The organism is Corynebacterium sp. HMSC071B10 (assembly GCF_001814825.1).
GTDB lineage: Bacteria > Actinomycetota > Actinomycetes > Mycobacteriales > Mycobacteriaceae > Corynebacterium.
On record NZ_KV818007.1, the window covers coordinates 54,028 to 143,245 of the forward strand.

The following is an 89,218-nucleotide window of genomic DNA, read 5'->3' on the forward strand; positions in this document are numbered from 1 at the left end:
CCCCACCCGCCGGTGCGGGCAAGCTTGAGCGGCTCGCGGGTGGCAAGGCCGATGACCTCGGTGTTCTCTGGTGCTTCGCCGCCTGCATGCCCGCGCGCCATGCCGACGAGGTGGTGTTTTGCCTCGCCGGTAGCGAACACGGCGCGGTAGGTGCCGGATTGGAAGACCTCGGCCAGCTCCTTGCGCACGCGCAGTCCTTCGGCGGTGACGCACTGCTTGGCCCAGTCGGCGGCGTCGGCAAGCGCCTCCGGCGAGGGCTCACGGTCGCCGTAGAGGAAATGCGCGAGCGAGAAGTCGGTTTCTGCGCGCGCCTCGTCGTACTGCTGCAGCGCCTGGGTCCTGGCGGTGTAGTCCACAAACGCGCGGTTGTCCGGGTCCACCAGTGTGAGCTGCATGAACTCCTGGCCCTGGTAAGTATCCGGGATGCCCGGGCCCACCAGCTGCAGCAGTTTCCTGCCCAGGCTCACCTGCACCGCGCCCGGGTGCAGCTGCTGGACAAACTCAGTGAGCTTGGCTGCCGCGGGGCCGTAGAGCACGGCATCGACCCAGTCGATGATGCGGTGTTCGTAGCGCTCGTTCTGATCAAACCAGGTGGTGTGCAGCGCGGCTTCGCGCACCGCCTTCAGCGCATAGGCGTGCAGGCGTGCTTGCAGCGCGTCGGTAATCTCCCCGTTGTAGGGCCAGACCCCGAGGATGTTCTGCAGCAGGAAGTGGCCCGTGGCGGCGTCCGGCGGCGGAACCATCGCCGTGACCTGGCGCACCAGCTCGGCGAAATCGTTGGCGACCTCCGCAAGCTCGAGCATGCGGGCGCGGGTGTCCTCGCTGCGCTTGGTGTCGTGCGTGGACAGCGAGGTCATCGCCTGCGGCCAGAGGCTGGCCCGCTCGTGCTGCAGCAGGTGGAACTCGGCTGCTCCCACCCCGAAGCGACCCGGTGCGCCGCCGACCTCCTGCAGGGCGACGAGTCGGCTGGCGCGGTAGAAGAGGGTGTCCTCCACGCCCTTGGCCATCACAGCGCCGCAGACTTGGGCAAACCGGTTCTTTGCTTCCCCGGAGGCGAGGAAGGCCGAGGAGATGAGGTCGAGCGCGCCCCGGCGCGAGGGGAAACGTTTGGACATCTCCGCGATCACGGTGGAGGTGATGCGGGACAGCGAGCAGTAGTCCGCGCGGTAGACGGGCATGGCGGCGACGAGCTCGATGACGGTGGCGGCCAGTTCCTCGTCCGAGACGGTATTCCGGGTATCTGAGTCCGCGGTCGCGGACTCTGCTGTCGCTGCAGAGGCCGCGGAGAAGTTATCGCGCCGGATTGCACGCACGAGGCGGCGGATTTCTGCGGCGAGCTCGGAGCTGGCGACGTCGCGCTTGAGCTGCTGCGCGCTCGCGGCGATCGCTTCGTCATTCCAGGTGGAGCCGGACTGCTGCAGCGCCAGCATGCTGAGTGTGTCCTCGGCGGAACGGTTGAGGAAGATGCCGTCGAGCTCGCGCATCGCGTCGTAGCCCGTGGTGCCGTCGACGCGCAGGCGCGGGTCCAGCGGCTCGTCGACCTCGAGGATCTTCTCCACCACCAGCCAGCGGTCTGGCCCGACGAGATCGCGAAGTCGGGAGAGATAGCCGAAGGGGTCGGTGAGCCCGTCCGGGTGGTCGACGCGCACCCCGTCGAGAAGGTCCTCCGCGATGAGCTGGCGCAGCAGTCGGTGCGTGTGCTCGAACACCAGCGGGTCCTCCTGGCGCACCCCGGCGAGCCCGTTGACTGAGAAGAAACGCCGGTAGGAGATCACTCCGTCGCGCCAGAACATCAGGCGGTAGGCCTGGCGGTCGTAGACCTGTTGCGGGTCGTCCTCCAAGCTGTCGTAGGAGCCAGGGGCGAGCGGGAAGTAGTTGTCAAAGTAGGCAAGCACGTCCTCGCCCTCGGGCGCAAGGCCTGCCGGGAACTCTTCGGCGGGCAGGTGGACAAGGCGCAGCTGCGCCTCGTCGCCCTCCTTGCCCAGCACCGGCATGCCCAGCTTGCCACCCGCGCCGTTGTCCTCGTGCCAGTCGATATCAAAGAAAGAGGCGTACTCGGAGTCCTGGCCGCGCTTGAGCACGTCCCACCACCACCGGTTGTAGCGCGGCACCTCCACGCCGACGTGGTTGGGCACGAGATCGGCGATCAGCCCCAAGCCCGCCTCCTTGGCCGCGGACGCGAGCGCGCGCAGTCCTTCGATGCCGCCGAGCTGCGGGTTGACCTCGGTGGGATCCAGCACGTCGTAGCCGTGGTTGGAATCCGGCATGGCCGTAAAGATGGGGGAGAGGTACAGGTGCGAGATCCCGAGCGTGCGCAGGTAAGGGATGAGCTCGGCGGCCTCGGCGAAACCGAAGGCGCGCCCGGAGGGATCCGCGCCGGGTCCGCGCAGCTGCAAGCGGTAGGTGGAAGTGATCGGTTGACGCATGACGTCTCGCTCCTTGTGCGGGCTTGCTTGTCTCGCGGCACCTCCGCGGTGCCAGTACACCCCACTACACTGTAGTGAAAAGCGGGGCGAACAACCGGGGACTAGGTAAAACGCATCGGGGTCCGGGGCGGCACGGCCAGCAGCGGAAACCCGAGCGAGTAGCGCATGAGGCGATCCCAGCCCAGCGTTTGCGCGACCTGGCGCGCGGTCGCATCGAAGGCAAAAAGCGTGTCGCCATCGCCCACGTAGTAGGTCAGCTCGTGGCGCGGGCGCAGCGTGGCAACCAGGTGCTGGTGAAGCTTCTGGAAGGACTGCGGGTGGGCGAGCCAGCCCGCGGCGGTGTGCCCGCGCGCTTGGACCTCGACACCTTTCAGCAGCTGCCCAGGATCACTGCCCAAGGCGGGGCGCACCCAGAAGGTATCGGCCAGGCCCGCCAGGTGCGCGCCTACGGCGTTCCACAGCTGGTGTTCGTTGAAGCCTAAGTGGCCCACCTGCTGGTGGGACAGCGCGCCGTGCTCCTTCGTATCAAAGACGCAGGCGAGTCCGCGCGACAGGCGCACATAGGCGGTCGAGGTGTTCAGGCCCGCGGTGATCCAGGCGTAGGGGCCCGTGCCGTAGCGCTCGTCGCGCCACGCGAGCCGTGGAATCACAGCGGGAGCCTTCAGCGTTGGTCGGTGGGCAGGAGACAGAGTGGTGGTGGAATGCGTCATACATAGTTAGACGCAGCCAAAGTGGCTCCGGTTCCCTCCGCGGGCAAGAAATTTTCTCGCGCCCGCAAAACCGGTCCTAAAACGGCGGGGTTTCGTCCAGACCCAGCACATTGAGCAGTTTGTCTGCCTGCCAGATCTGGATGCCCTGGCCCTTCTCGTTGAGCTCGTTGGCGCGCTTTTCCTTCGAGGTCACCGAGTTCCACGCGCCGACCACCAGAATGGTCGTCTTCTTCGTCACGTTCTTGCCCACCTGGCCGCCGAGCTCGGCGATGCCATTCCACAGCGTGCCCTTGTCAAAGGGCTCGAATTCGCCGGTGAGCGTGACGTGCTCGCCAAACAGAGCAGAGTCCGGGCTCGCGTCCGGGTTCGGCTCCGGCACGGTATCCGGGGTGGCCACGGACTGCCAGGGCGCGGGCCTGCGCTGCGCAGACTCGCCGCGAGAAGCGCCCGCTTCTCGACGCTGCGGCCCCGCCTGGTTACTACCCCGGGGAGCCGCAGCGGCCTCGACCACCGTGCGCGCCCCGCCCTCGGCGAAGCGCTCGGCCTGCAGTGCACGCTTCTCACCGGAACGGTCGCGCACCACCGGCGAGACCTTCGCCTGCTCGATGGTGCCCATGGCGAACCCGGAATCGTGGACAAAGCCCATCAGCGAACCGGTGTAGCCCGCCTCGCGGACCAAGCCGAGCATGATGCCAGCGCACGCCGCCGCATCAGCGCAGGCGTCGTGGTGATTGTCCAGTGGGGTGCCGAAGTGTTCCGCGAGCGTCGGCAAGCGGTGGTTGCGCACGCCGAGCTTCTTGGCGCGGGCTTGGGCGAGCGTACACGCAAACACCAGTGGGGGCACCTCGCGGCCGGTAGCGATGCACGCCGAATGCAGCGCGGAGGCGTCGAACTGGGCGTTGTGCGCCACGAGTGGCAGGTCGCCCACAAAGTCGACCAGCTCGTCGATGCGGTCGCGCACGCCGGGGGCGTCGGCAACATCCTCGGCGCGGATCCCGTGGATGGCCACGTTGCCCGGCTCGAAGAAGTTGTACTCTTCAGGCGGCTGGCACAGCCAGGAGGCGCGCTCGACTTCTTCGCCGTCGACGATCTTGACCAGGCCGATCTGGCAGATTGAGCCCCAGTGCGGGTTCGCCGTCTCCACGTCGAAGCCGACAAAGCTCAGCCCCGGCACACCTGCAGTACTCCCGCCGGCTTCAACCGTGTCCACCTCGGGGGCCTTGCCCTGGCGTGCCAGCTCGAGCAGTTCGACCAGCTCGCCGACCTCCTCCGCCGCACCGGGAGCGAAACGCAGCATCAGCGGGTGCTCGGAATCGCTGCGCAGCGCGCATTCGACGCGGTACTCGCTGACCCCATCGCCGGCGTGCACGTGCACTTCGGCGATGTCGTCGATTGCCACGCTGCGCTCGGCGCTGTGACCGGAAAGGGCGGCGAACAGCGGGGAGGGGCGGACCACCACCTCGGTGTTCGTCACCGATACCAGGGCGCCGTGGGCAGCAATCACGTCGAAAACTCTCCAATCACAGTGGGCACGTATAGGCGGTAGTCTAGCGGGGACTACGCGGCGTCGATAAGCAGTTGCCCTAGGACATCACCGGCGGCTCGATCTGCTTGAGCACGATCGTCGAGCGGGCGGGCACCGTCAGGGTGCCCTCTGCCTCCGCCGGGGCGAAGCCGACCGGGTAGCCCAACGGCTCCGTGGTGTCGATGAGGACCTCCCACTTCGCGCCGAACTTCTGCGGCGGGATGCGGAACTCAATGTCCTCGTAGTGGGCGTTAAACATCAACACGAAGGAATCGTCGGTGACCTGGCGGCCGCGGGCGTCCGGCTCGGTGATAGCGTCGCCGTTGAGGTAGACCATCAGCGCCTTGCCGAAGGCGAAATCCCAGTCCTTCTGCTCCATGAGCTGACCATCCGGGACCAGCCACGCGATCTCGCGGTCGAGCACGTCCTCGCCCAGCGCACCGCCGGAGAGGAAGCGGCGGCGGCGGAAGACCGGGTGGGCCTGGCGGATCGCGATGAGGCGTTTGGTGAAGTCGTGGAGCTCGTCCGCCTCCTGCAGACGGTCCCAGTTCATCCACGCGATCTCGTTGTCCTGGCAGTAGACGTTGTTGTTGCCGCCCTGGGTGCGGGCGAACTCGTCGCCGTGCGAAATCATCGGGGTGCCCTGCGAAAGCAGAAGCGTGGTCAGGAAGTTGCGGCGCTGCTGGGCGCGCAGTTGGCGGATCTCCGGATCATCCGTGGGGCCCTCCACACCGCAGTTCCAGGAGCGGTTGTGGCTCTCGCCGTCGCGGTTGTCCTCGCCGTTGGCCTCGTTGTGCTTCTCGTTGTAGCTGACCAGGTCGTTGAGGGTAAAGCCGTCGTGGGCGGTGATGAAGTTGATCGAGGCCGTCGGGCGGCGGCCGTTGTGCTGGTACAGATCCGAGGAGCCGGTCAGGCGTGAGGCGAACTCGCCGAGCGTGGAGGGCTCGCCGCGCCAGAAGTCGCGCATAGTGTCGCGGTACTTGCCGTTCCACTCGCTCCACAGGGCGGGGAAGTTGCCCACCTGGTAGCCGCCCTCGCCCACGTCCCAGGGCTCGGCGATGAGCTTGACCTGGCTGACCACCGGGTCCTGCTGCACCAGGTCGAAGAAGGTGGCCAGGCGGTCCACGTCCGAGAACTCGCGCGCGAGCGTGGAGGCCAGATCGAAGCGGAACCCGTCGACGTGCATCTCGGTGACCCAGTAGCGCAGGCTGTCCATGATCAGCTGCAGGGAGTGCGGGTCGCGTACGTTAAAGGAGTTGCCGGTGCCGGTGTAGTCCATGTAGTGGTACTTGTCGTCTTCCACCAGGCGGTAGTAGGCCTCGTTGTCAATGCCGCGGAAGGCGATCGTTGGGCCCAAGTGGTTGCCCTCGGCGGTGTGGTTGTACACCACGTCAAGGATGACCTCCATGCCCGCGTCGTGGTAGGCGCGCACCATGTGCTTGAACTCGGCGACCGCGTCACCGGGGTTCGAGCTCGAGGCGTAGTGATGCTCGGGCGCGAAGAAGCCGAAGGTGTTGTAGCCCCAGTAGTTGCGCAGGCCCAGCTCTTTGAGGCGGTCGTCCTGGAAGAACTGGTGTACCGGCAGAAGCTCCACCGAGGTCACACCCAGGTCCTTGAGGTAGTCCACCACGGCCGGGTGCGCCATGCCGGCGTAGGTGCCGCGCAGGTTCTCCGGGACCTCCGGGTGGGTCTGCGTCATGCCCTTGACGTGGCACTCGTAGATCACCGTCTCCTCGTCCGGGATGCGCGGGTTGCGGTCATCACCCCAGTCGAAGAACGGGTTGATCACCACCGAAAGCATCGTGTGGCCCAGCGAGTCCTCCTCGTTGCGGCCGGTGCCGGGCTCATCTGCGGTGGTGTCGTAGGAGAACAGGGAGCTGTGCGTGTTGAAGGTGCCGTCGAAGGCACGAGCGTAGGGGTCGATGAGCAGCTTGTTCGCATCACAGCGCTTGCCGTTCGCCGGGTCCCACGGCCCGTGCACGCGGTAGCCGTAGCGCTGCCCCGGGCTGACGGTGGGCAGGTAGCCGTGCCAGACGTGGTTGTCCACCTCTTCGAGCTCCACGCGGGTCTCCGCGCCGTCGTCGTCGATCAGGCACAGCTCGACGCGCTCCGCCACGCCAGAAAAGAGGGCAAAGTTGGTGCCAGCGCCGTCGTAGGTTGAGCCCAGTGGGTAGGCGGACCCCGGCCACACGATCGGGGCTTCGGGGGATTGCGATGTCGCTGCAGATTCAGTCATGGGAGCCGATTCTAGTCCAATCCCGTCTCCGTGCCCGGCGCGCGCAGGCCCTCCAGGAGCAGTGCCACCCCCTCGGCGTGCTCTTTGGCGGCGTCAGCAGCGCTAATCGCGGGTGCCTCGCCCGTGAGCGCGGCCAGCTGCGCGCCAGCCTGGTAGACCATTGCGGCCCCCAGCGTCATGTAGACCAGGTTCGCGGCCGCCCCGCGCGCCACGCTTGCCGACGCCCGCTCGCCCCACTCCGCACGCACCTGCGCCACAAACACCGCAATCAGCTCCTCGCGCACCGGGGCGTCGGGCTGGCTGAGCGCGGCCAGGACCACCTCTGCGCCGTCGCGTACCTCGAGTACATGCGCGCGCAGCGAAGCGGCAAGTGCTGCGGTGTCGGTAGTTTCAGCGGCTGCCGCGTCTGCGGAAACCGGGCGCACAATTTCTGCCGCGAGGCTGGCGATGAGTTCCTGCTTGTTTTCGATGTGCCAGTACAGCGCGCCGGGGGCGACGCCGAGGGAGGTGGCGACGCGGCGCATGGAAACGTCGCCAAGCCCGTACTCGCCCAGGATGGCAAGGGCGGCGGCGGTAATCGTTTCGCGGGACAGCTGCATAGGCACCCATCGTAGTAGTGGGGGAGACCGCAGTTGGGGTGTTTGGCAGCTTTGCACACGCTGGTTGGGAGACGAGTGCCATGCAACCTCACAGAAACCGCCCAGTGAGTTAGCACCTGTAGTGAAACCGTGGCCCAGTTGGGCGTTGTTAGGATAGCTACAACAACACAATGTATTTGCAACTCACGCGAGCCTTGCGGGTCGACCCACGAACCTGGACTCACGAACCTGCAGGGCTTTCGCGCGAGGCCGGCTTTGATGTGTGGGCCGGGAAACAAAGAGAGGTTAGTACGTGAGGTTTTCTACCAAGACATCGAAGGCTGCTGCAGCAGGCATGACCGCGTTGGCGTTGGTCCTTCCGCTTGCCGCATGTGGCTCCGACAAGGAAACCACCAGCTCCGGCCTCTCCACCGCAGCAGAGGCACCGGACGAAGCCGAGTCCGTTGACGGCGCTGCCAAGGAGTCCGAGGAGAACTCGGGCGACAAGGACAATGCCGACAAGGAAAAGGACAAGGACGCCAAGGACGGCAAGGACGAGAAAAAGTCGGAGAAGAAGGACGGCGAGTCCGGTGACGCGGGCGAGGTGCCCACGATTGCCAACCCGTTCGCTGATGGCCAGTACGAGCAGGTCACCCACGAGCCGATTGCTGGCGGCCAGGAGGCTTCCCAGGCCGATATTGATGAGATGACCAAGGTGGTCGAGGCCGTTTCCAACCCGGAATCGCTGGCCAGCTGGACCCGCGTCATCTTGGATAACTCCTGCAAGGCTGTCACCGACCCGGCGATGGAAGAGCTGGAGCGCCAGGGCATGACGCTCGAGGCCGTCGAGGAGGCCGCCCGCATGCAGGAAGAGGCCGGCATGGGCATTGACCTGCCGCGCTCGGAGATCTCGCTGGCGGACGTGCGCGTCGACGGCGACCGGGCTTCTGCCTCGGTCACCGCCCGCAATGATTCCGGCAAGGATACTCAGACGCAGCTCTTCCAGCGTGAGGACGGCCGCTGGAAGCTCTGTAACTAAGACGCGTTGAGTACCGTTGTGACCGATTCTGCCGCAGGCAGTGCACCTGCGGCGCAGCCCGCCTCCCGCCGCCGAGCACGCGCACTTTTTGCGCGCATCGGGGCCGGGGCGGGCCTCGTCGCGTGCGCGCTCGGCCTCGGCATCATCGCTGGGCTGGGCTGGGCGTGGCTGCGGCCCGCCTACGTGGGCACCGCCGCCCACGGCGGAGTGGCTGTTGACCAGATCGCCAGCCCTGCGAACGTGGAGTTCGCGGCACTGGGCTGGTTTAGCCTGCTCACCGCCGTCATCGGTGCCGTGCTCGCCGCGGTTGCGCTCCGGCAGTCTTCCTGCGGTGAGGGGCGCGGGGGCGTCGGCACGCTGGTGTGGCTGCTCGTCTGCGGGGAAGCCGCCGCCTTTGCCGTGTACACCACCGGCAACCTGGTGATTAGCCTGCAGCAGCAGGGGTTCGCCGAGCTTGCCGACGGGGAGTCGCTCCAGGTCGTACCGCCGGTCAGCCTCGGCGTGGCCTGGTTGGTGGGCCCCTTTACCGCGGCCCTGTCCTACTGGTTGGCTAACGTGTACGCCTTCGTATCAGGGGACAGCGCAGGAGACAGCGCAGCAGAAACCGCCTAAGCGCACGTTAGCGCGGCGGGTCGTCGGGGTACTCCTGCGGCCAGTCGATGCAGCACTCGCCGGTGGCTTGGGTGGAGATGTAATCCAGCATGTCCATGTGGTAGCGGTTCGCGTACTGGATGAAGGTGAATAGCTGGGCGGGGGAGACACCGGCGTCGATAAGCAAATGCGAGCTGATCACCACGATGGCGTGCTCCGCATCGGAAAACACCGTGCAGCCCTCCATTAGGGTGCGGTCGTTGGCCTCGTTGCATAGTAGCGCGAGGTTGGTCGCGTGCTCTTTCGATGGCAGGTCGGTGAACCAGATGCCGTAGACGCGTACCCACTGCCCGATGAGCGACTCCACAGAGATGGACATGCCGTTAATTGTGAGGAGCAGGACGTTGTCCTCGCGGATGCCGTAGACGAAGCCGAGGCCGCCGACGGCGTCGCGCAGCATTTGCTCGGTGAGCCACTTCGGTCGCAGCCGCGCCTGCTTGGCAAGGTCTTCGTCGGTGTAGGTGAACTCGTCCAGCTCGGGGGTCCAGGTCCTGCGGGGAGTTTCCGCCCGGTGGCGCCACTTCGGGTGCTTGCCGCTCAGCTGCGCGTAGTCCTGCTCGGCGCGCAGCGGCTCGGGCAGCGGGGCGAAAATGTCCGCCTCGGGGAAGAGGCGGTCGAGTTCGTGGACGAGGTGCTCGGTGGCGTCGATAAGCGTGCGGAGCCAGTTGTGCAGCTGGTCCTCGCTCAACCCATCGGAGATGAACGTGCCCGCGCGCATGCGCACGGCGAGCGTGCCCGCGTCGGTGACTCGGTAGCTGGCCACCGGTCCCGGCGATTGCCCGTTGTAGGTGTTGAGGATGCGGGTGAGCTTGCTTGACTCTGCCAATGGCAGTGGGACGCGGAGCTGGCCGTCCAGGTGCAGCGAGGCGGGCAGCTGCGGCTCCATCCAGCAGGTCAGGATGTAGCCGGGCAGGCCGATGACCAGGCGGTCCTCGCGATCGAGTGGGTCGTAGCCGAGCTCGGCGAGTGCGAGCGCAACCCGCGGGAGGGTAACCCGGGTGGTCAGGCCCTGCGGCTGGCTGTCGTCGTGGTCTGCTTCGTACTGCGGTGTCGCCATTGGTGCCTCCTTGTTGTCTTCGCTGCCGGGGCACGCATGGTGCGTACACGTTGGGCCACCCGCACCCCACGCGTGGTCAGCCCGCCCCCTAGACTGGTTGTTGTCTTGGGGTGCAAGTGTACCGGCAAGAGCGTCCGGCCGCACCCGCCCCGAAGCACGCATTACAGAGCATTTATATAGAGCACAACTCCTGGAGACTTCATGCTGCACGTCACAGACTTACGGGGCCGCACCCCGTCCACGTCCGAGCTGCGCCGCGTCCTGCCGCGCGGCGGTACCGACGTCAACGCGGTGCTGCCCACTGTCACCCCAATCGTGGAAGCGGTGCGCGAAGGCGGTGCCGCCACCGCGCTGGACTACGGCGAGCAGTTTGATCATGTGCGCCCGTCCGCGGTGCGCGTGCCAGCCGACGTGATCCAGCAGGCTACCGACGCGCTGGATCCGGCGGTGCGCGGCGCGCTCGAGCTGGCGATTACGCGCATCCGCCAGGTGCACGAGGAACAGAAGCCGGAAAGCCACACCACGCGCTTGGCCGAGACCGCGCTGGTGACCGAGAAGTTCATCCCGGTCAACCGCGTCGGCCTCTACGTGCCCGGCGGCAAGGCCGTCTACCCCTCGAGCGTGCTGATGAACGTCATCCCCGCCCAGGCCGCGGGTGCGAGCTCGCTGGTGGTGTGCACCCCGCCGCAGGAGGAGTTCGGCGGCTGGCCGCACCCGACCACGCTGGCCGCCTGTCAGCTCCTGGGCGTCGACGAGGTGTGGGCCGTCGGTGGCGCGCAGGCCGTCGCGCTGATGGCCTACGGCGACGACGAGTGCGGGCTGGAACCGGTGGACATGGTCACCGGCCCCGGCAACATCTTCGTCACCGCAGCAAAACGCGTGGTCAACGGCATTGTGGGCATTGACGCCGAGGCGGGCCCCAGCGAGATCGCCGTGATTGCCGACGAGCACGCCAACGCAGAGTACGTCGCGCTCGACCTCATCTCGCAGGCCGAGCACGACGAGCAGGCCGCCAGCGTGCTCATCACGGACTCGGAAGACTTCGCCGCCCGCGTCGACGCACTGGTGGAGGAGCGCTCGCAAGCAACGATCAACGCGGAGCGCGCCCGCAGCGCACTCGGCGGCAAGCAGTCCGGCATCGTCTTGGTTTCCGACCTGGATGCGGCGATCGACGTGGCCAACGCTTACGCCGCCGAACACCTGGAAATCCACACGGAAAACCCCCGCGAGGTCGCCGAGCGAATCATCAACGCCGGCGCGATCTTCGTCGGCCCGTACTCGCCGGTCCCGCTGGGCGACTACGCCGCCGGCTCGAACCACGTGCTGCCGACCTCCGGCACGGCACGGTTTTCCGCGGGCCTGTCCACGCACACCTTCCTCAAGCCGGTCAACCTCATCGAGTACGACAGGAAGGCCCTGCAGGACATCGGCGCGGAGATCATCGCGCTGGCAACCGACGAGCAATTACCCGCGCACGGCGAATCCATCCGCGCACGCATGGGGAAGGAAAGCTAATGCAATTGAAGGACAACACCCTCGCCGCCGACACTGCACTCGGCGCGCTGCCGCTGCGTGAGGAGCTGCGCGGCAAATCCGCCTACGGTGCCCCGCAGCTCGAGGTGCCGGTCGCGCTGAACACGAACGAGAACCCGTACGCGCCCTCGCAGCAGCTTATCGACGCCCTCGTAGACGAAGTCGCCCGCGTCTCCAAGGGGCTCAACCGCTACCCGGAGCGCGACGCGGTTGCGCTGCGCGAGGACCTCGCAGCCTACGTCTCCCGACAGACCGGGGTACACGTCACCCGCGACAACGTGTGGGCGGCCAACGGCTCCAACGAAGTCTTGCAGCAGCTGCTGCAGGCCTTCGGCGGCCCGGGCCGCAGCGCCATGGGGTTTGTGCCCAGCTACTCCATGCACCCGATCCTTTCTGCAGGCACGCAGACGGAGTTCATTCCGATCCCGCGTGGGGAGGATTTCCGGATTGATATGGCGGCGGCGCTGGCGGGCGTCGAAAAGCATGCGCCGGACGTAATATTTATCACCACCCCGAACAACCCGACGGGTGATGTGACCAGTCTGGACGACATCGAGCGGCTGGTGAAGGCCGCGCCGGGCATCGTGATCGTGGACGAGGCTTACGCAGAGTTCTCGCCGAGCGCTTCCGCGACCACCCTGCTGGAGAAGTACCCGGACAAGCTGGTGGTGTCGCGCACCATGTCTAAGGCTTTCGACTTCGCGGGCGGGCGCCTGGGCTACTTCGTCGCCGCTCCTGCGTTCATCGAGGCCGTGATGCTCGTGCGCCTGCCGTACCACCTCTCGGTGCTCTCGCAGGCTGCCGCACGCGTGGCGCTGCGCTTTGCCGACGAGACGCTGGCCAGCGTGGACACACTCGCGCAGGAGCGCAAGCGCGTCCAAGCGGGACTCGAGGCGATGGGCTACGATGTCGTGCCGAGCGAGTCGAACTTCGTGTTCTTCGGGCCTTTCGGCTCGACCACCGAAAAAACGCACGAGGCGTGGCAGGCATTCTTGGACCGCGGGGTGCTCATCCGCGACGTCGGGGTGGCAGGCCACCTGCGCACCACGATCGGCCTGCCGCACGAAAACGACGCATTCCTTAAGGCAGCGAAGGAGGTACGCAATGCTGAAAAACTCGCGTAAGGACGCACAGGAAAAGCCGCGCATCGGCACGGCGACTCGCACCACCAGCGAGTCCGACATCACTGTCGAGATCAACCTGGACGGCACCGGCAACGTCGAGGTGGATACGGGCCTGCCCTTTTTTGATCACATGCTCACCGCCTTCGGCACCCACGGCGCGTTCGACCTGAAGGTCCAGGCCACAGGCGATACCCATATCGACGCCCACCACACGGTAGAGGACACTGCCATTACCCTGGGCTGGGCGCTTATCGACGCCGTGGGGGACAAGCGCGGCATCCGCCGTTTCGGCTCCATGCTGCTGCCCATGGACGAGACCCTCGTCGAGGGCGTGGTGGACCTGTCCGGCCGCCCCTACTTTGTCATGCACGGCGAGCCCGAGCACATGGACTGGCAGGTCATCGGCGGCCACTACGCCACGGTGATCAACCGCCACTTCTTCGAGACGCTGGCGTACAACGCGCGCATGACTCTCCACGTCAACGTGCGCTACGGGCGCGACCCGCACCACATCACCGAGGCGGAATACAAGGCCGTTGCCCGCAGCCTGCGCCAGGCCGTGGAGCGCGACCCGAAGATCACGGGGGTGCCGTCCACGAAGGGGGCGCTGTAGATGTTTAACGTCGCCGCCGGCATGTGGGTGGTCATCCTCTTCCTGCTCGCCGGCATGCTCGTCGGCGGGGTGTGGTCGGCCTACCAGAACGGCTCGAAGGCCGTCACCGTGATCCTGGCGCTGTGCGCCGTCATTGCTTTCGCATTCGCCCTGTTCAACATGGCAAAGGTGGTGTAAGGTGTCCCTTTTTTCCCGTCGTCCTGTGACTGCGGAGGAAGTTAACTCATTGACAAGCGTGTGGCGGGCGCGCGGACTTAAGCCCGTCTTCTTGGCGATGATCTGCGCCTTCGGCGCATGGGCCCTCCTTTTGCCGGTGGTGCCGACCGCGGTACTTGACGCGGGTGGGTCCGAAACCCTCGCAGGGCTGACCACTGGTGTGTTCATGCTCTTTACCGTGGTCACCCAGATCTTCACGCCCATGCTTTTGCGCAAGGTGGGATATACCACGGTCCTGTCAGTCTCTGCCTTCCTCCTCGGCTTTCCCGCCGTGGGCTATCTGCTGGGTATGAGCGCTCCGGCGGTACTGACCGTGTCCGCGATCCGTGGCGTGGGCTTCGGCGCGCTGACCGTGGCGGAGGCGGCGATCGTGGCAGAGCTCGTGCCGATTCGGCTGCTGGGCCGCGCCACCGGGCTGGTCGGTATCATGATTGGTTTGGCGCAGATGATTGCGTTACCAGCGGGCATGGCGCTGGTACAGCGGATCGGCTACGACGCCGTTTACCTCATCGCGGGCGGTATTGGTCTGCTTGCCCTGGTGGCCTGCCAAGGCATCCCACCGATCCCGCCACCGACCGAGAAGTCCTCCGAGACCGACCACATCCACGTCCCCATGTGGCGGCTCGTGCTCGTGCCCGCCCTGGCACTCATGTTTGTCACCACCGCCTACGGCGCGATTACGAACTTCCTGCCGGCGTCGATGCGCGAGCTCGACGCAGCGACCGGTGCCACACTCGGCGGGTTGATGCTGGGTCTGATGAACTTTGCCTCCATGCTGTCGCGCTACTACGCGGGCCGGGTGATGGACAAGGTAGGCCAGCCGGGCACGGTGATGATCCGCTTCCAGATCATCTCCGCACTCGGCGTCTTCGTCATGGCGGGCATCCTATTTTTAGACCTGCCGGTGTGGTGGATGGCGCTCGCCGCGCTGCTCTACGGCACAGGTTTCGGCGCGGTGCAGAACGAGGCGCTGACCATGATGTTCTACCGACTGCCGCGCTCGAAGACTTCGGAGGCCGCCGCCATTTGGAACATTGCTTACGACGGAGGCACGGGCATGGGCTCGACCTTCTACGGCATGTTGCTCACCACGGTGGCGTTTGCGCCGATGTTCGGTATCGCCTCGGGCGTGATCGTGCTGGGGCTGGTAGTCACGCTGCTCGACCGGCAGCTTGGACGCCACCGCGTGGTGGAGGTAAACAACCTGGCCGCGCGCTTGCAATCCGTCCAGGCACCGCGGCGTTACAACCGCGGCGGCAAAAAGCGCTCAGGCGGACAGTAGAATACTCCACCATGAACGTCGCTCGCCCCTTAACGCAGGTTGCCCTTTTAGATTACGGCGCGGGAAACATCCGCTCCGCCCAGCGCGCCCTCGAACACGTCGGTGCCGAGGTCACAGTGACCACGGACCCGTACGTGGCCACCGAGGCCGCGGGCCTGGTCGTGCCCGGCGTCGGCGCCTTTGATGCGTGCATGCGGGGGCTTAACCGCGTTGACGGCGGCCGCGTGATCGGCCAGCGGCTCGCGGGCTCGCGCCCGGTGCTGGGCATCTGCGTGGGTCTGCAGGTGATGTTCGAGCGCGGTGTCGAACACGGGGTAGATACCGCAGGTTTCGGCGAGTGGCCGGGCGTGGTGGAAAAACTTGACGCCCCGGTGCTGCCGCACATGGGCTGGAATACCGTCGAGATGGCCAAGGACAGTGAGCTGTTTGCAGGCTTAGACTCGGATACCCGCTTCTACTTCGTCCACTCCTACGGGGTGCGCGAGTTCCCGCTTGTCGCCGACGAGTTCATCGCCTACCCCAAGCTGAGCTGGGCAACCCACGGCGCAAGCCGCTTTTTGGCGGCGGTGGAAAACGGCCCGCTGTGCGCGACCCAGTTCCACCCGGAAAAGTCCGGGGATGCAGGCCTGCACCTGTTGGAAAACTGGGTGGGTACGCTGAGGTAATCCGTCGCTGAATCGGTTCCGATTCAGCGCTGAGCGGGTGCGGCAACACTGCACGGTGCGTGTGGTCACGCTGCTACCATGTGCTTCATGGATTTCACTCTGTTGCCCGCCGTGGATGTAGTCAATGGCCAGGCCGTTCGCCTCGATCAGGGCGAGGCCGGCACCGAAAAGAGCTATGGTGACCCGCTTGAGGCCGCGCTGCGCTGGCAGGAGCAGGGTGCGACCTGGCTGCACTTCGTGGACCTGGACGCCGCATTCGGCCGTGGCTCCAACCACGAGATGATGGCGGACGTGGTCAAAAAGCTCGACATCAGCGTGGAGCTGACCGGCGGCATTCGGGACGATGCTTCGCTTGAGCGCGCCCTGGCCACCGGCGCGCGGCGGGTGAATATCGGCACCGCAGCGCTGCAGCACCCGGAGTGGATGGTCGACGTGATTTCTCTCTACGGCGACAAGGTGGCCATCGACCTGGCTGTGCGTGAAGAGGACGGCCAGTGGCGCACGAAGGGCAACGGGTGGACCTCGGACGGCGGCGACCTGTGGGAGGTACTCGAACTGTTCGACTCCGCCGGGTGCTCCCGCTTCGTGGTCACCGACGTGAGCAAGGACGGCATGCTCACCGGCCCCAACACCGACCTACTGCGCGAGGTCTCCGCTGCCTGCGACGCATATGTCACGGCCTCCGGCGGCATTGCCACCCTGGACAACGTGGTGGAGTTGGCAAGTTTCGCACACGAGGGGATCGACTCGGCGATTATTGGCAAGGCGCTCTACGAGCACAAGTTCACGCTCGACGAGGCGCTCAATGCAGCCGCCGGTGCCACCCCGGCGGCGGACGAGTAAGGCGTAAGACACGTGCCCGCAGAGCCGAACACAGCGCACCAGCTTGAGGAATACCTGGGGGTTGCGCACGAGGTTGTCGCCGAGGCGCGGGAGCTCTTCCTCGCGCACCTGGGTGCCGCCCCAGCCCTGTACAAGGGCAAAGGAGATTTTGCCACTGAGGCCGACCTGGCCATCGAGAAGCTGCTGCGCCGTCGGCTCGAGGCGGCCACCGGCATCCCAGTTTTCGGGGAGGAGCAGGGCGGGACGCTCAATAGCGAGGCGTGCTGGGTGGTCGACCCGATCGACGGTACGTCGAACTACTCATCTGGCAACCCCAACTGCGCCATCCTTGTCTCCCTGTTGTTGAGAGGTGAGCCCGTCGTCGCGGTCACCGACATCCCGCTTTTTCGCACCCAGCTGTCCTGCCACGCGGGGTCGCCGGTGCTGCTCAACCACGAACCGCTACCGCCGGTGGACCACACCACGGCGGCGGCCTGGCAGGTTGGTGTCGGCTCCGTGGGCTCGGACGACCGGCAGGCTTTTCCCGCGAGCATGCGTTTGGGACTCCTCGGCGCGCTTGCGGAGGCGGACCTGCGCCCGCGTATCTCAGGCTCGGTCGGCGTCGACTTGGCTTTTGTCGCACAGGGCGTTTACCAGGCCGCCGTGAGCTTTTCGCCCTACATTTGGGACAACGCGGCCGGTGTGTGCCTCGCGCGCAGCGCAGGCGCGTCTGTGAGCGCGCCGGATGGGAGCGCGTGGTCGCCGGATTCGGTGGGCGTGGTAGTAGGGAGCGCTGCGGCGCACGAAATGGTGCTGGGTAGCATGAGTAGCGTGCGTGACACGCCCACCCCTGGCCCCAATTAAGTTGTAGAAAGAGTGCTGTAGACGATGTCTGTTGCCATCCGTGTGATTCCGTGTTTGGACGTGGATAATGGCCGCGTGGTCAAGGGGGTGAAGTTCGCCGACTTGAAGGACGCGGGCGACCCGGTTGAGCTAGCCAAGCGCTACGGTGCCGAGGGCGCCGATGAGCTGACCTTCTTGGACGTGTCCGCCTCCAAGGAGGGCCGCGGCACCATGGTTGAGGTGGTGCGCCGCACCGCCGAGCAGGTTTTCATTCCGCTGACCGTCGGCGGCGGGGTACGCTCGGCTGAAGACGTGCGCGAGCTGCTGCGGGCAGGGGCGGACAAGGTCAGCGTGAATACCGCCGCCATCGCCAACCCGAACCTGTTGCGCGAGCTCAGCGAGGAGTTCGGCGCGCAGTGCATCGTGCTGTCTGTCGACGCGCGCCGCGTCCCCGAAGGCGGGGTGCCGCAACCCTCCGGGTTCGAGGTCACCACGCACGGCGGCACCAAGTCCGCGGGTATCGACGCCATCGAGTGGGCCCGCACCGGCCAGGACCTCGGCGTCGGCGAGATCCTGCTTAACTCCATGGACGGCGACGGCACCAAGGAGGGCTTCGACTTGGAGCTTTTGGCACTCGTTCGCGAGGCGGTGTCCATCCCGGTGATCGCCTCGGGCGGGGCTGGTAAGGCGGAGCATTTCCCGCCCGCCGTCGAGGCCGGCGCGGATGCGGTGCTCGCGGCCTCCATCTTCCACTTCGGCGAGGTCTCGATCGCCGAGGTGAAGGAAGCGCTCAGGGCTGCCGGGCAGGAGGTGCGCTAGTGTCGTCCGCCCCGGATACCCCCGAGTCGTATGAGCTTGACCCCGGCATCGCCGCGAAACTGAAGCGCAACAGCACAGGGCTTGTGCCAGCCGTGGTGCAGGCCGCGGGAAGCGGCGAGGTACTCATGCTCGCCTGGATGGATGACCACGCGCTGGCCTATACGCTGGCCACCCGGCGTGGCACCTACTACTCGCGCTCGCGCAAAGAGTACTGGATCAAGGGGCTGACCAGCGGGCACACCCAGTACGTGCACGAGGTGCGCCTGGATTGCGACGGGGACACGATCCTGCTCGTCGTCGACCAGGAGGGCGGCGCCTGCCACACTGGGGATCGCACCTGCTTTGACGCGGAAAGGTTGCTGTAGATGAGCGAGGTGGACACCAAGACCGTGGACAAGGGATGGTCGAGGCCGGGCGCGGCCGCACTGGGCATCGGGGGTGCCGCGCTGTGGCTGTTTGCCCGCATGCCGTGGATCGAGGCAGCGTACGACGACAGCCTCGCCGGCAGCGGCACGGCCGAAATCACCGGGGCGGACTGGTCGACGGAGACGACGGCGCTGGCACTCTTGCTCGTCGTCGGCATGATCGCGGGGCTCGCGCTGCGGCGCACCGGCCGACGCCTCATCGGCGTGGTTGGCGCGCTGGCGGGCGTCGGTGCGGCGATCGCCCCGGCTGCGGTGCTGGCGGGTCCGATCTCGCACGAGCGAGTGCACGCGCTGCTCACCGTTGGCAGCGACGCTGCCCAGGCAGCCCAGGGCACAGACACGGCCACGATCGCGGATTGGGCGGAGATCACCGCGACCACGGTGGCGCCCACCGGCCCGGCCGGTGCGCTCGCCGGCTGCGTGTGCGCCCTGCTCGGCGGGCTGGCGCTCGCACTGCGTCCCGGGCAGGACTCGGCGAAGCTGAACAAGTACGAGCAGGAGACGGTACGGCGCGAGAAGATCCGGGATGACTTGGAATCCCAGCCGGACTCAGGCCGTGTGCTGTGGGACGCACTTGATGCAGACATTGATCCGACGGAAGACCCCGCGCGTGACGGGAAGTCCCCTTAAGAAGCAGGGGAGGATTTCGCGCGCCTGTGTGCGTTGTCTATTCTGTTGACAAGAGTCAATACTCCTGGAGGTAGTCATGGTGGTTCCTCACACTGCCGACACCGCAGGCATCGCGGAGGTCGCCGATGCGATCGTGACGAGCGTGCTGCGCGACGTGGCACGCCGTGAAGCCGACGTGCCTTTCCAGGAGATCAAGGCGCGCTCGCGCGACATGGCCCCCACGAGGGATGCGCGCGCCGCCCTGCTGCGCCCGGGGTGCGGCGTGGTCGCGGAAATCAAGCGCAATTCGCCCGTCTACGGGCCGACTGCGGCGAAGTACCGCTCGATCGAAGAGGTCGCCCACGCCATCGAAGAGGGCGGGGCGCACCTGATCGCTTGCCAGACGGAGCGCCTGCGCTTCGACGGCTCGTTGACCGATATGGCCGCCGCCCGCGCCGCCGTCGAACTGCCGATGGTGTGCCGCGACGTGATTGTCGACCCCTACCAGATCCACGAGGCCCGCTGCTACGGTGCCGATGTGCTGCCGCTGCAGGTGGGCATCTTGGACCAGGCGCGCCTGGCGTCGCTGATTGACCGGGCGGAGTCGCTCGGCATGGTGGTGATGGCTGAGGTGCGCACACCGCAGGACGCGGACCGCGCGCTCGCCGCGGGCGCGAGCGTGGTCGCGGTGAACTCGTGGACCTTTGAGACCAACTCGCGCAACCCCGCGGCTTTCGCGGAGATCGCCCCGGGGCTGCCGAGCGAGGTCGTCAAGATCAGCCTCGGCGGGGTGACCACCGCGCGCGACCTCATCAACGCCGCGGCCTGCGGTGCGGATGCGGTGCTGGCGGCCGAGGCGATCATGAGCGGCGGCGACATCTGCCAGGCCACCCGCGCCTTGGCGGCGGCGGGGCAGCACCCGGCGTGCCCGTCGCGTCGCTAATTGCTTGCGGGGCGCTGTTCGAAATTCCAGGCAGCCTCAGGCACACTGTGTGTCGTGGAAACCTATATTCTGGCAAATATTCCCTCCCCGCCGCAGGGCGTGTGGCATTTGGGCCCGATTCCCATTCGCGCCTACGCGCTGTGCATCATCACGGGCATTCTCGTTGCGCTGTGGATCGGCGTGCGTCGCTACACGGCGCGCGGCGGGGACGCGGATGTGGTGTGGGACGCGGCGATTGTGGCGATCCCCGCGGGCATCATCGGCGGCCGCCTCTACCACGTGATCACGGATTACGATAAGTACTTCGGCGAGGGCAAAAACCCCTGGCAGGCCTTCAATATCACCGCCGGGGGCCTCGGGATCTGGGGTGCGGTCGCGCTCGGCACGCTCGCGGTGTGGGCGCTGATGCGCTACCGCAACGTGCCGTTTGCCCCGCTTGCCGACGCGCTCGCGCCCGGAGTCGTACTCGCCCAGGGTATTGGGCGACTGGGCAACTGGTTTAACCAGGAGCTCTACGGTGCGGAAACGGATGTGCCATGGGCGCTGGACATCTACTACCGCGTCGACGAGGCCGGCAACTTCGCGCCGCTGACCGGCCGCTCGACCGGGGAAGTGCTCGCCAGCGTGCACCCGACCTTCCTGTACGAGCTGATATGGAACGTGGCCGTCTTCTGCCTGCTGATCTGGGCGGATCGCTACTTTAGGCTGGGCCATGGCCGCGTGTTCTGGCTGTACGTGGCCGGCTATACCTTCGGGCGCTTCTTCATCGAGCTGATGCGCACCGACGAGGCCACGCTCATTCTCGGGCAGCGGGTCAACTCTTGGGTTTCGGCGCTGGTCTTCCTCATCGCTATCGTGCTCTTCTTTTTCAGTGTGAAGGGGAGAGAGACGCCGGAGGAGGTCGACCCGCGTCGGCAAGCGCAGGCGGGCGAGCGCAGTGCGAACGACGGGTGAGAACAATGCCTGATTATGTCCGATCGGGCATGATTGTGTGAAAGGGAGTAGCCTGGTCTCTTGCAAGACAGGGACGAAACAACACACACGTCTGATTTCGGCCCAGTACGTTCGCTACATCCAAGTAGGTGCATAAACATGGATAGAAGAACAAAGATCGTGTGTACGCTCGGCCCAGCTGTGGCGAGCAAGGAAGCCATCGTGGGCCTCGTGCGCGACGGGATGAACGTCGCGCGCCTGAACTTCTCGCACGGCGACCACGCCGACCACCAGCAAAACTACGACTGGGTGCGCGAGGCCACCGACGAGACGGGGCAAGCCGTGGGCGTGCTCGCGGACCTGCAGGGCCCGAAGATCCGCCTGGGCCGCTTCAAAGAAGGCGCGACTGAGTGGAAAGACGGCGAGATCGTCCGCATCACCACCGACGATGTCGAGGGCACGCACGACCGTGTCTCCACCACGTACAAGGGCCTGGCGCGTGATGCTTCCCCGGGCGATCGCCTGCTTGTCGACGATGGCAAGGTCGGCCTCGTCTGCGTCGAGGTTGACGGCAACGATGTGGTCTGCCGCGTGACCGAGGGCGGCCCGGTCTCCAACAACAAGGGCGTCTCCCTGCCCGGGATGAACATTTCGGTCCCGGCACTGAGCGAGAAGGACAAGGACGATCTGCGCTTTGCCCTGCGCATGGGCGTGGATCTGATTGCCTTGTCGTTTGTGCGCTCGCCGGCCGACGTGGATCTGGTCCACGAGATCATGGACGAGGTTGGCCGTCGCGTTCCGGTGATCGCCAAGCTGGAGAAGCCTGAGGCGGTCGACGCGATCGAGTCGATCATCCTCGCCTTCGACGCGGTGATGGTGGCTCGTGGCGACCTGGGCGTGGAGATCCCGCTCGAGGAGGTCCCCGCGGTGCAGAAGCGCGTCATCCAGATCGCCCGCGAGAACGCGAAGCCGGTGATCGTGGCGACGCAGATGCTCGACTCCATGATTGAGAACTCGCGCCCCACCCGCGCGGAGGCCTCCGACGTGGCCAACGCTGTCATCGACGGCGCGGATGCCGTCATGCTCTCCGGCGAGACCTCCGTGGGCGTGGACCCGCACAACGTGGTGCGCACCATGAGCCGCATCGTCCGCTCCGCCGAGGACTCCGGCATCGAACCGAAGCTGCAGCACGTGCCCCGCACCAAGCGCGGCGTAGTGGCGTACGCCGCCAAGGACATCGCGACCAACCTGCACGCCAAGGCGATCATCACGTTCACCACCTCCGGCGACACGGCTCGCCGCGTCGCACGCTTGCGCCCGGACCTGCCGCTGCTCGCCTTTACCCCGAACCAGCAGGTGCGCTCGCAGCTCGCAGTGACTTGGGGTACCGACACCTTCCTGTGCCGCCGCACGCACACCACCGACGACATGATCGCAGTGGTGGACGAGTCGCTGCTCGCACTGGATGACTACAACGAAGGCGACACCATCGTGGTGGTCGCCGGCACCCCGCCGGGGATTCCGGGCACCACGAACACCATCCGCGTCCACGAGCTGGGCGAGGACCCCACCAGCCACTAGGAGGCGGCGCCCCACCTCGCGCGTAGGGTGGGGCGTATGCATGACAACCGAGACATCCGTGTACGCGACGCCCACCTGCACAACCTGCGCAACGTGGATGTGGATATCCCGCGCGGCACGCTTGTCGCGGTCACGGGTGTGTCCGGATCGGGCAAGTCCTCGCTCGCTTTTGGCACCATCCACGGCGAGGGCCAGCGCCGCTACCTGGAGTCGGTCGCGCCCTTTGCCCGTCGGCTGATTGGCTCGGCGGTGGATCCGCAGGTCGGCTCCGTCGACGGCTTGCCGCCGACGGTTGCGCTGGAGCAGTCCACCTCGGGCGGTGGGGCGCGTTCTACGGTCGGGACCGTCTCGGCGCTCTCCAACAGCATCCGGCTGTTGTACTCGCGCTGCGGGGAGAACCCGGAAGGCCTGTACTCCGATTCCTTTTCCCCGAACACGCCCGAGGGCATGTGCCCAACCTGTCAGGGCACCGGCGTGGTCCATGAGCCGACCGAGGCCTCCATGGTGCCGGATCCTTCGCTTTCCATCGAGGACGGTGCCATCGCCGCCTGGCCCGGCGCGTGGGCGGGCAAGAACTTCCACGACATCCTGGCCACCCTGGGCTTTGATCTGGACTCGCCCTGGCGGGACCTGCCCGCCGCCGATCGCGAGTGGATCCTGTTTACTGAAGAGCGCCCAGTTGTCACTGTCAAACCTTTGCGCGGAGAGGATCAGATCCAGCGCAATTACAAGGGCACGTGGCGCTCGGTAGCCTCGTATCTGACCAACACGCTCGCCGAGACCCAGTCGGATACCCTGCGCAAGCGCGTGCTCAGCTACATGGTCTCCCGCCAGTGCGAGACCTGCCACGGCCGGCGTCTGAACCCGAAGGCACTCGAGGTCACCTACGCGGGCATGCCTATCGACGCCCTCGGCGCGCTTCCCCTCGACCGCGTCTACGAGGTGCTGGCCGCGCAAGACCCGGCCGCAGGATCCGCCGAGGACCTACTGCTGAAGCAGATCCTGCCCGCGCTGCGCTCCGCGCTCGATCTCGGCCTTGCGCACCTGAGCTTGGACCGTCCTGCCCCGACTCTGTCCGCAGGCGAGCTGCAACGCATCCGCCTTTCCTCGCAGCTGCGCTCGGGGCTTTTCGGCGTCACTTACGTCCTCGACGAGCCCTCCGCGGGCTTGCACCCAGCCGAACGCGGCGCTGTGCTGGATATCTGCCGTCGCTTGATCGAGGCCGGCAACTCCGTCCTCCTGGTCGAGCACGACATGGAGCTGGTTGCACAAACCGACTGGCTCGTCGATGTCGGCCCGCTTGCCGGCGAGGGCGGCGGCAACATCATCTACTCCGGTCCCACCAGCGAGTACACAGGCGATGCGCCGACCGCCCGCGCGCTGGCCAAGCGGACGCTGCGCTTGAACAGTGAGCCCCGCGATGCTGCCGGTTCGCTTGAGCTGTCCGGCGTGCAGGCGCGGTCCATCGACGGGTTGGACGTCTCTTTTGGACTCGGCCAGTTCACTGCCGTGGCGGGTGTGTCCGGCTCAGGCAAGTCCACCTTGGTCAGCACCGTGCTTGCAGGTTTGCTTCGCGACGCCGCCGCAACCGTGGTCGACGAGGACGACGGCGAAGAGGCGGGGGAGTGGAGCGTCGAGAAGCATGCAGGCTTCGACGCGGTGCGCAGGGTCGTGCAGATCACCCAGAAGCCGATCGGCCGCACGCCGCGCTCGACGCTTGCCACGTACACCGGGCTGTTCGACGGCGTGCGCAAACTCTTCGCCGGCACTTCCGAAGCGAAGCGGCGCAAGTGGACCGTCTCGCGCTTTTCCTACAACGTGAAGCAAGGCCAGTGCCCGACCTGCGGCGGTGCGGGCAAGATCGAGGTCGAGCTGGTGTTCCTACCCGGCTCCTACACCACCTGCCCGGACTGCGGCGGCGCGCGCTACAACGACGAGACCCTCGAGGTGACCTGGGAGGGTCGCACCGTCGCTGAGGTACTGGACCTCACCGTCGACGAGGCCGCGGATGTGTTCGCCGAGGAGCCGAAGATCCTGCGCGCGGTGGAGACCCTGCAGGCGGTGGGGCTCGGGTACCTGCGGCTCGGCCAGGGCGCGCCGGAACTCTCCGGAGGCGAGGCGCAGCGCATCAAGCTGGCCACCGAGCTGCAGCGCTCCCGCAACTCGCGCCGCGGCCACATCGTCTACCTGCTCGACGAGCCGACCACCGGCCTGCACCCCGCCGACGTTGCACTGCTGGTCACCGAGCTCAACAGCCTGGTCGACGCGGGTCAGACCGTCATCGTGGTCGAACACGACACCTCGGTGCTCGCGCAGGCGGACCGGATCATCGAGATGGGCCCGGGCGCGGGTGCTGAGGGTGGCGAAGTGGTTGCTTCAGGTACTCCAGCTGAGCTGGCTGCGTGCGACACGCCGACGGGGCGGGTGCTCGCCGAGCGCGCAGCGCGGGTCTAGATGCGTTGGTCTAAATGGAGCTAGCTCCGTTTGAGGTGTGCGGTTTTTCGTGACCTGGGGTTTTGCAGGCGGGGTTGGTCTAAATGGAGCTAGCTCCGTTTGGGGTGTGCGGTTTTCCGCGACCTGGGGTTTTGCGGGCGGGGTTGGTCTAAAAGGAGCTAGCTCCGTTTGGAAGCCGCGTTTGGACAGCACCCAGCGGTACCGCTACACCGGCTGGAACCCGTCCCACCACCAGGCGCGCCACGCGTCGACGTCCGGGTGCGGCGGGGGAGTGAGCACGCGCTCGCCGTCCCAGAGCTCGCTGACCGGGCTGATGCCGTGCAGGGAGTTGAGGAACCAGAGGGGGTGATCGTTGGCGAGTTCGGGAAACAACCGGCGGCGCTCTACTCGCAGACCCAGCTGCTGCGCCCGCGAAACAACCTGGCCCAGCGTGATACTCGGCAGCCACACCCCGTCGGGGACGCACAGGGTTATACCGTCCCAGATCACCAGCGCGCCGGTGGTGGTCTCGAGCATCGCGCCTTGCGCATCCACGATCACGGTGTCGTCCGTACCGGCGACCTGGTAGCTGTCGCGGTAGGAACGAAACGCGGCGAAGTCCGGGCCTTTGACCTCGGGTTTCGTACGCGGGTCGTCAGCCGTCACGTAGGTCAGGGCAGTACAGGCGCGAGGTGCGGGGGCGGGGCGAACGTCGAGAAGCAACAGGCCTGCAGACAGCGCGATGCGGGGAAACAGCTCGCCTTCCGCGAGCAGTGGCAGCATGGCGTCGACGAACCCTGCGGGCAGCGGGCCGGCGGTGCGGACAAAGCGGGCGAGGTGTGCCTCCAAGCCGTGCGCGCGGCCGGAGGAGTGCCGCCAGGAGTCGACGACCTCGAGCGGGCCGTCAGGGAAGTCGCGCTCGACGAACGAGCCGTGCCAGGCGTACCTACGCATCCCATGCTCCCAGGACGGACTGGGCTTTGAGGTTGCGTTCGGCAAGCTCGGCGTGCGCGTCGGAATCGAGCACGATCGCGCCGCCCGCGCCCACGGTCACGGTGTTGCCCGTGCGCACCGCGGTGCGGATGACCACTGACAGGTCGGCCTGGCCGTCGAAGCCGAAGTAGCCGAGCGCGCCGGAGTACACCCCGCGTGGGGCGCACTCGAGCCGGTCGATGATCTCGCAGGTGCGCAGTTTCGGCGCGCCCGTCATCGAGCCCGGCGGGAAGGCCGCGCGCACCGCGTCGACGGCGGTGAGTCCCTCGCGCAGCCGCCCAGTGATGGTGGAGACGAGCTGGTGCACTGTCGCGTACGACTCCACCTGCATGAGCCTCGGCACGCGCACGGTGTCCGGTTCGCAGACGCGGGAGAGGTCGTTGCGAAGCAGGTCAACGATCATGAGGTTTTCGGCGCGGGTTTTGGCGTCTCGGGTGAGCAGCGCCGGGTCTTCGTCGGCGGCGATGGTGCCCTTGATCGGTTTCGCCTCCACGTCGCGCCCGCGCACGGTGAGGAAGCGCTCGGGCGAGGCGCTGGCAACCTCCACACCGTCGAAGATAAGGTGCGCGGCGTAGGGCGCGGGGTTGTGTTCGCGCAGCGCAGGGTAGATATCTCCTGAAGCCTCGGCGGTGTAGGTGTCTGTCAGGCACACCTCGTAGCTTTCGCCCGCGCGCAGCTCGTCTTGCGCGTTTTCGATGGCCCCGAGGTAGTCCGGGTTGGCCCAGGTGCCATCGCTTATCGACGCCCCCTGCCCACCATCCGCACCCGCAAGCGCCCGTTCGAGACGATCAAGGAGTGCGTTCGCGCCATCGCCGTTCAGCGCGCACAGGTGGGCGACTTCGGCTGCGTGGTCGTAGACGATAAACGACTGCGGGCGCACGAAGTAGGCGTCCGGATACGGCGAGCGGTGCCGCAGCGTGAGTGGCAGGGTCAGCTGCGCGCACTCGTAGCCGAGGTAGCCGATCAGCCCGCCGGTAAAGGGCAGGTCGGGGGCGTCGTAAATCGGCGCGGAAAGTTCCGCCTCGAGGCTGGTGAGGATGTCTGGGGCATCGCCGAGCGAGTACCGGAACGTGCGCGACAGCTCGCCTGCGGTATCGCCAAGGATGGAGAACTGGCCGCGAGCGTCAGCGGAGTCGAGGAAGAACGCGTCGTTGCCTTCGCGTGTAAACGCGTTGAAGACGCGCTGGCAGTCAAGCGCGCCGGGCACTTCGCGGTGGATGAGCCGCCACCCGCCGATGAAGTTGCGGATCAGTTCCGTGCCGTGCTGAGTGAGCACGGATTCGGGGTGGAATTGTACGCCCCAGTGGTCCAGGCCGTCGACCTTGAGCGCCTGGATCACACCGTCCTCGCTGCGGGCGTGCACCGTGAACCCTGCGACCGCCTCGTCTACATGCAGGGAGTGGTAGCGCACCACGTCGAAGCCCTGCGGGATGCCGGCGAAGATACCCTCGCCGGAGTGGGTGATCGTGGAGACGAAACCATGGCGCGGCTCGGGCGCGCGGGTCACGTCCGCACCGGCGAGCATCGCGAGCCCCTGGTGTCCCAGGCACACGCCGAGCAGCGGAATGCCAGCGTCGGCTGCGGCCTCGATCACCCGTCGGGAAGTGCCGAAGTCTTCCTCGCGCTCGGGCGTGCCGGGGCCAGGGGAGATGAGAATATGGGAAAACTCCCCGGCACGGATGCGTGCGGGGAGTGCGTCTGCTGCCGGGTCGTCGCAGGCCACCACGAGCGGTGAGAGACCGGTGGCCTCGGCGACGAGGTGGGCCAGGTTGAAGGTGTAGGAGTCGCGGTTATCCAGCAGCAAGATCATAGCGCCGTTGATTGTACTGCCGGGGCGGCTCCGCTCAGCCTCGGCCCATCCGGGCTAGTTGATCGGGGTCGGGTCGAGCTTCCAGACCTCTTCCGCGTAGTCGCGGATGGTGCGGTCGGAGGAGAAGCGGCCGGACTCGCATATGTTGATCCAGCACATCTTCGCCCAGTGGTCCGGGTCCGCGTAGTACTCCTCGGCCATGCGGTCGCGGGTAGCGCGGAAGTCTGCGTAGTCGCCGAGGACGTAGTAGACGTCCGGGTCGTCGAAGCCGAAGCCGTCGAGCAGGGAGGCGCGGATGTCGTGGAAGGCGCCGCTGCCGTTGTCCTCCAACGTGCCGTCGACAAGCGCATCGAGCACGCGCATCAAACCGGGGGTCTCCGCGGCGACGGCCTTCGGGTCGTAGCTGCGCTTGAGCTCAGGCAGCTCCTCCTCGCGGGCGCCGAAGATGTAGGCGTTGTCCTCGCCGACGGCATCGACGATCTCCACGTTCGCGCCGTCCATGGTGCCCAGGGTCAGTGCGCCGTTCATCATGAACTTCATGTTCGACGTGCCCGAGGCCTCCTTACCAGCGGTGGAGATCTGCTCGGAGACATCGGTTGCCGGGATGATCTGCTCGGCGGGGGAGACGTTGTAGTTCTCCACGAAGACCACGTGCAGGTACTGCGAGGCGACCGGGTCGTTGTTGACCAGCTGACCGATCGCGTTGATCAGCTTGATGATGCCCTTGGCCATCGTGTAGCCCGGGGCTGCCTTCGCGCCGAAGATGAAGGTGCGCTTCGGCACGTCGCGCTCGCCGTCCTGGGTGATACGGAAGTACAGGTCCAGGATGTACAGGGCGTTCATCAGCTGGCGCTTGTACTCGTGCAGGCGCTTGATCTGGGTGTCAAAGACCGAATCCGGGTCGATCTCATCGCCCTGGCGATCGGCGATCCACTCGGCGAAGTCACGCTTGTTGGCAGCCTTGATCTCACGCAGCTCGCGCAGAACCTCCGGGTCTTCGGCGAAGTGGCGCAGCTCGCGCAGCTTGGACAGGTCGGTGACCCACTCGTCGCTACCAGCGAGGCGGTCGAGCAGTTCGGACAGGCGCGGGTTGCACATGCGCAGCCAGCGGCGCGGGGTCACACCGTTGGTCTTGTTGTTGAAGCGCTCCGGGTACATCTCGTACCAGTAGTTCAGCGTGTCGCGCTTGAGAATCTCGGTGTGCAGCGCGGCCACACCGTTGACGGAGTACGCGGCGTAGCAGGCGATCCACGCCATGTGGATCGCACCGTCGTGCACCGGCGAGTAGTGGTGCGCGGTCTCCGGGGCAATCCCGCGGGCTTCCATGTCGAGGCGGTAGCGGCGGTCGATCTCCTGCACGATCTCCCAAATGCGCCAGAACAGCTGCTTGAAGATGGACTCTTCCCAGGTCTCTAGCGCCTCCTGCAGCACAGTGTGGTTGGTGTAGGCAAAGGTCTTGGAGGTGACCTCCCAGGCTTCGTCCCAGCCCATGCCGTGCTCGTCCATGAGCAGGCGCATGAGCTCCGGGATGCCGAGCACCGGGTGGGTGTCGTTGAGCTGGATCGAGTTGAACTCGTGGAACTTGCTCAGGTCTTCGCCGTGGTGCTCGATGTAGTTTTCCACCAGCTCCTGTAGGGAAGCGGAGACGAAGAAGTACTGCTGGCGCACGCGCAAAAGTTTGCCGGCGTAGCTGGAGTCGTTGGGGTAGAGCACGCGCGTGATGTCGTGGACTGCCTCGCGCTCCAGGATCGCGTCGGTGAAGCGCTGGTGGTTAAACGCGTCGTAGTCAAACTCGTGCATCGGGGAAGCATCCCACAGGCGCAGGGTGCCGACGTTGTCGGTGCCGTAGCCGGTGATCGGCATGTCGTGGGGGATGGCACGCACGTGCATGTCGTCGAACTTCACGATGCGCTGCTGCGAGCCGTGGCGCACGATGAAGGGGTAGAAGGACTCCTTCCAAGCGTCCGGGTGCTCCTTCTGGAAACCGTCGACGAACTCCTGGCGGAATAAGCCGTAGCGGTACAGCAGGCCGTAGCCGGTCAGGGGGTAGTCCTGCGTGACAGCCGAGTCGAGGAAGCAGGCGGCCAGGCGCCCCAGGCCACCGTTGCCCAGTGCTGCGTCGTGCTCAGCCTCGAGGACATCCGACAGCTCGTGCCCACTGGCCTTCGCTGCGGCCTTGGCCTCGTCGACCAGACCCAGGTTGGTCAGGTTGTTCAGCAGCGCACGGCCCTGCAGGAACTCGGCGGAGAAGTACGCCGCCTGGCGGGTGCCCGCGTATGCGCTGCGGGTGGCGTCCCAGTTATCGGCGAGCTGTTCCATCACGGCCGCAGAAAGACCGGTCCAAAATTTCTTGGTCGTGGCGTTTTCCGGGGTGCGGCCGCCGAACGCGCGGACGTGTCCGGCGAGCGCTTCGTTGAGCGCGGGGGCGTGTGCGGGGGTATTCATCCTGAAAAGAACCTCATTCCACCTTCAATTGGCTGCTACGTGCTGTATGCACGTCACTGCTTTTCGAGCCTACAGACTGACCCGCGACCGCGCCGCCCCGAGCACAGAGCCCGCAGCTCAGCGGGCCTCTGCCTCCGGCAGATCCAGCTCGCCAATATCTGCGCGTGCCGCTTCGGCCGGATCCTCGGCGTCCTCGTCCCCGTCGACGTCACACGCTGCGTCTTCCGTCTTTGCCAGGTACGTCAGCACTGCAGCGAGACCTGCGTTGGTAGCCGCCTTGATGGTGGGTTCGTATTCGGGCAGGAAGGTGGACATGTGGTTGACCGGTACGTCCTGCTCCACGCGGTCGGCGGCGACTGCTTTGTCCCACTGCTCCTGCGGGGTGCAGCCGATGAGCCAGAAGAAGTAGGGCACGCCGAAGGCCTGCGGCAGGACGGGGAAGTCCTCCGAGACGGTCTTGCGTGCGGCGTTGACGCTTTCGGTGCCGAAGACGTCGTCGAAAGTGGCGCGGACCTTGTTGTAGACGATCGCGTCGTTGCTCATCAGCTCGCCGTGCGCGAAGTACTCAATCGTCGGTGCCTCGGTGGAACCGGACGCCAGTACCTCGGCGTGGACGACACGCTCGATGGAGGCGTACACGCGCGCCTTGGTGCGCTCGCTGTAGAAGCGGCAGTTGAGCACCAGCTCTGCATGCCCCGGGATGATGTTGTTGGTGGTACCTGCGTGCATGCTGGCCACAGTGATTACCGCGAAGTCGTTCGGGTCGACCTCGCGGCCCACCACAGCCTGCATGCGGGCGATGATCATCGCCGCGGTGTAGGTGGGGTCGATCGCGTTGTGCGGCATGGAGCCGTGCGCGCTGCGGCCGGGGATCCGGATGCGGATGGAATCACAGGCCGCGAACTGCGGGCCGGCCTTGGACATCACCTGGCCCGCGCGGCCCGGCATGACGTGCTGGCCGAAGCAGACCTCGGGGAAGGGGATCTTGTCCACCAAGCCGTCGTCCACCATCGCCTCGGCACCCGCGCCGATCTCCTCGCCCGGCTGGAATAAGGCAATGAAGGTGCCAGACCACTTGTCGCGCGTGTTGTCTAAGTGGTGGCACATGCCGACCAGCGCCGCGGTGTGAATGTCGTGGCCGCAGGCGTGCATCGTGCCGACGACCTCGCCGTCCTTGGTGGTGACCTTCTTGTGCGAGGCATACGGCACGCCGGTCTGCTCGGTGACCGGCAGGCCGTCAAAGTCCGCGCGGTGCAGCACGGTTCGGCCCTCACCGTTGCGGAAGATGGCGCAGATGCCGTACTTACCAATCGGGGCGACGACCTCGCAGTCGAGGTAGCTGAGCTCCAGCAGCAGGCGGTGGTGGGTCTCCTCTTCCTGGAGGGAGAGCTCCGGGTTAGCGTGCAGCAGCTCGTAGAGTCGGCGCTGCCAGGCCGGATCGATCTCATAGGATTCGATGATGGACGCGATCGTGCTCGTGTCGCTCAAGGTCACTCCTCCGCGCGGGCTCCCCGCGCGCTCGATGGTTACTTCGGTGTTGCTACATGTCTACCACCGTCGCCCAGGTCGCGGGGTCGGGGAGTGAAAAAGAGGGCCTACCCAACCGCCGGGTTATAGCGCAGTGTATTGCGCGCCGGCGCGCACTCCGTGGCGATGCGGATGTCCTGGTCAATGCGCCTTTCATCGCGGAGGCGGTACATGTTGGACACCACGCGGTCGCGGATATCAAAGGGGGAGAGCGTATTGACGTAAATCTTCGTGCCGCCCTCAAATCCGGCCAGCGTGGAGATCCGCCACTTGATGTTGATGCGCCACGGCATCGGCAGGTCCAGGTCGACCGGTCGGTAGTGCCACTCTTCGTTGGTGGAGACCTCCGTGCCCGTGGCCGCGTGCACGGCGTGCAGCAGGTTCGACATGTTGCGCACCTCGCGCTCGGATTGCAGCCACGGCTCGCACACCGGCGACTTCGAGTAGACACTCAAGGTGGGGTAGCGGTGCCCGATGCCCACCACCACGATCGCGTCCTCGTTCTCCGCGACCACCAGGTTGTGGTAGCTGGCGTAGTTCACACCCCACTCGTTGTACATGTTCACGTTCTGCCGCAGCTTGGAGATCTCCAGCTCAGCCTGGACCCCGCGCTCGTCGATAGCCACCAGCTGCTTGTGCAGGTGATTGAAGGAGGCGCCGGCGGGCGCGAGCCAGTTCTGGAAGACCACCACGTAGGGCGAGTAGCGGTTCTCATCCACCAGGTCGCGCAGGGCGTCGATGGTGAAGGTGATAAACGCGGCATGCTCCTCCGGGTCAAGCGTGCCGGAGCCGGCGAGCTGGGAGTCGTTTTCCGCCCCGTCGACAAAGTGGCGGCGGCCAATGATCACGTCGTGACCTCCGGCGAAGTAGGCCGGCACGTAGCTGAGCAGTTCCTCCTCGGTCGGCTCATCGGCAAAGCCGGAGGCCTTCAGGCGAGTGCGCACGATCTGGAAGATGTGCTCGCGCCCGGCGTGATCCGCCAGGTAGTGCTCCATATGCTCGCGCTGCGCGGCCGACATGTCGTAGCCGTAGTTCTCCTTCCAGTACTGGTAGGAGACGATTTCAAAGAGGTTGGGTACGCGGCGAAACTCCGCACGAGTGGCCTCGAGTTCGTGCGGCATCTGGTTACGCAGGATCTCCCACCCCGCATCGGTGCGCACCTTGCGCGACTTCTCCGGCGGGGTGGCAAGCAGCTTGCCTTCGCAGAAGTTGCAGGCGTGGGTGAAGTCTTCCTCCCGCACCGGGCGCGCCTCGCCCGAAGGCTTGCTCAGTGGTCGGTTGCCGCGCCCCGGCACCGTCCACACTTGTGTGCCGGAAAACGGGTTGACCTGCTTGATCGTCCCGTCGGCCATGGTGGACAGTGCATCTCTGTACGAGGGCAGGGGAAAGCTCATGCGCTCCAGCGTAGACCTTTGGTTAGGCTGATCGCATGCCCAGAATCCAATTCGACGTCCTCGTCCCGCCAGCCCACGCCGGCAAACTCGCCGAGGCCATCCAGCGCGCCCTCGACATCCTGGTCCGCCGCGAAAAGCTCAGCTCCGCCTCGCTCGAGGCGCAGGGCCCAGTGCTTATCGACGCCACCGTGCTCGCCGAACTCACCCAAACCTACGAAGACGACCGTGGCTACACCGCCGACGAAGAGGGGGCCGAGGTCCACCGCTTCCTCATCGACGCCGACGGCGTGGACAGCTACAACCGGCTCGCCATGGGGCTCTCGCGCATCCTCACCCCGAAGGCGGAGCTGCCGCGAGACCCGGTCGCGCTGGAGCAGCAGGACCGCTTCGAGGTCCCGGCGCTGTTCCCCTGGACCGTGACGATCCTGCGCTAGCTGTCAGATTCGGCAGTGCCGGCGTTGAGGTACGCCACCGCCGCCTGTTTGCCCGCGCGGATCAGCTGCTCGCGGGTATCTACTATCTCCTCGAGCTCCACGGCGAGGACCCCTTCGTCCGGCTCACCGTCGAAGCTGCCCGCCACCACGGCGACCGCCGGTGCGTGCTCGCCGACTTCGCGGGCCAAATCGCACACCGTGGCAACGACCTTGCCGGTGGCGGTCTGCGGGTCGAAGCGCCCCTCACCCGTAATGACCAGGGAGGCCTCGCCGAGCGCGTCCGCCAGGCCATTCGCCTCGGCCACCATCCGCGCGCCGGGCTGCAGGTGGACGTGGTCGGCCGTGCCGTGGAGCAGGCTCGACAGCCAGGTAATGCCGATGGCCACCCCGCCGGACGCGCCCATGCCCGGGGGGGCAGGGTCGATGCCCGCGAATTCGCAGAAACGGGCAAGGCCTTTATCGAGGACGGCGACGTCCTCTTCCGTGGCGCCCTTCTGCGGGCCGAAGACGGCTGCGGCACCTTGTGGGCCTGTGGCCGGGGACGTGACGTCGTAAAGCAAGTGCCACTCGAGCGCGCCAGCCGGGATGTTGACTTTGGCGGTGTCGATATCCCCGAGCTTGTGCAGCGAGCCGCCGCCGGGGGAGAGCTGGTAGCCGCGCTCGTCGAGCGGGTTCGCGCCGAGGGCAACGAGGATGCCGGTGCCGCCGTCGATAGTGGCGGAACCGCCGAGGCCTAGCACGATGCGGGTCGCGCCCCGGGTCTCGGCGTCGGCGATGAGCACGCCGGTGCCGTAGGTATCGCCGGTCATCGGGACTGGCCGGTCGGCGACGGCAGGGAGACCGGAGGCGGCGGCGACGTCGATAAACGCGGTGGTGGTCTCGGCGTCGTAGGTGTAGGTGGCCTCGGTGAGGCGGCCCGCGGCATCCGTGGTGGGCAGGGTGATTTGCTCGCCATTGAAGAGGCTGGAGGTGCCTTCGCCACCGTCGGCCATGGGCAGCAGGGTGATCTCGGCGTCGCGGATGATGCTGCGCACGCCTTCGCCGAGCCACTCGGCGGCCTGCTGTGCGGTGGCCGTGCCCTTAAAGGAGTCGGGGGCGATCAGGATGCGGGGGGAGGGTGCCTCAGCACCTTCCGTACCTTGTGTGATCAAGCTCATATTTGTGCCTTTTTTCGAGGGTGCGGGGGACATTGCAGGCATTCTATCTGCCACGATCCGTGAAAGTGCGATCTGTTTTCTATCGTGAGACCGAAACCTGTTGTAAGCTATTGCACGACCTTAAAACCTACTGCCTAACAGGTATTGAAAGGAACGCTCATGAGCTCGATCGAACAAGAGGTAGCCGGCTATTACGACAAGCTGTTGCAGCGCAACGCTGGTGAGCCGGAGTTCCACCAGGCCGTCGCCGAGGTGCTGGATTCGCTGAAGATTGTCCTGGGCAAGGATCCGCACTACGCCGACTACGGCCTGATCGAGCGCCTCTGCGAGCCGGAGCGTCAGATCATCTTCCGCGTGCCGTGGATGGATGACAACAACGAGATCCGCGTCAACCGCGGCTTCCGCGTCCAGTTCAACTCTGCACTCGGCCCCTACAAGGGCGGCCTGCGCTTCCACCCGAGCGTGAACCTGGGCATCATCAAGTTCCTGGGCTTTGAGCAGATCTTTAAGAACTCGCTCACCGGCCTGCCCATCGGCGGCGGCAAGGGTGGCTCCGACTTCGACCCGAAGGGTAAGTCCGAGGGCGAGATCATGCGCTTCTGCCAGTCCTTTATGACTGAGCTGTGGCGCCACATTGGCGAGTACCGCGACGTGCCTGCCGGTGACATCGGCGTCGGCGGCCGCGAGATCGGCTTCCTCTTTGGCCAGTACCGCCGCTTGGCCAACCAGCACGAGTCCGGCGTGCTCACCGGCAAGGGTCTGACCTGGGGCGGCTCGCTCGTGCGTACCGAGGCCACCGGCTACGGCTGCGTCTACTTCACCGAGGAGATGATGAAGGCCAAGGGTGAGTCCCTCGACGGCGCGAAGGTCATCGTCTCCGGTTCCGGCAACGTGGCTATCTACGCCATCCAGAAGGCGCAGGAGCTGGGCGCGACCGTCGTGGGCTTCTCCGACTCCTCCGGCTGGGTAGAGACCCCCACCGGCGTGGACCTGGAGCTGCTGCACGACGTCAAGGAGGTACGCCGCGCCCGCGTGTCCGACTACGCCAAGGAGGCCACCGGCGCCACCTTCCACGACGACGGTTCCATCTGGGACCTCAAGGCCGACGTGGCCCTGCCGTGCGCGACCCAGAACGAGCTCGACGGCGAGCACGCCAAGACCCTGGTTGCCAACGGTGTGAAGTACGTCGCCGAGGGCGCGAACATGCCGTCGACCGCGGAGGCCATCGAGACCTTCCGCGAGAACAAGATCTCCTTCGGCCCGGGCAAGGCTGCCAACGCTGGTGGCGTGGCCACCTCCGCGCTGGAGATGCAGCAGAACGCCTCGCGCGATTCCTGGACCTTCGACTACACCGACGGTCGTCTGCACCAGATCATGTCCGGCATCTTCAATGTTGCCGCTGATACCGCGGAGGAGTACGACCGCGCTGGTGACTACGTCGTGGGCGCGAACATCGCCGGCTTTAAGAAGGTCGCTGACGCAATGCTCGCCCAGGGTGTTGTGTAAAGAAACGGTGTAAACGTACACCTTGTGGGCCCGTGCCTCGTGGCGCGGGCCCTTCCGCATGCGTAACGCAGTAGGCTTAGGAGCTATGTATCGCGTTTTTGAAGCACTAGATGAGCTCGTTGAAACCGTCGAGGCCGCCATGGGCGTGCCCATGACTTCGAACTGCATGGTCCCGCGCAGCGAGATGCTCACGCTTCTCGACGATATCCGGGAAGCCCTGCCCGACGAGATCGACGACGCCCAGGACGTTTTAGATAACCAGGACGAGATCCTGCGGGGTGCCGAGGACCGCGCCCACCAGCTCGTCGGCGATGCGGAGGCCGAGGCCAAGCAGCTTGTCGACGAAGCCCACGCGCAGGCCGATTCCGTCCTGCACGATGCGCAGGCGCAGGCCACCGCGCTGCTGTCGCGTTCCGAGGAGGACGCCGACCGCCTGGTCGCAGACGCGCGCGAGGAGGCCGAATCCGCACTCAGCGCCGCCCACAGCGAGGCGGAGCGCTTGGTGGAGGACGGCAAGCAGCAGTACCAGCGCTCTGTGGACGAGGGCCTGGCCCAGCAGGAGCACCTGATCTCCGAGTCCGAGGTCATGCGCCGTGCGGACGAGGAGGCCCACCGTCTGGTGGAAAACGCGCACTCCGAGTCCTCCCGCCTGCGCCGCGAGTGCGACGAGTACGTCGACTCCAAGCTGGCCGAGTTCGAAGAGGCGCTGTCTTCGGTGTTGCGCACCGTGGCTTCTGACCGCTCGGCGCTGCGCCGCGGGGCCGGAGTTGCTGGTGCGGCGGGCGAGTCCGGCGGGCGTCGCAACGAGCGCCAGGAGCAGACCGGCCACTACGAACCGCGCCGCTACCCGCGCCGTTCCCGCGGCGAGCAGCGGGATCAGTACTAGCAGCGCTTTCGGGCCGCAGTGGTTGTAGGGTAGGGGCTGTTATGGCTACGAATCCTTTCATCATCAATGTCGCCGATGCGTTGCACGGCGACGGCATGCCAGTGACCGTCAACCGCACCGGCGAAAGCCCCTCGCGGATCGGCCCCGAGATGATTGCCATCCCGCAGGGCCAGCCGGTCGAGCTGGAGGCAACGATTACCCCGCTGGGCGCGGGCGTGCTTGTCGACGCATCGGTGACCGCCCAGCTCGAAGGCCAGTGCGTGCGCTGCCTGAAGACGCTCACGCCCACCCACACGCTGTCCATCTCCCAGGTCTTCGAGGCCGAGGACGGCTTCATCGTCGGCGACGAGGAGACCGACGAGGACAAGGGCTCGGGCGACGAGATCCACCGGATTGAGAACGAGACGGTGGACGTGGAGCAGGCGTTTGTCGACGAAGCGGGGCTGACCCTGCCGTTTAACCCAGTCTGCGAACCCGAGTGCGCGGGCGACACCGACGTCCCGGCCCCCGACGGGGTCTCGGGCGAGGAGAACAACCTGGTCGACCCGCGGTGGGCGGACCTGGAGAAGTTCCTGTGAGCCGCTCGAAGAAGAAGCGGATCTCCAACGAACAGGCCTGGCAGGAGGCGTTTGCCGCCGTCGACCACCAGCCGTTGTTGGACCGCATCGGCGTGCAGCTGGGCAGGGATCAGCTGCGCCACGCACTGACGCACCGCTCCTTTGCCAATGAGCACGGCACCCTGCCGAACAACGAGCGCCTCGAGTTCCTGGGCGATGCCGTGCTCGGCCTTACCGTGGCGACGAAGCTCTTCGAGCTCTACCCCTCGCGCCCTGAGTCGGATCTGTCGCCCATGCGCGCCTCCATCGTGTCGCGCTACGGGCTTGCCGACGTCGCGCGCGAGATCAACCTCGGCGAACATGTTCTGCTGGGCCGGGGTGAGGAGCTCGGCGGCGGCCGGGATAAGGACTCGATCCTGGCGGATACGACCGAGGCGCTCCTTGGCGCGATCTACCTGGTTCACGGCTTCGAGTACGCCCGCGATGTCATCCTCGACCTCTTCGACGAGAAGCTCCGCGGTGCAACCGCCTCCAGCGCCCACCGCGACTGGAAGACGTCGCTGCAGGAGCGACTCGCCGAGCTGGACGCGCAGGTGGCGGAGTACTCGTCGACCGCCACCGGCCCGGACCACCAGAAGCTCTTCCACTGCGAGGTGCGCTCCGGCGAGACGCTGCTGGGCCGCGGTCGCGGTACCGCCAAGAAGCTCGCGGAGCAGGAAGCGGCACGTGCGGCCATGCGCTTTTTGCACAACCACCCGGAGCGGGTCGCTGGCAACGCCGAGGAGGCCTAAGTGCCGGAGCTGCCCGAGGTAGAGGTGGTGCGCCGCGGCCTAGAGACACACCTGGTGGGGCGCACCTTTGACAGCGTTGACGTGCTGCACCCGCGCGCGGTGCGCGGAAACACCGAAGACCTCGCCCAGATCCTGCCCGGCAGAACGATTACCGGTACCGGTAGGCGCGGCAAGTACCTGTGGCTCACGCTTGACGACGCGGCCGCACTCGTCGTCCACCTGCGCATGAGCGGGCAGATGCTCGTCGGCCCGCCCGGCGGGGTACAAAGCCCACACGTGCGCATCCGCGCACGCCTGGGGGAGCTCCAGCTCGACTTTGTGGACCAGCGCACCTTCGGCATGTGGCAGTACGCGCCGTTTGACGGCGAGGTGCCCGCACCGGTCGCCCACATCGCGCGCGACCCCTTCGACCCACACTTCGACCTCACCGCCACCGCGCGGGCCCTGCGCACGAGGCGCTCGGCGTTAAAGACGGTACTGCTGAACCAGGAACTGGTCAGCGGGATCGGTTCCATCTACGCCGACGAAGCGATGTGGGCCGCGCGCGTGAAGCCGTGGCGGATGGCGCGCACGTTGCGCCAGCGCGACGCCGTCGAGGTGTTGGTCCACGCGCGCGAGGTAATGGAACGCGCCCTTGCACAAGGCGGGACGAGCTTCGATTCGCTCTACGTCAACGTCAACGGTGCCTCCGGCTATTTCTCCCGCTCGCTTAATGCCTACGGGCAGGCGGGTCGGCCGTGCGCCCGGTGCGGCACCGAGATTGCAAAGCGCGTGGTCGGCGGGCGCTCCTGCTACTACTGCCCGGCTTGCCAGGTCCTGTAGCTGCGCACCACTCCGCCCACGAATGTGGGGGAGCCAACATTTAAGTTGCAAGAGATTCTGTCTCACCAGATAAGATTCTCGCCATGGATTCCGCAACTTCCTTTGTAAACGACACGCTCAACGGCGTGATCTGGGAAATCGTTCCCTGGCTGCTGCTGGCAGCCGGTATTTACTTCGGCCTTCGCACCATCTTCGTACAGGTCCGTCTCCTGCCCGAGATGTTCAAGGCTGTCACCGAAAAGCCTCAGGGCAAGGACCGCCAGGGTCGTGACCTGGACGAGGAATACGGCGGCATTTCCGCGTTCAAAGCCTTCACGATCTCGGCTGCTTCGCGCGTGGGGACCGGCAACATCGCCGGTGTGGCGCTGGCCATCTCCGTGGGCGGTCCGGGTGCTGTGTTCTGGATGTGGATCATCGCCATCGTCGGTGGCGCAACCGCGTTCGTCGAGTCCACGCTGGCGCAGCTCTGGAAGACGAAAGATGAAGACGGCAACTACCACGGCGGGCCCGCCTACTACATGACGCGCGGGTTGAACTGGCGCCCGCTCGCCATCATCTTCGCCGTTGCCCTGTCGCTGACCTACGGCTTTGTGTTCAACGCCATCCAGACCAACTCGATTGTTGAGGCAGTCGGTGGCTCCCTGCAGACCGACTCGATGACCCTGAAGGTGATCGTCGCCGCCGTGCTCGCCACGCTGACTGCCCTGATCATCTTTGGCGGCGTGACCCGTATCGCCAGCGCCACGCAGATCATCGTGCCGTTCATGGCGACCGCCTACATCCTCATTGGCCTTGTCGTGGTCATCATGAACATCTCCGAGGTTCCGGGCATGATCAGCCTGATTGTCGGCCATGCGCTCGGCCTGCAGCAGGTCGCTGGCGCCACGGTGGGTGCAGCCTTCGCCTTCGGCATGCGCCGTGGCCTGTTCTCCAACGAGGCCGGTCAGGGCTCCGCTCCGAACGCCGCGGCGACCGCAACCGTGTCCCACCCGGTCAAGCAGGGGCTGGTGCAGACCCTCGGCGTGTACTTCGACACGCTCGTGGTGTGCACCATCACCGCCTTCGTCGTGCTGCTCGGCCCGGCGGTGAACTACGGTACGGATGACATCCAGGGCGCTGCGCTGACCCAATCCGCGCTGGCGGACTCCGTCGGTGCCTGGGGCGCGCACGCGATCACGTTCATCCTCTTCTTCCTCGCGTTTTCTTCCGTGATTGGTAACTACTACCTTGCGCAGGCCAACGTGGAGTACCTCACCAGCTCCAAGGCTGTCATGACCATCTTCCGCCTCGGCGTGATCGGTTTTGTTATCTTCGGTGCCTTCGGCTCCCTGCCGCTGGTGTGGGCACTCGGCGACACGATGGCGGGCACCATGGCGATCATCAACATCATCGCGATCGTGCCGCTGGGTGGTGTGGCCTTCAAGCTACTGCGCAACTTCAGCGAGCAGCGCACCAAGGGTCTCGACCCTGTCTTCCACCGCGACATGCTGCCGGAGCTGAAAAACGTGGAGTTCTGGGACGGCTCCGACCCGGTCACCCGCCGCAGCACCGAGGACCTGAAAGTCGCGGGACGCCCGGACAAGTAAGCGCAACTAGTGTGGGAGCATGACCACACACACTGACAACACACGAGTACGTCTCACAGCCCACGTCCATGGACACGTCCAGGGCGTGGGCTTTCGTTGGTGGACCCGCTCCCGCGCCCTCGAGCTGGGGCTTGCCGGCTACGCGAAGAACCTTGCCGACGGCCGCGTGGAAGTCGTCGCCGAGGGCACCCGCGAGCACACAGACGCGCTGCTTGCGCTGCTGCGCGAGGAGCCAACGACCACGCGTCGGCCCGGCCGGGTCGACTTCGTCGGCGAGCAGTACGGCGAGCCCCGCGGTGCTTCCGGCTTCGACGAGCGCTGAGTAACGAGCGCGAGACCGGACAGGTAAACTCACGGCAATGCACCTGAAATCGCTGACGCTTAAAGGATTCAAGTCCTTCGCTTCGGCGACCACGATGAAGTTCGAGCCGGGCATCTGCGCCGTCGTCGGCCCCAACGGCTCGGGCAAGTCGAACGTGGTGGACGCGCTCGCATGGGTGATGGGGGAGCAGGGCGCGAAGAATCTGCGCGGCGGCAAGATGCAGGACGTCATCTTCGCCGGTGCTGGCGACCGCAAGCCGCTGGGGCGCGCCGAGGTCACGCTGACTTTCGACAACACCGATAAGCACCTGCCAATCGAGTACACCGAGGTGGCCATTACTCGCCGCATGTTCCGCGACGGTGCCTCCGAGTACGAGATCAACGGTGCCAAGGCCCGCCTGATGGACATCCAGGAGCTGCTGTCGGATTCCGGCATCGGCCGTGAGATGCACATCATCGTCGGCCAGGGCAAGCTCTCGGAAATCCTGGAATCGCGCCCGGAGGAGCGCCGCGCGTTCATCGAGGAAGCCGCCGGCGTACTCAAGCACCGCCGCCGCAAGGAGAAGGCGCAGCGCAAGCTCACCGGCATGCAGGCCAACTTAGACCGCCTCAGCGATCTCACCGAGGAGCTGGGCAAACAGCTTAAACCGCTCGCCCGCCAGGCCGAGGCCGCCAAGCGCGCCGCCACCGTGCAGTCCACGCTGCGCGAGGCCCGTCTCTCACTCGCCGGGCACCAGGTGGTCACCCTGCGCGCCTCGCTTGCCGACGCCACCGCCGCCGCCCAAGCACTCGCCGAGCAAGTCGAAACTGCCACGGCTGTGCTCGAGGAAGCCGAGCAGACGCAGGCCGAAATCGAGTACGAGCAGGAAGAAGCGCAGCCGCAGGCCGAGCAGGCCCAAAAGGTGTGGTTCGAGCTCTCCACCCTGGCGGAGCGGGTCAGCGCCACGGTCCGCATCGCCACCGAGCGCGCCCAGCACTCCGGCTCGGAGGTACCCTACGCAGGCCAAGACCCAGACCAGCTGCTGCGCCGCGCCGAGTTCGCTGACGAAGAGTACGCTGAAGCACTCGAGGCTGCCGAAGAAGCCGCCGAGAAGCTCGAGACGCTACGCGAGGAGGTTGCCGAAAAGCAGGAGGCCTTCGACGATGCGGAGCGCGAGCACATGGCCCAGGTCCGCGCGATTGCGGATCGCCGCGAAGGCGTGGTGCGCCTGCTCGCACAAGAAGAGTCGCAGCAGGCGGCGATCACTGCGGCCGAAGAAGAAGTCGCGCGACTGACCGAGCTTTTGGAAGAAACCCGCGCTCGCGCTCGCGCAGCTGAGCAGGAGGCCCGGGAGGCCGCGGAAGCGCTCACGGAGGTAGACACCCAGCGTGCCCCACTCGACGAGGAACACGTGCGTGCCTACACCGAGTCCGACGCCGCCGATAAGCGCTTGGAGCAGCTGCGCGCTGAGCAGCGCGAGCGCGAACGCGCCGTGTTTACTCTTGAGTCCCGCATCGCGACACTGGTCGAGCAGGCCCCGCGTCCGCAGGCCGCCGACGCACTCGCGGACTTCGCCCCGCTCGCCGGGCTGCTGCGCGCGGACGACGGCATGGACCGTGCGCTCGCAGCCGCCCTCGGCGCACACGCAGAGGCACTCACCGGCGAGGTGACCCCGAGTGCCGTGGACCAACTTGCCGACGCCGCGCGCACCATCGTCATCGACACCAACGGCGGCACCACGTGGCGTCTCGACACCGACGCCAAGGTCGACTGGCTGCTTGACCACGTCCGCGTCGACGAGTCCGTCGTCGGCCCCGTGACCCGCCTGCTCGTCGACGTCGTCGTGGCGGACACCCTCGACGCCGCCCGCGAGCTGGTCGCCGAGGACCCGCGCCTGCGCGCCGTGACCCGCGAGGGCGTCCTCGTCGGCGAGGGCTGGGTCGCCGCCGGGACGGGCACCACGACCGCAGTCGAGGTCACCGCCCAGATCGAGCAGGCCCGCAGCGAGCTTGAGATCGCGCAAGCCCAGCTCGAGGAGCTCTCCGGCACCCTGGAAGGCGCAAAAATCGCGGCCGAGGACGCGCGCGTGACCGCAGCCTCGGCGAAGGCGGCCCTGCGCGAGCACGACGCCGAAGCCCAGCGCCTGAGCCGCGACCACGAGCGCCTGGAAAAGCAGTGGAAGGCCAACAGCGGCGAGCACGAGCGCGCCGCCCAGCGTGCCACCGATGCCGAAGGCCGCCTCGCCGCCCGTCGCGAGGAGCTGACGCAGACCCGCGACCGGTTGGCCCGGGTAAACGCCGAAGACCAGCCGAGCGAGGAGCCGTCCACGGCCCAGCGCGACGCCGCCCAGCAGGAGCTCGCCAAGGTCAAGGCGATGGAGATGGAGGCCACGCTTGCCTCGCGCACGGCGCAACAGGAAGCCGAGCAACGCGCCGGCAGGGGAGACGCGCTGCGCAGGCAGGCCGAGCACGAGAAACATGCCAAGGCCCGCCACGACGCGGCGATGCAGAAGCGCCGCGCACAGGCCGAGCTTGCGCAGGCGGTGGCAGAGCAAGGCCGGGACGTGGCCGCCCGGGTCCAGGACGCGCTTGCGCGTGCGGGGGCGGAGCGGGACCGGTGGCAGGCGGGCGTCGCTAAGCTGCAGGCCCAGCTCCAGCAGGCCCGCAGCCAGGTCTCGGCGGCGCGGCAGACGCTCAAGCGGCTGACGGAGAGCTCGCACAATTCGGAGATCGCGCAGTCGCAGGCGCAGGTGCGTATCGACGAGGCGGAGAAGAAGATCACCGAATCGCTCGGCATCGCCATCACGGACCTGCTGCGGGACTACACGCCGGGCGAGGACTTCGACCAGGCGTCGGAAAAGGCCCGCCTGGCGCAGGCGGAGAAAGACCTGCGCGCACTGGGCAAGGTCAACCCGCTCGCGCTGGAGGAGTTCAAGGCGCTGGAAGAGCGCTACGCGTTCTTGTCGACGCAGCTCGACGACGTGATCCAGGCGCGCGAGGACTTAATCGGCGTGATCAACGACGTGGACGGGCAGATCCTCCAACTGTTCACTGACGCTTGGAAAGACGTCGAGGCCGAGTTCCCGCGCGTCTTCCACACGCTCTTCCCAGGCGGCGAGGCTCGCCTCATCCTCACCGAACCCGACGACATGCTCGCCACCGGCATCGAGATCGAGGCCCGCCCGCCCGGCAAGAAGGTCAAGCGCCTGTCCTTGCTTTCCGGCGGCGAGAAGTCGCTGACCGCACTCGCGTTCCTCGTGGCGATCTTCCGCGCGCGCCCGAGTCCGTTCTACGTGCTCGACGAGGTCGAGGCCGCGCTTGACGACGTCAACCTCCGCCGCCTCATCGCCCTCCTCAAAGAACTGCGGGAGGACTCGCAGCTGATCGTGATCACGCACCAGAAGCCGACAATGGATGTGGCGAACGTGCTCTACGGCGTGACCATGCGCGGCGACGGCGTGACGCGCGTGCTTTCGCAGCGCATGCAGCCAGCGGCTGACTAACAGCGGTTTTGCAGCGGTTTACCTGGTGCTGTTTTCCTTGCGGGTGTTCTGCCGCGGGTGTCCTAGCACGGGTATCTTTACGCCCGGTTCCTCACACGGGTCTTTCTAAATGGAGCTAGCTCCGTTTGGGTCTTCGTCAGGTGCAAAAGCCCTGGTCGCGGGTTGGTGGCTTGTCTAAATGGAGCTAGCTCCGTTTGGACTTACGATGTAGGCAAATCCCCAGGTCGCGGGTCGGCGTTGTGACTAAATGGAGCTAGCTCCGTTTGGATGTGCAGCGGGTGTAAATGCCCTGGTCGCGTGTTGGCGGCTCTTCTAAATGGAGCTAGCTCCGTTTGGGTGTGCGCCGGGTGCAAAACGCCTGGTCGTGTGTCGGCGGTTCTTCCATATGGAGCTAGCTCCATTCTTGTAGGAATACCTGGGAACTCGATGGATAGAACAGCGGCTGACTCGCCTGGCCATTCGATTCACTATGGCACTATGGGTGCCATGGATATGGAACTCGCAATGAACTCGCCACTTCTGTGGATCGTTGTCGCCATCGTCGTCGTTGCTCTCATCCTTGTGGGCATCGTTGTGGTGGGACGCAAGCGCAAAGAGGAAAAGACCGTCTCTTTTGCCAAGACGGAGGAGCCGAAGGAGCTCACCCAGCAGGAGAAGTCCGGAAATTACCAGGCCAAGGGTGGCTTCAACTTCGCCCCGGCTGCAGCCCCCAGCACGCCGGAGAAGGAGCCGGTGCGTATCGACGAGCCACGCGAGCCGAAGCCCTCACAAGAACAGCAGGCGGCTGCCGCAGCCCCGGAACCGGTAGTTGAACCGGACCCGGCGGCCGTTGAGGAAGCAGCCAAGGTTGAGGATGCCGCGAAGGTAGAGAAGACAGCCAAGGTCGAGAAACCCGCGAAGGTTGAAGAGGCCGCCAAGGTCGAGAAACCCGGGAAGGTTGAAGAGGCCGCCAAGGTCGAGGAAGCCGCCAAGGCCGAGCGCACGCCCGAGCCGCCGACTGAGGAGCCGGCCGATGAGGTCGTGGTGAACACCGACGCGGAGACCGACCCGGAGACCCGCGAGACTGTCGTGACCCCGGATGAGGCAGCACCGGTCGAGAAGCCGGAAGCGCCAGCCGAAGCACCCGCCGAGGCACCCGCAGCGGAACCCACACCGGAACCCGAGGCAGAACCGGCCGAGGAACCGCAGGCAGACGAGGACCAGACCCGCAAGGCGCAGGAGGCCGCAGCAGCTGCAGCCGCAGCGAGCGCGGAGGCTGCCCGTGCGCTGGAGGCTGACCAGGCTGGGGCGGCTGAGGTGAGTGAGGATGTGGTCGTCGAGAAGCATGACGAGCCCACGGAAGACATTGAGGAGATCGAGCCTGCAGCCGGGCGTATCGGCAAGCTGCGTGGGCGTCTGTCGCGCTCGCAGAACGCGATCGGCCAGGGGCTGCTGGGCATCCTCACTGCGGGTGACCTGGACGAGGATGCGTGGGAGGAGATCGAGGACACGCTGATCATGGCGGACCTCGGTGCCAACCTCACCATGCGTGTGACTGAAACGCTGCGCGGCAAGATCGCCGAGCGTGGCGTTTCCTCGGAGGAAGAGGCGCGCGCGATGCTGCGTGAGACGCTCATCGAGGCGGCTCGTCCCGAAATGGACCGCTCGATCAAGGCGATGCCAAATGAGGGCAAGCCCGCTGTCATCCTTGTTGCCGGCGTCAACGGCACCGGCAAGACCACCACGACCGGCAAGCTGGCTCGCGTGCTGGTTTCCATGGGGCACTCGGTTGTGCTCGGCGCGGCGGATACTTTCCGCGCGGCCGCTGCTGATCAGCTCGAGACCTGGGGTCGTCGCGTCGGTGCGTCCACGGTGCGCGGCAAGGAAGGCGCGGACCCGGCTTCCGTCGCCTTCGATGCCGTGGCCACCGGTGTCCAGGAGGGCGCGGACGTCGTCCTCATCGATACCGCGGGTCGCCTGCACACCTCGACCGACCTGATGGACCAGCTGGGCAAGGTCAAGCGCGTGGTGGAGAAGAAGAGCAACGTCGACGAGGTACTGCTGGTACTCGACGCCACGGTGGGACAGAACGGCATTGCGCAGGCACGCGTCTTCCGCGAGGTCGTGGACATCACCGGCGTGGTGCTGACCAAGCTGGACGGCACTGCCAAGGGCGGCATCGTCTTCCAGGTACAGGAGGAACTCGGCGTGCCGGTTAAGCTTGTCGGCCTTGGCGAGGGTGCGGACGATCTCGCGCCGTTTGAGGTGGAAAGCTTCGTCGACGCGTTGCTGGGATAGCGCAAGTTCTGGGTTCGCCCAGCTAGACGCTAGGCTGTAACGAGTACATTTTTTGACGGCGAGCGTACCGCGCACGCTGATAAAACGAAGCGAACAGGAGTACCTTACGTTGTTCGAGTCACTGTCCGACCGCTTGCAAGATGCCCTCGGTGGCCTGCGTGGAAAAGGCAAGCTCACCGAGGCTGACATCAACGCCACCGCGCGCGAGATCCGCCTTGCGCTGCTGGAGGCCGACGTCTCGCTTGCCGTGGTCAAGGCCTTTATCAAGCGCGTCAAGGAGCGCGCCCTCGGCGCGGATGTCTCCGAGGCGCTCAACCCTGCGCAGCAGGTCATCAAGATTGTTGATGAGGAGCTCACCGGCATCTTGGGCGGGGAGACCCGCCGCCTTAACCTGGCGAAGAACCCGCCGACGGTGATCATGCTCGCCGGCCTGCAGGGTGCTGGTAAGACCACGCTTGCCGGCAAGCTGTCCAAGCACCTGGCGAAGCAGGGCCACACCCCGCTGCTGGTCGCCTGTGACTTGCAGCGTCCGGGCGCGGTCCAGCAGCTGCAGATCGTGGGTGAGCGCGCCGGTGTCGATACCTTCGCGCCGGACCCGGGCACCTCGATCGATTCTTACGAGCACGAGATGGGCTCCTCCCACGGCGACCCGGTCGCGGTTGCGCAGCAGGGGATCGAGCACGCGAAGCAGACCAAGCACGACGTGGTCATTATCGATACCGCGGGCCGCTTGGGCATCGACGAGACGCTGATGACCCAGGCCCGCAACATCCGCGACGCGGTCAACCCGGACGAAGTCCTCTTTGTCATTGACGCCATGATCGGCCAGGACGCGGTGAGCACCGCACAGGCCTTCGCCGACGGCGTCGACTTCACCGGCGTGGTGCTGACCAAGCTCGATGGTGACGCCCGCGGCGGTGCCGCACTCTCCATCCGTGAGGTCACCGGCAAGCCGATCCTGTTCGCCTCCACGGGTGAGAAGCTCGACGACTTCGACGTTTTCCACCCGGATCGCATGTCCAGCCGTATCCTCGGCATGGGCGATCTGCTCTCCCTGATCGAGCAGGCGGAGCAGACTTACAACGAGAAGGACGCGGAGGCGGCCGCGACCAAGCTGGCTTCCGGCGAGCTCACGCTCGAGGACTTCCTGGATCAGCTGCTGATGATCCGCCGCATGGGCCCGATCGGCAACCTGCTGAAGATGATGCCCGGCGGCAAGCAGATGAACCAGATGGCCGACATGGTCGATGAGAAGCAGCTCGACCGCATCCAGGCCATCATCCGCGGTATGACCCCTGCCGAGCGTGAGGATCCGAAGATTCTCAATGCTTCTCGACGTAAGCGTATCGCCAAGGGCTCCGGCGTCGAAGTCTCCGACGTTAACCAGCTCGTGGAGCGCTTCTTCGAAGCGAAGAAGATGATGGGCAAGATGGCCGGTCAGTTCGGTATGGGCGGCATGCCCGGAATGCCAGGGATGCCCGGCGGGCGTTCGGCGACGAAGAAGAAGCCGAAGGGCCGCAGGGGCAAAAACGGCAAGCGTAAGCCGCCGAAGCGCCGTAGTGGCGGCGGGATGCCGGGGATGCCCGGGATGCCGCCAATGCCGGGCATGGGTGGTGGCATGCCTGACATGCAGGAGCTGAAGAAGCTGCAGGAGCAGATGCCGCCAGGCATGGAGGGCCTGGACTTGGACAAGCTCGACTTTAACGAGGCGATGAAGCGCATGGGTAAGGGCAAATAAAACCCGCCGCGCAATGGAGAAGGTGGCCCCGCAACGCTGGAAAGCGTTGCGGGGCCAGCTCTTTGCGTTCGGAGGGGCTCCGGCCTACTGGCCGAGGATTCCTAGCGGCTGGCGCTGCCCATCGACGGGGTTGACCGGTAGGTTCTCCGGGGCCGAGCCGTCTTCACCGACGGGGATCTCGGCGTTGGGGTCCGGGCGCAGCGGCGGGACCTCGTACTCGGGAGCGTCGGTGGCCAAGTAGGGGATCTCGAGGGCGTCGAAAACCTTGCGCAGCTCTTGCCACACCAAGGGCGTCAGCGTTGCCATGTAGGCGTTCGAGATGTGGTTCTGGTCCCGGTAGACGTACACGTTGCCGATCTGGGGGCGGCATAGCTCGGCGTCGCAGAACCACGGGGCGGTATCCACGCTGAACTGTTTATTCGTCCCGTCGAGGTACTCGGCCGCCGGGTCGACGGGGCCGTAGACGTCGTCGGTGCGCATCGAGCACTCTTCCTCCGTGAAGCCGGAGACGATGCAGATGTTGGGGTCCATGATCTGGCCGAAGATGTCAAAGATCCACGGGTTGTCGCGGAAGCCCAAGAACGGGATGTCGTACTGCGCGAACGCATCCCACAGCACGAGGTAGGAGTCCGGCACGTGGTCGACGGTCACTTCCACGTCACCGGCGCGTCCTTCGGGGCGCGTAGAGGTAGAGACCACCAGGTCCGGCTGCATGTTCACAACTTCTTCGAAGACGTTCTGGCTCCACTCGAAGCACACGTCCGAGACCAGCTCCGTGCCGTCCTCGCCGCCGATGGTCAGAGGGCAGGTCTGGCGGACAAAAGGAACGACCTTGAACCCGTGCTCGCGGCCCAGACGGTCGAGCGGGATGACATAGGGCTCGATGTGCGAGCCGCCGACCATGACCACCGTGGTCTCGGCGTCCTTGTCGCCGTAGATGCACTCGGGGCGCGGTATGACGTCGGCGTCCTCGTTCTGGAACACCATGCAGCCCTCGGATCCGACAGGAGGGTAGATGCCGGAGACGAGGTTCGGGTCCGGCTGTGGCGTGACGACGGGGACGGGCGCGCCGACAACCGACATTGCGCCGGGGTACATATTTATGTCCAGCGGGCGGTTCGCGTTCTCGACACGCTGGTTCCACAGCGGCTGGATGGTCAGTGCGGCGCCGACGAGCGCGGCGATGACCACGCCACCGACGGCGCGGCCGATGCCTGTGGGCGTGCGTAGGCTGCGGCGGGCGTCGGCAACCGGCGTATCGGTGGCTTTCGGGCGCTTGCGGTGCTGGCGCAGCGGCTGCTCCAGCAGTACATGGGTCACGTGCGCCAGTGCGAGCGACGCCGCGATCACGATCACGCCGACCCACGCTGGCGGGGTGCCAAATCCGCCGATGACGGTGACGATGATCAGCATCGGCCAGTGCCATAGGTACAGGGAGTAGGCGATCCCACCCAGCCACGTCATCGGCTTGGAAGCAAGCACCTTGGACACCGGGTTGTCGTCGCCACTGAGGATGACAAGGGCGGCACCAAGCAGCGGAAGCAACGCAATCGGGCCGGGGAAGGCGAGCGTGTTGGAGACCACCGCGCCGGTAATGGTGATGCAGATTATGCCGATCGCGGAGGTCATCCACGCGGTCCTCTGCGGCAGAAAGCGGCTCGTGGGCACGAACGCGAGCAGCGCACCAAGCGAGAGCTCCCAAGCGCGGGAGAAGGTGGAGTAGTAGTTCGCGCCGGTACCAATGAAGCCGAAGCGGGAGGCCCAGGCAAGCGAGGCGAGAGTGATGATCGCGAGCACCGTGATCGCACCCCGCTTGGCGTAAGTGCGCGGGAGGTTGCACTTGGTAATAAGGAAGGCGATAAGCGTGCCCAGCAAAATGCCAAAAAGGTAGAACTGGCCCTGGACGGCCATCGACCACAGGTGCTGCAGGGGCGAAGTATCCTGACTTGCCGCGGCGTAGTCGGCCGCCTGCACCATGAGCTCCCAGTTCTGGTAATAGAGCATGGACGCCGTGAACTGCGCGGCCAGCTCGTCGCTCATTAGCTCTGGGGTGAGGTAGTGCACCGCCACAAACACGGACAGGATCACTACGACGAGCGCTGGCACCAGCCTGCGGATCGTCCGCCACAACGGCCACCAGGGGTTCAGGCTCGGGTTAGGGCGCATCGCGTAACGCAGCTGCCCGCCGAGGAAGAAGTAGCCGGACAGCAACAGGAAGACGTCCACGCCACCGGAGACGCGGCCAACGAAGACGTGGAAGAGCACCACGAGACCGATGGCGTAGCCACGCAGGCCGTCGATATCAACGCGGTAGGCCGAGGTTCGTGCTCGTGTACTTTCTCCCGCATCGTGCTGCGCAGGCTTCGTCGTCGTTGCGCTCATCTATCCTCAAAAACCTCTGCGAACCGAATAACTCTTGGTATTGTGTGGGAAACATCAATCCCCAGGCGAATGCTCTGCGAAGTGCAGGCATGCCAATACGCGGGACGCTCCCGTGACTGTGCAAACCTTACCGCGTATCGGGAGAAAAGCCGGAACCGTCGCGGCGGGGATAGCTACGCATGTCACCGAAGGTGGGGGAGCTGGGCGCATTTTTGGTCTTCAGCTGCGTCCACGGTAAAGTACTGCGAGTTACCCGGCATGTATGTCGGGGACAGCATACTGCGTACGCGCCGGAAGCGTCTGCACCCGTCTTACTCGGGCGGTCGGCCGGCCAGTCACGCGCAGGCTAAAGAAGAAGGGTTGAACCGGCCCGCCAGCACACGGCGGGTGTCTGCACTGCCCAGTGACCGTAAAGGAAGAATTTTCATGGCTGTCAAGATCAAGCTGCAGCGTGTGGGCAAGATCCGCAACGCACAGTACCGCGTCGTCGTCGCTGACTCCCGTACCCGTCGCGACGGCCGCGTCATCGAGAACATCGGCATCTACCACCCGAAGGAAGAGCCGTCGCTCATCCGCATCGACTCTGAGCGCGCACAGTACTGGCTGGGCGTCGGCGCACAGCCGACCGAGCCGGTTGCCGCACTGCTGAAGATCACCGGTGACTGGCAGAAGCACAAGGGCCTGGACGGTGCCGAGGGCACCCTGAAGGTTGCCGAGGAGAAGAAGTCCAAGCTCGAACTGTTCAACGAGGCACTCGAGGAGGCCAACAACGGCCCGACCGCCGAGGCCATCACCGAGAAGCGCAAGAAGGCAAAGGAAGAGGAAGAGGCCAAGGCTGCTGCCGAGGCTGAAGCCGCTGCCGCCGCTGAGGCTGCCGAGAAGGCCGAGTCTGAGGAGGCCGAGGCTTCCGAGGAGAAGACTGAGGAGTCCGAGGAGAACTAAGCTTTCTCGTACCGCGAACCCCGCTGTATTGACGTGATAGTCGATATAGCGGGGTTTTGTTATGTCTAAAACCACCGGCAGAAATTAGGGCCGCTCTGGAAGGCGTGGCCGACAAATCGTGGGTTACAAGGATTCAGTTTGGGCGTGAAGTGGGCTTTAGGGGTAGGGCGATTCAGGCGTTATGGACGTCCCAACAGTCCATGTATATGAACTTACTTACTGCCAATCTGTGAACTCAAAAATTTATCTGGAGCTTATTTTTGCTGCTCCTCTCGGTCCCTATATCGACGATTCTGAGACTATATTTTGGTAGCGTGGAGGGGTCGATCTTCTAAAGGTGCAGCGTATTGGACGCTCCTCTAAAAAGCTGAATCAATAAAATATAGGTAAGTGTACTACTTACTTTACGGCTTATTAAAAAATCAGCCATAAGTTGATGCACTTCAGGTCAGCTACTATATTCACTAAAATATGCAGGTAAACACCTTATATGCGAACTAAGGAATTCTCGCGCTGATCCTCTTGAAATAATTAGATGAAATATAGAAACAATTTGCAAGCAAGTGTCCAATTCCTTAGTATGGTGTGAGTTAGCTCCAGAAGGATTCACTAGATAGTTGGTGCTTCTGGGGAAACCTTTGTGTCTCAGGGTGGGGCACTGTCTTTTCCGAAAGGATGTTTATGAAGAAGGGCCAAATCATTCGCCGTCGTGGTACCTCTGTTGCTGCGGCAGCAATGTCGTTTGCTCTGATCGCGCCGTTTGCGCAGCCGGTGGCAGTCGCGCAGGAAGGAACCGCTGCGGTTGCTGCCGCCAACGCTGCAGACGCTGTTGAGGCTGCCGATGGCGACAATGCGATCGTCGCAGATGCGATTGCAAACGGCTACATCAAGAACGCAACCGGCATGACTAATGCCAAGTCAACCTTGTCCGGTCGTGCTTTCATCGACGACGGCTACGGTTTTAGTCCGACGGATGGTGGCCAGCAGGCGGTGCCCGAGGGCACGAAGGTCTACATGCAGTGGATCGACAAAGATGGTGCTGTCTCTCCGGTGTACGTGACGAGGACAACCGATCAGCTTGGCGGTGGCAATGCAAACCAGGCTGGCCCTGGTGCATATGCATTTGACCTGCGTGAACCCTGGGTTGATCACCACGGCAAGAAGCACACTTATGAGGCTCGCACGAATCAGTACTACCGGCTGTGGATTAACCCGTTTGTTGATGAGCGCAATGGCTTTACGGTGTATCCCTTCCGCCAGGTGGGCGGCTTCTTCCCGGGCGCATTCCGTAACTCGATGGGTGCAGACCAGCAGGGTGCATGGAACACCATTGGCACGAACATGCAGCGTACTGCGGTACTGATGCAGGCCGACCGGAATGTGCCGTACATGCACAAGCCGAAGTCTGAGTGGGTCGAGGATGATACTCCCACGGTTCGGAATCAGGCCGTGAGCGCGAAGATGAAAGGGCATGTCGGTGGCAAGGTCTGGCATGAAACCACGGATGCACGTTTGAATGGTCCGAATGACACCCGCGATGTGCCAGCTAAAGACACCTATGTGGTCATGAGTGTGCTGACCCAGCAGGGGATCGGCGAATACGCGGCAAAGGTTGAGCAACTGCCTGAGGCGCAGCAGCTGGCCGCTGCGAAGCAACTTTTGGAGGAGCACCCAGAGTACATTGCGGCTACAGTGCGCTCCAAGGTCGACGAAGATGGGCGCTACTCGGTGAAGTTTCCTGAAGGGACACTGACGAACGAGACCAAGAAGTATCTTTACGCTCATGTAGAAACTGCCGATGGGCAGATTCCGAGTGCGTACTCCGCGTGGCGTGTACCGCTCTTTAACTCGCCAGAGAATAACGGCGCCCGTAACCCGGCACCGATTGCTGCAGCTAACCTGGTGCAGAATCCGATGTGGTACAACGTGAACTTTGCGCTAGTGCCGCGCCATGATGTGACGTTGGACATCACCAACTTCAACATGACGGATAAGCCTGCCGGTGCTGGAGACACTGCAGAGCTAAACGTCACCGGGCCATTCCCAGTGACACCGAACAAGATTGTTTGGAAGAGGAATGGCGAGGTCGTCAAGACCTGCGCGGATATTGACAGTGTCAAGGCTGCGAATGCATGCGAACTGACAGTACCCGATGACGTCCAGACGGGAGATATCTTCACCGCTGAATTTGTTACCGGGGATAATACGGTACTGGCGGCTGACTCCTTTACGGCTGTTGTTCCGGTCGTTATGCCGTTTGGTTCCGTCAAGGACGAGTACGAAGAGTTTGACGCAGCTGCGGTACTTCCGAAGGAGCCCAGCAATAAGGTGAAGGGCTCGGAGCCCACCTATTCGGTTGAGGGACTTCCTGAGGGCTTCGCCTTTGATGAGAAGACCGGCAAGATCACTGGCACGCCGACGAAGGCGGGCACTACCGAGGTAGTTGTGTCCCGTGAAGTAAAGGTCACCGTGAAGGAGGACGTGCCTGTCCTTGACGAGAACGGTGAGCAGGTTTGGGTCAACCCGAATGAGCCTGAAGAAAAGCGCACGCCAAAGACCGAAACGAAGGAATTCGAGGACGTTCAGCTCAACCGTGTGCCGCTGCTGCTGACGATCACCGATTCGCCGCTCAAGGATGGTTTTGTCAACCAGGCATATGAGCAGCAGGTCATACCGACTGGCTTTGAGGACCACCCACACGAGTTGAAGGTGAAGGATGGATCCCTCAACGTAACTGACTTGCCTGAGGGACTTACGTTCGAGGACGGCAAGATCACCGGCACTCCGACTGTTCTAGTCGATGCCGATGAAGACAATCCAAATGTCACTGTGACCTACGTCCTGGTGGATCGCGACGGCAAAGAGTATGAAGTCACTGACCGTGTTCCGCTTTCTGTAGCCTCTCAGGCTGACGCGATCGAGCCGAAGTACGAGGACAAATTGGTCGTTCCTGGGAAGGAGACGAAGTCTGCTCCCACGTTCACTGATAGTGAGGGGGAGCCGACTGAGGCACCCGAGGACGCGAAGTTCTCGATTCCGGAGGACTTTAAGGCGCCTGAGGGCTACACGGTCGATATCGATAAGGACGGTGTGATCACTGTCACCGCTCCGAAGAAGCTGGACGCTAAGACTGTCGAGGAGTTCGAGGTTCCGGTTGAGGTGACCTACCCGGATGGTTCTGAGGACAAGACCTCCGCGAAGTTCGAGCTGGATACCGATGGTGACGGCACCCCTGACTCCAAGGACGATGACGACGACGGTGACGGCATCTCTGATAAGGAAGAGGAGGAGAAGGGCTCGAACCCGAAGGATAAGGGTTCTATCCCTGCAACCCCGCTTGAGCCGGGTATCACCAACCCGTCTGTGATCACGGACAAGGTCACGGTTATCGAGGACCAGGAGACTGATCCGTTCGACACCGCAAAGGATGTTCCGGAAGGTGGCAAGGTTCAGGTCGACAACCTGCCTGGCGGCCTTAAGGTCGACCCGGAGACCGGTAAGGTCACCGGTACCCCGGAGAACCTCGATGATTGGGATAAGGATGAGGAAGAGCGTGACGTTACTGTCACGGTTACCATCACCGACAAGAACGACAAGGAAGTTGCCAAAAAAGATAAGGTAATCACGGTTCAGCGTGATACTGACGGTGATGGTAAACCGGATGTCACCGATGAGGATGACGACAACGACGGCATCTCGGACGAAGATGAGAAGAACGCGGGGACGGATCCAAAGGATCCGAACTCTGCGCCCTCGACCATCAAGGAAATCGGAGATAAGTCGGGCACTGTTGGCAAGCCGATCGATCCGTTCACGATCGAGGTTGACAAGGTTCCTGCAGGCGGTTCTGTGAAGGTAGAAGGCCTGCCGGATGGGGTTACCTACGATCCTGAGACTGGTGAAGTTTCCGGCACTCCGGAGACGGCTGGCACCTCTGAGGTGACGGTGACCGTCCTGGACAAGGACGGCAAGCCGGTTACCGGGGCTGACGGTCAGCCTGTAACGGAGACCTTCGAGTTCAACGTCACCGACAAGCAGGTACCGCCGACGCCGGATACAAAGGACAACGAGAAGTTCGAGCCGGAGTACGAGGATGGCACTGGTAAGCCGGGCGAGGACGTCACGGTTGACAAGCCTGTCTTCAAGGATGGCGATGACAACGAGGTCGATGTCCCTGAGGGCACCACGTTCACTCCTGGTGAGGACGCGCCTGAGGGCGTGACCGTCAACGAGGACGGCTCGATTACCGTTGAGATTCCGGAGGAAGCGACCCCGGGTGACAAGATCACTGTCCCGGTTGAGGTGACCTACCCGGATAAATCCAAGGACACCACTGAGGTGACGGTGACCGTCGACAAGCCGGATGCTCCGGCACCGGAGGTCACTCCTGGCGACACCACTGTTCCTGCAGATGACAAGGACCACACCGTTGGCAAGGTAGAAAACCCGAAGGGTGATGAGACCGGCGAGCTTGTCGATACCGACGGCAATGAGATTCCGGGCTCGAAGGTTGAGACCGATGACGACGGCAACATCAAGGTCACGGTGCCGAAGGGAACCGACCCGCAGGTTGCCAAGGTCATCGTCTCTGATGGCAATGGCGAGCCGATCGGTGAGATCGACGTCAACATTGTTGACCCGAACTCTGACGCAGCGAAGTTCGTTCCGGAATACGATCTGACCAACGTTGAAGCTGGCAAGACCGAGAAGGCCGATCCGTTCGAGGGCAAGTCTGATGTTCCGGTGAAGGAAGCCAAGGGCACCCCGTCTGCTGGTTCCGAGGACTGGAAGTTCAAGACGGACGAGACCTCTGGTGTTGTTGAGGCGACGGCTCCGACTTATGACAAGGTTGGGGAGAGGATCGCTGAGAAGCTGCCGGAGATCCAGTCCCATGAAGCTGGCAAGCGTTGGGATGAGTTCGTGAAGGAATTCACCCCGTTTGCGAAGCCGAGCGTGGATGTAGACTTCGTCTACAACGATGGTTCCAAGAACGACGGTGTGGCTGGTTTCGATCTGGTTGGTAAGGACGGTAAGTCCTTGCTGACGCCGGATGGTGACTTTGATGGTGACGGTATTTCCAACCGTGATGAGATCGAGAAGGGTTCCAACCCTTCCAATGGTGACGACACCCCGGACACGACTGCACCGACGATCGATCCGGTTGCGCCTGGTGATCGTGAGATTACGGGTAAGGATGATCGTCCGAACACCTCGATTTCTGTGACGATTCCGGGTGTGGATACACCGATTGAGACCACGACGGATGAGAACGGCAACTGGAAGGTTGATGTTCCGGCTGATGTGGAGCTCAAGCCTGGTGACAAGATCACGGTGACGGATGAGGCTGGTAACTCGGCTGAGAAGACGGTTAAGGACACGAAGAAGCCGTCGATTAACGAGATCAAGCCTGGTGACAAGACTGTTTCCGGTAAGGGTGATCGTCCGGGTGAGGAGATCACGGTAACCTTCCCGGGTGGCAAGACTGTCACGACCTCCACGGATGCGAACGGTAACTGGAAGGTCAACGTTCCGTCTGGTGTGGAGCTCAAGCCGGGTGATACGGTCACTGCGACCGATGGCGCTGGCAATAAGGCCGACGCGACCGTTGGCATTGACGCTGGCAAGTGTGCCGCTACTGCGGTCGGCTTCGGTCTCCCGCTGCTGGCACTGATCCCGATCGGTCTGGCAACCCAGATGCAGATTCCGGGTCTGTCTGACTTCGTCGCTCAGGCAAACGCCCAGATCCAGGCTGCGAACACGCAGATTCAGCAGCAGGCTGGCCTGTTTAACCCGCAGCTGGCTGCACAGGTTGATGCGGTCAACCAGCAGCTGGGCAAGTTCGGCGCTGACCTGGCCACGGTCGCTGGCGGGCTCGCGCTGATCGCTGCAGGCATCCTGGCTGGCACGTTGATCTACGACAACTGCTCCCCGAACGGTGGTGGCAGCTCTGTCAAGGATCTGGAGCTGAAGGGTTCTTCTGGCAAGACCTACGCTGGTTCCTCCAAGGAGGACAACAAGCCGGCGAAGCAGGAGGGTTCTTCTGAAAAGAAGTAGCCGTCAGGCTGAGGCCTAGACTGTAGGCCTTGTGTTGGGTGTTGCCTCGTGTCCCCGGTTGGGGGTGCGGGGCAACACCCTTTTGCGTGGCGTCGAAAAGCGCCGATGAGCGTGCCTGCGATGGGATTGCACTGGGCTCAAGAGCCCCGATAATTCGATCCCCAAAATATTTTGCGATCAGGTGTTGGAAGCCTTAGGGTTAACTGCATGTACCCAGGTACCTGATCGATCGATGGCGGGAGCCTGGGTGGCGCTTTGGTGTCTCATGGTGGGGCACTGTGTCCCGAAGGAATCTGTATGAAGAAGCACCCCGTCCTTCGCCGCCGTGGTACCTCAGTGGCCGCTGCCGCGTTATCTTTTGCACTTATCGCGCCGTTTGCGCAGCCGATTGCCGCTCCGCACTGTGCTGCCACCGCTTTCGCAGGCACCCCGGAGCAAACCGGCCAGCCAAACGACGCTGGTAATGGGGTCGAGTACCCGGGCGGAAACGCGGATGGCGTCTATCAATCTGCTGTGGACGAGGAACGCTACACGTTCACGGACCAGCCCGTCAGGGTCAAAGGAGCGATAGAGTCCGACGCACCGCAGGGCACGAACCAGTCTATTGAGGGCTACGTTATCCACCAGCGAAACGGCGACCTCTCGGTGTATCCGGGTTCGCGCGACCCCTGGAGGCCGATCCCGATGGAGGGCGTGCGCGTGTACGCGCAGTGGACTGAGAAGGGCGGTGTCACTTCGCCGGTCTATACGGCGACCACGCGTGAGGATGGCCGCTACACCATTCATATGCAGCCGTTCACCAACGCCAAGGGTGAGGTTGTGAAGTTCGACGCGGACCCAAATGGCCCGCAGTACGAGAAGATCCGTGTGTGGGTGGAAAACCCGGACCCGGAGAACTTCACCCAACTCTATGGGTACAAGTTCGGTTCCCTCGGTCCCGATGCGGCATCGTACGACGTCCTTGGCGGCATGAGCTGGCTCATCGGGTCGGACCGCGTGACCAACGCGCGCTTTACGTTTGGCGAGAAGATACGTAATGACATCATGCATCGCGATGATGCCACCGAGAACGCTCTGGTAGGTGGGGGAAACGCGTCACCTGGTCAGATCAAGGGCGACCTGTTTTGGAGCATCTGGACCTCCCAGGGCGCGTTCACGCCGAACCTGCTGAACAAGTACGACGGTCCGGACGTCCCTGCAACAGGGATGAAGGTCTACGCCTCGTACTTGTCTGACTACGCAGTTCGTCAGATTGAGGAGGGGTATACCAAGGAACATGGCCTCAAAGAGGTGCGCGGTTGGGGATGGACCAACCGCGATGAGGCTGCGCTGCAGAACTGGATCAAACGCAAGATGGCCGAGGAGGGCAAGGAGAAGTGGATTGCTGAGACCGCTGTCGCCACCGTCGGTAGCGATGCCGTCTACCAGCTGCAGTTCAAGGGCACGTTCGGTTTCGCGTGGAATGATCGCAGCCGGTTCACTGATCTGAACCGCAACGACGGCACCGAGGTGACGTTGTCGGATGGGAAAACGTACAAGGCGTACGACCTGTTTGGGCAAGTCGCCCCGAGTGCTGAGGATGGCACCTGGTATAAGCTCGCCACCGGCCGTGGGGCGAAGAACTTGCCGAAGCACGTGAACTGGGATTGGTTGTTCTTCTCCACAGAAGAGCTAGAAGGGCTGGGGCAGTTCACGCCGTTCTACAACAACGCCTTCCTGCCACGTCGGCAGTACGTGTTCAACGGTCCAGGGAACTGGGGCGGCGGATTCGTCTATACCGACCGTGAGCCCTTCCTGCTTGAAAACCGTATCGTTCTTTATTCGGATTACACCGTCTTTGACGTGCTCGACTACGACACAGGGGACAACCCGGCGAAGCCGGGTGACGTAGTGACCACCGAGACTGGCGGACTGCCGAAGCGCTTCGTCGACGGCATGAAGTACGAGATCGAGTGGATCGACACGGATGCTGGCAAGGTCGTGAAGGTCTGCGATGCTGTGCACGCCACGAATGGAACCATTCCCGGGTGCTCGCTGGACACCGGTGACAAGGCACTCTTCCCGGATGGCATGACGTCCACGACAACGTTTGCGGCATATCTGTACCCGATCAACGCGGAGACGAACAGGCGCGGCCGGCCGATTGCAGTCGACGCGTTCACAGTGCGGGTCGGCTGGCAGCCACAGTATGAGTCGACCGCTGCTCAGCCTGGTGAGTCGGCGACGTCGAAGCCACCGACCTTCGACAGCACCAAGACCGAAAACGTGCGGGAGGAGCTCACCGCCGAGGAACTCGCTGCAGAGGATGCGAACCAGGAGCCGACGAAGTTTGAGCTGGCGGAAGGCTTTAGCGTTCCGCGCGATTACGAGATTTTCGTTGATCCGGCTACGGGTGAGGTCTCGGTGACGTTCCCGCAGCACGCGTCGGCAAATGCCGACATCGATGTGCCGGTGAAGGTCACCTACAAAGATGGAATGTCTGCAACTGGTACCGCGCACTTCGTCCTTGAAGTAACCGACCGCACTGCTGGCCAGGTGCAGCCAGAGTACGCCGTAGGCGAGGCGAAGCCGGGCGAGGTCGTGACGTCGACACCGACTTTTAAGGAAGAAGACGAGCACGGCGATCCCACCGATACGACGGTGGCTATGCCCGAGGACACAACGTTCGCGTTGGACACAGACCCGGAGAAGACTCCGCGGTACACCGACCGCGAAGGCAGGGAGAAGCCGCTGCCACTGGGTGAAGTGCCGGTGGATCCACGCACCGGTGCTGTGACTATCACAATCCCGAGGGACGCACAGCCGGGGTCAGAAGTCACCGTGCCCGTTGAGGTCACGTATCCGGATGGTTCTGGGGACCGCGCTGACGCCATGATCACCGTTGGCATCCCAGATAGCGAGAGCTTCGAGCCGGAGTACGGCAACGTGCTCGTCGTGCCTGGCAAGCCGGCGACGTCCGAGCCTACCTTGAAGAGCAGCCACGGCAGGGTAGTCGATGTGCCTAATGGGTCGGAGTTTGTGCTTGCTGAAGAGTTTGAGGCGCCGGAAGGTTACACCGTGGTCAGCGTCGACAAGGCGACCGGTGCAATCACCGTGACTGTCGACGCCTCCGCATTGCACAAGGACACCGTCGAAGCGTTTGCAGCTCCGGTCACGGTGACGTACCCGGACGGTTCGGCTGACCATGTGACCGCCACATTCCACCTCGACACCGATGGTGATGGGACCCCGGATGTCGTCGATTCGGATGATGACGGAGATGGCGTCCCGGACTCGGTAGAGAAGGAGAAGGGGTCGAACCCGAAGAACAAGGGCTCGATTCCCGCGACCCCAATTGAGCCGGGGAGACTCAATCCGCTGGTCATCACTGACACGGTCACCGTTGTTGAGGGACGGGAGTCTGCGCCGTTTGAGACGGCGAAGCACGTGCCAAAAGGCGGGAGGGTCTCCATCGAGGGACTACCTGGCGTACTGACGGTTGAGGTGGAGACCGGTAAGGCAACCGCGAACCCGGAAAAGTTCTACGACTGGGACGCAGACGAGGAAACGCGCGACGTACCCGTCACGGTGACCATTGCCGATAGAGACGGAACGACCGTCGCTGAAGGCACAAAGGTGCTTACCGCCCAGCGCGATACCGACGGTGATGGGGTACCGGACGTTAAAGATGCGGATGACGACGGGGACGGAGTCCCGGATGTAGAGGAGAAGCAGGCGGGCACAGATCCGAAGGATCCGAACTCCGTGCCAGCGGTGATCAGGGAAATCGGTGAAAAGTCGGGCACCGTTGGCATACCGATTGCTCCGTTTACGCTCGAGGTCGACAACGCTCCGACGACGGGCACCATCAGGTTTGATGGTCTGCCGGATGGGGTCGCGTTTGATCCGGAGACCGGCGAGGTTTCGGGCACCCCGGAAGTGGCTGGCACCTTCGAGGTGACGGTGACTGTGGTGGGTACGCACCGCAGGCCGGTCACCGGGGCCGATGGCCAGCCAGTGGTGCGGACGTTTGCGTTCAACGTCGCGGAGAGCCAGGAACCGACAGATAGCGAGCGCTTTGCGCCGGAGTATCGCGAGGTCAGCGGCAATCCTGGTGAAGACGCCAGTGTGCGCACGCCGGTGTTCAAGGACAACGACGGCAACATCGTCAAGCCTCCCGCGGGCACAACATTTAGCGCTGGCGAGGGTACGCCGGAGGGCGCGACGGTGAATGAGGACGGCTCATTTACTGTGCCAGTGCCCGCGAACGCGCAGCCGGGTGAGAAGCTTCAGATCCCGGTTCTCGTGACGTACCCGGACGGTTCCACTGACGTAGTCGAGGCCGCTGTGCGTGTGGTGAAGCCGGATCCGACGGTGCAGCCTGCTGATACCCCCATCGTTCCTGCAGATGGAGGGGAGCACGCGGTTGGCGTAGTCGAGCACCCGAACGGTGATGAGTCAGGCAGGCTTATCGACGAGGGCGGCGACGTGATCCCGGGCTCCAAGGTGATGATCGCCGAGGACGGCACCGTCAAAGTCACGGTGCCGGAAGGCACTGGCCCGCAGGCAGCCAAGGTCGTGATCACTGGCAGTGGAGAAATTATTGGCGAGATCGGCATCACTATCGTTGACCCGAACTCCGACGCAGCGAGGTTTGTACCGAACTACGGACTGACTCGCGTTGAAGCTGGCGCAACCGAGAACGCGAACCCGTTTACAGGAAAGGCTGATGTGCCGCTGAAGCGTGCGGTCGGCACACCGTCGGCGGGTGCTGAAGGCTGGGCGTTCGAGATAGCGTCGACAAGCGGCGAAATCGCGGCGACCGCGCCGAGCGCTGCGCAGGTCGGCGAGCGGGTCGCCGAGGAACTGCCGGGGATCAGGCACCAGGTGGCGTCTCAGCGGTGGGACGAGTTTGTGAAGGCCTTTACCGCGCTTGCGAGGCCGAGCGTGGAGGTGCAGTTCACCTACCAGGACGGGTCGACAAACCAGGCGAGTGCCGTATTCGAGCTCAACGCCTTGCTGGATCCGGACGGCGACTTTGACGGTGACGGCATTACCAATAGGGACGAGGTGACCGCCGGGACCAACCCTGCAGATAGTGACACCACGCCGCCGGTGATCAATGAGGTCAGGCCGGGGAATCGGGCGATCTCCGGGAAGGGCGATCGTCCTGGAGAGACCATCACGGTGACCTTCCTGGGCGGACACACGGTCCTGGCCACGACAGGGAAGGACGGCACCTGGACCGCCAAGTTGCCGTCGGGTGTGGTGCTGCGCCCGGGCGACAAGATCACCGCGACTGATGGTGCGGGCAATACGTCGGCCACGAACGTTGGCATCGATATTGCGAAGTGCGCGGCGACCGCCATTGGTTTCAGCCTGCCGCTGGTGGCGCTGATCCCGATTGGTCTGGCCTCCGAGCTGCAGATTCCGGGTCTGTCCGGCGTTGCGGCGCAGCTCGACGCGCAGATTCAGGCCGCGAACACGCAGCTGCAGCAGCAGGCTGGCCTGTTTAACCCGCAGCTTGCCGCGCAGGTTGAAGCGATAAACCAGCAGCTGGCCAAGGTCGGCGCGGATCTGGTCAGTGTTGCTAGCGGGCTCGCCCTGGTTGCGGTTGGCATCCTTGGCGGGACGTTGATTTATGATAACTGCTCGCCAAGCGGTGGGAGCTCCGTGCAGGATCTTCAGCTGCAGGGGTCTTCGGGCAAGACCTACACGGGGTCTTCTGATACGAAGTAGTGCTGTGCCGAAATCCCCGCGACACGCAGGCTAAAGGTGCTGCGTGTTACGCTTGCTGGCCATGGAGCTCAACATTGGAAGAGTCGTGAAATCGCACGGCATTAAAGGCGAAGTCGCAGTTGACATCACTACCGACGACCCGGACGTTCACTTCGCCGTCGGGGAAACGCTCACCGGCAAGCAGGCTGGCAAAGAGGTTGAGCTCACCGTCAAAACCATGCGTCCGCACCAGAAGCGCCTGCTCGTCAGCTTCGAGGAGATCCCGGACCGCACCGCCGCTGACAGCCTGCGCGGCATGAAGTTCTTCGCGGAGCCCTTGGAGCACGACGCCGAGGAGGACGGCTATTACGACCACGAGCTCACGGGGCTTGAGGTGCGTATGGATGGTACGCGCATCGGCGAGGTGACAGGCGTGATGGATACCCCGAACCGCAAGATCCTCGAGGTGGACTACCAGGGCAGGGAAGTGCTCATCCCCTTTGTCGCAGACATCGTCCCCGAGGTCGACTTGGACAACGGCTACCTCACCATCACCCCGCCGGAGGGCCTGCTCGATGTCTAGCACCCCGCAGCTGCGTCTCGACGTAGTCACCATTTTCCCCGAGTACCTCGAGCCGCTGCGCCACGCGCTCTTAGGCAAGGCGATTGAGCAGGGGATCCTCGAGGTCGGCGTGCACGACCTGCGGCAGTGGGGCGAGGGCAACCACAAGTCTGTCGACGCCCCGCCCCTCGGTGGAGGCCCCGGCATGGTGATGAAGCCGGAGGTGTGGGGCCCAGCGCTCGACGCCGTCACGCACCGCGACGCTCACGTCGAGACGCTCACCTCCGCTGCCACGCATCGCAACGACAAGGTCCGGCACGACGAACGCCGCGGCGTCGAACCCCGCCCCTACGAAGCCCGCGATGTGCGCGAGGGTGAAGACCCTGCAGCGCCCTTGCTGCTCGTGCCCACCCCGGCGGGCGCGCCCTTTACACAAGCGGACGCGCAGGCTTGGTCGCGCGAGCGGCACATCGTGGTGGCCTGCGGTCGCTACGAGGGGATTGACCAGCGTGTCTTCGAAGAGGCCACGGCGCGCTACCGCGTGCGTGAGGTCTCCATCGGGGATTACGTGCTCATCGGTGGGGAAGTCGCCACACTTGTGATTGCTGAGGCCGTCACAAGGCTCATCCCGGGTGTTTTGGGCAATACGCAAAGCCACGAGGACGACAGTTTCTCCGATGGGCTGCTCGAGGCACCCAGCTACACCACGCCGCGCACCTGGCGAGGCATCGCAGCACCCGAGGTGCTGACCTCCGGCGACCACGGCAAGGTGGAACAGTGGCGCAGGCAGGCCTCGCTTTCTCGCACCCAAGCCACGCGTCCGGATCTCATCGCGCAGGCGCGCCAATCTGGCCGCCTCGACGCAGACGACGTGTTCTTCCTCGATTCCCACCCAGTCATTACTGGGTTAGACGTGCTCATTGATCCGCAGGCGTGGCCCAAGGTGCGCAAACGCATGCGCCGCTCGCTGGCCCAGGCGGGCTATCGCATCGACAACGCGACCCTCACCCCACGCGAGGGCACAGCCTGCTTCGAGCCTTCCATGTTGGAGCAGGCCTACGAGCGCGAGCACGGCCGCCCGCCGCACGTCCCGTTGTGCGAGCTTGAAATCACGGGCCGCACCACGCTGAGTAACGCGGAAGCTACCGAGGCCGTGGTCGCAGCCCTGCCGCGGGGTACCCAGTGGGTGGGCGCGACCCGGGCAGTAGAATCGCAACAATGACATCTCTCGCAGCGACAATCGCGACAGAACTCAACGTACAACCACACCAGGTCGAGGCAGCACTGAAGCTGCTGGCCGAGGGCAACACCGTCCCGTTCATCTCCCGCTACCGCAAGGAAGCTACCGGCGGGCTCGATGACGCGCAGCTGCGCCACATCGAGGAGCGCCACACCTACCTCGTGGAGCTAGAAGAGCGGAAGCAGACCGTCATCGAGGCGATCGAGGAGCAGGGCAAGCTCACCGACGAGCTCAAGCGCCAGATCCTCGACGCCGACACCAAGGCCCGTGTGGAGGACCTCTACCTGCCGTACAAGAAGCGCCGCAAGACCAAGGCAGATATCGCGCGCGAGGCCGGCCTCGAGCCGCTGTTGGACAAGCTTATCGACGCCCCCGGCACCGACCCCGAGGCGCTTGCGCAGGACTTCCTCTGCGAGGGCTTCGCGGAGACGAAGGCAGCCCTCGACGGAGCGCGCGCTATCCTGGTCGACCGCTTCGCCACCGACGCCGACCTGGTCGGCGAAGTCCGCGAAAGGCTCTACGCCACCGGCACGATGCGCTCGTCGGTCGTTGAAGGCAAGGAAGCGGAGGGCGCGAAGTTTAAGGACTACTTCGAGTTCAACGAGCCCTTCGAGTCCCTGCCCTCGCACCGCATCCTCGCACTGTTGCGCGGGGAGAACGAGGGCGTGCTCACGCTCGACCTGGACGCGGGCGATGAGTCGGTCTACCAGGGCATGATTGCCGAGCGCTTCGAGCTGCCGGTAGACGACAGCGAGTGGCTGGCCAAGGCGGTCAAGTGGGGGTGGCGGACCAAGCTGCAGGTCTCTGCCAACCTGGATACGCGCGTCCGGCTCAAAGAGAAGGCCGAAGAAGGCGCGCTCGAGGTGTTCAAGACGAACCTGCGCGACGTGCTGCTTGCCGCACCCGCGGGGCAGCGCGCAACCCTCGCTTTGGATCCGGGCTACCGCAACGGTGTCAAATGTGCGGTCATCGACGGCACGGGCAAGGTGCTCGACACCACGATCGTCTACCCGCACCAGCCGCAGAACCAGTGGCAGCAGGCGGTGCAGACGCTGTCCTCGCTGTGCGCGCAGAACGCGGTAGAGCTGATCGCGGTGGGCAACGGTACCGCCAGCCGCGAATCGGAAAAGCTCGCCGGTGAAGTCGCGGACCTGATCGCCCAGGCCGGCGGCGCACGGCCGACACCGGTCGTGGTCTCGGAGTCGGGTGCTTCGGTGTACTCGGCAAGCGAGATCGCCGCCGAGGAGTTCCCGGATATGGACGTCTCTCTGCGTTCCGCTGTCTCCATCGCCCGCCGCCTGCAGGACCCGCTCGCGGAGTTGGTGAAGGTGGACCCGAAGTCCATCGGCGTGGGCCAGTACCAGCACGACGTGAACCAGGCCGCGCTCGCGCGCACGCTCGATGCCGTGGTGGAAGACGCCGTGAACTCGGTGGGCGTAGATGTGAACACGGCATCGGCGCCGCTGCTGGAGCGGGTTGCCGGGGTGAGCGCGACGATCGCGAAAAACATCGTCGCCTACCGCGACGAGCACGGCTCCTTTGCCTCGCGCAAGGAGCTGGGCAAGGTGCCGCGCCTTGGACCGAAGGCCTTTGAGCAGTCCGCGGGCTTTTTGCGTATCCAGGGCGCGGCCGATCCGCTCGACGCCTCCGCCGTCCACCCCGAGGCCTACCCGGTGGTCAACCGCATCGCCGCGTCCACCGGGCTGGATACCAAGGGACTCATTGGCAACAGTGCGGTGCTGACGAAGCTGCGCCCGGCCGATTTCGCCGACGAGACCTTCGGCGTGCCCACTGTCACCGACATCATCGCCGAGCTGGACAAGCCGGGCCGCGACCCGCGCCCCGAGTTCAAGACCGCCACCTTCAAAGAGGGCGTAAACAAGGTTTCCGACTTGACCCCGGGCATGATCCTCGAGGGTACGGTCACCAACGTCGCCGCCTTCGGCGCGTTCGTGGACGTGGGCGTACACCAGGACGGCCTGGTCCACGTCTCCGCGATGAGCCACAAGTTCGTCAACGACCCGCACGACGTGGTGCGCTCCGGCGAGGTGGTCAAGGTCAAGGTGATGGACGTTGACGTGGAGCGCCAGCGTATCGGGCTGAGCCTGCGGCTTGACGACGAGCCGGGGCAGGAACCCAAGCGCGGCGGCGGCAAGCCCGCGCAGTCGCGTGGTGGGAAGCGCCGGGGTGGGGGACGACGTGGCGTCGACAAGCAAAAGGCCCCTGGCGGTTCGATGGCCGATGCGCTCAAGCGTGCCGGATTTGGGAAATAGGGTCTCGCCTGTGTAGACTTGCGCAGGTTGTTGTAGGCGACATGAACCAGCCGAGCGCCCTTGAATGGGAAAAGCCGCTAGGGTCCTCTGTCCTTAAACGTAAAGGATTGCTTGACATGAGCAACGGCATTATTGATCTTGTAGACGCAGGCCAGCTGCGTGACGACATTCCGGACTTCCGCCCGGGCGACACGCTCGACGTGCACGTGAAGGTGATCGAGGGCTCGGTGACCCGTACCCAGGTCTTCACCGGCTTCGTTGTGCGTCGTCAGGGTGGCGGCATCCGCGAGACCTTCACAGTCCGCAAGGTCTCCTTCGGCATCGACGTGGAGCGTACCTTCCCGGTGCACTCCCCGAACATCGAGAAGATCGAGGTTGTCCGCAAGGGTGACGTCCGTCGTGCGAAGCTGTACTACATGCGTGAACTGCGCGGTAAGGCAGCTCGTATTAAGGAGCGTCGCTAAGCTTTTTCAGCTTCGGCACACGCCCCGCACGCCAGGTATTGGTGTGCGGGGCGTTTTGCGTGGGCTGCTAAAGTGTGCGGAGTGACCAACGTGAATGGAAAGCCGAGCGGCTCGACCCCGAAGCCGGAATACCCCCGCGACACCACTGTGCCGGCAGCGCCCGCAGCTGAGCAGGGCGCGCCTGTAGCCCAGGCCGAGGAGCCCAAGGAAGAGGGCAAGAAGGAAATGCCGTGGTACGTGGAAATCCCCATGGTCATCGTGCTTACTCTGGTGTTTATCTTCCTTATTCAGACCTTCATCGGGCGCCTTTACGTCATCCCTTCGGGTTCGATGGAGCCCACCCTGCACGGCGAGGACGGTTCCGGCGACCGCATCTTCGTGGAGAAGATCACCTACGCGTTCAACGACCCGGAGCCGGGAGATGTGATCGTGTTTAAGGGCACCGACTCCTGGAATACCGGCTTTTCCACCAACCGCTCCGACAACACTTTCGTCCGCGGGCTGCAGGAGGCTGGCTCCTGGGTGGGGCTCGTACCGAAGGATGAGAACACGCTGGTCAAACGCATTATCGCCGAGGGCGGCCAGACCGTGTCCTGCCAGGAAGGCGACTCGTCGGTCATGGTGGACGGGGCACCGATCAACCAGGACTACATGATGCAGCCGTCCTACTACCCGGTCGATCCCACCACGGGATCGGATGCGTGCGGCGGGCCCTACTTCGGCCCGGTGGAGGTGCCGGAGGATCACTACTTCATGATGGGTGATAACCGCACTAACTCCGCGGATTCCCGCTACCACCTCGGCGACGGGCTCGAGGGCACGATCCCGCGCGAGAACATCCGCGGCAAGGTGCTCGGCATCGTCTTCCCGCTGAACCGCTTCGGCGGCGTGGAGAGCCCGGACATCCTGCAGTAGCGCATGGGGCGTGTTCGCAGGCTAAAGCAGCTGCGTACCTACGAGGTCGCACTGCATAAGGCGGGCCTGGGGCCTGTCGCGGGCGTCGACGAAGCAGGCCGCGGTGCCTGCTTCGGGCCGATCACGATCGCGGCGTGCGTGCTGCCGCCCGAGCCGCTGCGCGCGCTGGAGGGGCTGACGGATTCGAAGAGGTTGACGGCGCGGCGTCGAGAAGCACTCTTTGCCCCGATCATGGAGCTGAGCCTCGCGCACGCGATCGTGCACATCCCGGCCGGCGAGATCGACCACCGGGGGATCCAAGCCGCGAACCTGGACGGGGCGCGCCGCGCGGTTGCCCAGCTTGGAGTGCAGCCGGGCTATGTGCTTGTCGACGGCTTCCGCATCCCCGGCATGCCCGTAGCGCAACTGCCAGTCATCGGCGGGGACGCCGCGGCGCGCTGCATCGCGGCGGCGAGTGTGCTGGCCAAGGTGAGCCGGGACCGGCTCATCGCGGAGATGGACGAGGCATACCCCGGCTACGGGCTGGCAGGCCACAAGGGCTACGGGACGAAGGTGCACATGGATGCGGTGCGCCGCCACGGCGCGACACCTGAACACCGTTATAGTTATGCCAACGTCAAAGAGGCGCACGAGGTCTACACAAAAGGGGTGCTTTGATGAGCGCTGAGGAACTGGATAACTACGAGGCCGAAGTAGAACTCTCGCTGTACCGCGAGTACCGGGATGTGGCCAGCCAGTTCTCCTACGTCGTTGAGACTGACCGCCGCTTCTACCTGGCAAATGCGGTCGAGCTGATCCCGCACACTGAGGGCAGGGACGTCTACTACGAGGTCCGCATGTCGGACTGCTGGGTGTGGGACATGTACCGCGCTGTGCGCTTTGTCCGCTACGTCCGCGTGATTACGTTCAAGGACGTCAACATTGAGGAGCTGGACAAGCCGGACATCACCTTCCCGGATCCGCGCTAGAGGTTTTTTAGCCCGCGGAGGGAACCGGCGGGCCTGTTTCGGAGTCTAACTAGGTACGGCGTGTGCGAACGCACCGCAAGACAAACACCTAGTGACTTTGGGAGGGGCCATGCACCACACCACTTTTGCCAACCAGTACGAGCTCGGCTACGCCGGCGAAGCCAGCGCGATTTCCTTTTACGAGCAGGCCGGCTACGAGCTGCTCGCGCACCGCGCGCGATGTAGATCCGGCGAGCTCGACCTGATCTTTCTCGCGCCGGACGGCGCAATTGTGTGCGTGGAGGTGAAAACGCGCCGCAGCACCAGCTTCGGGGGCGCGGAGGCCGTGACCTCGAAGAAGCTGGCTACGATGCGCCGCTGTGCAGCCGAGTGGCTCGCGGGTCATGAGCACGACTATCACGAGGGGCGCTTCGACGTCGTCGAGGCGCTTTTCGACGGCACCGAGTTCCACCTCCAGCGCTACCAGGGGGCCGAAGATGGCGCTTGCTAGCACACAAACCGCAACGGTAGAAGCCGTCCACGCCCACCCGGTGACGGTGGAGGCCAACGTCGGCCCGGGCCTGCCCGGGATGCACATGGTGGGGCTGGGTGACGCAGCGGTGAAAGAGTCGCGCGAGCGAATCCGCACCGCGGTGGCCAATGCGGCGCTGCCGTGGCCGCGCACGAAGATCATGGTCTCGCTCTCGCCCGCGCACTTGCCGAAGGCGGGCTCGCATTTCGACCTGCCCGTCGCCGTCGCGGTGCTGGGCAGTCTGGACCCGCGTGCCCAAGTGCGGCTGCGCTCGACGATGCTGCTCGGCGAGCTGGCTCTCGACGCCACGCTACGCCGGGTCGAGGCGATCCTGCCGATGCTGCTTCAGGCGCGCCAGCGTCAAGACATCGAGACCATCATCATCCCGCGCGCGAATCAGCACGAGGCCGCGCTGGTGGGTGATCCCCGTATCCGGCTGGCCGACTCGCTGGGGGAGGTCTTCGCGTTCCTTACCGGCGGGCCGGCGTTGGAGGCAGTTTCCGCGGAGTTCGCTTGCGCGGCGAGCTCGGAAGGCCCGGACTTTCGCGACATTGCGGGACAGGCGCACGAGCGCGCCGCCTTCGAGGTCGCTGCCGCGGGCGGCCACCACGTAATGCTGGTGGGCCCGCCCGGCACCGGCAAGTCCATGCTAGCTGAGCGCCTGCCGTCGATCCTGCCACCTTTGACCCAGCATGAGCGCATCGAGTGCACCTCGCTGCACCAGGCCGCGGGTATCTCGCGCGGCGAGGTGGTGGTCAACCGGCCTTTCATCGCCCCGCACCCCTCGCTGACCAAAACGATGCTGCTTGGCGGGGGTGCGCACAACCCTGCGCTGGGCGCGGTAAGCCAGGCCCACCACGGGGTCCTCTTTCTTGACGAGGCCTCCGAGATCCCCGCCCGCGTCCTCGACGCCCTACGCATCCCACTCGAGCAACAGGAAGTGCGGCTTACCCGTGGCAAGCGCACCGTGATCTTTCCGGCCAGCTTCCAGCTGATCATGGCCGCTAACCCCTGCCCCTGCGGACAGGAGCAGGAAAAGTGCCGCTGCCACCCCAGCGAGCGGGCCCGCCACCTGGCCAACATCTCCGGCCCCCTGCGCGACCGGCTGGACGTGTTCTGCCGCACCACCCAGGCCGCCGCGGTGTTAAGCCCCGAGGGCGCGGAATCCAGCGCGGTCATCGCCGAGCGCGTGGCCTGTGCCCGCGAGCGCGCCGCCGCCAGGTGGGGCGCGCCACTGACTAACGCGCAGGTGGCCTCCACGCTGCTGCGCCGCGAGCACCCAGCCGACGAGGCCGGCATGACCTTCCTCGAACACCGCCTCGGCCACGGCGAGCTCACCCAGCGCGGCGTGGACAAGGTGCTCAAGCTCGCCTGGACGCTCGCGGACCTCGAAGCCGCGGCCGTACCCGACATCGACCACGTCGCCCGCGCCTGCGAACTGCACGCCCCGCGTCTTGAGGAGCGTGCAGCATGAGCGCATTGACGTCTTGGGCGTACCTCTCGCGCGTGATCGAAGGCCCGTCCACCCACCTGCAGGAGCTGCTGCGCGCCGGGCGCGACGCGGACGAGATCGCCCGCGGGATTCGGCACCGCGCATCCTGGCTCGGTCCGCTTTTACGTACCACCGAGCGCCGCTATGACTGGGACCGGCCAGAAGAAGACTTGGAGCAGGCGCACTCGCTTGGCTACGCCCTGCTCACCCCGGAAGCAGCCGGTTGGCCGAGCACACGCATCGAGGAGGCTTTTGTCCGCGGCGCGTTCGCAAGCCGGGAGAATATGGACAACCCCATCGCGGACGCCGCCGCCCCGCACGCGCTTTGGGTGCGCGGCGCGCATGATCTGGCGCAGCTGTGCGAGCAGTCCGTCGCGTTTGTGGGCACCCGTGCCGCCACCGCCTACGGGCACCAGGCCACCCAGGATCTGGTCACCTCGGTAGCCAAGCACCGCTACACAGTGATCTCCGGTGGGGCGCTCGGGATCGACACGGTTGCACACGAGGCGGCGCTCGCCGCGCGCACCCCGACGGTGGTGGTCGCCGCCTGCGGGCCGGGTATCACCTATCCGCGGCGCAACGAGCGCCTCTTTGACCGGATCGTGGCGGCGGGTGGTTCTGTTGTGTCGGAATATCCACCGGGTGTGACCCCGGATCGGCATCGTTTCCTTACCCGGAACCGCTTGGTCGCCGGGCTGAGCCAGGGGAGCGTCGTGGTGGAAGCAGCGTTTCGTTCCGGTGCGCTGAACACCCTGAAGTGGGCCCGCTACTACAACCGGCAGGCGATGGCGGTGCCCGGATCGATCCTGGGTGCAGGCTCCCTGGGCGCGAACCTGGCCATCCGCAACGGGTCAGCCACCATGGTGCTCAACGGCGAGCAGATCCATGCCCAGCTTGGCGAACTTGGTACGAGCGAAGGTGAGGAGCAGCTCGAACTCGAATACGCGGCGAACCCCGTCCAGCAGCTCAGCCACAACGAGCTGCGCATCTACGACGCCACCCCGCCGCACGATACCCAGGCGCGCGAGGCAGAGGAGATCGCCGCGAGCGCCGGAATGAGCACCGGGTTGACCGTCCACCTGCTCATGGAGCTCGAGCGCCGCGGACTCGTCCAGCGAAACCGGCGGGTGTGGTCCCGCACCCAGACGTAACCCGCGGGGGACAAGTACACTCATGTGACATGAGTGATGTTGGCACGCAGTTTCTCGCTGCCGCGGCGGACTACGCAGACTACGCGCGCACGGTGCAGAGCCGCTCGGAAAACACCGTCAAGGCGTACGCGGCGGACCTACGCTCGCTCGGCGGCTACGTGCGCACGCTCGACGAGTTCACCCTGGACACGCTGCGCACCTGGCTTGCCGACGCCGCCCGCGCCGGCAAAGCCCGCACCACCATCGCCCGGCGCACCGCCACCGCGCGAGGGTTTTCCACCTGGGCCTACAAGCAAGGGCTTCTCGACGCCGACGTCGCCGCCCGCCTGGTCACCTCCCAGGTCTCCCGTCCGCTTCCTACCGTGGTCAACCCCGATCGCGCAGGTGCACTCGTCGAGGCCGAAACCGCCGACGACGCTCACCCCGCCGAAGCCTTACGCGACCGCGCAATGCTCGAGCTGCTCTACGCTACCGGCATCCGCGTCGGCGAACTCACCGGCTTAGACGTTGGCGACCTCGACTTCGACCGCCAGGTTGCCCGAGTTACCGGTAAGGGCAACAAGCAGCGCACCGTGCCGTTTGGCACACAGGCGAGCCTGGCCGTGCAGGACTGGCTGGAGCAGGGGCGCGACGAGCTGGCGGGGAAGACCCGTGCCCTGTTCGTGGGCAGCCGCGGTGCGCGCATCGACCAACGGCAGGTGCGCCGTATCGTAGGGCGCGCCGGGCAACGGGCAGGGTTGACTGACATCACGCCGCACACGCTGCGCCACACCGCGGCCACGCACACGCTCGAGGGCGGGGCTGACCTGCGTGTTGTCCAAGAGATGCTCGGGCACTCCAGCCTGCAGACCACGCAGATCTACACGCACGTCTCGGCTCAGCGCCTGCGCCGCGTCTACGAGCAGGCGCACCCACGGGCCTAAGCGTCAAGCGGTTTGAGCCGGATCTGCGGGGGATCCAGGAGCGTGAGCGGGTCGAAGTAGCCGTCCTTCCCGCGCAGTGCACCCCAGTGCAGCCCGAGGTGCGAGTTCGGCGCGTTTGGAGGGGAGTAGGCGAGCGTGCCGATGGCGTCGCCCTCGGCAACCGCATCGCCCTTCTTTAGTGCGGTGCGTACGGGCTGGTAGGTGGTGCGAAAACCCTCAGGGTGGTGGATGGAGAGCACCGGCGTGCCGGCGACGTTACCCGCGAAGTGGACGGTGCCGCCTCCTGCGGCGTAGATCGTGTCACCTGGTTCGGCGGCAAGATCCACCCCGCGGTGACCGGGCTGCCAGTTCTTCAAGGGGATTTCGGCGGGCCGTAACACCTGCGAGGCGTGCGATGCGGTGGTTGTGGGGTCTACCCAGGCAAGTGCCGGGGTAGAAGTGGCAACTAGGAGTAGGAGGGTAAGGAGGATGGCGGTGATGGGGGAGCGGGTGGGCGTCGATAAGCATTGCATGCGTCTATGTAAAGCAGATACTTCGCTTGTGCGGAAGAGTAAGCGAAAAATCTGTGGATAACGCGCGCGAGTTATCCACAATTAGGAGTTGCGGCATGTGGCGCGTATAGTTGTCCCGGCAGTATGCGCGCTTTTGTGCGCAGCTGACTCCGCGCGCCGACACACGCGGGCCGGGCAAAGGTCCCCTCGAGAAGGGGTGCACGGCACGCACGGTGCCAGGGTGTGGGATAAAAACCCGCACATAGACCAGTACATAACCGAACTACTTTCTCCAAAGGAGACATTCCCATGGCAGTTGTAACCATGCGCGAACTCCTCGACGCCGGTGTCCACTTCGGCCACCAGACGCGTCGTTGGAACCCGAAGATGCGTCGCTTCATCTTCACCGACCGCAACGGCATCTACGTCATCGACCTGCAGCAGACCCTGACCTACATCGACGAGGCGTTCGAGTTTGTCAAGGAGACCGTTGCACACGGCGGCACCATCCTGTTCGTCGGCACCAAGAAGCAGGCGCAGGAGTCCATCCAGGAAGAGGCAGAGCGCGTCGGCATGCCGTACGTCACCCACCGTTGGCTCGGTGGCATGCTCACCAACTTCCAGACCGTGTCCAAGCGAATCGCCCGCATGAAGGAACTGCAGGCGATGGACGCAGCCGAGGACGGCTACGCCGGCCGCGGTAAGAAGGAAGTCCTCATGCTCACCCGCGAGCGTGTCAAGCTTGAGCGCGTGCTCGGCGGCATCGCCGACATGACCAAGACCCCGTCCGCACTGTGGATCGTTGACACCAACAAGGAGCACATCGCCGTCAACGAGGCGCAGAAGCTGCGCATCCCCGTTGTTGCAGTGCTGGACACCAACTGCGATCCGGACTTCGTCGACTTCCCGATCCCGGGCAACGACGACGCCATCGGCGCAGTCAAGCTGCTCACCCACGTCGTGGGCGAGGCAGTCATCGCTGGTAAGCAGCAGCGCGAAGAGCGTCAGCTCGCCGCAGCTCGCGACGCCGCAGGCGACAACGACGCCAAGCTGCAAGCAGAGGCCACCGAGGCCGCTGCGCAGGCCGCATCCTCCGACGACGTCTCCGCTGCTGACGCAGCGAAGGCAGCTGCCGCAGCCGAGGCTGCAGCTCCGCAGGAGGTCGCACCGGTCGAGCAGCCGCACGCAGTGCGCGCCGCCGAGCAGGCTAAGCAGGAGGAAGGCTCCGACAAGGAGGCTTAAAACCTCACCCTTCATTCACCCCGCGTCTTCGGTTCACGTCCGCCCCAATAGTTGGGCCGGGACGCGAGCGAAGCGCGGGGTGAACTGCGTGAAGGGGACTGTTAGCCGCGTCTAGCATGCCGATGATGAAGAATTCGGCTACCCTTTACACGATTACTTATCACAGCCAACTTGCGTGGCCGCCTCGCGTAGAAAAGCGTGAGGCGGGGGCGGAAGTTGCACAAACCTTAAACGAGGAGGATCGCCCAACAATGGCGAACTACACCGCAGCAGACGTGAAGAAGCTCCGTGAGATGACCGGCTCCGGCATGATGGACTGCAAGAAGGCGCTCGAGGAGACCGGCGGCGACTTCGAGAAGGCCGTGGAGAACCTGCGCATCAAGGGTGCAAAGGACGTGGGCAAGCGCGCAGAGCGCAACGCCCTCGAGGGCCTGGTTGCTGTCTCCGGCAACACCATCGTCGAGGTCAACGCCGAGACCGACTTCGTGGCTAAGAACCAGGAGTTCAAGGACCTCGCTGCCAAGATCGCTGACGCTGCCGCTGCAGTGAAGGCCAACTCCGCAGAGGAGCTTGCCAACGCTGACGTCGACGGCCAGACCGCACACGAGGCGCTCCAGGTGCTCTCTGCCAAGATCGGCGAGAAGCTCGAGCTGCGTCGCGCCGCTACCGTCGAGGGCACAAACGTTGCCAAGTACTTGCACCAGCGCTCCGCTGACCTGCCGCCGGCCGTCGGCGTGCTCGTTGCCTACACTGGCGACGACGCTGAGGCTGCGCACCAGGTTGCGCTGCAGATCGCTGCGATGAAGGCTCGCTTCCTCAAGCAGGAGGACATCCCGGCCGACGTCGTTGAGAAGGAGCGTGCTGTCCAGGAGGAGATCACCCGCAACGAGGGCAAGCCGGAAGCTGCCATCGCCAAGATCGTCGAGGGCCGCATGGGTGGCTTCTTCAAGGACGTCGTCCTGCTCGACCAGCCGTCCCTGGGTGACTCCAAGAAGACGGTGAAGCAGTTCGCCGACGAGCACAACATCGAGATCACCGACTTCGTCCGCTTCGAGGTTGGCCAGGCATAAGGTTTCACCTGCCTAGGTTGCAAGCGCCCAGCTCCCTTACCAGGGGGTTGGGCGCTCTTTTTGTGCGTTTATCTTCTCGTGCGCTCTCTGGCTAGAATTGTGGGCGATAACTTCCACGCACATCCGGTTTTCGTGAAAAGGAGTGTCACACTGTGACTGATATCGCCCCCGACCGCAACGGCTTCAAACGCGTCATGCTCAAGCTGGGCGGTGAAATGTTTGGCGGCGGCAAGGTTGGCATCGACCCGGACGTGGTGGAAAGCGTGGCGTCGCAAATCGCCGAGGTAGCCAAGTCTGGCACTGAGGTCGCCGTGGTCATCGGCGGCGGCAACTTCTTCCGCGGCGCCGAGCTGCAGAAGCGCGGCCTGGACCGCGCTCGCTCCGACTACATGGGCATGCTCGGCACCGTGATGAACTGCCTGGCCCTGCAGGACTTCCTCCAGCAGAAGGGCGTGGACTGCCGCGTGCAGACCTCCATCAACATGGCGCAGATCGCCGAGCCGTACCTGCCGCTGCGCGCTGCCCGCCACCTGGAGAAGGGCCGCGTGGTCATCTTCGGCGCAGGCATGGGTATGCCGTACTTCTCCACCGACACCACGGCCGCACAGCGCGCGCTGGAGATCGGCTGCGAGGTACTGCTCATGGCCAAGGGTGTGGATGGCGTCTACGACGACGACCCGCGCACCAACCCGGACGCGAAGCTGCTCACCGAGGTCTCGCCGCGCGAGGTGCTTGAGCAGGAGCTGAAGGTGGCGGACGCGACCGCGTTCTCGCTGTGCATGGACAACAACATGCCGATCCTGGTGTTCAACCTGCTCAAGGAAGGCAACATCGCGCGTGCGGTGGCCGGCGAGCAGATCGGGACGCTGGTGGCTTAGAGGGGCTCCCTTGGCGCTTTGAGCCGCTCCTAGGCCCCATAGACGGGCCAATGGCGAAGCCGCCACCCAACACATTATGAGTTGGGTGGCGGCTTCAGTGCTTCTCGTGGTTAGAACGACCCGCCGTTGTTGTACCACCAACCAAACGCGGCGGCGAGCACACCACCGAGCGCCAGCACAATGCCAACGATGAGGCCCGGGGAAGTACTCGAGCCGTTGCTATCCGACGGCGTGGGCACAGGGGTCTGCGTGGCACGCGTTGGGATCGGCTTCGGCGTACTCGGCTTCGGCGTCGGCACGCTTGTTGGTGCCGTGGTGGGCGCTGGGCGCGAAGTCGAAGGAACCGGTGTAGGTGTTGCCCTCACCAGTGGTTCAAGGTTGGCCTTCAGGTCCTCCTTGACCACGTCCGAAGCATGGTTCTGCGAATCAGCCAGCACAGCCTTCGCTTCGTCCTTGGTCACGCGGATCACTGGTATATCAACCGTGAAGTTCTCCTGGATTTCCTTCTTGCTGTTGCGCAGCGTAAAGGTGACCGGCATCGTGTTCTTCTGATAGCCGTCCAGTGTGCCCAGTGCAATATCCACCGGCTGCTTGTACTTCTCATGCAGGATGCCCTCGGTCGCAACGCGCTTGGTTACGGAGCCCTTCGGCCATGCAACCTCAAGCGAAAACACCTCGGGGTCCAGCCCCTTGTTGTCGACAACCATGCGGATGGAGTTCCCCGGGTTGCCAACGGCGACCGTGTTGCTCGCATTGTCAGTGTCGTTGCTTAACCCGCCCTTGCCGTTGTTGGACTCGGCCGCGATGATCTCCAAGTCGCGCACCGAGCGATCCTCTTCAACCTCTTCAGCGTGATCCTCCGGCAAACCGATCACACCAGCGCTCTTGCCCAAGACCGGGTTACGCAACGCCAGATTGGGCCAGTCCGCTGGAATATTGAACGCCCCGGTAAAGCATTGCTGATTCTTGCAGTGGGGGACAGCATTCTTGACTTCGGCTTCGGACCGCGGGCCATGTTGCGCACCCTCAGTGGAATACACAAACCCGTAATCCCTATCAAACTGGTACAGGTAGTTCATCGTGGACCGGTACTCAGGGATGTAGTTGCGGCCCCTGTGCGCACGGCTCTCCGCAGTCTCTGCACCATCGTGGTTAAGGCCCAGCGTGTGGCCGAACTCGTGCAGGATGGTATTGCGCACGTCGTTCTCAGTCATTTGCGGCAACTTGGCTACGTAGAATGTTGACCCGCCTAACGTGCCGCGGCCACTGCTTGCCTTCTGGACATCGCCATCTTCCATCTGACCGCCAATGACACCGCGGCGGAAAATGTTCTCGCGGCTACCCAGCTCCGCCTGGTACTCCCGGAGGGGGTCGCCCGAATCAAAGGGGAACTGCTTGTAATCGAGCGTCTTGCCGCCCTCCGTCTCATCCAGCCTAAAGTCAGGGCTGTAGAGCGGTCCTGCATCGATGTGGAGCTTGATCCCGTGCTCGTCAAAAAGCTGCTCAAGCTGCATCAGCGTCGAGCGCTGAGGACGGAACGACGTGGTATCCATGCGGCCACATTCGGCAAGTTGTACCGGTGTCACGGCATCAATGCAGTTGTTGGTCTCCCACTCGGATTTCATCCAGTTGAGTTGCAGGAACAGATCCTTCTGGTCAGGCCGTGCGCCCCATCGCGGCAAGTCATAAACCGTACCGTCAATGGTGACGCCCTCTTCCTCCCACTGGTCTGGAAGCCCATCGCCATCTAAATCAGCAGCGCCTTGTTGGGTTGCAACCTCAATTACCGCCTTCGCGGTGACGGCTCCCTTGCCCTGCCAGCGTGCCGTCTGGTAGCGGAACTGGCCAGGGTGGTCTTCGGACGCCTCGGAGAACTCATCGGCGTAGCCGTGTTGATCAGCCCCTTCGAAGGCCAAATCCAATTCGTAACCGGCGCTTTCTGGCACGATGTGGTACTTCGACCTATCCTTGTTCACGGTGTAGTTCGGAGCTGTGTCTTTAAACCAATTCGTAAGGTCTACCAGCACAATCCCGCCGTCTGCGCGGGAGGCCTCAACCGTTACCGTAGCTTTGGAGCCATTGAACTCGTACGTACGCACGATGCGGCGGCCATCTCCGTGATCCGTAGTCATGACAACCGTGTTGGCGTCTTTACGTGTCACCGTGGTGTTTGTGGAAAACGATTCCCACGAATCAAGCTCGTAGAACAGCACGCTGGCCTGGAAGTTAAGTTCCAGCAGACCCGGAGCAGACAGGGGATTGGAGTAGCGGAAGGTGCTCATCTTTGACGCGGATAAATCAAATCCCGTGAATGCACCACCGTTTGTATCTCCTTGTTCGACAGTCGCCTTGTTCTCATTGATGCGAACAGCCGCTTGTGCCACTGGAGTCTCCGGCACCACCATCGTTGCAGTGAGCAGTGCCGCAGTTGCAGCAAGTGCAGTGAATGGTTGGAAAAATCGCATTGCTGGTCCTTAGATGTTGATGCCGTTCTGGCGGAGGATGTCACGAACAGTGTCTTGATTCAGGAAAAGCGCGGCTCCGGCACCACCGATCAGGGTGAGCACGCCAATGATGATGCCGATAATGCCAAAGCGGGACTCCGAAGAGCCGGCCACACACTCGTCTGAGCTGCCTTGCGAGGACGACCCGAAAGCGGAGGACCCCGCAGTGTTACACGTCGGGGTTTCCGCCGCAGCGACTGCCTTGACCATGACTACACGCTGCGAGGAGTCCGGCAGCGTCAGGACAACGGGGATCTCTGCAGCCTCACCAACGCGCACCGTCTTGTCCGCCGCCACAGTCAGCTTGCCCGTGGTGGGGTCGACCTCGACGGCCCAGCCAGGCTTAGCAAAATCTTCAGCGATGGCGAAGTGGGTGTGCTTCGGCGCGGGGTTCTTCTGCGACTCATCAGCGATACCCTTCACCGGCACTTCCATGGTTTTCCAGGTGGTGGTGTTGGTGCGTGCAAGCGAGTCGACGGTGAACGTCACGGTGACTAGCTCACTGGTGTTGTCTGGGTACTGCACACGGACGGTGACCTGGTGGGAAGCCGCCGGCATCGAGTCAGGGCGTGCCTGCACCGACAGGTTGCCGGTCCTCTCGTTCACCTGGACGTCCAGGCCGCCGTCGTTAGCAATGCTAAACTTCGTCCCTTGCGGTAGGCCGACCAGCTGAGGGGCCTGGTGTGCAGTCTGTTTGCTTACCAAGGCATTCTCGTACTTCGGCTGGTACTGGGAGGTTGCCGGGTTCGGCTTCTTGCGCACGCCCACTGGGACCTCTTGCTCCGACCCATCCAGGTAGGACACTTTCACGATGACCTTCAGGGAGTCGGCACCACCATTTTCTGGAGCGGTTGCGCTGACAACGCCAGTTTCCGGGTCCACGTGTACAAACCATCCCTGGAAGTCCTGGCTAGGCGCGAGCATAAACTCTGTACCTTCCGGCAGGTCGTTTTCAAGATGATTGACCTGGACCGTCTCGCCAGGTGCTGCCATGACACCCTGGTGGTACTCAATATCGATGGTCTCCGACAGCGGGCGCTGGCGGAACTTGAACTCTGCCGCAGTCGTGTCCGCGGTCCCGTCAGCGTACGTCACTACCACCGGGACCGGAGCCATCTCCGCTTGGCTCGCTGGAAGCTGGACGGTGACGCGACCTTCCGCATCGATCTTTGCACCAGCCGGTGCGCCAGCCCCAAGTGCATATTTCACACCTTGAGGTGCGGGCTGCCTCTTGAAGCTAAACCCGGAAAGGTTGCGGGTAAACACAGGCTTCACGGACGTTACGTTCTGGCCAGCGCGCCCCCAGGTCACGGCGTAGGAGGGGTCGTACTCGTTGTTTTGCTTCTCGGCCACCTCGAGAGACCGCACTGTGGTTTGAGAGGAGTTACCGACCTCATCCGTCACCGTGATCTTGGTACCAGGCTTGAGCTCCACATTGGACGGAACTTCGACCTTCCAGTTACCGTTCTCGTCCGTCGTGGTCGCAATCGGTGTATCGACACCCGGAATGGTCACAGAGATTGAGGTGTTCGGGCGATCATCCTTACCCGTGATCACCCTGTCACCGGGGGCAACCGGATCAATCGTCGGTGCAGTCGTGTCCGGCTGCTCAACCGTGACAGTGGTCTCGACCTCATCTGTCGTCCCATCCGGGTAGGTAACAACAACCGGAACCTCAATCTCGGTACCAGACTTGGCATCCTCAGGAACATCAACGGTAATCGAACCATCCTCGTTTACCGTCACACCCTCAGGAGCACCCTCGCCCTTCTCAAACGTGGTGCCCTCCGGCGGCGTGACCTCATTGCCGTCCTTGTCCTTAAAGACAGGCTTGTCAACCTCTACCTTGTCACCCGGCTTACCAGACTCATCCTTGTACTCAGGATCGAGCTCCTCGGCATTCGTAGGATCCGGATCACCCACCTTGACGGTGGCGTCAACCTTATCCACGGAATCATCCGGGTAAGTCACCACAACCGGAACTGTGATCTCAGTATCCGGGTGCGCATCCGTCGGCACCGTAACAGTGATCTCACCGGTGTTCTCGTCAACCTTTACGTCGTTCTCCGGGAGGTCCTTCTGGTTGCCTTCCTCATCGGTGTACGTCGGAGTCTTGCTGTCATCCTTGGTGAACTTCGTGCCATCCGGCTTGTCACCAGGGTTGCCCGTTGGCTTGCCGTTCTCGTCGGTCTCCTTAAACTTCGGAGCATCAACCGTGGCATCCTCACCCGGCTGCCCGTTACCAGGCTTGTACTCCGGCTCAAGCTTGTCGGAGTGACGCTCGGTCGACTCAACAACAAACGGCGCAATACCCGTCGCAACCGTGCCGTCCTTGTAGGTAACCTGCACCGGTACCTCAAGAGAATCCTTATTCGCAGCATCAGCCGGGAAGGTCACAGAAACCACACCAGTTTCGGGATCAACCTTGATGTCATCCTCGGTGAAGCCCTCCGGATACTCAAAGGTATCCGGCAGCGCGAACTTCGTCGGCTCCTTATTTTCGTCTTCCGCCTTCAGCTCCTCAGCGCTGAGAGTCTCGACAGCATCCGTTTCCGTGTTGTCAAAGGCCGGAGCGTTGGATCTCGCCACTTCGCGAGGTCTAGCCTGAGTCGCTCCATACAGTGGCTGCCAACCAACAAGCACAGTGAAAGCATCAGCCGCGACTGCCTGACCGCGTTCAGCTTTATCCTTACTTACGGCGTAAAGATATGCCGTGAACGTCGTCGTCGACTCAACACCAGTGGTATCGAGCTGGCACGAAGGAATGGTGCCGTTTGGCTCCGGGGCAACAGGGTCACATGTGTGGACGACCTCGCCGGTCTCCTGGTTGACCCACTCAATCTGATACTGCAGGCCCTCATTCCACTGCGTCGGCAGACCAGCAGTCTTGGTCTGAACCGTCGCACCCGGCTTCGCAGGATTATCACGAGTGTCATACTCAAGCACGTCAAAAACAATGTAGTCCGAGTACAACACGTGGCGGTTTTCTGCGAGGTAGTGCTCGGCAGCACCGTAGACCATGCCACCAGCCCACTTACCCTCACCATTGAACACGTACTGGCTACGCGGCAAGAAGGAATTGTTGTGGAACGGCGTGAACTGACCAAGACCTACAGTCTCCTCCGTAGAGAAGAACAACCAGTCCCAGTTCACGTGCTTCGGCAAGTTCTCACCACCACGCCCGGTGATATTCTTTAGCCAAGACCCGTAATCAGGAGAAGGCGCGACCTGACCAAACAAATTATACGCATTGTGCTTCGAACCGTCCGGGAAGGTCACCTCGTCACCGTTGTTACGAGCCAAGTCGGTGTAGATAAGCGCACCATCATCGTAACCACGGTCCACGTTGTTGGTCACCCCGGTATTGCGGCCGAAGGAACCCTTGAACTGCAACGTGTAGTTGCCGTCACTGCCAACAGTCGCCTCGGCAGTCTCGGCAATCCATTTATCCTTGCCCTCTTCGGCCATCTTGCGCTTGATCCAGTTCTGCAGCGCAGTCTCATTACGATTGGTCCAACCACGACCACGGATCTCATCAAACCCAAGGTCGTTCGCAGCCTTCTCATTGATCTCATTGACCGCATAATCAGACAAGTAGGAGGCAAAGACCTTCATACCAGTTGCCGGCACGTCCGCACCGTTCATCTGGTTCATCAGGCTTGGGGTAAACGCGCCCGCCGTCTGGTACAAGTGCCAGAACAGGTTACCCTTGATCTGACCAGGACCATTACCAACAACCGGGTTCTGATCAGCCTTATCACGGTGCATGATGTCGTGGCGGGTCTTCTCACCAAACGCGAAACGCACATTGGTCACACGGTCAGAACCAACAAACCAGCCCATGCCACCCGGGGTATCAACCGTGTTCGCGTTCGGGCCCATGTGGCCGAAGTTGTAGCCGTACAGCTGGGTGAAGTTATCCGTATCCGGGTTGTCCACCCACACGCGGATCTTCTCGTACTGCGGATTATTCGGGTCCGCATCGAACTTGACGACCTCGCCCTTCGCGTTGGTGAAGGGCTTCATATTGATGGTGTAACTACCATCTTCGCGCGTCACACCGGTATACACCGGGGAAACAATGCCGCCCTTTTCAGTCCACTGCGCGTACACACGCACACCTGCCATCGGAATCGGCTTCCACGGATCACGAGCACCCGGGTACACCGAAAGGTCACCATCACGTTGGTGGATCACATAGCCCTCAATGGACTCGTTCGTCCCCTGCGGCGCATCGGCCGCAATCGCGCCCTCAACCTTGGGCTCCCCCGGGGTGAATGTATAGCGCTGCTCATCCACCACCGACTGGTAGACGCCGTTAATCTCACCCGGGTACTTGACACCATTACCGGCGTCATTCGGCTGGCCAGCCTCGGCCGGCGTACCAGCATAGGCCACCGCAGCAGACTGCGGCGCAGCAATCGGCTGCGCAAACGGTGCAACCAACGCAAAAGACAACGCAGCTGCGGCGACGGACACTCCCCGTCGACGTGTAGTTGCTGCGGCGGGGACTGTACGTATCATGTGCGCTCCTTAGTAGCTGTACATCACCTGTACACCTGGATATTTAATCTCAGGATAGTGTGTGCCACCTAGGTTTGCACATTAAATGTGGACATTCGTAAAACTGGCGCGACTCATGTTCCCCCTAGTCTCCAAAACGATAGACCGCTTATATGTGTGTGGGAGCTGTCACATCCCTCGGAAACCCAGCCCCTCCACCTGCCACGCCAGGTTCAACAGTTCCGTCGCACTGACCGAAGGCGCACCCGCCCCGCCGAGCGCGCCCAGGTGGATCCCGCCCACGGAAATAGCCATACTGCCGGTGACATTAAACACCGAGCACCAGGGCGACCACACGGTCTGCTCGTAGAAGCTTTCCTCCGGCGTGAGCGAGGGGAAGTATCCCAGCTTGGGCGGCGTTCTGCTGAGCGTGGGCGAAAGCACCACGTCTACGTCCCACTGCTGCGCCAGCAGGTGGGGCAGCGCCTCGATGTGCTCGCGTGCTGCCCGCATGTCGGCAGGTGTCACGCGGGAGCCCTCCTCGTTGAGCCACTGCAGATACTCGTTGTCCAGCGGGTCGATGCTGGTAAAGGAGTGGCGGATGCGGTTGGAGAAGTGCTCGAAGGTCTCTCCGGCCTCACGGTAGGAGCGGATCCGCACAACCTCGTGGTGTCGGGACAGCTTCGACGCGACCCGCTCGACTGCGTCGGCGATTGAGGAGGAGGTCTCGGAGGGGACCAGGAGGGCGTCGAGAAGCAGCCCGATGCGCATGCGGTGGGGTGCCGAGGGCTGCATGCCGTAGAGCGCGCACTGGTCGGCGGCGGTGCGGGTGAGGAAGCCGTGGGCGGCAACGTGCGGCGAGGCCGGCTTGAAACCGACGATCCCGCAAGCCGCGGCGGGCACGCGGAGGGAGCCGCCCGCATCGGTGCCGTGGGCGGCGCGCACCTGGCCCTCCGCCACCGCGACGGCGGCACCGGTCGACGACCCGCCGGGGGTGCAACCCGGGTGCGCGGGCGACTCGAGGACGGGCACGTCCGGGCGCTCGGCGTAGCAGGTCGCGCCAAGCTCAGAGGTGAGCGTCTTGCCCGGGATCGTGGCACCGGCACCGAGGATCATGTGCACGATCGGATCAGTCGCAGTGGCGGTGTACGTGCGGGCCGGGTTGCCGTTGGTGGTGGGCCAGCCGGCGACATCCACCGAGTCCTTGACCGGCACCTCCCACCCGGAAAGGCGGGTGCGGGAGCGCGGCAGGGGGCCGTGGTGGGGCAGGGTGAGCTGCGCGCGGTGAGTAAACGCCGAATGCTGCATGGCATAAGTGTAGGGGGCCGGTGTCGCTGGTAGATTAGTGGGGAACGTTTACAACTACAGGTGAGGAAAACCATGATTGATGATGTTCTGTTGGACGCCGAAGAGCGCATGACCGCTTCGGTCGAGCACACCCGCGACGAGCTGGTCACCATCCGTACCGGCCGCGCAAACCCGGCGATGTTCAACGGCGTCATCGCGGACTTCTACGGCGCGCCGACCCCGATCAACCAGATGGCTACGATCTCCGTGCCGGAGCCGCGCATGCTGCTGATCAAGCCCTACGACATGTCCACCCTGCAGGAGATCGAGAACGCGATCCGCAACTCGGATCTGGGCGTCAACCCCACCGACGACGGCCAGGTCATCCGCGTGACCGTGCCGCAGCTGACCGAGGAGCGCCGCCGCGACCTGGTTAAGCACGCAAAGCAGAAGGGCGAGGAGGGCAAGATTGCCATCCGTAACGTGCGCCGCCAGGGCATGGAGTCGCTGAAGAAGATCCAGAAGGACGGCGACGCGGGCGAGGACGAGGTCAAAACCGCGGAGCAGTCACTGGACAAGACGACCCAGACCTACGTCGCGCAGATCGACGAGCTGGTGCAGCGCAAGGAAGACGAGCTGATGGAGGTCTAAACCTCCTGCAAGGTCCAGGTCGTTCATTCAATCAGCGAGGCGAAAGTGCAATCACCGAGTTCCGAGGCGTCCAAGTGGCCGCAGATCCGCCTGAAGGCTCCGACCCCGAAGAATAACGCGGGGCGTAACCTCCCGGTGGCGATCGCCACGGCGACCGTGTTGGGGGCGTTGGTGATTGCCGCACTGCTGATTGGCCCCTACGCCTGGTACCCGCTGGTCGCGGTCGCAGTGGCGCTGGCGATGTGGGAGGTGCTCACCCGCCTGCGCGAGGTGGGCTACCAGCAGCCGCGCACCCTGCTGATTATCCTGGGCCAAATCATGCTGTGGGCCTCCGCGCCGTATGGCACGGCGGGCCTGGTCACCGGGTTCGCCTTCACCGCGCTCTTCCTCATGTTCTACCGGCTGTTCCACAACGGCCGACATCGCACTCCGGAAAACTACCTGCGCGACACCGCGGTGGGCATTTTTGTGTTGGTGTGGATCCCGCTGTTCGGCAGCTTCGCTGCCATGATCTCGCTTATCGACGAGGGCTCGCTCCCCGCCAGCCGCTTCATCGCCGCCTTCATGCTGTGCGTTGTGGCGAGCGACGTCGGTGGCTACGCGGCCGGCGTCATGTTTGGTTCGCACCCAATGGCACCGGCGATCAGCCCGAACAAATCGTGGGAAGGTTTCGCAGGTTCGGTGTGCTTTGGCGTGCTTACGGGCATTGCAGTGGTGCACTTCCTTATTCAGGGCCCGTGGTGGATGGGCATCATCTTAGGCATTGCTTTGGTGCTGTGCGCCACGATGGGTGACCTGGTGGAAAGCCAGTTCAAGCGCGAGCTAGGTATCAAGGACATGTCGAACCTGTTGCCGGGCCACGGCGGGCTGATGGATCGTCTCGACGGCATGTTGCCGGCGGCGAGTGCGACCTACATGTTGCTGAACGCCGCAGCGATTATGAACCCGTTCTAGCGGATTAGAAAAGTGTCGCTCTACGTGCAAGAATGGCTGCATTATGAGCGATGTACCCAAGATCCAATTGCTGACGCCGAAGCGCGGCATGCCGCCAAAGCACTTCGCGGACCTGTCCAAGCAGGAGCGCATCGACAAGCTGAAAGAGCTGGGGCTGCCGAAGTTCCGTGCTGACCAGATCGCCCGCCATTACTACGGCAAATTTGAGGCCGACCCGTTGACCATGACGGATCTGCCCGAGGCTCAGCGCCAGTTGGTCAAGGACGAGCTGTTTCCCACTCTGCTCAATCCCGTTCGCACGGTGGAAACCGATGAGGGGGACACCACCAAGACGCTCTGGCGTCTTCACGATGGGATCCTTCTCGAGTCCGTCCTCATGCGTTACCCGGACCGCGCCACGCTATGCATTTCCTCTCAGGCAGGTTGCGGCATGGCGTGCCCCTTCTGCGCCACGGGCCAGGGCGGGCTGGACCGTAACCTGTCGACGGCGGAGATCGTCGATCAGGTCCGCGCCGCGGCCGCGATGATGGCGGCAGAAGGTTCGCGGCTGTCCAACATCGTGTTCATGGGGATGGGGGAACCGCTGGCCAACTACAACCGCCTGATGTCCGCGGTCCGCCAGATCACCCAGCCCAGTCCGGACGGCTTCGGCATCTCCCAGCGCAACGTGACCATCTCTACGGTCGGTCTGGCACCCCAGATCCGCCGGCTTGCCGACGAGGGCCTGTCCGTCACCCTCGCCGTCTCGCTCCACACGCCTGATGACGAGCTGCGTGACTCCCTCGTGCCGATCAATAACCGGTTCGCGGTCTCCGAGGTGCTCGACGCCGCTGCCTACTACGCCGACCAAACCGGCCGACGCGTCTCCATCGAGTACGCCCTGATCCGCGACATCAACGACCAGGATTTCCGCGCCGACATGCTGGGCAAGAAACTGCACAACGCCCTCGGGTCCCGTGTCCACGTCAACCTGATCCCGCTGAACCCGACCCCGGGTTCCAAGTGGGATGCCTCCCCGCGCGAGCGCCAGGACGAGTTCGTGCGCCGCGTGATCGCCCAGGGCGTGACCTGCACGGTCCGCGACACTAAGGGCCAGGAGATCGCTGCCGCCTGCGGTCAGCTCGCCGCCGACGAGAAGACGGGGTAGGCGCGAGGCTTGGGGTTCGCCGTTTTTGGGAGTACGCTGCGGGCGTCTTTTCGCATGTCTAAATGGAGCTAGCTCCGTTTGGCTCTGACGCCGAATCACGACCTGGGGTTTTGCTGCGCGCGTTGTCT

General features: G+C 64.2%; 65 protein-coding genes and 1 CRISPR repeat array. Of the genes, 48 read left to right on the forward strand and 17 right to left on the reverse strand.

Annotation, left to right across the window (positions count from 1 at the left end; genetic code table 11):
• From treY to HMPREF2990_RS07035, 5 genes are all read right to left on the reverse strand, one after another.
• Window positions 1–2,426 (reverse strand): malto-oligosyltrehalose synthase (gene treY, locus HMPREF2990_RS07015; protein ID WP_070763534.1); only part of this gene is annotated, 2,426 nt, incomplete at its 3' end.
• A 101-nt stretch (window positions 2,427–2,527) separates the two neighbouring features.
• A complete protein-coding gene (locus HMPREF2990_RS07020; protein WP_070763536.1) occupies window positions 2,528–3,076 on the reverse strand; it encodes a hypothetical protein in 549 nt (182 codons plus the stop codon).
• Between the two features lie 136 nt (window positions 3,077–3,212).
• Window positions 3,213–4,640 (reverse strand): 3'-5' exonuclease, encoded by a 1,428-nt coding sequence (locus HMPREF2990_RS07025; RefSeq protein ID WP_070763538.1) that lies wholly within the window; start codon window positions 4,638–4,640, stop codon window positions 3,213–3,215.
• 79 nt (window positions 4,641–4,719) lie between these two features.
• Window positions 4,720–6,897 (reverse strand): glycogen debranching protein GlgX, encoded by a 2,178-nt coding sequence (glgX, locus tag HMPREF2990_RS07030; protein WP_070763540.1) that lies wholly within the window; start codon window positions 6,895–6,897, stop codon window positions 4,720–4,722.
• A gap of 11 nt (window positions 6,898–6,908) precedes the next feature.
• A complete protein-coding gene (locus HMPREF2990_RS07035; protein ID WP_070763542.1) occupies window positions 6,909–7,496 on the reverse strand; it encodes a TetR/AcrR family transcriptional regulator in 588 nt (195 codons plus the stop codon).
• 292 nt (window positions 7,497–7,788) lie between these two features.
• Here HMPREF2990_RS07035 and HMPREF2990_RS07040 point away from each other — a divergent pair, with 292 nt between their 5' ends.
• Window positions 7,789–8,514 carry a nuclear transport factor 2 family protein gene (locus tag HMPREF2990_RS07040; RefSeq protein ID WP_141757836.1) on the forward strand — a complete coding sequence of 242 codons (726 nt, stop codon included), beginning with the start codon at window positions 7,789–7,791 and terminating at the stop codon, window positions 8,512–8,514.
• An 18-nt stretch (window positions 8,515–8,532) separates the two neighbouring features.
• Window positions 8,533–9,126 (forward strand): hypothetical protein, encoded by a 594-nt coding sequence (locus HMPREF2990_RS07045; protein WP_070763546.1) that lies wholly within the window; start codon window positions 8,533–8,535, stop codon window positions 9,124–9,126.
• Window positions 9,127–9,133: 7 nt separating this feature from the next.
• Here the strand turns inward: HMPREF2990_RS07045 and HMPREF2990_RS07050 are convergent, their stop codons facing one another.
• The gene (locus tag HMPREF2990_RS07050; RefSeq protein ID WP_070763548.1) at window positions 9,134–10,222 is read right to left on the reverse strand and encodes a YbjN domain-containing protein; all 1,089 of its coding nucleotides are present in this window, start codon (window positions 10,220–10,222) and stop codon (window positions 9,134–9,136) included.
• Window positions 10,223–10,423: 201 nt separating this feature from the next.
• Here HMPREF2990_RS07050 and hisD point away from each other — a divergent pair, with 201 nt between their 5' ends.
• From hisD to HMPREF2990_RS07120, 15 genes are all read left to right on the forward strand, one after another.
• A complete protein-coding gene (gene hisD, locus HMPREF2990_RS07055) occupies window positions 10,424–11,737 on the forward strand; it encodes a histidinol dehydrogenase (protein ID WP_070763550.1) in 1,314 nt (437 codons plus the stop codon).
• Window positions 11,738–11,742: 5 nt separating this feature from the next.
• Window positions 11,743–12,879, forward strand: coding sequence for a histidinol-phosphate transaminase (locus tag HMPREF2990_RS07060; RefSeq protein WP_070763943.1), 1,137 nt, complete (start codon window positions 11,743–11,745; stop codon window positions 12,877–12,879).
• Window positions 12,860–13,492 carry an imidazoleglycerol-phosphate dehydratase HisB gene (hisB, locus tag HMPREF2990_RS07065; protein ID WP_070763552.1) on the forward strand — a complete coding sequence of 211 codons (633 nt, stop codon included), beginning with the start codon at window positions 12,860–12,862 and terminating at the stop codon, window positions 13,490–13,492. The genes HMPREF2990_RS07060 and hisB overlap by 20 nt, the downstream gene beginning before the upstream one ends.
• Entirely contained in the window at window positions 13,493–13,669 is a 177-nt protein-coding gene (locus HMPREF2990_RS12960; RefSeq protein WP_157727809.1) for a hypothetical protein, read from the forward strand.
• Window positions 13,670–13,727: 58 nt separating this feature from the next.
• Entirely contained in the window at window positions 13,728–14,990 is a 1,263-nt protein-coding gene (locus HMPREF2990_RS07070; RefSeq protein ID WP_371575710.1) for an MFS transporter, read from the forward strand.
• Window positions 14,991–15,001: 11 nt separating this feature from the next.
• Window positions 15,002–15,655, forward strand: coding sequence for an imidazole glycerol phosphate synthase subunit HisH (hisH, locus tag HMPREF2990_RS07075; protein ID WP_070763556.1), 654 nt, complete (start codon window positions 15,002–15,004; stop codon window positions 15,653–15,655).
• Window positions 15,656–15,742: 87 nt separating this feature from the next.
• Entirely contained in the window at window positions 15,743–16,498 is a 756-nt protein-coding gene (gene priA / locus HMPREF2990_RS07080; RefSeq protein WP_070763945.1) for a bifunctional 1-(5-phosphoribosyl)-5-((5-phosphoribosylamino)methylideneamino)imidazole-4-carboxamide isomerase/phosphoribosylanthranilate isomerase PriA, read from the forward strand.
• A gap of 12 nt (window positions 16,499–16,510) precedes the next feature.
• Window positions 16,511–17,341, forward strand: coding sequence for an inositol monophosphatase family protein (locus tag HMPREF2990_RS07085; RefSeq protein ID WP_070763558.1), 831 nt, complete (start codon window positions 16,511–16,513; stop codon window positions 17,339–17,341).
• 24 nt (window positions 17,342–17,365) lie between these two features.
• The gene (gene hisF / locus HMPREF2990_RS07090; RefSeq protein WP_070763560.1) at window positions 17,366–18,139 is read left to right on the forward strand and encodes an imidazole glycerol phosphate synthase subunit HisF; all 774 of its coding nucleotides are present in this window, start codon (window positions 17,366–17,368) and stop codon (window positions 18,137–18,139) included.
• On the forward strand, window positions 18,139–18,504 hold the full coding sequence (hisI, locus tag HMPREF2990_RS07095; RefSeq protein ID WP_070763562.1) for a phosphoribosyl-AMP cyclohydrolase: 366 nt from the start codon (window positions 18,139–18,141) through the stop codon (window positions 18,502–18,504). The genes hisF and hisI overlap by 1 nt, the downstream gene beginning before the upstream one ends.
• On the forward strand, window positions 18,505–19,194 hold the full coding sequence (locus HMPREF2990_RS07100; protein ID WP_070763564.1) for a TIGR02234 family membrane protein: 690 nt from the start codon (window positions 18,505–18,507) through the stop codon (window positions 19,192–19,194).
• Between the two features lie 76 nt (window positions 19,195–19,270).
• A complete protein-coding gene (locus HMPREF2990_RS07105) occupies window positions 19,271–20,116 on the forward strand; it encodes an indole-3-glycerol phosphate synthase TrpC (RefSeq protein WP_070763566.1) in 846 nt (281 codons plus the stop codon).
• Between the two features lie 54 nt (window positions 20,117–20,170).
• A complete protein-coding gene (lgt, locus tag HMPREF2990_RS07110) occupies window positions 20,171–21,070 on the forward strand; it encodes a prolipoprotein diacylglyceryl transferase (protein ID WP_070763568.1) in 900 nt (299 codons plus the stop codon).
• A 138-nt stretch (window positions 21,071–21,208) separates the two neighbouring features.
• Window positions 21,209–22,630, forward strand: coding sequence for a pyruvate kinase (gene pyk, locus HMPREF2990_RS07115; protein ID WP_070763570.1), 1,422 nt, complete (start codon window positions 21,209–21,211; stop codon window positions 22,628–22,630).
• A 36-nt stretch (window positions 22,631–22,666) separates the two neighbouring features.
• On the forward strand, window positions 22,667–25,084 hold the full coding sequence (locus HMPREF2990_RS07120; protein WP_070763572.1) for an excinuclease ABC subunit UvrA: 2,418 nt from the start codon (window positions 22,667–22,669) through the stop codon (window positions 25,082–25,084).
• A 204-nt stretch (window positions 25,085–25,288) separates the two neighbouring features.
• Here HMPREF2990_RS07120 and HMPREF2990_RS07125 read toward each other — a convergent pair whose 3' ends face one another.
• The 5 genes from HMPREF2990_RS07125 to HMPREF2990_RS07145 form a co-directional block, all read right to left on the reverse strand.
• A complete protein-coding gene (locus tag HMPREF2990_RS07125) occupies window positions 25,289–26,017 on the reverse strand; it encodes an aminotransferase class IV (RefSeq protein ID WP_070763574.1) in 729 nt (242 codons plus the stop codon).
• Window positions 26,010–27,866, reverse strand: a complete 1,857-nt coding sequence (locus HMPREF2990_RS07130) for a chorismate-binding protein (protein WP_070763576.1) — start codon at window positions 27,864–27,866, stop codon at window positions 26,010–26,012. Before HMPREF2990_RS07130 ends, HMPREF2990_RS07125 begins: the two co-directional genes overlap by 8 nt.
• 54 nt (window positions 27,867–27,920) lie before the next feature.
• Complete coding sequence (locus HMPREF2990_RS07135; RefSeq protein ID WP_070763578.1) at window positions 27,921–30,311, reverse strand: glycogen/starch/alpha-glucan phosphorylase; 2,391 nt, start codon at window positions 30,309–30,311, stop codon at window positions 27,921–27,923.
• A 117-nt stretch (window positions 30,312–30,428) separates the two neighbouring features.
• A complete protein-coding gene (locus HMPREF2990_RS07140; protein ID WP_070763580.1) occupies window positions 30,429–31,799 on the reverse strand; it encodes an amidohydrolase in 1,371 nt (456 codons plus the stop codon).
• Window positions 31,800–31,906: 107 nt separating this feature from the next.
• The gene (locus HMPREF2990_RS07145) at window positions 31,907–33,232 is read right to left on the reverse strand and encodes a DUF4921 family protein (RefSeq protein WP_070763582.1); all 1,326 of its coding nucleotides are present in this window, start codon (window positions 33,230–33,232) and stop codon (window positions 31,907–31,909) included.
• Window positions 33,233–33,267: 35 nt separating this feature from the next.
• On the opposite strand from HMPREF2990_RS07145, the gene HMPREF2990_RS07150 reads away from it, so the two are divergent.
• A complete protein-coding gene (locus HMPREF2990_RS07150; protein ID WP_070763584.1) occupies window positions 33,268–33,666 on the forward strand; it encodes a hypothetical protein in 399 nt (132 codons plus the stop codon).
• Here the strand turns inward: HMPREF2990_RS07150 and HMPREF2990_RS07155 are convergent.
• The gene (locus HMPREF2990_RS07155; RefSeq protein ID WP_070763586.1) at window positions 33,663–34,823 is read right to left on the reverse strand and encodes a glycerate kinase; all 1,161 of its coding nucleotides are present in this window, start codon (window positions 34,821–34,823) and stop codon (window positions 33,663–33,665) included. The genes HMPREF2990_RS07150 and HMPREF2990_RS07155 overlap by 4 nt on opposite strands.
• Before the next feature lie 159 nt (window positions 34,824–34,982).
• Between HMPREF2990_RS07155 and gdhA the strand changes: the two genes are divergently transcribed.
• The 10 genes from gdhA to ffh all read left to right on the forward strand — a co-directional run bounded on the left by gdhA (window position 34,983) and on the right by ffh (window position 48,789).
• Window positions 34,983–36,329, forward strand: coding sequence for an NADP-specific glutamate dehydrogenase (gene gdhA, locus HMPREF2990_RS07160; RefSeq protein ID WP_070763588.1), 1,347 nt, complete (start codon window positions 34,983–34,985; stop codon window positions 36,327–36,329).
• Window positions 36,330–36,414: 85 nt separating this feature from the next.
• The gene (locus HMPREF2990_RS07165; protein ID WP_070763590.1) at window positions 36,415–37,215 is read left to right on the forward strand and encodes a DivIVA domain-containing protein; all 801 of its coding nucleotides are present in this window, start codon (window positions 36,415–36,417) and stop codon (window positions 37,213–37,215) included.
• Between the two features lie 41 nt (window positions 37,216–37,256).
• Window positions 37,257–37,793, forward strand: a complete 537-nt coding sequence (locus tag HMPREF2990_RS07170; protein WP_070763592.1) for a YceD family protein — start codon at window positions 37,257–37,259, stop codon at window positions 37,791–37,793.
• Window positions 37,790–38,563, forward strand: coding sequence for a ribonuclease III (gene rnc / locus HMPREF2990_RS07175; protein ID WP_070763593.1), 774 nt, complete (start codon window positions 37,790–37,792; stop codon window positions 38,561–38,563). Before HMPREF2990_RS07170 ends, rnc begins: the two co-directional genes overlap by 4 nt.
• Window positions 38,564–39,385, forward strand: a complete 822-nt coding sequence (mutM, locus tag HMPREF2990_RS07180) for a bifunctional DNA-formamidopyrimidine glycosylase/DNA-(apurinic or apyrimidinic site) lyase (protein ID WP_070763595.1) — start codon at window positions 38,564–38,566, stop codon at window positions 39,383–39,385.
• A gap of 83 nt (window positions 39,386–39,468) precedes the next feature.
• Window positions 39,469–40,971, forward strand: coding sequence for an alanine/glycine:cation symporter family protein (locus HMPREF2990_RS07185; protein ID WP_070763597.1), 1,503 nt, complete (start codon window positions 39,469–39,471; stop codon window positions 40,969–40,971).
• 19 nt (window positions 40,972–40,990) lie between these two features.
• Window positions 40,991–41,293: an acylphosphatase gene (locus HMPREF2990_RS07190; protein WP_070763599.1), complete on the forward strand. Its 303-nt coding sequence runs from the start codon at window positions 40,991–40,993 to the stop codon at window positions 41,291–41,293.
• A 37-nt stretch (window positions 41,294–41,330) separates the two neighbouring features.
• A complete protein-coding gene (smc, locus tag HMPREF2990_RS07195) occupies window positions 41,331–44,774 on the forward strand; it encodes a chromosome segregation protein SMC (protein ID WP_070763601.1) in 3,444 nt (1,147 codons plus the stop codon).
• A gap of 104 nt (window positions 44,775–44,878) precedes the next feature.
• Window positions 44,879–45,179: direct repeats of the CRISPR family, unit length 24 nt; unit sequence CTAAATGGAGCTAGCTCCGTTTGG.
• 99 nt (window positions 45,180–45,278) lie between these two features.
• Complete coding sequence (ftsY, locus tag HMPREF2990_RS07200; protein WP_070763603.1) at window positions 45,279–47,051, forward strand: signal recognition particle-docking protein FtsY; 1,773 nt, start codon at window positions 45,279–45,281, stop codon at window positions 47,049–47,051.
• Window positions 47,052–47,160: 109 nt separating this feature from the next.
• Window positions 47,161–48,789, forward strand: coding sequence for a signal recognition particle protein (gene ffh / locus HMPREF2990_RS07205; protein ID WP_070763605.1), 1,629 nt, complete (start codon window positions 47,161–47,163; stop codon window positions 48,787–48,789).
• Between the two features lie 84 nt (window positions 48,790–48,873).
• Here the strand turns inward: ffh and HMPREF2990_RS07210 are convergent, their stop codons facing one another.
• Window positions 48,874–51,171, reverse strand: a complete 2,298-nt coding sequence (locus HMPREF2990_RS07210) for an acyltransferase family protein (RefSeq protein WP_070763607.1) — start codon at window positions 51,169–51,171, stop codon at window positions 48,874–48,876.
• 426 nt (window positions 51,172–51,597) lie between these two features.
• Here HMPREF2990_RS07210 and rpsP point away from each other — a divergent pair, with 426 nt between their 5' ends.
• The 14 genes from rpsP (at window position 51,598) to HMPREF2990_RS07280 (ending at window position 74,363) form a co-directional block, all read left to right on the forward strand.
• Entirely contained in the window at window positions 51,598–52,113 is a 516-nt protein-coding gene (gene rpsP / locus HMPREF2990_RS07215; RefSeq protein WP_070763609.1) for a 30S ribosomal protein S16, read from the forward strand.
• Window positions 52,114–52,794: 681 nt separating this feature from the next.
• Window positions 52,795–58,167: a YPDG domain-containing protein gene (locus HMPREF2990_RS07220; protein WP_070763611.1), complete on the forward strand. Its 5,373-nt coding sequence runs from the start codon at window positions 52,795–52,797 to the stop codon at window positions 58,165–58,167.
• A 297-nt stretch (window positions 58,168–58,464) separates the two neighbouring features.
• Entirely contained in the window at window positions 58,465–63,885 is a 5,421-nt protein-coding gene (locus HMPREF2990_RS07225) for a YPDG domain-containing protein (RefSeq protein WP_070763613.1), read from the forward strand.
• A gap of 55 nt (window positions 63,886–63,940) precedes the next feature.
• Window positions 63,941–64,447, forward strand: a complete 507-nt coding sequence (gene rimM, locus HMPREF2990_RS07230) for a ribosome maturation factor RimM (protein WP_371575712.1) — start codon at window positions 63,941–63,943, stop codon at window positions 64,445–64,447.
• The gene (gene trmD, locus HMPREF2990_RS07235; RefSeq protein ID WP_246817481.1) at window positions 64,440–65,648 is read left to right on the forward strand and encodes a tRNA (guanosine(37)-N1)-methyltransferase TrmD; all 1,209 of its coding nucleotides are present in this window, start codon (window positions 64,440–64,442) and stop codon (window positions 65,646–65,648) included. Before rimM ends, trmD begins: the two co-directional genes overlap by 8 nt.
• Entirely contained in the window at window positions 65,645–67,939 is a 2,295-nt protein-coding gene (locus tag HMPREF2990_RS07240; RefSeq protein ID WP_070763616.1) for a Tex family protein, read from the forward strand. Before trmD ends, HMPREF2990_RS07240 begins: the two co-directional genes overlap by 4 nt.
• A gap of 116 nt (window positions 67,940–68,055) precedes the next feature.
• A complete protein-coding gene (gene rplS, locus HMPREF2990_RS07245) occupies window positions 68,056–68,403 on the forward strand; it encodes a 50S ribosomal protein L19 (protein WP_070763618.1) in 348 nt (115 codons plus the stop codon).
• A 225-nt stretch (window positions 68,404–68,628) separates the two neighbouring features.
• Window positions 68,629–69,318 (forward strand): signal peptidase I, encoded by a 690-nt coding sequence (gene lepB, locus HMPREF2990_RS07250; protein WP_070763948.1) that lies wholly within the window; start codon window positions 68,629–68,631, stop codon window positions 69,316–69,318.
• Between the two features lie 3 nt (window positions 69,319–69,321).
• Window positions 69,322–69,975, forward strand: coding sequence for a ribonuclease HII (locus HMPREF2990_RS07255; protein WP_038591267.1), 654 nt, complete (start codon window positions 69,322–69,324; stop codon window positions 69,973–69,975).
• Window positions 69,975–70,286 (forward strand): DUF2469 domain-containing protein, encoded by a 312-nt coding sequence (locus tag HMPREF2990_RS07260; protein WP_070763620.1) that lies wholly within the window; start codon window positions 69,975–69,977, stop codon window positions 70,284–70,286. The genes HMPREF2990_RS07255 and HMPREF2990_RS07260 overlap by 1 nt, the downstream gene beginning before the upstream one ends.
• Window positions 70,287–70,395: 109 nt before the next feature.
• Complete coding sequence (locus tag HMPREF2990_RS07265; RefSeq protein WP_070763622.1) at window positions 70,396–70,776, forward strand: YraN family protein; 381 nt, start codon at window positions 70,396–70,398, stop codon at window positions 70,774–70,776.
• Window positions 70,763–72,271 carry a YifB family Mg chelatase-like AAA ATPase gene (locus tag HMPREF2990_RS07270; protein ID WP_070763624.1) on the forward strand — a complete coding sequence of 503 codons (1,509 nt, stop codon included), beginning with the start codon at window positions 70,763–70,765 and terminating at the stop codon, window positions 72,269–72,271. The genes HMPREF2990_RS07265 and HMPREF2990_RS07270 overlap by 14 nt, the downstream gene beginning before the upstream one ends.
• Window positions 72,268–73,440: a DNA-processing protein DprA gene (dprA, locus tag HMPREF2990_RS07275; protein WP_070763626.1), complete on the forward strand. Its 1,173-nt coding sequence runs from the start codon at window positions 72,268–72,270 to the stop codon at window positions 73,438–73,440. The genes HMPREF2990_RS07270 and dprA overlap by 4 nt, the downstream gene beginning before the upstream one ends.
• Before the next feature lie 29 nt (window positions 73,441–73,469).
• Window positions 73,470–74,363, forward strand: a complete 894-nt coding sequence (locus HMPREF2990_RS07280) for a tyrosine recombinase XerC (protein ID WP_070763628.1) — start codon at window positions 73,470–73,472, stop codon at window positions 74,361–74,363.
• Here HMPREF2990_RS07280 and HMPREF2990_RS07285 read toward each other — a convergent pair.
• Window positions 74,360–74,875, reverse strand: coding sequence for a M23 family metallopeptidase (locus HMPREF2990_RS07285; RefSeq protein WP_070763630.1), 516 nt, complete (start codon window positions 74,873–74,875; stop codon window positions 74,360–74,362). The two genes, HMPREF2990_RS07280 and HMPREF2990_RS07285, sit on opposite strands and share 4 nt — an antisense overlap.
• Window positions 74,876–75,163: 288 nt before the next feature.
• On the opposite strand from HMPREF2990_RS07285, the gene rpsB reads away from it, so the two are divergent.
• The 3 genes from rpsB (at window position 75,164) to pyrH (ending at window position 78,044) form a co-directional block, all read left to right on the forward strand.
• On the forward strand, window positions 75,164–76,096 hold the full coding sequence (gene rpsB, locus HMPREF2990_RS07290; RefSeq protein ID WP_038591248.1) for a 30S ribosomal protein S2: 933 nt from the start codon (window positions 75,164–75,166) through the stop codon (window positions 76,094–76,096).
• 251 nt (window positions 76,097–76,347) lie between these two features.
• Window positions 76,348–77,166, forward strand: a complete 819-nt coding sequence (tsf, locus tag HMPREF2990_RS07295; RefSeq protein WP_070763632.1) for a translation elongation factor Ts — start codon at window positions 76,348–76,350, stop codon at window positions 77,164–77,166.
• A gap of 194 nt (window positions 77,167–77,360) precedes the next feature.
• Complete coding sequence (pyrH, locus tag HMPREF2990_RS07300) at window positions 77,361–78,044, forward strand: UMP kinase (protein ID WP_246817498.1); 684 nt, start codon at window positions 77,361–77,363, stop codon at window positions 78,042–78,044.
• Between the two features lie 110 nt (window positions 78,045–78,154).
• Here pyrH and HMPREF2990_RS07305 read toward each other — a convergent pair whose 3' ends face one another.
• The 3 genes from HMPREF2990_RS07305 to HMPREF2990_RS07315 form a co-directional block, all read right to left on the reverse strand.
• Window positions 78,155–80,509 carry a hypothetical protein gene (locus HMPREF2990_RS07305; protein ID WP_141757838.1) on the reverse strand — a complete coding sequence of 785 codons (2,355 nt, stop codon included), beginning with the start codon at window positions 80,507–80,509 and terminating at the stop codon, window positions 78,155–78,157.
• Between the two features lie 9 nt (window positions 80,510–80,518).
• The gene (locus HMPREF2990_RS07310) at window positions 80,519–85,072 is read right to left on the reverse strand and encodes a YPDG domain-containing protein (RefSeq protein WP_083317062.1); all 4,554 of its coding nucleotides are present in this window, start codon (window positions 85,070–85,072) and stop codon (window positions 80,519–80,521) included.
• Window positions 85,073–85,240: 168 nt separating this feature from the next.
• Entirely contained in the window at window positions 85,241–86,359 is a 1,119-nt protein-coding gene (locus HMPREF2990_RS07315) for an amidase family protein (RefSeq protein WP_070763640.1), read from the reverse strand.
• Between the two features lie 72 nt (window positions 86,360–86,431).
• Between HMPREF2990_RS07315 and frr the strand changes: the two genes are divergently transcribed.
• Genes frr through rlmN form a run of 3 tightly spaced genes read left to right on the forward strand, consistent with a single transcriptional unit; the run spans window position 86,432 to window position 89,090 of the window.
• Window positions 86,432–86,989 (forward strand): ribosome recycling factor, encoded by a 558-nt coding sequence (gene frr / locus HMPREF2990_RS07320; protein ID WP_070763642.1) that lies wholly within the window; start codon window positions 86,432–86,434, stop codon window positions 86,987–86,989.
• Window positions 86,990–87,034: 45 nt separating this feature from the next.
• On the forward strand, window positions 87,035–87,943 hold the full coding sequence (locus HMPREF2990_RS07325; protein ID WP_210399970.1) for a phosphatidate cytidylyltransferase: 909 nt from the start codon (window positions 87,035–87,037) through the stop codon (window positions 87,941–87,943).
• Between the two features lie 43 nt (window positions 87,944–87,986).
• Complete coding sequence (gene rlmN, locus HMPREF2990_RS07330) at window positions 87,987–89,090, forward strand: dual-specificity RNA methyltransferase RlmN (protein ID WP_141757839.1); 1,104 nt, start codon at window positions 87,987–87,989, stop codon at window positions 89,088–89,090.
• The last annotated feature ends 128 nt before the right edge of the window (window positions 89,091–89,218 follow it).

Coding starts and splice junctions, on each gene's coding strand:
- glgX (WP_070763540.1), bottom strand. CDS start 6,897: ATGACTGAATCTGCAGCGACATCGCAATCCCCCGAAGCCCCGATCGTG.
- HMPREF2990_RS07035 (WP_070763542.1), bottom strand. CDS start 7,496: ATGCAGCTGTCCCGCGAAACGATTACCGCCGCCGCCCTTGCCATCCTG.
- HMPREF2990_RS07050 (WP_070763548.1), bottom strand. CDS start 10,222: ATGGCGACACCGCAGTACGAAGCAGACCACGACGACAGCCAGCCGCAG.
- hisD (WP_070763550.1), top strand. CDS start 10,424: ATGCTGCACGTCACAGACTTACGGGGCCGCACCCCGTCCACGTCCGAG.
- hisB (WP_070763552.1), top strand. CDS start 12,860: ATGCTGAAAAACTCGCGTAAGGACGCACAGGAAAAGCCGCGCATCGGC.
- HMPREF2990_RS12960 (WP_157727809.1), top strand. CDS start 13,493: ATGTTTAACGTCGCCGCCGGCATGTGGGTGGTCATCCTCTTCCTGCTC.
- hisH (WP_070763556.1), top strand. CDS start 15,002: ATGAACGTCGCTCGCCCCTTAACGCAGGTTGCCCTTTTAGATTACGGC.
- priA (WP_070763945.1), top strand. CDS start 15,743: ATGGATTTCACTCTGTTGCCCGCCGTGGATGTAGTCAATGGCCAGGCC.
- hisF (WP_070763560.1), top strand. CDS start 17,366: ATGTCTGTTGCCATCCGTGTGATTCCGTGTTTGGACGTGGATAATGGC.
- HMPREF2990_RS07100 (WP_070763564.1), top strand. CDS start 18,505: ATGAGCGAGGTGGACACCAAGACCGTGGACAAGGGATGGTCGAGGCCG.
- HMPREF2990_RS07105 (WP_070763566.1), top strand. CDS start 19,271: ATGGTGGTTCCTCACACTGCCGACACCGCAGGCATCGCGGAGGTCGCC.
- pyk (WP_070763570.1), top strand. CDS start 21,209: ATGGATAGAAGAACAAAGATCGTGTGTACGCTCGGCCCAGCTGTGGCG.
- HMPREF2990_RS07120 (WP_070763572.1), top strand. CDS start 22,667: ATGCATGACAACCGAGACATCCGTGTACGCGACGCCCACCTGCACAAC.
- HMPREF2990_RS07125 (WP_070763574.1), bottom strand. CDS start 26,017: ATGCGTAGGTACGCCTGGCACGGCTCGTTCGTCGAGCGCGACTTCCCT.
- HMPREF2990_RS07130 (WP_070763576.1), bottom strand. CDS start 27,866: ATGATCTTGCTGCTGGATAACCGCGACTCCTACACCTTCAACCTGGCC.
- HMPREF2990_RS07135 (WP_070763578.1), bottom strand. CDS start 30,311: ATGAATACCCCCGCACACGCCCCCGCGCTCAACGAAGCGCTCGCCGGA.
- HMPREF2990_RS07145 (WP_070763582.1), bottom strand. CDS start 33,232: ATGAGCTTTCCCCTGCCCTCGTACAGAGATGCACTGTCCACCATGGCC.
- HMPREF2990_RS07150 (WP_070763584.1), top strand. CDS start 33,268: ATGCCCAGAATCCAATTCGACGTCCTCGTCCCGCCAGCCCACGCCGGC.
- HMPREF2990_RS07155 (WP_070763586.1), bottom strand. CDS start 34,823: ATGAGCTTGATCACACAAGGTACGGAAGGTGCTGAGGCACCCTCCCCC.
- gdhA (WP_070763588.1), top strand. CDS start 34,983: ATGAGCTCGATCGAACAAGAGGTAGCCGGCTATTACGACAAGCTGTTG.
- HMPREF2990_RS07165 (WP_070763590.1), top strand. CDS start 36,415: ATGTATCGCGTTTTTGAAGCACTAGATGAGCTCGTTGAAACCGTCGAG.
- HMPREF2990_RS07170 (WP_070763592.1), top strand. CDS start 37,257: ATGGCTACGAATCCTTTCATCATCAATGTCGCCGATGCGTTGCACGGC.
- HMPREF2990_RS07185 (WP_070763597.1), top strand. CDS start 39,469: ATGGATTCCGCAACTTCCTTTGTAAACGACACGCTCAACGGCGTGATC.
- HMPREF2990_RS07190 (WP_070763599.1), top strand. CDS start 40,991: ATGACCACACACACTGACAACACACGAGTACGTCTCACAGCCCACGTC.
- smc (WP_070763601.1), top strand. CDS start 41,331: ATGCACCTGAAATCGCTGACGCTTAAAGGATTCAAGTCCTTCGCTTCG.
- ftsY (WP_070763603.1), top strand. CDS start 45,279: ATGAACTCGCCACTTCTGTGGATCGTTGTCGCCATCGTCGTCGTTGCT.
- HMPREF2990_RS07210 (WP_070763607.1), bottom strand. CDS start 51,171: ATGAGCGCAACGACGACGAAGCCTGCGCAGCACGATGCGGGAGAAAGT.
- rpsP (WP_070763609.1), top strand. CDS start 51,598: ATGGCTGTCAAGATCAAGCTGCAGCGTGTGGGCAAGATCCGCAACGCA.
- HMPREF2990_RS07220 (WP_070763611.1), top strand. CDS start 52,795: ATGAAGAAGGGCCAAATCATTCGCCGTCGTGGTACCTCTGTTGCTGCG.
- HMPREF2990_RS07225 (WP_070763613.1), top strand. CDS start 58,465: ATGAAGAAGCACCCCGTCCTTCGCCGCCGTGGTACCTCAGTGGCCGCT.
- trmD (WP_246817481.1), top strand. CDS start 64,440: ATGTCTAGCACCCCGCAGCTGCGTCTCGACGTAGTCACCATTTTCCCC.
- HMPREF2990_RS07240 (WP_070763616.1), top strand. CDS start 65,645: ATGACATCTCTCGCAGCGACAATCGCGACAGAACTCAACGTACAACCA.
- rplS (WP_070763618.1), top strand. CDS start 68,056: ATGAGCAACGGCATTATTGATCTTGTAGACGCAGGCCAGCTGCGTGAC.
- lepB (WP_070763948.1), top strand. CDS start 68,629: ATGCCGTGGTACGTGGAAATCCCCATGGTCATCGTGCTTACTCTGGTG.
- HMPREF2990_RS07255 (WP_038591267.1), top strand. CDS start 69,322: ATGGGGCGTGTTCGCAGGCTAAAGCAGCTGCGTACCTACGAGGTCGCA.
- HMPREF2990_RS07260 (WP_070763620.1), top strand. CDS start 69,975: ATGAGCGCTGAGGAACTGGATAACTACGAGGCCGAAGTAGAACTCTCG.
- HMPREF2990_RS07265 (WP_070763622.1), top strand. CDS start 70,396: ATGCACCACACCACTTTTGCCAACCAGTACGAGCTCGGCTACGCCGGC.
- HMPREF2990_RS07270 (WP_070763624.1), top strand. CDS start 70,763: ATGGCGCTTGCTAGCACACAAACCGCAACGGTAGAAGCCGTCCACGCC.
- dprA (WP_070763626.1), top strand. CDS start 72,268: ATGAGCGCATTGACGTCTTGGGCGTACCTCTCGCGCGTGATCGAAGGC.
- HMPREF2990_RS07280 (WP_070763628.1), top strand. CDS start 73,470: ATGAGTGATGTTGGCACGCAGTTTCTCGCTGCCGCGGCGGACTACGCA.
- HMPREF2990_RS07285 (WP_070763630.1), bottom strand. CDS start 74,875: ATGCAATGCTTATCGACGCCCACCCGCTCCCCCATCACCGCCATCCTC.
- rpsB (WP_038591248.1), top strand. CDS start 75,164: ATGGCAGTTGTAACCATGCGCGAACTCCTCGACGCCGGTGTCCACTTC.
- tsf (WP_070763632.1), top strand. CDS start 76,348: ATGGCGAACTACACCGCAGCAGACGTGAAGAAGCTCCGTGAGATGACC.
- pyrH (WP_246817498.1), top strand. CDS start 77,361: ATGCTCAAGCTGGGCGGTGAAATGTTTGGCGGCGGCAAGGTTGGCATC.
- HMPREF2990_RS07305 (WP_141757838.1), bottom strand. CDS start 80,509: ATGCGATTTTTCCAACCATTCACTGCACTTGCTGCAACTGCGGCACTG.
- HMPREF2990_RS07310 (WP_083317062.1), bottom strand. CDS start 85,072: ATGATACGTACAGTCCCCGCCGCAGCAACTACACGTCGACGGGGAGTG.
- HMPREF2990_RS07315 (WP_070763640.1), bottom strand. CDS start 86,359: ATGCAGCATTCGGCGTTTACTCACCGCGCGCAGCTCACCCTGCCCCAC.
- frr (WP_070763642.1), top strand. CDS start 86,432: ATGATTGATGATGTTCTGTTGGACGCCGAAGAGCGCATGACCGCTTCG.
- rlmN (WP_141757839.1), top strand. CDS start 87,987: ATGAGCGATGTACCCAAGATCCAATTGCTGACGCCGAAGCGCGGCATG.